This is a genomic window from Corynebacterium sp. H78, from assembly GCF_037572275.1.
Taxonomy (GTDB): domain Bacteria; phylum Actinomycetota; class Actinomycetes; order Mycobacteriales; family Mycobacteriaceae; genus Corynebacterium.
Genome location: NZ_JBBHKX010000005.1, coordinates 57672 through 173014, shown reverse-complemented (window position 1 = coordinate 173014; position 115343 = coordinate 57672). Strand labels below are relative to the sequence as shown.

Annotated in this window: 105 protein-coding genes, 1 tRNA gene, 2 pseudogenes and 1 riboswitch (2 of these 109 cut by a window edge); of the genes and pseudogenes, 40 read left to right on the top strand and 68 right to left on the bottom strand. The window is 56.7% G+C overall.

The window, feature by feature from the left end; genetic code table 11:
* Positions 1–279, top strand: partial view of a trehalose-phosphatase gene (gene otsB / locus WG934_RS09245; RefSeq protein ID WP_339989859.1) — the 3' end only. It extends 519 nt beyond the left edge of the window; 279 of the gene's 798 nt are visible here — the last part of the coding sequence; the start codon falls outside the window, past its left edge; it ends in the stop codon at positions 277–279.
* 41 nt (positions 280–320) lie between these two features.
* On the opposite strand, the gene WG934_RS09240 is transcribed toward otsB, so the two are convergent.
* The 5 genes from WG934_RS09240 to thiO form a co-directional block, all read right to left on the bottom strand.
* Complete coding sequence (locus WG934_RS09240) at positions 321–638, bottom strand: DUF2853 family protein (RefSeq protein WP_339989858.1); 318 nt, start codon at positions 636–638, stop codon at positions 321–323.
* A gap of 124 nt (positions 639–762) precedes the next feature.
* Positions 763–1992, bottom strand: a complete 1230-nt coding sequence (moeB, locus tag WG934_RS09235) for a molybdopterin-synthase adenylyltransferase MoeB (RefSeq protein ID WP_339989857.1) — start codon at positions 1990–1992, stop codon at positions 763–765.
* Positions 1992–2807 (bottom strand): thiazole synthase, encoded by an 816-nt coding sequence (locus WG934_RS09230; protein ID WP_339979971.1) that lies wholly within the window; start codon positions 2805–2807, stop codon positions 1992–1994. The genes moeB and WG934_RS09230 overlap by 1 nt, the downstream gene beginning before the upstream one ends.
* A gap of 28 nt (positions 2808–2835) precedes the next feature.
* Positions 2836–3066, bottom strand: a complete 231-nt coding sequence (gene thiS, locus WG934_RS09225; RefSeq protein ID WP_339989856.1) for a sulfur carrier protein ThiS — start codon at positions 3064–3066, stop codon at positions 2836–2838.
* A gap of 43 nt (positions 3067–3109) precedes the next feature.
* Positions 3110–4288, bottom strand: a complete 1179-nt coding sequence (gene thiO / locus WG934_RS09220; protein WP_339989855.1) for a glycine oxidase ThiO — start codon at positions 4286–4288, stop codon at positions 3110–3112.
* A riboswitch (TPP riboswitch) is annotated at positions 4280–4383 on the bottom strand. (Overlaps the previous gene by 9 nt.)
* Positions 4384–4399: 16 nt before the next feature.
* Here thiO and WG934_RS09215 point away from each other — a divergent pair.
* Entirely contained in the window at positions 4400–5188 is a 789-nt protein-coding gene (locus WG934_RS09215) for a thiamine phosphate synthase (protein ID WP_339989854.1), read from the top strand.
* Positions 5189–5203: 15 nt separating this feature from the next.
* Here the strand turns inward: WG934_RS09215 and WG934_RS09210 are convergent, their stop codons facing one another.
* The 5 genes from WG934_RS09210 to purD form a co-directional block, all read right to left on the bottom strand.
* Complete coding sequence (locus WG934_RS09210) at positions 5204–5863, bottom strand: potassium channel family protein (RefSeq protein ID WP_339979965.1); 660 nt, start codon at positions 5861–5863, stop codon at positions 5204–5206.
* Positions 5864–5922: 59 nt separating this feature from the next.
* Entirely contained in the window at positions 5923–7248 is a 1326-nt protein-coding gene (locus WG934_RS09205; protein ID WP_339989887.1) for a TrkH family potassium uptake protein, read from the bottom strand.
* A gap of 157 nt (positions 7249–7405) precedes the next feature.
* Positions 7406–8026 (bottom strand): hypothetical protein, encoded by a 621-nt coding sequence (locus WG934_RS09200; RefSeq protein WP_339989853.1) that lies wholly within the window; start codon positions 8024–8026, stop codon positions 7406–7408.
* Between the two features lie 147 nt (positions 8027–8173).
* On the bottom strand, positions 8174–9406 hold the full coding sequence (locus WG934_RS09195; RefSeq protein WP_339989852.1) for an aminotransferase class I/II-fold pyridoxal phosphate-dependent enzyme: 1233 nt from the start codon (positions 9404–9406) through the stop codon (positions 8174–8176).
* Positions 9407–9418: 12 nt separating this feature from the next.
* Entirely contained in the window at positions 9419–10699 is a 1281-nt protein-coding gene (purD, locus tag WG934_RS09190) for a phosphoribosylamine--glycine ligase (RefSeq protein ID WP_339989851.1), read from the bottom strand.
* Between the two features lie 89 nt (positions 10700–10788).
* Between purD and WG934_RS09185 the strand changes: the two genes are divergently transcribed.
* Genes WG934_RS09185 through WG934_RS09175 form a run of 3 tightly spaced genes read left to right on the top strand, consistent with a single transcriptional unit; the run spans position 10789 to position 13216 of the window.
* Positions 10789–11199 carry an HIT family protein gene (locus WG934_RS09185; RefSeq protein ID WP_339979952.1) on the top strand — a complete coding sequence of 137 codons (411 nt, stop codon included), beginning with the start codon at positions 10789–10791 and terminating at the stop codon, positions 11197–11199.
* 29 nt (positions 11200–11228) lie between these two features.
* Positions 11229–12362, top strand: a complete 1134-nt coding sequence (locus WG934_RS09180) for an esterase/lipase family protein (protein WP_339989849.1) — start codon at positions 11229–11231, stop codon at positions 12360–12362.
* 2 nt (positions 12363–12364) lie between these two features.
* Positions 12365–13216 carry an alpha/beta fold hydrolase gene (locus tag WG934_RS09175; RefSeq protein ID WP_339989848.1) on the top strand — a complete coding sequence of 284 codons (852 nt, stop codon included), beginning with the start codon at positions 12365–12367 and terminating at the stop codon, positions 13214–13216.
* Between the two features lie 19 nt (positions 13217–13235).
* On the opposite strand, the gene WG934_RS09170 is transcribed toward WG934_RS09175, so the two are convergent.
* From WG934_RS09170 to WG934_RS09155, 4 genes are all read right to left on the bottom strand, one after another.
* Positions 13236–14078: a PaaI family thioesterase gene (locus WG934_RS09170; RefSeq protein ID WP_339989847.1), complete on the bottom strand. Its 843-nt coding sequence runs from the start codon at positions 14076–14078 to the stop codon at positions 13236–13238.
* 96 nt (positions 14079–14174) lie between these two features.
* Positions 14175–14579, bottom strand: coding sequence for an arsenate reductase/protein-tyrosine-phosphatase family protein (locus WG934_RS09165; RefSeq protein WP_339979948.1), 405 nt, complete (start codon positions 14577–14579; stop codon positions 14175–14177).
* A 109-nt stretch (positions 14580–14688) separates the two neighbouring features.
* Entirely contained in the window at positions 14689–15378 is a 690-nt protein-coding gene (locus tag WG934_RS09160; protein WP_339989846.1) for a hypothetical protein, read from the bottom strand.
* 223 nt (positions 15379–15601) lie between these two features.
* Positions 15602–15677: transfer RNA gene (locus WG934_RS09155), tRNA-Thr, on the bottom strand.
* Positions 15678–15954: 277 nt separating this feature from the next.
* Between WG934_RS09155 and thrE the strand changes: the two genes are divergently transcribed.
* From thrE to WG934_RS09140, 3 genes are all read left to right on the top strand, one after another.
* The gene (gene thrE, locus WG934_RS09150; RefSeq protein WP_339979946.1) at positions 15955–17532 is read left to right on the top strand and encodes a threonine/serine exporter ThrE; all 1578 of its coding nucleotides are present in this window, start codon (positions 15955–15957) and stop codon (positions 17530–17532) included.
* 148 nt (positions 17533–17680) lie between these two features.
* Entirely contained in the window at positions 17681–18016 is a 336-nt protein-coding gene (locus WG934_RS09145) for a hypothetical protein (RefSeq protein WP_339979945.1), read from the top strand.
* A 3-nt stretch (positions 18017–18019) separates the two neighbouring features.
* A complete protein-coding gene (locus WG934_RS09140) occupies positions 18020–18493 on the top strand; it encodes a hypothetical protein (RefSeq protein ID WP_339989844.1) in 474 nt (157 codons plus the stop codon).
* A gap of 45 nt (positions 18494–18538) precedes the next feature.
* Here WG934_RS09140 and WG934_RS09135 read toward each other — a convergent pair whose 3' ends face one another.
* Both WG934_RS09135 and WG934_RS09130 read right to left on the bottom strand, forming a co-directional pair.
* Positions 18539–19096 carry a flavin reductase family protein gene (locus WG934_RS09135; RefSeq protein ID WP_339979942.1) on the bottom strand — a complete coding sequence of 186 codons (558 nt, stop codon included), beginning with the start codon at positions 19094–19096 and terminating at the stop codon, positions 18539–18541.
* Between the two features lie 111 nt (positions 19097–19207).
* Positions 19208–20359 carry a LacI family DNA-binding transcriptional regulator gene (locus WG934_RS09130; RefSeq protein ID WP_339989843.1) on the bottom strand — a complete coding sequence of 384 codons (1152 nt, stop codon included), beginning with the start codon at positions 20357–20359 and terminating at the stop codon, positions 19208–19210.
* A 138-nt stretch (positions 20360–20497) separates the two neighbouring features.
* Here WG934_RS09130 and WG934_RS09125 point away from each other — a divergent pair, with 138 nt between their 5' ends.
* The 3 genes from WG934_RS09125 to WG934_RS09115 are packed head-to-tail and all read left to right on the top strand — an operon-like array spanning position 20498 to position 23060.
* Positions 20498–21460: a metal ABC transporter solute-binding protein, Zn/Mn family gene (locus WG934_RS09125; RefSeq protein WP_339989842.1), complete on the top strand. Its 963-nt coding sequence runs from the start codon at positions 20498–20500 to the stop codon at positions 21458–21460.
* A gap of 1 nt (position 21461) precedes the next feature.
* Entirely contained in the window at positions 21462–22160 is a 699-nt protein-coding gene (locus WG934_RS09120) for a metal ABC transporter ATP-binding protein (protein WP_339989841.1), read from the top strand.
* Entirely contained in the window at positions 22161–23060 is a 900-nt protein-coding gene (locus tag WG934_RS09115) for a metal ABC transporter permease (RefSeq protein ID WP_339989840.1), read from the top strand.
* A 74-nt stretch (positions 23061–23134) separates the two neighbouring features.
* On the opposite strand, the gene rlmB is transcribed toward WG934_RS09115, so the two are convergent.
* From rlmB to WG934_RS09100, 3 genes are all read right to left on the bottom strand, one after another.
* Positions 23135–24091 carry a 23S rRNA (guanosine(2251)-2'-O)-methyltransferase RlmB gene (rlmB, locus tag WG934_RS09110; RefSeq protein WP_339989839.1) on the bottom strand — a complete coding sequence of 319 codons (957 nt, stop codon included), beginning with the start codon at positions 24089–24091 and terminating at the stop codon, positions 23135–23137.
* Positions 24092–24177: 86 nt separating this feature from the next.
* Positions 24178–25590: a cysteine--tRNA ligase gene (gene cysS / locus WG934_RS09105; RefSeq protein ID WP_339989838.1), complete on the bottom strand. Its 1413-nt coding sequence runs from the start codon at positions 25588–25590 to the stop codon at positions 24178–24180.
* A 74-nt stretch (positions 25591–25664) separates the two neighbouring features.
* The gene (locus tag WG934_RS09100) at positions 25665–26234 is read right to left on the bottom strand and encodes a CarD family transcriptional regulator (protein ID WP_339989837.1); all 570 of its coding nucleotides are present in this window, start codon (positions 26232–26234) and stop codon (positions 25665–25667) included.
* Between the two features lie 146 nt (positions 26235–26380).
* Between WG934_RS09100 and WG934_RS09095 the strand changes: the two genes are divergently transcribed.
* From WG934_RS09095 to disA, 3 genes are all read left to right on the top strand, one after another.
* Positions 26381–27130, top strand: a complete 750-nt coding sequence (locus WG934_RS09095) for a hypothetical protein (RefSeq protein WP_339979931.1) — start codon at positions 26381–26383, stop codon at positions 27128–27130.
* A 107-nt stretch (positions 27131–27237) separates the two neighbouring features.
* Complete coding sequence (gene radA / locus WG934_RS09090; protein ID WP_339979930.1) at positions 27238–28668, top strand: DNA repair protein RadA; 1431 nt, start codon at positions 27238–27240, stop codon at positions 28666–28668.
* Between the two features lie 64 nt (positions 28669–28732).
* Positions 28733–29788 (top strand): DNA integrity scanning diadenylate cyclase DisA, encoded by a 1056-nt coding sequence (gene disA / locus WG934_RS09085; RefSeq protein ID WP_339979929.1) that lies wholly within the window; start codon positions 28733–28735, stop codon positions 29786–29788.
* A 3-nt stretch (positions 29789–29791) separates the two neighbouring features.
* On the opposite strand, the gene WG934_RS09080 is transcribed toward disA, so the two are convergent.
* Both WG934_RS09080 and WG934_RS09075 read right to left on the bottom strand, forming a co-directional pair.
* Positions 29792–30451: a hypothetical protein gene (locus WG934_RS09080; protein ID WP_339979928.1), complete on the bottom strand. Its 660-nt coding sequence runs from the start codon at positions 30449–30451 to the stop codon at positions 29792–29794.
* 4 nt (positions 30452–30455) lie between these two features.
* Positions 30456–31079, bottom strand: a complete 624-nt coding sequence (locus tag WG934_RS09075; protein ID WP_339979927.1) for a carbonic anhydrase — start codon at positions 31077–31079, stop codon at positions 30456–30458.
* A gap of 77 nt (positions 31080–31156) precedes the next feature.
* Here WG934_RS09075 and WG934_RS09070 point away from each other — a divergent pair, with 77 nt between their 5' ends.
* Both WG934_RS09070 and WG934_RS09065 read left to right on the top strand, forming a co-directional pair.
* Entirely contained in the window at positions 31157–31990 is an 834-nt protein-coding gene (locus tag WG934_RS09070) for an A/G-specific adenine glycosylase (RefSeq protein WP_339989836.1), read from the top strand.
* Positions 31991–32020: 30 nt separating this feature from the next.
* Complete coding sequence (locus WG934_RS09065; protein ID WP_339989835.1) at positions 32021–33253, top strand: lipase family protein; 1233 nt, start codon at positions 32021–32023, stop codon at positions 33251–33253.
* A gap of 7 nt (positions 33254–33260) precedes the next feature.
* Here WG934_RS09065 and WG934_RS09060 read toward each other — a convergent pair whose 3' ends face one another.
* Positions 33261–33434, bottom strand: coding sequence for a hypothetical protein (locus WG934_RS09060; RefSeq protein WP_339979924.1), 174 nt, complete (start codon positions 33432–33434; stop codon positions 33261–33263).
* Between the two features lie 35 nt (positions 33435–33469).
* A complete protein-coding gene (locus WG934_RS09055; protein ID WP_339979923.1) occupies positions 33470–36130 on the bottom strand; it encodes an ATP-dependent Clp protease ATP-binding subunit in 2661 nt (886 codons plus the stop codon).
* A gap of 305 nt (positions 36131–36435) precedes the next feature.
* Here WG934_RS09055 and WG934_RS09050 point away from each other — a divergent pair, with 305 nt between their 5' ends.
* Together WG934_RS09050 and WG934_RS09045 are read left to right on the top strand one after the other, a co-directional pair.
* Positions 36436–37419 carry a hypothetical protein gene (locus WG934_RS09050; RefSeq protein ID WP_339979922.1) on the top strand — a complete coding sequence of 328 codons (984 nt, stop codon included), beginning with the start codon at positions 36436–36438 and terminating at the stop codon, positions 37417–37419.
* 318 nt (positions 37420–37737) lie between these two features.
* Positions 37738–39327 (top strand): AMP-binding protein, encoded by a 1590-nt coding sequence (locus tag WG934_RS09045; protein WP_339980050.1) that lies wholly within the window; start codon positions 37738–37740, stop codon positions 39325–39327.
* Here WG934_RS09045 and WG934_RS09040 read toward each other — a convergent pair.
* The 25 genes and pseudogenes from WG934_RS09040 to dacB all read right to left on the bottom strand — a co-directional run bounded on the left by WG934_RS09040 (position 39324) and on the right by dacB (position 67498).
* The gene (locus WG934_RS09040; RefSeq protein WP_339979921.1) at positions 39324–40781 is read right to left on the bottom strand and encodes a metallophosphoesterase family protein; all 1458 of its coding nucleotides are present in this window, start codon (positions 40779–40781) and stop codon (positions 39324–39326) included. The genes WG934_RS09045 and WG934_RS09040 overlap by 4 nt on opposite strands.
* Before the next feature lie 159 nt (positions 40782–40940).
* Positions 40941–42155: an acyl-CoA dehydrogenase family protein gene (locus WG934_RS09035; RefSeq protein ID WP_339979919.1), complete on the bottom strand. Its 1215-nt coding sequence runs from the start codon at positions 42153–42155 to the stop codon at positions 40941–40943.
* Between the two features lie 37 nt (positions 42156–42192).
* Positions 42193–43653 (bottom strand): acyl-CoA dehydrogenase family protein, encoded by a 1461-nt coding sequence (locus WG934_RS09030; RefSeq protein ID WP_339989834.1) that lies wholly within the window; start codon positions 43651–43653, stop codon positions 42193–42195.
* Between the two features lie 127 nt (positions 43654–43780).
* Positions 43781–45319 carry a metallophosphoesterase family protein gene (locus WG934_RS09025; protein WP_339979917.1) on the bottom strand — a complete coding sequence of 513 codons (1539 nt, stop codon included), beginning with the start codon at positions 45317–45319 and terminating at the stop codon, positions 43781–43783.
* A 90-nt stretch (positions 45320–45409) separates the two neighbouring features.
* On the bottom strand, positions 45410–46951 hold the full coding sequence (gene lysS / locus WG934_RS09020) for a lysine--tRNA ligase (protein ID WP_445228232.1): 1542 nt from the start codon (positions 46949–46951) through the stop codon (positions 45410–45412).
* A 32-nt stretch (positions 46952–46983) separates the two neighbouring features.
* Positions 46984–48549, bottom strand: a complete 1566-nt coding sequence (locus WG934_RS09015; protein ID WP_339989832.1) for a polyamine aminopropyltransferase — start codon at positions 48547–48549, stop codon at positions 46984–46986.
* Positions 48546–48968: a DUF350 domain-containing protein gene (locus WG934_RS09010; RefSeq protein ID WP_339979912.1), complete on the bottom strand. Its 423-nt coding sequence runs from the start codon at positions 48966–48968 to the stop codon at positions 48546–48548. Before WG934_RS09010 ends, WG934_RS09015 begins: the two co-directional genes overlap by 4 nt.
* A 109-nt stretch (positions 48969–49077) precedes the next feature.
* A complete protein-coding gene (locus WG934_RS09005; protein WP_339989831.1) occupies positions 49078–49500 on the bottom strand; it encodes a DUF4247 domain-containing protein in 423 nt (140 codons plus the stop codon).
* Entirely contained in the window at positions 49497–50069 is a 573-nt protein-coding gene (locus WG934_RS09000) for a DUF2617 family protein (RefSeq protein ID WP_339989830.1), read from the bottom strand. Before WG934_RS09000 ends, WG934_RS09005 begins: the two co-directional genes overlap by 4 nt.
* A 4-nt stretch (positions 50070–50073) precedes the next feature.
* Entirely contained in the window at positions 50074–50712 is a 639-nt protein-coding gene (locus WG934_RS08995) for a DUF4178 domain-containing protein (protein WP_339979907.1), read from the bottom strand.
* A gap of 133 nt (positions 50713–50845) precedes the next feature.
* A complete protein-coding gene (locus tag WG934_RS08990) occupies positions 50846–53011 on the bottom strand; it encodes a PhoX family protein (RefSeq protein WP_339989829.1) in 2166 nt (721 codons plus the stop codon).
* Positions 53012–53253: 242 nt separating this feature from the next.
* Positions 53254–53673 (bottom strand): aspartate 1-decarboxylase, encoded by a 420-nt coding sequence (gene panD / locus WG934_RS08985; protein WP_339979905.1) that lies wholly within the window; start codon positions 53671–53673, stop codon positions 53254–53256.
* A gap of 235 nt (positions 53674–53908) precedes the next feature.
* Positions 53909–54793: pseudogene (gene panC, locus WG934_RS08980) on the bottom strand (pantoate--beta-alanine ligase); the annotation flags it as partial.
* Positions 54794–54833: 40 nt separating this feature from the next.
* Positions 54834–55781: a Rossmann-like and DUF2520 domain-containing protein gene (locus tag WG934_RS08975; protein ID WP_339989828.1), complete on the bottom strand. Its 948-nt coding sequence runs from the start codon at positions 55779–55781 to the stop codon at positions 54834–54836.
* A 130-nt stretch (positions 55782–55911) separates the two neighbouring features.
* Positions 55912–57273, bottom strand: a complete 1362-nt coding sequence (locus WG934_RS08970) for a DUF6779 domain-containing protein (protein ID WP_339989827.1) — start codon at positions 57271–57273, stop codon at positions 55912–55914.
* Positions 57270–57779: a DUF3180 domain-containing protein gene (locus WG934_RS08965; protein WP_339979901.1), complete on the bottom strand. Its 510-nt coding sequence runs from the start codon at positions 57777–57779 to the stop codon at positions 57270–57272. The genes WG934_RS08970 and WG934_RS08965 overlap by 4 nt, the downstream gene beginning before the upstream one ends.
* On the bottom strand, positions 57776–58279 hold the full coding sequence (gene folK / locus WG934_RS08960; RefSeq protein ID WP_339980048.1) for a 2-amino-4-hydroxy-6-hydroxymethyldihydropteridine diphosphokinase: 504 nt from the start codon (positions 58277–58279) through the stop codon (positions 57776–57778). The genes WG934_RS08965 and folK overlap by 4 nt, the downstream gene beginning before the upstream one ends.
* Positions 58279–58683 carry a dihydroneopterin aldolase gene (gene folB / locus WG934_RS08955; protein WP_339979899.1) on the bottom strand — a complete coding sequence of 135 codons (405 nt, stop codon included), beginning with the start codon at positions 58681–58683 and terminating at the stop codon, positions 58279–58281. Before folB ends, folK begins: the two co-directional genes overlap by 1 nt.
* Positions 58676–59629 carry a dihydropteroate synthase gene (folP, locus tag WG934_RS08950; RefSeq protein WP_339979898.1) on the bottom strand — a complete coding sequence of 318 codons (954 nt, stop codon included), beginning with the start codon at positions 59627–59629 and terminating at the stop codon, positions 58676–58678. The genes folB and folP overlap by 8 nt, the downstream gene beginning before the upstream one ends.
* A gap of 13 nt (positions 59630–59642) precedes the next feature.
* Entirely contained in the window at positions 59643–60218 is a 576-nt protein-coding gene (gene folE, locus WG934_RS08945; RefSeq protein ID WP_339979896.1) for a GTP cyclohydrolase I FolE, read from the bottom strand.
* Positions 60219–62783, bottom strand: a complete 2565-nt coding sequence (gene ftsH, locus WG934_RS08940; protein ID WP_339989826.1) for an ATP-dependent zinc metalloprotease FtsH — start codon at positions 62781–62783, stop codon at positions 60219–60221. It lies immediately after the preceding gene.
* 40 nt (positions 62784–62823) lie between these two features.
* A complete protein-coding gene (gene hpt / locus WG934_RS08935; protein ID WP_339979894.1) occupies positions 62824–63408 on the bottom strand; it encodes a hypoxanthine phosphoribosyltransferase in 585 nt (194 codons plus the stop codon).
* A gap of 61 nt (positions 63409–63469) precedes the next feature.
* Positions 63470–64621, bottom strand: coding sequence for a tRNA lysidine(34) synthetase TilS (gene tilS, locus WG934_RS08930; RefSeq protein WP_339989825.1), 1152 nt, complete (start codon positions 64619–64621; stop codon positions 63470–63472).
* Positions 64622–64639: 18 nt separating this feature from the next.
* The gene (locus WG934_RS08925; protein WP_339989824.1) at positions 64640–65986 is read right to left on the bottom strand and encodes an amidase; all 1347 of its coding nucleotides are present in this window, start codon (positions 65984–65986) and stop codon (positions 64640–64642) included.
* 63 nt (positions 65987–66049) lie between these two features.
* A complete protein-coding gene (gene dacB / locus WG934_RS08920) occupies positions 66050–67498 on the bottom strand; it encodes a D-alanyl-D-alanine carboxypeptidase/D-alanyl-D-alanine endopeptidase (RefSeq protein WP_339989822.1) in 1449 nt (482 codons plus the stop codon).
* A 154-nt stretch (positions 67499–67652) separates the two neighbouring features.
* On the opposite strand from dacB, the gene WG934_RS08915 reads away from it, so the two are divergent.
* The 4 genes from WG934_RS08915 to WG934_RS08900 all read left to right on the top strand — a co-directional run bounded on the left by WG934_RS08915 (position 67653) and on the right by WG934_RS08900 (position 73350).
* Positions 67653–68129, top strand: a complete 477-nt coding sequence (locus WG934_RS08915; RefSeq protein ID WP_339979890.1) for an inorganic diphosphatase — start codon at positions 67653–67655, stop codon at positions 68127–68129.
* Positions 68130–68154: 25 nt separating this feature from the next.
* Positions 68155–68451, top strand: a complete 297-nt coding sequence (locus WG934_RS08910; RefSeq protein ID WP_339979889.1) for a rhodanese-like domain-containing protein — start codon at positions 68155–68157, stop codon at positions 68449–68451.
* A 229-nt stretch (positions 68452–68680) separates the two neighbouring features.
* The gene (locus WG934_RS08905) at positions 68681–69310 is read left to right on the top strand and encodes a MarR family winged helix-turn-helix transcriptional regulator (RefSeq protein ID WP_339979888.1); all 630 of its coding nucleotides are present in this window, start codon (positions 68681–68683) and stop codon (positions 69308–69310) included.
* Positions 69310–73350, top strand: coding sequence for a Pls/PosA family non-ribosomal peptide synthetase (locus WG934_RS08900; RefSeq protein WP_445228231.1), 4041 nt, complete (start codon positions 69310–69312; stop codon positions 73348–73350). Before WG934_RS08905 ends, WG934_RS08900 begins: the two co-directional genes overlap by 1 nt.
* A gap of 168 nt (positions 73351–73518) precedes the next feature.
* Here the strand turns inward: WG934_RS08900 and WG934_RS08895 are convergent, their stop codons facing one another.
* The 5 genes from WG934_RS08895 to groL form a co-directional block, all read right to left on the bottom strand.
* Positions 73519–74085 (bottom strand): TetR/AcrR family transcriptional regulator, encoded by a 567-nt coding sequence (locus WG934_RS08895; RefSeq protein WP_339979886.1) that lies wholly within the window; start codon positions 74083–74085, stop codon positions 73519–73521.
* Positions 74069–74806, bottom strand: coding sequence for an ABC transporter ATP-binding protein (locus tag WG934_RS08890; protein WP_339979885.1), 738 nt, complete (start codon positions 74804–74806; stop codon positions 74069–74071). The genes WG934_RS08895 and WG934_RS08890 overlap by 17 nt, the downstream gene beginning before the upstream one ends.
* Entirely contained in the window at positions 74803–75957 is a 1155-nt protein-coding gene (locus WG934_RS08885; RefSeq protein ID WP_339989821.1) for an ABC transporter permease, read from the bottom strand. Before WG934_RS08885 ends, WG934_RS08890 begins: the two co-directional genes overlap by 4 nt.
* A 280-nt stretch (positions 75958–76237) precedes the next feature.
* The gene (ppk2, locus tag WG934_RS08880; protein WP_339979883.1) at positions 76238–77137 is read right to left on the bottom strand and encodes a polyphosphate kinase 2; all 900 of its coding nucleotides are present in this window, start codon (positions 77135–77137) and stop codon (positions 76238–76240) included.
* Between the two features lie 259 nt (positions 77138–77396).
* On the bottom strand, positions 77397–79025 hold the full coding sequence (groL, locus tag WG934_RS08875) for a chaperonin GroEL (RefSeq protein WP_339979882.1): 1629 nt from the start codon (positions 79023–79025) through the stop codon (positions 77397–77399).
* Between the two features lie 227 nt (positions 79026–79252).
* Between groL and WG934_RS08870 the strand changes: the two genes are divergently transcribed.
* Complete coding sequence (locus WG934_RS08870; protein ID WP_339979880.1) at positions 79253–80662, top strand: dipeptidase; 1410 nt, start codon at positions 79253–79255, stop codon at positions 80660–80662.
* Positions 80663–80956: 294 nt separating this feature from the next.
* On the top strand, positions 80957–81514 hold the full coding sequence (locus WG934_RS08865) for an acetyl-CoA acetyltransferase (protein ID WP_339979879.1): 558 nt from the start codon (positions 80957–80959) through the stop codon (positions 81512–81514).
* Between the two features lie 24 nt (positions 81515–81538).
* Here WG934_RS08865 and WG934_RS08860 read toward each other — a convergent pair whose 3' ends face one another.
* Positions 81539–82534, bottom strand: a complete 996-nt coding sequence (locus WG934_RS08860; protein WP_339989820.1) for an LCP family protein — start codon at positions 82532–82534, stop codon at positions 81539–81541.
* A gap of 87 nt (positions 82535–82621) precedes the next feature.
* Positions 82622–83926: a hypothetical protein gene (locus tag WG934_RS08855; RefSeq protein ID WP_339979877.1), complete on the bottom strand. Its 1305-nt coding sequence runs from the start codon at positions 83924–83926 to the stop codon at positions 82622–82624.
* 565 nt (positions 83927–84491) lie between these two features.
* Between WG934_RS08855 and WG934_RS08850 the strand changes: the two genes are divergently transcribed.
* Genes WG934_RS08850 through WG934_RS08825 form a run of 6 tightly spaced genes read left to right on the top strand, consistent with a single transcriptional unit; the run spans position 84492 to position 90997 of the window.
* Positions 84492–87524 (top strand): Na+/H+ antiporter subunit A, encoded by a 3033-nt coding sequence (locus tag WG934_RS08850; protein ID WP_339979876.1) that lies wholly within the window; start codon positions 84492–84494, stop codon positions 87522–87524.
* Positions 87521–88018, top strand: coding sequence for a Na(+)/H(+) antiporter subunit C (locus tag WG934_RS08845; RefSeq protein WP_339979875.1), 498 nt, complete (start codon positions 87521–87523; stop codon positions 88016–88018). Before WG934_RS08850 ends, WG934_RS08845 begins: the two co-directional genes overlap by 4 nt.
* Positions 88008–89711 (top strand): Na+/H+ antiporter subunit D, encoded by a 1704-nt coding sequence (locus WG934_RS08840; protein WP_339979874.1) that lies wholly within the window; start codon positions 88008–88010, stop codon positions 89709–89711. The genes WG934_RS08845 and WG934_RS08840 overlap by 11 nt, the downstream gene beginning before the upstream one ends.
* Positions 89659–90336 carry a Na+/H+ antiporter subunit E gene (locus tag WG934_RS08835; protein WP_339989819.1) on the top strand — a complete coding sequence of 226 codons (678 nt, stop codon included), beginning with the start codon at positions 89659–89661 and terminating at the stop codon, positions 90334–90336. Before WG934_RS08840 ends, WG934_RS08835 begins: the two co-directional genes overlap by 53 nt.
* A 5-nt stretch (positions 90337–90341) precedes the next feature.
* Positions 90342–90647: a monovalent cation/H+ antiporter complex subunit F gene (locus WG934_RS08830; protein WP_339989818.1), complete on the top strand. Its 306-nt coding sequence runs from the start codon at positions 90342–90344 to the stop codon at positions 90645–90647.
* The gene (locus WG934_RS08825; RefSeq protein WP_339989817.1) at positions 90644–90997 is read left to right on the top strand and encodes a monovalent cation/H(+) antiporter subunit G; all 354 of its coding nucleotides are present in this window, start codon (positions 90644–90646) and stop codon (positions 90995–90997) included. Before WG934_RS08830 ends, WG934_RS08825 begins: the two co-directional genes overlap by 4 nt.
* A gap of 12 nt (positions 90998–91009) precedes the next feature.
* Here WG934_RS08825 and WG934_RS08820 read toward each other — a convergent pair whose 3' ends face one another.
* The 4 genes from WG934_RS08820 to WG934_RS08805 form a co-directional block, all read right to left on the bottom strand.
* Positions 91010–92206, bottom strand: a complete 1197-nt coding sequence (locus WG934_RS08820) for a glutamate--cysteine ligase (protein ID WP_339989816.1) — start codon at positions 92204–92206, stop codon at positions 91010–91012.
* 75 nt (positions 92207–92281) lie between these two features.
* Complete coding sequence (locus tag WG934_RS08815) at positions 92282–92869, bottom strand: hypothetical protein (RefSeq protein WP_339989815.1); 588 nt, start codon at positions 92867–92869, stop codon at positions 92282–92284.
* 128 nt (positions 92870–92997) lie between these two features.
* The gene (locus WG934_RS08810; protein WP_339989814.1) at positions 92998–93864 is read right to left on the bottom strand and encodes a LytR C-terminal domain-containing protein; all 867 of its coding nucleotides are present in this window, start codon (positions 93862–93864) and stop codon (positions 92998–93000) included.
* 45 nt (positions 93865–93909) lie between these two features.
* Positions 93910–94266, bottom strand: a complete 357-nt coding sequence (locus WG934_RS08805) for a DUF3263 domain-containing protein (RefSeq protein WP_339979863.1) — start codon at positions 94264–94266, stop codon at positions 93910–93912.
* A 45-nt stretch (positions 94267–94311) separates the two neighbouring features.
* Between WG934_RS08805 and WG934_RS08800 the strand changes: the two genes are divergently transcribed.
* Positions 94312–94914, top strand: coding sequence for a peptide deformylase (locus WG934_RS08800; RefSeq protein ID WP_339989812.1), 603 nt, complete (start codon positions 94312–94314; stop codon positions 94912–94914).
* A complete protein-coding gene (locus WG934_RS08795; protein ID WP_339989811.1) occupies positions 94907–95980 on the top strand; it encodes an N-acetylglutamate synthase, CG3035 family in 1074 nt (357 codons plus the stop codon). The genes WG934_RS08800 and WG934_RS08795 overlap by 8 nt, the downstream gene beginning before the upstream one ends.
* A 4-nt stretch (positions 95981–95984) precedes the next feature.
* On the opposite strand, the gene WG934_RS08790 is transcribed toward WG934_RS08795, so the two are convergent.
* Entirely contained in the window at positions 95985–96731 is a 747-nt protein-coding gene (locus tag WG934_RS08790; RefSeq protein WP_339989810.1) for an RDD family protein, read from the bottom strand.
* Between the two features lie 95 nt (positions 96732–96826).
* On the opposite strand from WG934_RS08790, the gene WG934_RS08785 reads away from it, so the two are divergent.
* From WG934_RS08785 to WG934_RS08775, 3 genes are all read left to right on the top strand, one after another.
* Entirely contained in the window at positions 96827–97627 is an 801-nt protein-coding gene (locus WG934_RS08785; protein ID WP_339989808.1) for an exodeoxyribonuclease III, read from the top strand.
* A gap of 117 nt (positions 97628–97744) precedes the next feature.
* Positions 97745–98296: a MarR family winged helix-turn-helix transcriptional regulator gene (locus tag WG934_RS08780; protein ID WP_339989806.1), complete on the top strand. Its 552-nt coding sequence runs from the start codon at positions 97745–97747 to the stop codon at positions 98294–98296.
* Between the two features lie 44 nt (positions 98297–98340).
* A complete protein-coding gene (locus WG934_RS08775; RefSeq protein WP_339979855.1) occupies positions 98341–98658 on the top strand; it encodes a hypothetical protein in 318 nt (105 codons plus the stop codon).
* A 65-nt stretch (positions 98659–98723) separates the two neighbouring features.
* Here the strand turns inward: WG934_RS08775 and WG934_RS08770 are convergent, their stop codons facing one another.
* The gene (locus tag WG934_RS08770; protein WP_339979854.1) at positions 98724–99248 is read right to left on the bottom strand and encodes an NUDIX hydrolase; all 525 of its coding nucleotides are present in this window, start codon (positions 99246–99248) and stop codon (positions 98724–98726) included.
* A gap of 151 nt (positions 99249–99399) precedes the next feature.
* Between WG934_RS08770 and WG934_RS08765 the strand changes: the two genes are divergently transcribed.
* From WG934_RS08765 to WG934_RS08750, 4 genes are all read left to right on the top strand, one after another.
* Entirely contained in the window at positions 99400–100974 is a 1575-nt protein-coding gene (locus tag WG934_RS08765) for a hypothetical protein (protein ID WP_339989804.1), read from the top strand.
* The gene (locus tag WG934_RS08760; protein WP_339989802.1) at positions 100974–102029 is read left to right on the top strand and encodes a glutamate ABC transporter substrate-binding protein; all 1056 of its coding nucleotides are present in this window, start codon (positions 100974–100976) and stop codon (positions 102027–102029) included. Before WG934_RS08765 ends, WG934_RS08760 begins: the two co-directional genes overlap by 1 nt.
* Positions 102030–102034: 5 nt before the next feature.
* Positions 102035–104446: a serine/threonine protein kinase gene (locus WG934_RS08755; protein WP_339989801.1), complete on the top strand. Its 2412-nt coding sequence runs from the start codon at positions 102035–102037 to the stop codon at positions 104444–104446.
* A 93-nt stretch (positions 104447–104539) separates the two neighbouring features.
* Positions 104540–105388: a L,D-transpeptidase gene (locus tag WG934_RS08750; RefSeq protein WP_339979850.1), complete on the top strand. Its 849-nt coding sequence runs from the start codon at positions 104540–104542 to the stop codon at positions 105386–105388.
* Between the two features lie 85 nt (positions 105389–105473).
* Here the strand turns inward: WG934_RS08750 and WG934_RS08745 are convergent, their stop codons facing one another.
* The gene (locus tag WG934_RS08745) at positions 105474–106670 is read right to left on the bottom strand and encodes an acetate kinase (protein ID WP_339989799.1); all 1197 of its coding nucleotides are present in this window, start codon (positions 106668–106670) and stop codon (positions 105474–105476) included.
* Positions 106671–106673: 3 nt separating this feature from the next.
* The gene (gene pta, locus WG934_RS08740; RefSeq protein WP_445228235.1) at positions 106674–108020 is read right to left on the bottom strand and encodes a phosphate acetyltransferase; all 1347 of its coding nucleotides are present in this window, start codon (positions 108018–108020) and stop codon (positions 106674–106676) included.
* Between the two features lie 613 nt (positions 108021–108633).
* Between pta and WG934_RS08735 the strand changes: the two genes are divergently transcribed.
* Complete coding sequence (locus WG934_RS08735) at positions 108634–110019, top strand: FAD-dependent oxidoreductase (RefSeq protein WP_339989797.1); 1386 nt, start codon at positions 108634–108636, stop codon at positions 110017–110019.
* Positions 110020–110414: 395 nt separating this feature from the next.
* On the opposite strand, the pseudogene WG934_RS08730 reads toward WG934_RS08735, so the two are convergent.
* The 5 genes and pseudogenes from WG934_RS08730 to WG934_RS08710 form a co-directional block, all read right to left on the bottom strand.
* Positions 110415–110747 (bottom strand): annotated as a pseudogene (locus WG934_RS08730) (CbiX/SirB N-terminal domain-containing protein); the annotation flags it as partial.
* Positions 110744–112057 (bottom strand): sulfate adenylyltransferase subunit 1, encoded by a 1314-nt coding sequence (locus WG934_RS08725; RefSeq protein ID WP_339989795.1) that lies wholly within the window; start codon positions 112055–112057, stop codon positions 110744–110746. The gene WG934_RS08725 and the pseudogene WG934_RS08730, both read right to left, overlap by 4 nt.
* Positions 112057–112998, bottom strand: a complete 942-nt coding sequence (gene cysD / locus WG934_RS08720) for a sulfate adenylyltransferase subunit CysD (RefSeq protein WP_339989793.1) — start codon at positions 112996–112998, stop codon at positions 112057–112059. The genes WG934_RS08725 and cysD overlap by 1 nt, the downstream gene beginning before the upstream one ends.
* Before the next feature lie 59 nt (positions 112999–113057).
* Complete coding sequence (locus WG934_RS08715) at positions 113058–113771, bottom strand: phosphoadenylyl-sulfate reductase (RefSeq protein WP_339979843.1); 714 nt, start codon at positions 113769–113771, stop codon at positions 113058–113060.
* 226 nt (positions 113772–113997) lie between these two features.
* Positions 113998–115343 carry the 3' portion of a nitrite/sulfite reductase gene (locus tag WG934_RS08710; protein WP_339989792.1) on the bottom strand. The gene runs 358 nt beyond the window's last position, so the window shows 1346 of its 1704 coding nt (coding positions 359–1704); its start codon lies off the right edge, out of view; the stop codon is at positions 113998–114000.

Below are 115343 nucleotides of genomic sequence, written 5' to 3'. Positions count from 1 at the left end.
ATGACAAATGGCAAGGGCATCGTCGAGTTCTCGATCCTGGACATCACAAAGGGAACGTGGATTGAGCGGGCAAAGGCCGACTTCGGGGCTTCCTGCGTCGTATTTCTTGGCGACGACGTCACCGATGAAAACGGATTCCGAGTGCTGGGCGACGGCGACTTCGGCATCAAGGTCGGAGACGGCGAAACCCTCGCACGCCACCGCGTTGCGGATATCGACGCTGTCGCCGACTATCTCACCGCGCTGGCTAATGCGAGGGCTACGTTCTTGTCTGAATGACGTCGTGTCTGCTTGATGTCACATCTGACCGACGCTCGCGACTACTTGAACACGTCCAGCTTGCCGAACTTCTCTGCCAACAGGTAGTACACAGCCAGGCGACCGTTGGAGGTACCGTCCTTCATCTTCTCGCCAACTTCGGCGATAGCGGCATCTAGCGTTGCGTCATCGTCGGTAAGGCCGAGCTTCTTCTTCAAGAAATTCTCACGCACAGTTGCCAGCTCAGCTGGATCGCTAAATGATACAAGCGATGAGTCACGCTTGCTCAGCACCAAACGGTACGTGGTGAGCATCTTCTCCAGCACCGCGTCATCTGCGTCGGGTGCGTACTTCTTGACATCGGCAATCCAGTCGGCCATTGTGTCCTCCTAGGTAGTGCTGGGCAACGCCAACCGACAACCAAACACAACTCTGTCGCTGCGACACCCATGTGGTTTTGAAAGCTATCGAAAAGCTTCATCTACCAGCATAGGTGCATTTGCTTTACGACGCTCCTGGCCCCGTCAACCACGCAAGAATTCCGCCATTGAGATTGTGCAGCCGGATTCCCCGTGGCGTTGTTGGATCCATCATGAAAATGTCAATGGCGTGTTGGGACCGCTGACCGGATCGGCAATTGACGATGACATCGGTGGCAGTAGCTACCGAATCGTCAAGCACAGACCGTGCGACCGCTGCCCATCCCTGCTGGCGAATTCGCCCCAGAGGAATATGAATGGTGCCATCAATTGCAGCTTGAGCCAGTTCTGGCGCTTCGCGTACATCGACAAGAATCGCTTGCACGTCGCTGCTCGACAACATGTCGGCTGCTTCATACGCCGAGATTCCATCCCTGATAGGCGCATCGGCAGTTTGCTGCTGCTCCTTCCGCTCCTGCTCAGATTCCTCTGCCCAGTACGCGGAGTCACCACATACGTCCTCGATATCCGACAAATCTGTGACCGGTTCCCTATCGGGATCGGCCGTGAATTGTAGAGTGCGAACTTCTGGCAGGAGGACGTCGATAAGCAAAAGGCGCCCGATCGCTGGCTCGCCAACACCCGTCAATACTTTGATGGCTTCGATTGCCAACATGGAGCCGATTTGGCCAACCATCGCACCAAGCACCCCACCGGCTGCGCACGAAGGGACGGAGTCGGGGTCGGGAATGTCCGGGTACAAATCGCGGAGCATTGGCCCACGCCCGGGCCAGAACACCGACACTTGCCCTTGGAATTGCGAGATCGTTCCCCATACCAGGGGTGTCTTGGTGATTTCGGCGGCGTCGTTGGATAGGTACCGCGTCGCAAAGTTGTCGGCTCCATCGAGCACAATGTCGTGGTTCTCGAACAGTTCACACGCATTGTCCGGGTCGATCTTGCCGACGATCGCCTCAACCGACATTTCCGAGTCCAGTCGTAACACTGCGTCGCGCGCAGACTCGGCCTTCGGTCGGCCAATATCGCTTTCACGGTGGAGAACCTGCCGTTGCAGGTTGGATTCGTCGACGGTGTCGTCGTCAATGATTGTGAGATGTCCGACCCCAGACGCAGCCAGATACAGCAAAACCGGCGACCCGAGACCGCCTGCACCGATGACAAGTACTCGAGAATTTCGCAGTCGACGCTGCGCGTCTCCGCCGAAGCCCGGCAAGGTCAAGTGTCGCGCGTATCTGCGCAGATCGCGCTCGGACAAACGCGGAAGTGGTACCGCGGTCGCTGGCTGCCTTGCCACTACAACGACTCTTCCTCGCGGGAGGTACCCACGCGTTCGGTGATGATGCCATCGAACGACGAGCTTGCCTGTGCCAAACGCCGTCGTGGGATGCGCCCTGCATTGCGAGCTGTGTAACCTGCCTCGACTCCGAACTTCATGGCGCGCGCCATGGCCACGGGGTCTTGTGCGCGAGTGACAGCAGATGCGAGAAGAACCGCGTCGCAACCAAGCTCCATGGCCAGCGCAGCTTCGGAGGCGGTGCCAATGCCAGCGTCCAAGATGATTGGTACCTGAGAGCGTTCCACGATGAGTTCAATATTGTGTGGGTTCAAAATACCCAGGCCAGTACCGATAGGCGAACCGGCCGGCATCACCGCAGCACAGCCCACATCTTCAAGTCGCTTAGCCAACGCCGGGTCGTCGTTGGTGTACGCAAACACAACGAAATTATCATTGACCAGTTCCTCTGCCGCAGCGACGAGTTCCACTGGATCTGGCAGCAGCGTGTCTTCGTCGGCAATGACTTCGAGCTTCAGCAGATTTGTCTCCAGCGCTTCCCTCGCCAGCTGTGCTGTCAACACTGCATCACGCGCGGTGTAGCAGCCAGCGGTATTTGGCAGCGCGGCAATGTTGTTGCGCTCGAGCATTGCAAAAATTGATTGCTGCGACCCAGCTGCGAAACGACGCATCGCGACCGTCGTCAGCTCCGTGCCCGATTCAATAAGCGCACGTTCCAGCGTATCCATCGACGTCGCGCCACCCGTGCCCATGATGAGGCGCGAATTCAGCCTCAACCCGCCAATGTTCAAGGTGCCTGCAGTGTTGTCAGTCATGATCAGAAGTCTCCTCTAGCTCTCGCTCTTAGCCGCCCTGCACTGCCGTCACAATGTCGATCTGCCCAGCTACCGGGGTCTGTGCCCACTGGGCTCGCCTTACGACGACCCCATCTACAGCAACCGCGATTCCCAAACGTGAACCATCTGCCGGCGTTCCATCGTTAGATAGCTCGCGACCAGAATGAGCAGTGACGAGGTCAAGAATCGTTTCGTTGTCGCGTGGCTCATATGCCTCGCCATTAACAGTGGTGGTCATGGTGGTGGCCTTTCGTGTCACGTCTAAATCGGTGTCGTTGGGGCTAATCACGGAGTTGTACTCTTGGGCGGGCATCGCTAAAGCGCCACGGATCGACTGCAGTAGCAATGTCTTGATCAACGTCGTTGTCACACACAACGTCAGCGCCAATTAGGGAACCGACAGCAGCGAGCAAGATTCCATGTCGAAAGTATCCGGTGGACACCGTCAAGTGTGGGGCAACTCGACCGATCATTGGAACGTCGTCTGGAGAACCCGGGCGAGCGCGCGTCGTCAGTTCAGTAATTTCGCAATCGAGAATGCCCGGTACGAGCCGGTAGGCATCACGAAGAAGTTGGTGGACACCCTCGGCAGAGACTCCCGACATGGAGTCTTCACGGGAGGTCGCGCCCAGAACAATTGAGCCATCTGCTCGAGGCACGATATACACCGGTCGGCCTTGCACAATGCCCCTAATCGTGCGAGTGACCAGTGGCTGCAGCCGTTGTGGCACGTTCATGCGAATCACATCGCCATACACAGGACGAAGTGGTAGCTCCAAGGTGTTTGGCAAACCAGAAATATCGCCAGTATTCAGCCCTGCTGCCAACAGGACTTCATCTGCCAAGTAGTCGTTGCCTTCGGTATCGCGTAGCCCTATGGCGCGATCGCCGTCGTAAAGAACTTCGGACACACGAGCGCGAACGACCTGTTCCCCCAGAATCTTCAGCAGAGCAGCGGTAAACAAGCGGGGATCGATTTGGTGGTCGCCGGGAATTTCGACGGCCCCGACACAACCTGGGCCAAGAGCAGGCTCAGCCCGGCGCGCAGCAGACGCAGTGATCCGACGTACTTCCATACCCATCTGGTGTTGCAACGACATCAGGTCGGTCAGCGTCTGTCGATCAGCTGCGTCACCAGCACACACAAACGTTTCGCTGTCGAGATAGCCGACATTCTCGCCGGATTCTTTGGCCACTGCCTGCGCAAATTCTGCGTACATCTCGCCAGAGGTAATCATCAACGGATACAGCGTCGGCTGATCCCACACCACTTCGCTGACGGGCGCAAGCATGCCCGCTGCGGCATAAGACGCTCCAGAAACCGGTTCGGCATCAAGCACAGTGACCTGCCAGCCACGGCGCACCAACCGCCATGCAGTAGCCAGCCCAATAATGCCTGCACCAGCAACAACAACTGACTTCTGGTCTGACTGTTGCTCAGGCTTTGAGGCAGTGTCCACTGCCTTCCTCCCTCCGGCGGCATGACCCGCATCAGGTGTAGCGGTCGGCATTGCGCCCTCTCAGCCCCTCGGTCGAGGCTCCCGCGGAATTGTTACCCCTATCATAGGCCTATGGCTTCCGAACCTTTGTTACAGCCCATCACCGGCAACAGTGCGGTATCGCCTGCGCGTGAGCGTCGTCAAGCGAAGCTCCGCGAAGCCCGCCTCTACGTCTGCACTGACGCGCGTGCCGATCGCGGTGATCTACGCGAATTCCTGCACGCGGCATACGAAGGTGGCGTCGACATCATTCAGCTGCGGGATAAGAAGATCGATGCGCGCAGCGAAATCGACGCCGTCGAAGTACTTGCCGACGTCGCCTCCAAGCATGATCGCCTCTTTGCAGTCAACGACCGCGCGGATGTAGCGGCCCTCGTCGATGCGGATATTCTCCATGTCGGCCAAGAGGATCTCACTACTGCGCAAGTGCGTCGTTTGCTTGGCGACGACATCCTCGTCGGGCGTTCCAACCGCAATGCGGACATGTTCGCCGAGTCTCTCGCAGACCCTGGTATCGACTACGCAGTGATCGGACCAGTATGGGCTACTCCAACGAAGCCGAATCGTGCAGCAGTTGGCCTCGACACTGTGCGAGCAGCAGCTGCAGCAGTCGCGCAATTACGTGCTGCCAGCTCAGCCGAAGCCGGCCAACGCAGCGTTGCTGACGTCACCGATCCGCGCCGGGCGGTCACTGTCGATCCTGTAAAGCCATGGTGGGCTATCGGTGGCATTGATCAGGAGCGGGTCGGCGAGGTCATTGACGCGGGTGCAGAACGCATCGTTGTGGTTCGTGCGATTACCGATGCTGCCAATCCGGAGGAAGCGGCGCGGATGCTGAAGGAAGCAATCACCCAGCGCTAAATGCCCGCTACTCCCCTAGTCACTAGCGAAGTCCTCCAGCTTTTCGACGGGCCCCGACACAATCAGCAGATCGCCAGCGTTGACGATATCGTCATCAAGTGCTGGCCGAAATCGTTCACACCGTGGACGCAGCGCGAGCACCGTAACGGGCGCAATCGCATTGATCTCGCTCACGTTCTTGCCCTGCACAGCAACGGGTGGCACGATCTTGGCGATTGCGAAATCACGGTCGAACTCCAGATAGTCCTGTACCTTGCCACCGATTAGGTGCGCGACGCGACGTCCGGTGTCTGCCTCCGGGCGAATCACGTGATGGACTCCGATTTGTCCAAGGATCTTCGCATGAGCTTGATTATCGGCCTTTGCCCAAATCAGGGGTACTCCCATATCGACGACCGCGGATGCGGTCAGCAGCGATGCTTCGATGTCGCTGCCGATGGCAATGACAACTCGCTCGGCTTCATGCACACCGAGCTGTCGCAGAACTTCCGGCTGCGTCGTGTCGGCGGTGACAACATGGTCGAAGGTAGCGGACAATTCTTGGACTACACGCTCGCGAAAGTCAACGCAGAGAACTTCGATACCGTTAGCACGAAGCTCTTCGCCAAGGGCCTGGCCGAAGCGGCCCATACCCAGAATGACCACGGGTGAGGTGTCAGCTCGACGTGAAAACATGAGGATCTCTCCTGATTAAAAGTGCGGGTAAGTCGCGGATGGGTAATTGCAGTGACGAGCTAACCGATAAACGGTCGTTCTTCCGGGAATTCGTAAAGCCGATTCTTCGTGCGTGCAGCCAACGCCGTCGCCAGCACGATGGGACCAACGCGACCAGCAAACATGAGCATGATCAACACACCTTGGGCGCCGGCGGGAAGCATTGGGGTGATGCCCGTTGACAAGCCAACGGTTGCAAACGCACTCACCACATCAAACGCAATCTGATCAGTGGTGAACTGAGGTGCCATGAACATGATGGCCACCAAACTGCCGATCGAGAGCACACCACCGAACGCAAAAACCGCCAACGATTGACGAACGATACGAGGGCTAATTTGTCGCTGCTGAATCGACACCGTTTTCTCACCGCGAATTTCCGCGAGCACCGCAGCGACGATGACGGCGACCGTCGTGATCTTCACACCACCCGCAGTACCACCGGAACCGCCGCCGATGAACATCAAAATATCCGTGCCGAGCAGTGTTGACGGATGGAAATCCAAATAATCCAACGCATTAAATCCCGCAGTACGAGGGCTCACGCCTGCGAAAAACGCGTTCAGCACCTTGGCCGGCCCGCTGAGTCCTTTCAACGCGCCGTTCCATTCCGCTGCAGCCACCAACACGAAGCCAGCGAGCACCAACATGGCGGTACCGATCCACGTGAACCGTGCTGTCAGACTCCAACGGTGTGCCGGCTGCCCTTGCGCGGTACGACGGAATCGTCGAAAAGTCTCAAGCAAAACAGGGAAACCGATACCGCCGACCAAGAGTCCGAATGCGAGTGGCAGGATCACCAGAGCATCAGTGTTGAAGCCGATGACATTGTCCGTGTACAGGGCAAAGCCAGCGTTGTTAAATGCGGAGATCGCGTGGAAAATACCTTCCCAGATCGCACGGGGCAGCGGATAGTCGTAGGCGAAGTAGAAGCGGAAAGAGAGGAAGACAGCCAAGAACAGCTCGACAACCGCGGTGAATATGATGGTCGCGCGAACAACCCACGAAACTTCACCTAGATCGACACCACGCCCCTCCACCCGAGCGCCCGCGCGACGGTTGATGCCGAGACGACCGGCAACCATGAGACCGAAGATGGAGGCGATGGTCATGAAGCCGAGGCCACCCAGTTGGATTAGGATGATGATGACAAATTCACCGAATCCAGACCAATGAGTACCCGTATCAACGGTGATGAGACCGGTGAGACACGATGCCGAGGTAGCTGTAAAGAGGGCATCAAGGAAACTGGTTCGATCGCCCACTGTGCCACTACCACTGGTAATGGCATGTTCGGAGGTAGAAATCGGCAACATCAGCAAGGCGGTGCCGATAGCAATAAGCATCGCGTAACAAACAACAACGAGCGTGGTTGGTTTCAACCGTGGTGGGAAGGTAACCGCGCGGAGATCGGAGTTGTCGTTTCGATGCTGACGAAACGTTTTCACGAATGGAGAGAGTAGACCTCTCTAGGGCTGCACACCAGCTTTTGTCGGATATGTCTCAGGTGGTTGCTTCGGGTGAACGCGATGCACTGGTGCCGATCTTCAAATCCTCCACCTGGCCAGCGCATTCATACAGTGCATACAGGCCACCGAATACGCCTGCAAAAAGGTTGATGAGCAGGCCTATCACCATAATTCCGCTTCCCCACGTAGCAATCTCGCCTACCTGAAACGAGCCCACCGGACCCGCCAGCACACCCGCAATGGCGATCACCATGCCCCACGCGGTGATCTGCCAGAGACCGCGAATTCGTTTGTCGGCAGTTGCTAACAGCGCTGGGCACAGTTCGACGCCGTGGCTGGAGGCGATCGTCACAAGCTGCGAAGTGATGCGAAAAGCCGACACTGCAAGGAAGGGCAACACCGCCCAACCCAGCATTGCCATTTCAGCCACATACCGATCCTCACTGAAGCTGAAGACTACCGACGCTGACGCGGCGACCACTAGCAACAGTCCTAGCAAGAAAGAAAGCAATGCGATTCCTTCAGTGCCTGACGACGAAGATTCTGCCTCGGCAGTAAAGGTTCGGTCAGCGAAAAGGGCCGACACAGGTTGCGCTGTAATTGAGGATGTTGGCTTGCTAGTTGGCTTTGGGGAACTGACAATCTCTGCGAGCATGGCGGCTTTCACTCATCCGTTCATCTACGGTTCTTTTCTTTACGTAGATGGGATGCAGCGAACACCCAGCAAAGTTCCCTCATTTTCGAGGATTCCAGGTTTTGGGCAGCTTTGGAACACTATTGTTTCCGCAACCGCGCAGGTCAGCTAGCCGGCATTGTCAGCATTGTAAGACTTGCCGGTGAACTGCCCGATCCGGCGCACAGCTTCACGCATATCGTCCGTGGAACCGGCAAAGCACAACCGCACCCAGTTCTTTCCGCCTACGGTGTCGAAGTCGATGCCCGGCGCGACTGCCACACCTGTCGCATCGAGCAGGTCACGTGCCCAGGTCAGCGAATCTGCGTCAGCGGGATCGTCGTAAAGTTCGGAAGTATCGGTGTAGATATAAAAACCGCCGTCGGGAGGTGCGATGTTGCCAAGGCCAACTTTCGGCAGGCCTTCCAACAGAACTTCGCGGTTTGCTGCGTAACGCTGGACATGCGAATCGAGTTCCGCGATGGACTCCGGCGAGAAGGCCTCAATCGCGGCGACCTGCGACACAGCAGGGGGGCAGACACTGAGGTTTGCGCTCAGTCGATCCAGCGGGGCACGCAACCACTCGGGAATGATGAGCCAGCCGACGCGCCAACCGGTCATCGAGAAGTACTTGGAGACGCTGCCCACGACTACTGCTGACTCGCTGAACTGCCGAGCAGATACACACTCTCGGCCGAAAGAAATGCCGTGGTAAATCTCGTCGCTGATCAACAAACACGCATGATCATCGCACCACTTCGCAATCGCTTCCAGCTCAGCCGCATCGATAATCGTGCCCGTTGGATTGTCCGGGCTAGTCACAATCACAGCCTTTGGCACGCGAGGCAGCGCATCCAGCTTGTCGACGCTCAGCTGAAAGCGAGACTCCGGACCACAGTCAATCTCGACGACATTCGCTCCCAGCGCCTCCAGCGAATTGCGGTACGCAGGATAGCCGGGACGGGCAAGAACGATGTCATCGCCAGCGTCGAGGGCTGCCAGGAACAATGACACGAAACCACCCGAGGATCCGGTGGTGATGATCACATCATTGACAGAAACTGGACGCGCCGAAGCGCCAAGCTGATCAGCTTCCCCATATCGCTGATTCCAGTTGTCGGCAATAGCCTGCTTCAATGCAGGAATGCCGGTGGCCTCGGTGTACCCCAGGATTTCTCGGTCAATGGAATCACGCGCAGCTGCCAACACTGGCTTTGGCGCCGGTGTTGATGGTTGGCCAGCACACAAGTAGACGACATCACCCTTTTCCCTATTGCGTGCATGCGCTGCTGCCAGCACATCCATCACGTAGAAGGGAGCGACTTCAGATCGCTGTGATGCGCGTGAACTACCCGATTCCATGACGAGATTTTCCTATTCCGGAATTGAAATGCGACCCTCAACAGCTGGCAGGGCGATATCGCCACGGAAGTGCGAACCTTCGAGCTCTACTGTCTTCAAAGTTGCATATGCCTGCTCGCGAGCTGCTTCCAAAGTGTCACCGACACCCACGAAGTTCAGCACTCGACCACCAGCAGAGACCACACGGCCGCCGTCGTCAAGAGCGGTACCAGCGTGCAAAATGCCATCGTCTTCGCGACCTGGCTCCGCACCCTCGATCACATCACCGGTGCGAGATGTCACTGGGTATCCTTCGGAGGCCAGCACGACCGTCAGGGCGTAGCCTTCGCGCCACTTCAGCTCCGGGAAGTCTGCAAGAGTACCCGTCGCAGCAGCGTGCAGCGCCTGAGCCAATGGAGATTCCAAAAGTGCCAACACTGCCTGCGTCTCCGGGTCGCCGAAACGGCAGTTGAATTCGACAACAGCAATGCCGTCCTTGCCCCACGCCAGACCTGCGTACAGGAGACCCTGGAATGGGCAACCGCGCTTGACCATTTCCAAAGCGACTGGCTGGCACACTTCGTCCACAATCTTCTGCACGGCGCCTTCTGGCAACCACGGCAGTGGCGCATAAGCACCCATGCCACCAGTGTTTGGACCAGTGTCACCTTCGCCAACCCGCTTGTGGTCCTGCGCCGGAATCAATGGCACCACAGTCTCGCCATCAACCAGGCAGAAAAGCGAGACTTCTGGACCATCCAAAAACGATTCCAGCAGCACCGGGTTACCACCCTCGAGCACGGCCTTGGCATGCTCGATGGCCTCCGTACGCTCTGGCGTGACGACGACGCCCTTACCTGCAGCCAAACCGTCATCCTTGACCACCCACGTTGGTCCGAAACGATCGATAGCAGCTTCGATTTCTTCCGTTGCGGCACCAGGTTGGATAGCTTCTGCGTGTGCGGTCTTCACACCTGCTGCAGCCATCACATCCTTGGCGAATGCCTTGGAGCCTTCGATACGAGCTGCGTCTGCATTTGGCCCGAAGACAGGGAAACCCGCAGCACGCAGCGCGTCGGCTACACCTGCGACGAGAGGAACTTCTGGACCAACGATGACAAGATCCGCCTGGACCTCCTGGGCCAGTGCAGTTGCTGCTGCAGGATCATCGACCTTCAGAGAATGCATCGTTGCAAGCTTGGACATGCCGGCATTACCGGGAGCGACATGCAGCTCGGTGACCTGTGGGTCTTTACTCATTGCGTAGAGGAGGGCGTGCTCGCGAGCACCGTTGCCAATAACCAGGATGCGCATGCAGTCCATCATATCGGCAGAGCTGGATTACCTGACCATTCCCCCATTTCGCACGCCACCGATCCGCAGTTCGGGATACGCTGGGCGACATGAGCACCGTGTTTACAAAGATCATTAATGGAGAACTACCGGGCCGCTTTATCTACCGCGATGAGCAGGTAGTTGCCTTCCTTACCATCGAGCCTATTTCCTCGGGCCACACGTTGATCATTCCAGTCGAAGAAATCGACCGCTGGACTGACATTCCACCAAAGCTGCTAGCTCATATGAACGAGGTTGCACAGATGGTGGGCCGAGCAGTAATCGAAGCATTTGACGCGCCTCGCGCTGGTTACCTCATCGCTGGCTTCGAAGTGCCACACGCGCACATTCATGTTTTCCCGGCGTGGGATATGCATGGGTATAACTTGGAAACGGTCGACCGTAATCCAGATCCAGCTGCTCTGGATGAGGCCGCCAACAAGCTCCGTGAGATTCTGGGTACTCAGGAGCTCGGTTAGCAAGAATCAGCATTCGGGAGCCATCGCGTATGAGCGACGATTCAACGACTGACGCCACTGACACGAATGACCCCACTGAACAGCCAAGCGCGGATGACGCAACGGATAAGTTGACTGCGTCGCATCCTCGCTTAGATTCTGTGCGTGCACAGCTGCACCAGCTTTTGGGCTCGCAAATGCCCACGTTGTTCCCTGAAGGCGCTGCCCGTTATCGTCAGAGCCTTGCAGATTCAGCGGACAGTCTCACTCACGCTGATCTTCCAAAGGCCGGCGTGGAGCCTGCCCCAGAAGAAGGAAGCGCAGACGGTGTGGGAGAGTCGTCGTCGAAAACTCCGTACGCTGCGTTTCGCCCGCTGCGTGGTGTTTTCGAGGATGACTGGCGCGCAAAAGTCACCCCGGACCGCCCGTGGCCGGTCATTCTGATCCACGGTACTGGCAACTCCAAAAGCGTTTGGCAAGATCTCGGTACTGAACTGCGCAGCGACGGTTGGGCAGTCTTCGCTCCAGATTATGGCTTCCGTGCGTCCGGACCACTATCTCAGTCGCTTGACCAGTTGCTGGCTTACATTCACGCTGTCATGCATGCCACCGGCGGTCACAGTGTGATTCTTGTTGGCCATTCGCAAGGTGGTTTGCTGTCAACTCTCCTTTCCTTGCGTATTCCTTCCAAAACCAAGCATGTGGTGTGTTTGGCTGCTCCGAATCACGGGACGTCGTTAGGCGGAGTGGTGTCGGGTCTTATCCGTATCCCGTGGACCCGCAACTTGATGAGCTCATTCGTACAGAACTACTGGGGCATCTCCGGGCTGGAGCAGCTGACAGGATCGAAGATGGTGTTCGATTCGACGATGAGTCGTGATATCACTGCACCCGGCGTGACATACACATGCATTGCGTCCAAAACAGACCAACTGATTTACCCACCAACCTCATGCTTCCTTGATGATGGCGATACCGGTGCCATCGAGAACATCTTCGTGCAAGAACGTTTTCCACAGTCCGTGGTACTCCACGAGCACATGGTGTCTGATGTTCGGGTGCGCTCGCTCGTCCGTGAAGCCCTGTTCAAGCTGGTAAACGTTCCGTTCAGCGCCACCACGTTCATGCTTGACGACGAAGTGCCAGACATCGACACCCTCAATAAGCAGCAGTTTGAGAGCTAGACATGTTGTTTCCCCGTGTTTTTACGTCGGCACTTGCAGCACGCAAGCGGGGTGAACCATTCATCTTGTTGGTTCCTCCCAGAGGCAGTGTCGCTGCCGGCACTATTCTTGACGAGAATTGGCAACCACCAGAGACACAGACTGGTACGTCGGAAGTACCTGTCGTGATGTTGCATGGAACTATCGCCAATGGTGGATGTTGGGAGCATTTGGCAGAGAGACTGATGGCCGAGGGGCGACAAGTAGCTGTGCCAACATTTGGCGCACGAGGCACGAGTGGAATTTCTCAGTCCTACGGTGAAGTGACGGACGTTGTCCATGAGGTATTGCGAAAGACAGGTGCGAAGCGGGTAGACCTCGTCGGGCATTCCCAAGGGGGCATGCTTATCGGATGGATGGTCGCTGCAATGTATGGCAACGGCCCAGATAGCATGGTCGAAGCTTTGCCCCGAGGGTCAATTCGCACAGCCATCGCTATTTCCGGTACTCACCGTGGAGTGCCCCGTCCCCGTAAAGCCTTACGCGGGTTCTTTTCGCAAGCGATTATTGGGGAGTCGCTGGGTGAGATCATGTTGATGGGCGACAACACCATGTGGGATTCACCGGAAACGTGGCAGTACGCAATCGATGTCGATGCCGATTCTTCATTCCCACACTGGTACGACATTGTTTCCTATGAAGACGGCATTGTTCCAGCGACGTCTGCCCTGCGCGCGCACTCTCCGATTGAGATGCCCGGTGCCACCACACTCGTTCTTGAAAAAGAACTCGGTCATGGTGTCAGGCATCCCCTACAGCCGAGCCACCCAGAGATCATTGATCTAGTCGCCCGCATTCTGCATTCGGACGACTAGTGAGCGCGACCGATCGGCGCTAGTACTTATCCAAGGATTCGCGCGCTTCCGCAACCTGCGCGATCAACTGCCGAGCTGCCCGCGATGGAGCCTCGGAGGTCAAAGCTTCCAAAACTACCGGCGGCAATCCAGCTGCCTGATAGTCCTCGAATGTCACGTGCCCTAAAGCCAGCACTCCCTGCAACCACGCGACGGCGCGCGCTTCAGGAGCAATACAGCGACGGGCAACACGTTCGTGTTCGACCAAGCGCTGACGGTGTTCATCGTCACGCATACCAAGACGCGCAAGTGTTCGGGCAGCGGCAATGAGGTTCTCGCCGGACACTTGCTCAAGCTGCGCAGGATTTGCGGGTGGCTTGGTCTTGCTGCGACGACGAACGTACAGATCCTGTTGACCGATCCCAACAACGCCACCGTCTTTGTCACGAACCACCGAGGTGTAATCGATGACGGTGGAATACCCGCCCTCAGTTTCGCGGTGAATACGCTCTACCAACTCATCTGTGATTTCTACTTCCAAATACGCGCCACGAGCGCCAGGGCGAATGTATTCGAAAGAGCCAGTACGCGTCCAGGCTTCCCAATCCCGGAGACCAAGCCTAAACATCACGAGTGCGCCGAAGAGCACATCAGTCATGGCATAGAGTGAGCCACCAAACGCAGCGCCATGAATATTGGCGTTGAGCCTATTAAGGCGCAACTCCAATCGGCCATACGACCAATCGTCTGCCACATCTGTGACCCTAATACCCGATGCAGCGAGAGGTGGCCAAATATTCAAGAACCTCTTGAAGCCCTCGGGAGTTGCAAAAGTATCTTCAAACTTCCGAGTGAGTTGCTTCTTCAGCGATTCTGAATTCATACTTAGCAACTCTAGGCTTTGCGTCACTTTCCGTCGAACGTGCAACACTCCATAGCAGCCATTTTTCCAAAGATTCTCTGTGTCGCCACATAATGCCTAGGACAGCGACTTTTCAAGACGACGGATTTTGCCCAGCAAATCATCACGAAGGATTCGGTAACGCTGGATACCATCGATGCCGTTGTCTTTCGGATCTTCGTACTCCCAGCGGATAACCTCCACCTCAGGCGGCACGAACTCAGAAACATCAATGTCGCCCAGCACTACGACCAAATCGGCCTTGTCCGCAAGTGACGGCGTGAGCTGTGACGGGTCCCCATCGCACCGCGCGCCAACTTCGGAAAGCGCCATACGCGCATCTTCGTCGATGCCACGGTCATCGTCATCCACATCGATACCAGCCGACATGGCGTGAATGTGCGGAGCATTATGACGAACAAGCCCCTCCGCAATGCGTGACAAACCCATGTTGCTTCCGCTGACAAAAAGAACTTCGGTCATGGTCACATGATAGGCGCAATTGACCCACGTGGCAGAGGTTTACACAGTTTCCCTGCCTGGTCAGCCGTGCCTCGTCAGAGTCAGTGCGTAGTTGACGACGAGTTGGCCTCTAGTTAGCACCCTCGTGAGCGACCGACCAGATTGTGACCAGCGGACCTTCTGAGGTCTCGCACCGCAGCGTTGCTTCGCCAGCAGGCTTACACTCGGCTGGGCCGCCAGCATCAAAGCGGTGATCCCGGGCCAAAATTCCCTCATGACCTGGCGCATTATCCATATCGCTAGCCAGCAGAGCGCCCATCACACGGTAGGCAGTCGAGCACAGTTTCGCTGCATCTCGCTGCGTGTCCCCTTCTGGCGCTCCTGGCGATTCAGTCACACCAACGTGACTAATCCCTGCACCATTACCAGTTGCGCAAACGAGAACTCGCTCTCCCGCAACATCAGCAAAATCACCCTGCAAGACTATTGGCGACTGAGGAGAACCGTCGTTAGGTTGCGGCTCAGCAGGAGCTGACGGCGACGGACGTACTGGGACCGGACGGGATGGAGTAGGTGCCTTGATGTCCTTGCTTGCAAAGAAATTCGGGAACAGCGCATGGAAAAGCGCGAAGTTGAAATTCAGGGAATCCAGGGAACCCAACCCGAGCGACGTTGGAGCTGTAGCCGACGACGAAGCAGGCGCATCCGCGGGTGCAGGTTCTGCTACGGCCACACCGGCGGTGGCCCCTGAAAAGGTCAAGCATGCGGTAGCAGCGACGGCTGCGACCACTGGGCGGGAAACCTTGCGAGCGAAAAACACGATACTGCTCCTCTCAATAGCCGTATCAACACCGCCAAATGTACCTAAAAATGGACAGATTGTGAACTACTGTTACGGAAGTTACCAAAGTTACAGATGTTGTCCAGTGGGCCTTAATTCAGCAGTGCGTCTCTCACCAGGGCGAATACCGCCCGCAATGCAAGGCACAGCCTTCCCCACAGAAAAGAAAACCAGGCCGGGAAACTTCCCTGACCTGGTTATATGGAGCCGGAAATGGGACTCGAACCCACAACCTACCGCTTACAAGGCGGTTGCGCTACCAATTGCGCCATTCCGGCATCCAGCGACACAACAGCGCCCTGTACGAGGAGTCAACCGGGTACGAGGGCACGACAAGTTATCGCTAACCGGGGATGATACATAACTGAATCGCAAAGACTAAAATCTGCCGTGCGCTTGACGACGCTCCGTCGTAAAGCCACTTCCCTTGTCCCTCACGTTTACCCATACTGAACAGCACGTATAGAAGATTTGCCACAAAGGTATAGAGTCGCATCAGAGTGTGCACGAATACCGTCGGGAAGTACGGTTGAAAGACCAAGGTGGACGATATTTATGGCAACCATTGAGCCAGGCGCGGAAACATCCGCAAGCACGGATGACGACGGAACCACCCCTTCCTTCGCAGTACGCGTCCGTAGTAGTTGGTCGCAGATGTGGTCAGGCACCCGATCGACCGTTGACCTCGTTCACTCCACCCAAACGCCACTTCCGCTAGCGCCGATCGATTACACCGATCCCGACCAGGTGACGGCTGTATTGGACTTGGCAGCCCGCATCGGTGGCCTCCTCCTCGCGTGTGGCTCCCCGAATAACGACACGGTTCTTCAGATCAAGGCTGTTACTGCTGCATATGGCCTGACCCGAGTGCAGGTCGACATCACGTTGACCTCGGTGACGGTGTACCACCTCATTGGTGCGCGCCGTACCCCGATTACGGCAATGCGGGTGGTTGATACCCCAGTGCCCAATTTCGAGCGACTACGCCAGACTGACCGTCTCATGCGCCAGATCCGCGGCGGTCAGATTTCTCTGGAAGATGCGACGGTTCGTGCCGAAGAAATTGAAGACGCACCCTCGCTCTACCGGCTGCGCATTATTTATCTGGGTTGGGCCCTGCTCGCCGCGTCGGTCTCACTGCTACTTGGAGCATCGTTGGGCGTTGCGACGATCGCCGCTTTCGTCACACTCGCCATTGTCGTTGTCATCGGCGAGCTGAGCGCCCGTGGCCTGCCTATGTTCTTCCAAAATGCGGCGGGCGGTTTCATTGCAACGATCTCCGCGACCTCTCTTTATGCCATCCAGGGAACTCTGGGATTTGAGGTGCAGCCGGGCCGAATTATTGCCTCGGGCATCATTGTGATGCTTGCCGGCCTCACGCTGGTTCAGTCACTCCAGGATGGAATGACGGGGGCTCCAGTCACCGGGTCAGCACGGTTCTTCGACACGATGTTGTTAACCGGCGGCATCATCGCTGGTATTGCGCTGGGATTGGAATTGTCGGCTTATCTCGGCATCTCTCTTCCAGCTTTCCAAGCAGCCCCTGACCCCACGTTCACCGAATCAACGGTCCGTGTCTTCGCCGGCACTGCCGCCAGCCTTGGGTTCGCTGTGGCATCCAATGCGGGACCGAAGGCATTATCCGCCTCCGGCATCACTGCGTTACTTGGCTCGCTGGTCTACTACCTCGTCCTGCTCCCCGCCGGCTTCCATCCTGCTTCCGCCGCTGGCGTAGCAGCAACCCTGGTTGGCCTCGCGGGTGGTTTGCTTGCCCGCCGTTCGTCCATTCCGCCATTGATCACCGCAATCGCAGGCATCACCCCGTTCTTACCTGGCATGTCCATTTACCGTGGTCTACACGCTTTGCTTCACGACGAGCCACTGATGGGTTTTGCCTCCCTAGCCTCCGCACTCGGCATCGCTACGGCACTGGCTGCTGGCGTTGTATTGGGCGAATGGATTGCTCGCCAGCTTCGTCGCCCACGCGCACTGACCCGCGATGGTGAGTTGAAGCGCCCGAAGTGGAATCGAGGTAAAAGGGTCCGAGGTGCCGTCGTAAAGCCAAAGAGGCGCCCACTGCGTAGCGCACCGTTCCGATTCAAGGGCGGAGCGAAGGAAGCGACAGATAGGTAACGGCCTTACACTGGTACACTGAAGTTTCTGCATGGGTACTCGACCACGCCGGCCGGTCGCTTGCCCGCTCCTGCGCGCGACGGAGATTTTGACATTTCGTGGTTATGCGCGCACTTTTCGCCGTTGAGGCCGCCACACAGGAGGATTCGTGCCACCTAAGGTCACTGACACTCGTTCTGCCCAGAATGAAGCCCTACACAAAGTGGAGGAAAAGACTGCAGCGGGGGCTCGACGGATCGTAGCTACGTTCTCGGATGACTTTCACGATTGCGTCACTTTGATGTGCATGCTTGGTGTTGAGCCGGAGGGCCTGAGCTACAAGAAGGTACATGACGAGTACCTGAAGGAAAACGCTCCAAAGACTACGAAGCGCACTCGTAAGTCCACCAAGAAGACGGCCAAGAAGGCCACGAAGAAGACCGCTAAGAAGACAGCGAAAAAGGCCACCAAAAAGGCTGCAAAGAAGACGGCCAAGAAGGCCTAATACATGCGACTGCTGCGCCGTTCCACGAGATTTTCCGTCGCATCAGTGTGTCTCGGTGTCGCGACTATTCTCAGCGTTGCCGGATGTAGCGCGCAGGGCCAGGCACAGTTCGTTGGCCGGGAAATTCAGGTGACGCATGTCTACGATGACCCGGCACTGCCCACCGCTGCGCCGGAAAATGCTATCCCTCCGATGATCACCTTCGGCGGACGCACGTACACGGTCACCAGCCAGTGTGGCACTGCCACTGGTGAGGTGGACTGGCGTGGCGAGGCGGCGGTCGTCGACAAGCCGGAACCGCAGCTGCAGCGTAAGTGTTCTCCTGCGATGCAAACATTCGTAGACCGCTTGTTTGCCCAGCTCGATGGTGAATACACCTTCGATGCGAATGATAATTCTGTGCGCTTCGCCCGCGTGGAAAAGCCGACTGCCGGCGAAGCACCAGCCGGCTGGGCGGGGCTGCTACGCACGGACTAGTACCGGCCGGTTTTAAGTACCACAGCGCACTAGACAGTGATTCAGCTATACAGAAGGACGCTGGCGCCACTTCTGCTCGTTCGGCGCATCCGCACCTGCAGCCACTACCCTCGCGTACGAACCGCGGTGGTAAATGAGTGGCTTCGCAGCGTCACGACGACCAATAGTCTTCAACGCTCCCACCACAATGAAATGGTCACCGGCTTCGTGCACGGTATCGAGCGTGCAATCGAACCACACTGCACAATCATCCAAAACTGGGTTACCCAGATCCGTCATTGCCCAGGTTCCGTGTTCGAACTTATTGGGGCTGCGACGGCCAAACGCTGTCGACAGCCCTTGTTGATCTTCTGTCAATACGCTGACAGAAAAACGCCCCGTCGCTTTGATCCGTGGCCACGACTGCGATGACTTCATCACAGTAAACAGCACCAATGGCGGTTCCAAGCTAAGCGACGAGAACGACTGGCAGGCAAAACCGACAGGCTCGCCATCATGGGTTGCGACAATGGTTACTCCGGTGGCGAACTCGCTTAGTGCCCGGCGAATAGCCAGTTCATCGAAATCAGACGTTGGCTGCAAGGCGCCATCAGAGTTGCTCATATGCGGAACTTTACCTGCCTTCACTTTTGTTCGACCGTCAGAGTGAACCTTCCGGAAGTTTACCTATCGACTTCTCTTCGCGGCTGTCCTACTGAGTCGCTGCCCGTGCCGTTAGCCCTGCAGCTGTCCCATCGTCTCAGTCTCACGGGGCGCGGCCGTCGTCTTGCCAGGAATAAACTCCGTTGGCAAGATCCGTCGAATGGCCGGTGTAGTTCCGTTTCCATCGTCGTCGGAGTTCACCAACATGCGACCAACCTCGCGGCCTTTGTCCTTGTTTGGCTGCGAAACCGTCGTTACACCCAGCACCCGTGCGAGCTGAATACCGTCAAAGCCCGTAACCGAGAGGTCCTCGGGGATCCGAATTCCCTCTTCCCGGCAGTAATTCATCACTCCCAAGGCCTGCGTATCTGTCGTACACACCACTGCGGTGAGATCTGGATGAGCTTCCAACAATTCTCGTGCCGCATCCATGTTGTTTTCGCGATTATTAAGATGGCGCTCGATAATCGGGACTTCTGCAAACTCGATGCCTGCCTCTGCCAGCGCATCCAGAGCACCTTCTACACGGAATTTCTGCACGTGGTGATGCGCATTGTCCAAACGCTCGCGCTCTACCGGACCGTCGTTACGCACCCGGGATAGACGAACCGAAAGAATACCGATCTTCCTATGCCCAAGCTCCAGCAGGTGCCGGACGGCTGGTTTGATTGCCTCGCGATCGTCGATTCCCACAAACGGCAATTCCTCGACGTTCGTCGGCTGATCGCAAATCACCGTGGGCAGCTCGCGTTCCATCACGGACTTCAAGAATGGATCATTCTCAGCCACTGAATACACCACGAACTTATCGACGAGCGCGCGCCGGATCATGTTCAGCGCCCGCACGTCGCCTTCACCGCCGGTAGAGGCTGCGGGGATAACCACCATAGACTCGCCGCGTTCACCGAGCGCTTCGGACAATCCAGCCAAGAAATCAGTCGATGCAGGGTCTTCGAATGCGAAGGACAGCTGCTCTGTGAACAGCACACCCATCGCGCCGACTTTGCGGGTTCGCAGTGACCGCGCCATCGGATCTGGGCCTGGGTAACCGAGCTTGTCCGCAGTAGCCATAATTCGCTCCCGCAGCTCGTCCGACAACTGGTCAGGTCGGTTATAAGCATTAGAGACAGAGGTACGCGAAATACCCAATTCTGCTGCGATCGAGGCCAGGGTGCCCCGGCGTCGCTTCTTCTTGGGAATACCAGCGGAAGCTTCATTACTCACGTGGTTTAACTTACCGTCACTTGTCGAAACCGGCAGTGGATGAAAACCTGTGCTTCACAACGCTCTCCCAGCCGGGGCTGTCCAAGATCACTCACCCACAGATTGAAAATCGTTTTCAAAAGGGTTTAGGATGCTGATATGACAAACGCTTTCTCCTCGCGACTGCGTACCACGTTCTACGCAGTCGCTACCACAACTGGCTTAGTTTTTTCTGCCACCGCATGCTCTTCGGACAATCAGGCGACAGAAAGCGATGACAGTCAGGATTCCATCAAGATTGTCACCTCCACTAACGTGTGGACTGACATTGCTAAAGAGGTCGTCGGCGACGCAAAAGACATCGAGGTCACTCCGATCATCGAATCGAACGATATTGACCCGCATTCTTACCAGCCAACTGCCGCAGATATGGCCACGGTCGAAAAGGCAGACATTCTTGTTGCTGGTGGTGGGCATTACGACGCGTGGCTAACGTCCGCAGCGTCCGATCAGGGTGAGCAAGTCATTATCTCCGCGCTTGCCCCTGTCGCTGAACACGACGCTGATCATGACGCTGAACATGATGTTGATCATGACGCCGAACACAACCACGAAGCAGAAACAGGTCATGAAGGCCATGACCACGAGAACGAAGTCAACGAGCACATTTGGTACTCGACCACCGCTGTGAAAAATGTCGCTGAGCAATTGGCGAAAGAGCTGAACCTATCAGACGATGCCGTCGTCAAGAAGATGGACGACATTGAAAGGCGCCAGGATAAGCTCCCCGCTGCCAAGACTGCTCAAGTTCATCCATTGGCTGATGACATCATCAGCGATACCAAGATCCACGACCTCACCCCGAAGGGCTACCGAGCCTCAACGCTGAACGAGTCCGAGCCGAGTGCAGCCGATGTCAACGAGATGCTTAAACTGATTGAATCTGGCGACTTGGACTTCCTCATCGACGCACCTCAGACTCACGATCAGGTCAGCGAGCGAATTCTGGAGGCAGCAAAAGCAAAGGGAATACGTATTGTGAATGTGTACGAATCCCCAGCGCAGGGCCAGAGCTACTTCGATCTTTACGACGCGACTCTTGACGAATTGGAGCAAAAGTAACTTGCCAGTTCTCTCTTTCACTGGAGCTGCAGTGTCACCACTGTGGTCCAATCTCAACCTCACGGTTGAACCTGGCGAATTTATCGCCGTCCTCGGCCCCAATGGTGTCGGTAAATCCACCCTGTTAAACGTTGCTCTTGGGCAGCGGAAACTCACTGCTGGTTCCGTTTCAGTGCAAGGGAAAATTGGTTATATCCCACAACAGCACATGTTTGACCCGGACTTGCCCATGCGCGTCCGCGACCTCGTCGAGCTTGCCGCGTCCAGGGCATTGGGTCGTCGTAAAGTTTCGGAGGAAGTAGCCGAGGCACTCCGCACGGTTGGAGCGACGGGCATCGCGACGCAGCGGGTAGGCACGTTGTCCGGCGGTCAACAGCAGCTGGTTCGTCAGGCTCAGGCGCTAGTGTCCAATCCCGCGATTTTGCTGTGCGACGAGCCCCTCCTCAGCCTCGACCCCGCCGCGCAGAAATCGGCGGTGCAGCTTCTCGACGATCGACGTCGCCAGCACGACACCGCTGTCGTCTTTGTTACTCACGGGATCAACCCGATTCTGGAGTACTGCGACCGAGTTTTGTACATCACCCCACACGGGCATCGTGTTGGCCCAGTTGCGGACATCATGACATCAGAAACACTGTCTGACCTCTACCGCACGGATATCACCGTTGCGGAACTTAACGGAAAACTGGTGGTGGCATAGATGCTCCCCGATCTCGCAACGTGGTTTACTGACACCCAAGATCTCATCTCTGTCAGCTTTGTTCAGACCGCAATCATCGCAGCAGCACTGCTGGGTTTAGTATCGGGCGTAATTACGCCATTGGTAGTGATGCGCCGGATGAGCTTCACCGTTCACGGCACGAGCGAACTGGCGCTCATGGGTGCGTCAGCAGCTTTGCTGACAGGCTTTTCGGTCGGAGGCGGTGCGGTCGTTGGGTCCGTGCTCGCGGCGGTTGTGCTGGCGATCCTTGGCATGCGTGGCGGACAGGATGCCATTGTTGGTGTCGTGCTGAGTTTCGGCATGGGCCTATCCGTGCTGTTTATCCACCTGTATCCCGGTCGCTCGAACACCGCATTTTCGCTGCTGACCGGCCAGATCGTCGGCATCACCGACAACTCGTTATATCTCCTTGCCGCTATCACGGTGGTTGTCATTGCCGCCGTCGCATTCTTGTGGAAGCCCTTGTTGTACGCCTCTGCCGACCCTGTCATGGCCGCAGCCTCTGGTATCAACATTCGGGCGATGGCGATTCTCTTTGCGGTGCTGACCGGCTTGGTAGCGTCGCAAGGCGTTCAGATCGTGGGCGCTTTGCTGATCATTTCTTTGGTCATCACGCCTGGAGCTGCAGCTGCACACGTCACGGCATCGCCGAGGATGGCAGTTGTGCTGTCGATCATCTTCGCAGAGGTCGCTGCAGTCGGGGGCGTAATTCTGTCCCTGGCACCCGGTCTACCAGTTAGCGTTTTCGTGACGACGCTGTCGTTCATCATCTACCTCGTCTGCCGGGTGATTGGTTGGCAGCGATCCAAGAAGGCATCGAAGGACCTCGTGAATGCCCAGCGTTGGGAAACTACGTGCCCCACCTGTGGCGAGGCATAGACTTTACCTGGAAAATGACAAAATCCGCGATTTCTTTTGGGGATGATCGCGGATTTTCTTGTTCTTACTTCTGCTTACTTCGTGCTAGCTTTCTTTACTCGACGCTGCCGAGCGAATTCATTGAGCGTCACACCTGCAGCCACCGATGCGTTGAGGGATTCAACCCACGAGGCCATCGGAATCGACATGATGGTGTCGCACGTTTCACGGACGAGACGGGACAACCCCTTGCCCTCAGAGCCGACAACGACAACCGTCGGGGTCGTGCCGTCGTAAGTATCCAGCGTATGGTCACCGCCGGCATCTAGACCAACAACTTGGTATCCCGCCTTCTGGAATTGCTTCAGCGCACGCACCATATTTGTTGCCCGAGCAACTGGCAGACGAGCTGCAGTACCTGCCGAGGTACGCCACGCCACACCTGTCACCGCCGCAGAACGACGAGCCGGGATAACCACACCGTGCCCACCGAAAGCCGCAGACGAACGAATCACAGCACCGAGGTTGCGAGGATCAGTGATGTTGTCGAGGCAAACAATCAACCCAGCTTCACCGGTGGCTTTGACCGAATCAATAAGGTCTTCAACTTCCTGGTACTTGTACGGAGGAATCTGCAAACCAATACCCTGATGCAGGGAGTTGCCGGTCATACGGTCGAGCTCATGGCGCGCTACTTCCTGGATAGGAATGCCACGCGAATTGGCGATGCGAACGGCTTCCTGCAAGCGGTCGTCGTTATCCGTGCCCAACGCCACGACCAGCATCGCAGCCGGAACCTTTGCATGCAGGCACTCAACAACTGGATTACGACCTACAACGAGCTCCGTGCCATCAGAATCCTTCTGATGACGCCCCTGAGCGCGTCGACGCTGCTCTTGCGCACGCTTATGAGCTGCGTGATACACACGATCTTCAGCCTTTGGAGTTGGCCCCTTGCCACGCAACCCGCGCTTGTGGCCACCTGTGCCCTTTGATGCAGGCTTCTTCGATGTCTTGCGGACACCACCTTGCCTACGTGAATTACCTGGCATTAGCTCAATTCCTTTGAAGTCGATTCGCTCAACATGGTGTGTTCAGAAAACTCGTGTTTCAGCTCATGTAAAAGACTGTAGAAACACTACTCGGACAACGACCAGGAAGCTCCATCTGAGGTATCCGTGACAGTAACCCCGGCTTCTTTCAGACGATCACGCACGGCATCGGCAACTGCCCAGTTCTTTTCTGCACGTGCATTCTTGCGTTCTTCCAGCTGATGATCAACCAGCACGCCCAAGGCATGCATAGCCTTGTCATCGCTGCTACCAGCGCTTACCCACTTCTCCGAGAGCGGATCGACGCCCAACGCCGAAGTCATGCCCCGAACTGATTCCGCCACAGTGCGCAGTTTTTCAACGTCGCCGTCGGCAAGTGCTTGGTTACCTTCGCGCACAGCATTGTGAATCTCGGCCAACGCTCGAGGTACAGCCAGGTCCTCGTTCATTGCAGCCTCAAATGCCCGAGTCCAAGAACCGATGGCAATGTCACCGTTTGCGGACAGCTTTTCCTGAGTCCGGTGCAAGAAAGACTCGATTCGGCGATAACCTGCTGCGGCCTCCTGCAATGCCTCTTCGGAGTACTCAAGGACAGAACGGTAGTGAGCGCTTCCCAGGTAGTAGCGAAGCTCAACTGGACGTACCAGCGTCAAGATATGTGGCACCGACAGAACATTGCCCAACGACTTCGACATCTTTTCACCAGCCATGGTTACCCAGTGGTTGTGCATCCAGTAGCGAGCGAAACCGTCACCGGCTGCATGTGACTGAGCAATCTCGTTTTCGTGATGCGGGAACTGCAAATCCAGACCACCGCAGTGAATATCGAATTCTGAGCCCAAGTAATACGTCGCCATTGCAGAGCATTCGAGGTGCCAGCCTGGACGGCCATCACCCCACGGGGTAGGCCACGATGGTTCACCTGGCTTCGCAGCCTTCCACAACGCGAAATCATGTGGACCGCGCTTGCCTGGAGAATCCGGCTCGCCTTGCTCCATCTCTTCGATTCGGTTGCCAGACAACGAACCGTAGTCGCTGCCTTCCGCTGCATCCCATGCAGCAACGTCGAAGTACACCGAACCGTCGACGTCGTAAGCAAAACCGTTATCCATCAGCCGCTGCATGTACTGCACCATTTGGGTGACATGACCAGTTGCGCGCGGCTCAACGCTTGGTGGCAATACACCAAGTTGATCGTAAGCCCAGGTGAATTCACGTTCGTAAGTGGAAACCCATTCCCACCAGGGGCGACCGTGTTCCGCAGCTTTAGTCAAGATTTTGTCGTCGATGTCCGTGACATTGCGAACGAACGCCACGTCGAGACCACTGGCGATAAGCCAGCGACGCAAAATATCGAACGCCACACCGGAACGCACGTGGCCGATATGTGGCTGCGCCTGTGGCGTAGCTCCACACAGATAAATCGACGCATGACCTGGTCGAATTGGCACGAAATCGTGCAGTGTGCGGGTGGCGGTATCGAAAATCTTGAAAGTCACGTCTTTGAGTCTAGCTGGAGCAAGACGTGTGTAAGACGTACCCGTAGGTAACGGGCACGCCTTTTAAGAGAGGGCTACTCTTCGTCCAGGTCAACGAGCTCGGGTGCCGCAGGCTTCTTTTCCTCTTCCGTCGACTCATCTGCAACCGACTTGTGTCGCTCAATGGTTGCTTCGATGCGGGAGAAGAGCTCTTCAGTCTTCGCGTCATCCACGCCATCTGCAAGCGCCAGTTCACCGACAAGAACCTGGCGAGCCTTGCTCAACATACGCTTCTCGCCAGCGGAGAGACCGCGATCCTGATCACGACGCCACAAGTCGCGGACTACCTCAGCAACCTTATTAATGTCGCCAGAGCCGAGGCGCTCCTGGTTTGCCTTGTAACGACGCGACCAGTTGCCAGCTTCTTCAACGTCGGTTTCACGCAGGACTGAGAACACCTTCAACAGGCCTTCTTCGCCAACGACATCGCGAACACCAACGAGCTCAGCATTTTTAGCTGGCACCTTAATGTTGAGGTCACTCTGCAGAATCTGAAGATCCAGATACTGAACAACCTCTCCGTTTAGCTCGCGTTCGAAAATTCCCTCAATTTTCGCAGCGCCATGATGTGGGTAAACAACGGTGTCGCCGACCTTGAAATCCATGTAGTGAACACGCCCCTTTCAACGGCCTTCCACCCTATCATGTCCCCCCACACGAATGACGGTAGTATGAGAGCATCCTATGAAGAGGCTAAGCTAGTCCTTCAGCAGCATTCCCCAATCCTCAAGATGATGGAGGAAACGTAGTTATGACCCCCAAGTCGGTTCTTCGCCGCGGTGCCCTGGTAACCGTTGCCACCGCTTCTGCAGTCGCCCTCACAGCTTGTGGCGCGGGCCAGATTTCCCAGACCGCTAACCAGGTTGCAGCAGTCGATGGTGCTCAGAATCCTCAGGAATCCAACCCAGGTGGCGTTGCTATTCGCGATGCTCACATCCTGGTTAATCCTGAAGATGGCAAGGCAGCCCTGAAGTTCTCTGCTATCAACCAGGAGCGCGCAAACGACGCGACCTACACCTTGAAGAAGGTGGAAATTGATGGCATCGGCGAAGCTAACCTGACGAAGGATGGCGAGTCGGAAACGTACAAGAAGCTCGCTAAGGGCGACAAGGAAATCCCACGTAACTGCTCCCTTATTGCAGATTCGCAGGACTCCATCAAGATGATGTCCGAGGGCGTCGAGAAGAACGCTGCTTGTGTCGTCTACATGTCTAACGACCTGGACGCTGAAAAGCTCGTGAACGACACCATGAGCGCTTCGGGCGAGAACCGCAACGTTACCTTCACTTTCGACGGCCCTAAGGGCGAAGAGAAGATTGAGCTGTTCGTTACCGTTTCTGCTGAGATCGCTGAAGCTGGTCAGATGGACCGCAACGACGACGGCATGACTAAGAACGAAAAGAAGGACGCTAAGAAGGACGACAAGGCTGGCGAAGAGAAGGATGCTGCTGCATCCGAGTCTGAGTCTGCCGCTCCTGAAGCAGAGGCAACCCCTCAGTAGTTAAAGGCCCCACGGCCTTATGCAGCTGACTTGATGCAACCAGCAGCAATCGATCGACTGGGAAACAGTTGACCGGTTGCTGCTTCTTCATTTCTTAGGAGTACCTAGTGGCGAAGGACACCGTCTTCCAATGCTCCGCCTGTAGCTGGCAAGTATCGAAATGGGTGGGACAGTGCCCATCGTGCAAAGAATGGGGCACGCTGGAAGAAGTCCCAGTTCTGCCACATATGAAGGCTGCGTCTGCGACGAGTAAGTCTGGGAAACGCAGTACCTCAGCAGTCAGTGTCGCAGGAAATGTACTCAGATCCTCCGCTCAGGGCTTGGTAGCAAGCCACGCAGCCCAACCCATCACGGGCATTAGCGCAACCGCCTCACAGGCGATTCGCACGGGGATCAGCGAGCTTGATCGAGTGCTTGGCACAGGAATAGTGCCTGGATCTGTTGTTCTGCTTGCCGGCGAACCCGGTGTCGGCAAATCCACTCTCCTACTTGAAGTCGCATACCGGTGCGCCACCTCAGATTTGGGCCCGACGCTGTACGTCACTGGCGAAGAATCAGTCGGGCAGGTTCGCCTGCGCGCCGAACGAACGGGTGCGCTCAGCGACAAGCTGCTGCTCGCTGCAGAAACCGATATAGGTGCAATTATCTCGCAAACCTTGACAACCAGACCGGGGCTGCTCGTCGTCGACTCTGTCCAAACTATGCAAGCAGCCGATATCGAGGGCACTCGTGGCGGTGTCGCTCAAGCGCGTGCTGTCACGGCTGCGCTGACCTCGCTGGCAAAAGAGACAGGAACGGCAGTATTCCTCGTTGGCCACGTCACTAAAGACGGCAACGTCGCGGGCCCACGCACGATGGAACACCTCGTCGACGTCGTCTTGAACTTCGAAGGTGACCGTCATTCTGGGCTACGTTTCCTCCGCGGCCTGAAGAATCGCTTCGGTACCACAGACGAAGTGGGCTGTTTTGAGCAAACGTCAGAAGGCATCCGTGAAGTGACCGACCCTTCTGGCTTGTTCCTACACCATCGCACGCCTGCGCCGGGTACCGCCATCACCGTCGCCATGGACGGGCGCCGTCCGCTGCTCGCCGAAGTGCAAGGCCTCGTGGTCGATTCTGAAGCACACAATCCGCGTCGTAATGTATCGGGACTTGATGTGCGTCGCGTACCTATGATCGCAGCAGTGTTGACGGAACACGGGCGTTTGAAGTCACTGCCAAAGAAGGAGCTGTACGTCAGTACCGTCGGTGGCATGTCTCTGCAGGAGCCTTCGGCAGACTTGGCGGTGGCGCTGGCGGTGGCGTCGTCGACAAGCAAGAGGACTGTGCGCGACAAAATGGTGGTGCTGGGCGAGCTCGGCCTGGCCGGCGAACTGCGACGCGTCCCCGATATGGAGCGCCGATTGCGCGAGGCTCAGCGCATGGGCTTCCGCAGCGCATTGGTGCCGAAAGGCTCGACGGGCCCGGCCGGTATGAAGTTGTTGGAGGCGAGGCACATCGGTGAAGCGCTGCAACTGGGGTTGACAATGGACGACTAAACGGACGACATCGACCATTCTTTACGACGCCTTACGACGCTTTACGACGAACCCAGGAATCACCATGACTTCGATTAACCAAGATCTACTGAAAGAGCTCGCCCCGGGCACCCCGATTCGCGATGGCCTGGAACGCATCAAACGTGGCCGGACGGGCGCTCTTATTGTGCTGGGTTTCGACGACACTGTGGCGCGACTTTGCGACGGTGGCTTCGAGTTGGATGTCGCGTTCTCACCCACTCGGTTGCGCGAGCTGTGCAAAATGGACGGTGCCGTCGTGCTGTCGTGTGGCCCCACTGGGCCACGGATTAAGCGCGCGAATGTGCAGCTGGTTCCCGATCCATCACTTCCGACGGATGAGTCTGGAACGCGACATCGGTCCGCCGAGCGCACGTCCTTGCAGACGGGGCTGCCTGTGATCGCAGTGTCTCAGTCAATGAACATGATTACGGTCTACGCCGATGGTGACCGCCACATGCTGAAGGACTCCTCTGAGATTCTGGCTCGCGCGAACCAGGGACTCGCGGTGTTGGAACGGTATAGTGCACGCCTCGATTTCGAGGAGGAAAGTCTCTATCAAGCGGAGGTGGCCGGCTTCGCGACGGCAGCTGAAGTCATCGAGGTCATTCGCCTCACTGAGCTTTTACGACGATCCTCCGCGGCAATTCACCGTGATGTCGTGGCACTGGGCTCCGACGGCCATCAGCTCGATGTTCAGCTCCGTGAGCTCATGGCAGACAGCAAGGTTCAGGAATTGCTGCTCGATGATTACCTCGTGTGCGAATCCGGTATCCCCAACCAGGTGGATATTGACACAGCCCAGCAAAACCTAGCAGCTCTCCCCCAGACAGATTTGGCCACTATTGCCCGTGTCGCGCACATTTTGGGTTTCCCTGCTGATCAGGATTCACTCGCCGAACGGGTTGCGCCACGCGGGTACCGTGCCTTGTCCCGTATCCCCCGGATGCAGCGTGCGTTGATGACCAAGATCGTCGAAAAGTACGTGACGCTACCTGCGCTGTTGGACGCGACAGTTGATGATATTGCGGCCATTCAAGGAGTAGGCCCCCTCTGGGCACGTCACGTGCGGAGGGGGCTGGACCGAAATAACGTTGGCTAATTGCTAACCGAGGTTGAAAGTGTACGGATCGGAGTTTCGGTCCCCGAGGAGTCCGTACACAATGTAGTTTCCTGCACCGACTTGCTGGCGATCGGCTTCCGAGCACTTGCCTGGAGCTGAGGAAAGTCGCGACCACTTCACGTTAAACGTGGCCTTTTCACCGGCCTTGATGGTCTCTTCCCCTGCGCCTTCAGAGTCGTGGCAATCCAGATCCGACCAGACGCGCTTGTAGTCAGCCAGGTCAAAGACTTCAAAGCGCAACGTGGACTCGTCCAGGTTGACCTTGCAGTCCGCCTTCGTTGGGTTTTCCAACGTCAGCGAGAACTCGGGCTTGTCTTCCGCACCGTAATTTGGGCTGTCGCCCTTCACAGTCAGAACGAGATCCGCAGCTTCACAGGAGTCTTTCGCTTCCGGCTCTTTGCTAGTCGACGGATACGGCTCCGAAGGCTTCTCTTCCTCTGGCTTGGAGGTTACTTCCGAGCCGTCTTCCCGGGAGACTGTGACCTTTTCGCTGGCAGCGACGTTTTCCGGCTTCTCTTCAGCACCAGATCCACCTGTTATGGCTTTCACTACCCACGCGATGAGCAGCAAGAGGACAACGAGGATTACTACCGCAGCGACTCGGCGACGCCGGTAGATTTCTGGAGGCAACGGAGCAGTCATGCTCTTAGGTTAGCGGGTCAGCAGAGACACCCTTGGTCACGACAGTCTCGGCGCGTCCATCCGACAAACGGTAACGCATTCCGACGACACCGACGCGGCCATCTTCGAGGCGTGCCTGGATTTCCGGCGAACGATCGACAATATGCTCGACGATCTCAGCGACGTGCTGGCGTTCGTAGTCCTCAGGGGACTCGAAGCCACTCTTGCGAGCGCACAGCAACGAAGGCGTGACCTTTTCAATCAGCACTCGCTGGAAACCGCTTGGCATATCCCCACCATTGAGTGCGCTGGTTGCAGCCTTAACTGCACCACACGATTCATGGCCGAGGACACACACCAATGAAACGCCCAAACCATCGACGGCAAACTCCAGCGAAGCCAGCACTGATAGGTCGGTGATCTGACCAGCAGTGCGGATAACAAAAACGTCGCCAAGTCCCTGGTCAAAGATAATCTCAACCGGAACGCGCGAATCCGAGCACGCCAACACGACGATCGCTGGATTCTGTCCCTGGGTCAGCTTTTCGCGATGGGCAACGTCTTGATTAGGGTGTGCAGAGTTACCTTCCATGAAACGGCGATTGCCTTCAAGGAACTGCTTCCAAACATTTTCAGGAGTACGTGGCATGTGTTCTATTGTGCTCCCTTACCCCCATAGAGAGGAAACCCGTGCTACCCCATCTGTGCCACTGGTATCGGCAAAACATGCGCGAGTTGCCGTGGCGGACACCGGAAACAACACCGTGGGGAGTACTCGTCAGTGAGGTGATGAGCCAACAAACGCCCGTCTCTCGCGTCGCCCCATCATGGGTTGCATGGATGGAAAAATGGCCAACACCCGCAGATTTGGCAGCTGCTACTAAAGGCGAGGTGCTCCGCATGTGGAGCAAGCTTGGTTACCCACGCCGTGCACTTCGGCTCCATGAATGCGCCACCACCATAGTCGAGCGTCATAACGGACAGGTTCCGCGAAATATTGATGATTTGCTCGCACTTCCGGGGGTAGGTGACTACACGGCTCGGGCAGTCGCTGCATTCGCGTTCGGAATGCGCACCCCGGTGGTCGATATCAACGTCCGTCGGGTGCTCCGTCGATACGTTCAGGGCACCTTTTTGCCCGGAACTCACAAGCGCGCCGATCTCGATGCCGTAGAGAAATTGCTTGACGACGACCCCGCCTCCGCAGCAGAGACATCTGTGGCATTGATGGAGTTAGGAGCGCTCGTCTGCAAGACGACACCGCTGTGCGAGCAGTGCCCATTGGTTGCCAACTGCGCATGGGTTCTAGCCGGAAAGCCCGAACCGGCCGCACATGAGATCGCCGCAGCCAAGCGTCGAGTGCAGAAATTTGAAGGGACGGACCGCCAAGTACGTGGAAAACTGCTGGATGTCCTGCGCGCTGCCGAATCACCAGTAGAACAATCCATACTCGACGCTGTATGGCCCGATGCTGCGCAGCGTTCACGCGCCCTGTTTTCACTGCTTGACGACGGTCTCGCCGAGCAAAACGATCAAGGACTCTTTCAACTCCCCACATAGGAATAGCAACTGCCCGCATACACTGGGCTTATGGACCCTTTCGGCACTTCATCGTCCCCCCGAGGACTACTCAGATCCTCAGTGGCTGGTGTGTGCATCGCTGTTCTCACAGCGACCGGATTGACGTCCTGCACTGACAATTCCGATCCGACTGGGGCGTCTGCACCATCCGTACCCAGCGTTGATGCCACTCCCGGCCACATCATTACCAACACGACCTTCGACGCTGTGGCACCTGCGGAGGCACGCCGAGTGGTATTCCGCTCCACTTCAGCTACTGGTGGTCCGGCGACGGTGTCAGGGACTTTGTTGTCGACGGACACCCAATGGGCGGGGCCAGGTCCGAGACCTTTGGCCGTCGTCACGCCCGGCACTTTAGGAATGGCAGATCGTTGCGCAAGCTCGATTGCGCTGCGTTTCAAGGCCATGCCCACCCCTCCGTCGCAGGAGTTACTGCAGTTGGGGTGGGATGTCATGATCGTCGATTACGAAGGCTTGGGCACTCCCGGTACGCATCCGTATATGAACCGGCTATCCGCAGGGCATTCAACGCTGGATGCAGCTCGCGCTGCGCTGACGCTGCGTGACGGCAAGGACGTCCGGGACGACGAAGAGCCTGATGCCAAGGTTCCCATGGCTATCCTTGGCTATTCTCAGGGCGGAGGGGCAGCTGCCGCTGCTGCAGAATTAGCTGCCACGTATGCGCCTGAATTAGACATCAAGGCTGTCTACGCAGGTGCCGTACCAGCGGATCTGGCCGCCACAGCACAGCACATCCCGTCATCGACGTTGGCAGGAGCGGTCGGGTACTCCATTGCGGGACTCGAAGCGACCTATCCCGAGTTGAGTCCCGCTTTTGACCGCATTTTGTCTGCGGAGGGACGTGCCTTTGTGGACTCGTCGACAAGCGATTGTGTGTCTGAGACGGTCAACAAATGGGCGAATGATGACACGCGATCGTTCACCCGTGACGGCAGGCCACTGGGGATGCATTTGGCTGACTCCACCATTGCGGATCGGGTCAGGCAACAACAGCTCGGTGGAGTGGCACCTACAATGCCGGTTTTTGTTACTCACAATGAGCATGACGACATCGTGCCTGTCCAGCCTGCTCGAGACATGGTGCAACGCTGGACGGACGCCGGCGCTGATGTGACCTACTCCGAAATCAGTGAAGACTTCGGAGAGGGATCCCACGGCCTGGCGTTCGTCAAAACAAGAGACGAAGCTTTCGCGTGGTTGCTACAGAAAATGGATTACTAGCAGGCTTTTACTTCTTCCAACGACCGCGGAAGGTCAAACCCTTACCTAGTCGAACGGTGTAGCCACCACGGGAATTAAGGGTCACTGGCCCAATCCGCTTCGAACCCGAGACACCCGAACCCGAGTAGTTCAACCAGGTGTCCTTATCGATGTTCTGCTTCTTGCGGAAGATAATTCCCATGGCGAGCTCCGTCTGCTTTCTCGACTAATTACCGACTAGTTGTCGGTTGATTCATCCGAAGATTCAGCGGCCTTGGTCGTCGCATCTTCAGCTGCACTCACGATATCAGCTGCATCTGCGCTGATGGTGCCGTCAGCAGAACCAAGTCCGCTCAGCTCGTCTACTTCTTCAGCGACTGCGCCATCAGCTGGCGTGGTCTTGAACACGAACGTTGCCTTATCGATGTCCTTCGACTCACCATCCCAGCCGTCAACATCGATGGAGACAGTCTCACCCAGTCCGACCTCGCCGTAAAGAATCTTCTCCGACAACTGGTCTTCGATCTCGCGCTGAATGGTACGACGCAATGGGCGGGCACCCAGCACTGGATCGAAGCCACGCTTCGCGAGCAAATTCTTTGCCTTCTCCGTGACATTCATGGTGATGCGCTTTTCCTTGAGCTGCTCAGAAACGCGAGCCAGCATCAGGTCAACCATCTGAACAATCTCATCCTGGGTCAGCTGCTTAAACACGACGATTTCGTCGATACGGTTCAAGAACTCTGGTCGGAAGTGCTTCTTCAGCTCGTCATTGACCTTGTCCTTCATGCGGTTGTACTGGCCCTCTTCGTCGGTCTCGCCGACGCCACTGAAGCCCATACCAACGGCCTTGGAAATATCTTGCGTTCCCAAGTTAGAAGTGAAGATCAGGACAGTGTTCTTGAAGTCCACAACACGTCCCTGGGAGTCGGTCAAACGACCATCCTCCAGAACCTGGAGCAAGGTGTTGTAAATCTCCTTGTGTGCCTTCTCGATCTCGTCGAAAAGAACCACAGAGAAAGGCTTACGACGAACCTTCTCGGTCAGCTGGCCGCCTTCTTCGTAGCCGACGTATCCCGGAGGTGCACCGAAGAGACGCGATGCTGTGAATCGGTCGTGGAATTCACCCATGTCAATCTGGATGAGTGCGTCTTCCTCACCGAAGAGGAACTCCGCAAGAGCCTTCGACAGCTCGGTCTTACCGACACCAGAAGGACCAGCGAAGATGAACGAACCGGATGGACGCTTTGGATCCTTCAGACCCGCACGCGTACGGCGGATAGCACGAGACACTGCCTCGACAGCTTCGTTCTGGCCGATGATGCGCTTGTGTAGGTTTTCCTCCATGCGCAGCAGGCGGTCGGACTCTTCCTCGGTCAGCTTGAATACTGGAATGCCGGTCCAGTTAGCCAGCACCTCTGCGATCTGCTCTTCGCCAACTTCAGCGATGGAGTCAGATTCGCCGGCACGCCACTTCTTCTCACGCTCACGGCGCTCTTCGCCCAGCTTGCGCTCGGTGTCACGCAGGCCCGCAGCCTTTTCGAAGTCCTGCGCATCGATTGCGGCTTCCTTCTCGCGACGCACGTCAGCGATCTTGCCGTCAATTTCCTGCAGCTCTGGCGGCGCAGTCATGCGCTTGATGCGCATGCGGGCACCGGCTTCGTCGATAAGGTCTACAGCCTTATCTGGCAAGAAGCGGTCGTTGATGTAGCGATCTGACAGCGTCGCTGCCGCAACAAGCGCCTGGTCAGTAATAGAAATGCGGTGATGCTGCTCGTACTTGTCGCGCAGGCCACGAAGAATCTCGACAGTCAGGTCGACGGATGGCTCTGGCACATTGACTGGCTGGAAACGACGCTCCAGGGCAGCGTCCTTCTCGATGTGCTTGCGGTACTCGTCAAGAGTGGTCGCACCGATGGTCTGAAGCTCTCCACGAGCCAGCTTTGGCTTGAGGATAGATGCTGCGTCGATTGCGCCTTCTGCCGCGCCTGCGCCTACGAGCGTGTGAATCTCATCGATGAACAAAATGATGTCACCGCGCTGGTTAATTTCCTTGAGGACCTTCTTCAGGCGCTCTTCGAAGTCACCACGGTAACGAGAACCTGCGACCAATGAGCCGAGGTCCAAGGAGTAAAGCTGCTTATCCTTCAGGATCTCTGGCACACGGTTATTAACAATGTCGAGGGCAAGACCCTCTACGACTGCGGTCTTACCGACACCAGGCTCACCAATAAGGACTGGGTTGTTCTTCGTGCGACGGGAGAGCACCTGCATGATGCGCTCGATTTCCTTCTCACGACCAACAACCGGGTCAAGCTTGCCCTCACGGGCAGCGACAGTCAGGTTACGACCGAACTGGTCCAACACCAACGAACCGGACTGGTGATTGCCGTCCTGAACGCGAGCACCAGACGTCGCACCAACCGGACGCTGCTCTGCCGACGAATCGGACTCATCGCCCTGGAAACCACTAAGAAGCTGAATAACTTGCTGACGAACTCGCGGCAAATCAGCACCAAGCTTCACCAGTACCTGAGCTGCGACACCCTCGCCCTCACGAATAAGACCCAGCAAGATGTGCTCGGTACCGATGTACTTGTGGCCCAGCTGCAATGCTTCACGCAGCGAGTATTCAAGAACCTTCTTGGCACGGGGAGTAAAAGGAATATGGCCACTTGGTGGCTGCGCGCCACGGCCAATAATGTCAACGACTTCGCTACGAACAGCCTCAAGCGAAATGCCCATTGACTCGAGCGCCTTCGCTGCGACACCGTCGCCCTCGCTAATCAGGCCGAGCAGAATGTGCTCCGTACCGATGTAGTTGTGGTTAAGTTCGCGTGCCTCGTCCTGCGCCAGGACGACGACGCGACGCGCACGGTCGGTAAACCTCTCGAACATTTTTCTCCTCGTACTTACGTGTCGTGCTTAATTGCCGTCTAATTATCGATATTCCGATGCTTCCATTCAGCTTAACGACGACACGTCAATCTGTAGTCCTCAATACCGTACGCCAGTAGCGAACAGCCCGGCCTGTCATACGAAAAGGCCTGTTGGAAGGGAAGCACCCCAATTGTTGGGCCACAGTCTTACACATCGCAGGCTTTAGGTAATAATAATGCTGAGATTGAGCAGTTTCCTGCCTCTTCATCACATTTTCGACGCACCTACTAGGTAAGCGCACCACCTCGAAAGCGAGTCGCTTAATGTCTAACAACGGCAATCCGTCTACCAATCCTTGGGAAGACCCGGGCTTCGTAGGCAACGACTCGGCAGCTAGCAACCAAGCGTGGGGAAATGTACCCAATGCGGATTCACCAGGCTACCAATCTCCAGTCAACAATGGAGCAAATTCCCGCTGGGGCACCTCTGGCAGCACTCAAGCACAGAATGCTGTTCCGCCACAGCATTCTGCAGCAGGCATCACCTTTGGCGATCCAACGGCACCTGCTTCTCCGACAGTATCTGACTCCCCTACTTCTCCTTCAACCTCCGCGAATGCGCAGTACCCACCGAATAACTACGGTGCTCCGATGCCACCTTCCGAAGAGCCGGAGAAGAAGGGCAACGGTCTGACATACGCACTTGTCGGTTCGTCGGTGCTGCTGCTCGGCGCAATCGGCGCTGTTGGTTACCTACTAATCGGCGGAAATGACCAGCCGGATAGCGCTTCGGGCATGCCCGATCCAGTCATCGCTGCACATAACACGACGAGCGCTGCACCATCTCCTCATGCGGGGGAGGCAGAGTCGTCGACAAGTGCGGAAACCGAGGCTTCAGCACAGACGAAGACTGTCACCACCACGGCGACGACCGATGCTGATGATGTTCGTTATGCAGATCTTCCATCCGGCGCCGATAACCAGGGCTGGGTTGGCACGTATGCACGCTGTGAGGCAGAGGAAAAGCTAGTCACACTTGTTGGCACAAAGGACGGTGTTTCCGCAGTGTGTGAGACCTCAGATGGCGGCTACTACTACGTCAGCGACTACAACCTTGGGGCTGATGTCTACGAGGTCGCGAGCTACAACCGAAACATGATCGACGTGCAGAATTTCGGTGAAGACGTTGGAGACGGTGACGGAATCGTGCACGAGTGGCATTACTATTTGTCGCCATCTTCACTTCGTATCACCAAGGATGGTGCCCACTTCCACTCATTCGCAGTGACGAAGTGGTGGCAGTACTAATCCGCCCATTAGGCGAGATCAACGGGATAATTGCGCCGAAAAGCCAACTCATAACCCTGGCATTCCACATTAAATAAACCTTTTTTACCAGAACTAAACACACGTGACCCAGATCACAGATATGGTGTCCGTTAAAGCGATCCCGTTCGACCGAGGACTGACACCGTGACCGATTCAACGCCACACAGCCCACAGCCATCGACTAGCTCTGGGAAACTCTTGCCACGTTTCCTTCACCGCACTCGCACGACATCGCGAGCCACGACAGATCTCATCCGTGGCCTCGCTCCAGTAACGCAAGCTGGAGTGCTAGGCAGCATGAGCCCGGCAGCAGCAGGCAAGGCCGCGCAGTCGATCTTCAAATGGGACTTCTTGCCCGCAGGACTGCTCGGCATCGCAGCCAGCCGCGACCCACACCACACTGCGATCATCGACGATGGCGGCTCCGTAACCTACGAAGACCTACACAACAATTCCACCGCACTTGCCCGCGCACTTCGTCACGGCGATATCAAGCAGCGCGACCGAATCGGCGTACTGTCACGCAATCACCGTGGATTCATCATGGCGCTATGTGCACACGGTCGTCTTGGTACTGACCTCGTCCTGTTGAACACCGGCGCATCGGCACAGCAGACGCTTGCAGTCATTCGGGAGCAGAAAATCGACTTCCTCTTCATCGACGAAGAGTTCACGCATATGCTCCCCGACGACTTCGACGACTGCCCCGTCGCCGTCAGCTGGCTGGAAGACTACGAAGATACCTCCTGTGTTCGCGAGGGGTGGACCTCGATGCGCGAAATGCTGCGCACTGCTCCGCCTGAAAACTGGCCGGGCGCGGACCTCCCGCAACGACCACGACGTGGCCGAGTCATCATTTTGACTTCGGGCACAACGGGCACACCGAAGGGAGCGAAACGTCCCGAACCACGTTCCTGGATGCCGGCTTCGTCAATCATGAGTCGCATTCCGCTGCGCCAACGTCGCCCCGCGTACCTGGCAGCACCTTTGTTCCATACCTGGGGTTTCGCAACTGCTCAGCTGTGCTTGGCGCTTCGTTCCACGATGATTATGCGGCGCCACTTCGACCCCGTCGATAGCCTCCGCATTATTGATGCACACAATCCGCACACGATCTTCCTCGTACCAACGATGCTGCAGCGGATGCTCGAAGTCATGCCGGACTCTTACGACAACACCACCTCATCACTGCAGGTCCTCGCTTCATGCGGATCAGCCATTCCTGAGGCCGTCGTAAAGAAGTCCCTCGATCGCTTCGGTCCCGTCCTCTACAACCAGTACGGTTCCACCGAGGTCAGTTGGGCGACCATCGCAACTCCCGATGAGCTCCACGACAACCCAACCACCGCAGGTCGCGCACCACTTGGCACCCGGGTCAAGATCTTTGACGACGACGGCAACGAATTGCCAGACGGCGAAACGGGGCGCATTTTCGTCGGTAACAACATGTTGTACGAGGGATACACCCGCCCCGGTGCAGACCGCGAGATTATTGACGGCATGGTCTGTACAGGAGACTTGGGCCATCTGGACGACGGCCTGTTGTACATCTCCGGACGCGAAGACGACATGATCGTCTCTGGTGGAGAGAATGTCTTCCCTCGAGAGACCGAAGATGCACTGTCCAGTCTCGAAGGCATCCGGGAATGCACAGTCGCAGGTGTCCCTGACGAGAAGTTCGGTCAGGCTCTGGTGGCGTGGGTCGTCAGGGAAGACTCGCCAGAAGGTGCAGCGCTAACGCATGAGACCCTGCGCAACCACGTCAAGTCGCAGCTCACGCGCTTCGCGGTACCACGCGAAACCATCTTTATTGATGAGCTTCCGCGCAACGCTGTAGGAAAGGTAGTCCCACGACTTCTTCCGAAGCCGTGGGAGAAGGACAACTAACGTAGGCCGCTGAGATCCGACTGAACGATGTAGTTTCGGTCGGACGCACGGCCCAACATCAGCTCAGGTTCAAAGCCCAACATTGACCAGCGAGTACGAGTAGACCAGGTCAGGGACTGCTCAGTACGAGTGCGGTGGTAGGTGACCTGATACCCATCGGTGTGCACACGAACCTGCGTGTAACCGCCCGGGTAACCAAGCGCCGCGCCACGTTCGCAGTAGTCAACCGTGCCGACATCAGCCTTACCACGACGACTGCGGTGCGTGTGACCAGCAAACATTGCCTTCACGCCCGATGCCTTCGACAGCGTCGCCTGCAGCTGCTGAGACTGTGCGCGAGGCAACATAAATGCTTCGCCACCCAAGTGCGAACGCATCGCGTCATAGGTCACCGGATGGTGACCGAAAAGCAGAGTTGGCCGATCAGGATCGTCGAAAAGTTCCGTACGAACAGCATCCATCTGATCCGGCGAAATATAACCGCCACCAATGCCGAAGGTTGCAGTGTCCAAGCCCATCAGTCGGAGTTCACCGATCTGCGTGGACCAATGCTGCTGAGTAGGCGTGAAATGCTCGCTGAAGTAGTCCGGCACCTCAACCTTGCCGCTGCGAATGGCACGACCAATGCTGCCGTTTGTATGCGGGGTGCCTGGCAAGTGGTTGTCATGGTTGCCGCGCGTGACAAACCAATTCTTGTCCTGCTCGCCGAACGTGTTCATGATTCGCTTGAACTCGTCGTACTCTTCGGGCTCATTGTGATCCGTGCAGTCGCCATTGACGACGACCGTGTCAATGCCGTCCGCCTTCACAGTGCGGAGCAGACCTTCCAGCTGCATGGCAGCGAATGGATCCTCGTCTGGTCCGGAGGTTAGCCCGACACCTTCAATACGAATGCCATCGTGATACGGCTTGCCGATGTGCGTGTCATTAGTGACCGCAATGGTGCCGACATACGCGCCTTCAAGAGCTGGCAGCGTAGTAAACGTGCCCGTCATTTCGGGTGCGGTCCGAGTCTTGGTCACAGCAAGCGACGGCACTGCACGCACCCCATCCGACCAGCATTCAAACCGGTAGGTACGTCCTGGTTCTAGCCCATTAATGGTGACGTGGTGGTAACCGGAATCCGACACCCTGTCATGCATGACATGCATTTCATAGCTATCGACGGGGCCAATCTTGACCAGCTCGCCAGCTGGAACCGTTGGCTTTGCGAAGCCATACGGAGTGGACACACCAGGTGCGTAGGTTGCCCAAGTAAAAGTCACCGAGGTTGAGGTAATCGTTGCCACTTCAAGGTCAGTGGCTCGAACAACCATGCCTTCAACATCGCTTGGGGTAAGCCCAAATGATGACGTAAACCGGACAATTCCGTTCGCACCTGTTGTCTTTGCCAAGTTAATAGAACCGGCAGCCAGCGTTGCAACAGAGAGGTAGGCGCGACGGGAAATGCTCATGGACTGGGAGAGTAATCGCTACACATGGCCAATGGCTGAAAAAATCCTTAACGATTTGGCAACGACATCAAAATATCCTGCTAATTCCCGTCGCTTATCTCTCTGACCTTGGGTTTCGCAGTGAAGTGTCTATTCACACACAGTTAACCCCCAAGTAGGCTACTTGAGTTCCTTAGAGCTCAGGCCGAGGGTACGGCGCGCAACCACGAGCTGCTGGATCTGCTGCGTTCCCTCGAAAATGTCGAGGATCTTTGAGTCACGAGCCCACTTTTCGATCAGGTTTCGCTCGGAGTAACCGTAAGTACCGGCAAGCTCTACAGCCCGAAGAGTGACTTCAGTACCCATTCGACCTGCCTTTGCCTTAGCAGCAGATGCTTCCAAGGTGTTCGGCTGCTTGTTGTCAGCCATCCAGGCTGCACGAAGTGCAAGCAAATACGCGGCCTCCCAATCAGATTCCAGCTTGATGTACTCGGCTGCGGCTGCTGACTGTGACATGGCAGGGCGGTCGTAATCGATGTCAACGCCGGCTTCTTCAAGAATGCGGCGGAGTTCTTCGAGAGCAGCACGAGCACAACCAATTGCCATTCCGGCGACCAATGGACGGGTGTTGTCAAAGGTTGCCATCGCGCCTGCGAAGGACTTCTTCACGTCAATTTCTGGCGAGCCCAGAAGATTTTCCTTAGGCACTCGGACATTGTCCAACCGCAGCACTGCGGTATCGGATGAACGAATACCAAGCTTCTCTTCCAGTCGTTCAACAGTAAAGCCAGGGGTTCCCTTCTTAACCAGGAACGACTTAATTGCCGCGCGCCCCTTACTCTTGTCCAGCGTTGCCCAGACCACCACGGAGTCCGCGCGCTCGCCCGAAGTAACGAAGATCTTTTCGCCATTGATGACGTACTCGTCACCATCCAGCTTCGCCGTTGTTGATACAGCCGAGGAATCTGAACCAAACGACGGCTCGGTAATGGCCATCGCAGCCCACGTTTTACCGAAAGCCTCCAACTGTTCGTCAGTTGCAACGGCAGCAAGAGCGGAGTTTCCAAGTCCCTGGAACGGCAGTGACAACGTCAAGCCGACATCGCCCCAGCAGATCTCGATGACGTTTAGCAACGAGGCCATGTTGCCACCGTTCTTCACGCCTTCGCTCTTTTTCTTCTTTTTGTCATCTCCACGGCCACCGGATGCGCCCGAGAACGAACGCCCACCGTCAGCCATGCCATCCATCATGGACACCAACGTGTCGAGTTCGCGTGGGTACTCATGCTCCGCAAGGTCGTACTTACGGGAGATTGGTCGGAAAATTTCTCGGGCCGCCTGATGCGATTGATTCGCGCCCGCCTTCAGAAACTTCGGCAATTCGAGGTTAATCATTGTTCATGCTCTTCTCGTTGTAGAAGCGTGTTGCGGTTTACAGGACGACGACGCCCTCAGCGACGCCAATTGCCCGGAGATCTCGGTACCAACGCTCGACAGGGTGCTCCTTCACGAAGCCATGTCCGCCCAGCAGCTGCACTCCATCAGAGCCGATCTTCATGCCCTTTTCGGCTGCGTAGTTCTTTGCCAGGCCAGCTTCGCGAGCGAAGTTGTGTCCCTGGTCTGCACGGGACACACCACGAAGCAGAATCATGCGCAGACCATCGAGTTCAATCTTGATGTCGGCGACCATGAATGCCACTGCCTGACGGTGCGAAATTGGTTCACCGAATGCTTCTCGTTCATTCACGTAAGGAACGACGTAGTCAAGCACTGCCTGAGCGGTACCGGCGGCAAGAGCTGCCCACCCCAGCCGGGATCGACGGACGACATCGCAGTACTCAAGTTCAAGCTGGTGAGTCGCCATATTTGGACCGCCGACGATGTTGTCTACTGGAACGCGGACATCCTTCAAGATGATGCGCCCCATAGCTGCGCCACGAAGACCCATGGACGGGTCGGCTTCGATGTGCAAGCCTTCAGTGTCAGACTCCACGATGACCAAAGCTGGCTTGCCATCAAGCGCTACGCCAATGATGAATAGCTCGGCAGCACCTGCATTCGGCACCAATGACTTCACACCGTTCAGAACTAGCTCATCGCCATCGCGACGTGCGTTTGTCTCTGGCTTGAGCGCGTCAAACAGTGGTCGTGGCTCCGCAATACATACGGCAGCAGCTGGAACGTCCTCACCGGCAAAGGCCGGTAGGTACGTTTCCTGCTGCGCGGCAGAACCATGCGCAGTCAGAGTCGCTGCAACACCAGCAGGTGCAAGCGCTGCGACTGCCAGCCCCATGTCACCGTATGCCAATGCCTCTGCGACCAACGCGTTCGTCGTCGTGTCCTCGCCGGTGGCAATACCTTCAAATGCTTCGGGCACATTGATCATAGTGACGCCCAGCTGCGAGGCTTCGTCGACAAGCCCTTCCGGAGGAAGCGCATCTTTGTCTGCTTGAGCAGCGGCGGCACGAAGGCGCGACTCCGCGAACTCCTTGACCGTCTCGACGATCATTTGCTGATCATCAGTCGGAGTGAGATCGAAAAGCTTCTTTGGCTTAGTCGACGCCGAGTCCTTTTCTGTGGCGCTGTCGGCGACCTGATCGTCAGCAGCTGCAGCAGCTTGGGCATCCTTTGCTGGACGCTGTGGTGCACCAGCTCCGGTCGCCTTCTTGAACTGACGATTCGCAGCGCCGAGCGTCTTAAACCCAGACTTTGTGGACTGGTAGACAACCCGATCAATTTTCGGCTGCAGGTCATACTTCTGTGCAAATTGAGAGCCGGTAATGGAGGTAATAAACCTCATCGCAGCACCAACGGCATCACGGCTCGGACGGTTACGTCCTACGGTCGAATCCTCACGATTCGAGGGGTCACGGCGATTCTTCTTCTCGCTCATGCGACACGGCCTTTCGAGTCGAAACTGTTACACGGATAACAATATATCAATCGAGTGATTGTCATCACTAGTTTTGCGAAAAGCGTTTAATGTTCTTGTGTCGAGCCGGCTGTGTCGTTTCCTCGGCCTAAGAAATGCGTCGCTGAACTGAGAAGTTCCTATCTTGTACCGTCCCCAACAATGGCTCCGGTTCAAGGCCCCATACTGCCCATCTCGCCCTGGATGCCCATTCCAATGCTTGCTCATTCATGATTCGGTGGAAATTCACCTGGTATCCACCGCTATACACGTGAACCAATGTGTATCCACCTGGATAAGCCTTGGCTGCGGGCGTTTCCACGAAGGTGACATCTGACGCCACCCGCCCGGAAGTTCTTTTCGCACGGTGTGTATGCCCAGCTGCTACCAGAAATACGCCAGGTGCTTGCGCAATAGCACGCTGAAGACGAGCGGAATCGTGCAAGTTCAGAGTGAATGACGGACCCGCAACATTACTAAATGCAGCTTCTTCCGAAACTGGATGATGAGCCATGATGAAGGTTGGGCGAAGCGGATCTGCCATTAGCTCAGCTTCAACTGCATCCAACTGCTCTGCACTGATTTCACCGCCTGATTCGTCCAGTTTCGTGGAATCAATGCCGATAACACGAATCTCTCCTACCTGAGTTACCCAATGTTCCTGCCGCTTCACAAGAAGACTGCCAAAAGGATCCCTGTGGTTTTCTGTTCCCTCCAGCACTGGGAATTCCTCATACCCAGCCTGTGGATCAGCTTCAGGAGTATGCGGCCTGTCATGGTTACCACGAGTGACAAACCAGTCGTGCCCCCACTCTCCCACCGAGTTCATAATTTCGATGAACTTCCGAACTTCGTGAGGTCGAGCTTCAGACGTCGCATCTCCGTTGACGAACACAGGCCCTAATCCCCGTGACTTAATCTCTTGAAGAGCACTGGCCAGCATCAACTCGGGATACGGCGCTCGACCAGCTTCTTGCTCAATGGGCGGGGGGAAATTGTTCACAATGATGCCGTGTCGGCCTTCGCCGATGTGCGTGTCATTCAACAGAACAACTGTGCCCAAATGCTGCCCTACTGGAGCTGGCAGAGTCGTTACCGTTCCAGTCTGTTCGGGCGATTGTGGCGCATTCGTAGTTATTAAACCTGGTCGAGCGACCACACCACCCGAACGGCATTCGAACCGATATGTCGTCTCTGGCTCCAGGCCGTCAACTGTGACGATGTGGAAATTCCGTGGCTCGTTATCCTTATGCACCACTGGCAAATCAGAGGCGGGAAGTCCCACGGGACCAAAAGCCACTTCGGTATCCGCAGGTGCGAGCGGAGCTACTGTGCCCCACGCTGGATGCGGCCCATCGTAGGTAGCCCAGCACAAAACGACGGACGTTGCAGTCACCGTCACCACTTCGAGGTCAGTAACCACAAGACCATGCTTCAAGCCAGTAAAAGGAAAAGGGACTTGCTGGCCAACCGACGGGTCAGAGGGAATGCTCGACGGCGCTGCATGAGCCCTCATCGACGACATCCCACCAAGCCCCACATAGCCTAGGAGCCCCAGCCCGCCAAGGAGTGCCGTTCGGCGTCCTACCCGTCGCTGACCGAAAACTTGTAGTTGGTTCTGGTGAGAAGTGTCATCTGTTGCCGTCATAAGCACTCAGGGTAGGACCCTCACCAGCACGAAGTGTTAACTCTATTCAGACAACTGATGAACCGAGGGCTAACCCTCGACGACCTGGAATTAGGCCTCTGGTTTCACGATTGGGAACAGCACGGTTTCTCGGATACCGAGACCTGTCAATGCCATCAATAGACGGTCAATGCCCATGCCGACACCAGTCGTTGGTGGCATACCCTGCTCCATTGCGCGCAAGAAGTCCTCGTCCAAAACCATGGCCTCGTCATCGCCACCAGCTGCCAGGCGAGCCTGGTCAACGAAACGCTCACGCTGAATGACAGGGTCAACCAGCTCGGAGTAGCCGGTAGCCAGCTCGAAGCCACGCACGTAGAGGTCCCACTTCTCGGTGACACCTGGCTTGGAGCGATGCTGACGGGTTAGTGGCGAGGTTTCGACTGGGAAGTCACGCACGAAGATTGGGCCATCTAGCTGGTCCTCGCACAGAACTTCCCAGATCTCCTCAACCAGCTTACCGTGGCCCCAGCCACCCTTTGCTGGCACATCCAGACCAATAACATCGGCAAGAGCCTTCAGCTCGTCCACCGTGGAATCGATTGTGACCTCAGGCTGACCGGGGAACTTACGCTGCAGAGCTTCGTTCAGAGACGGGTACATCTCGATCTGCTTCCACTCACCGCCGAAGTCGTACTCCGACCCGTCGGCAAGTGTGATCTTTGTGTCGCCGAATACAGCAACACAGATCTCCTGGATGACCTCGCGAACCGTACGCGCGGAGTCATCGTAGGTGCCATATGCCTGGTAGTACTCGAGCATGGCGAATTCTGGGCTATGCGACGAGTCGATGCCCTCGTTACGGAAGTTGCGGTTAATTTCGAAGACTCGCTCCATGCCACCGACAACGCAACGCTTCAGGTAGAGCTCAGGCGCGATACGCAGGTACAAATCCAAGTCGAGCGCGTTCGAATGCGTCACGAATGGGCGGGCTGCGGCACCACCATGAAGCGTCTGCAGCATTGGGGTCTCGACCTCAAGGAAGCCACGACGTTCGAGTGCATGGCGCAGCTCGCGAATCACCTTGATGCGGGTGACAGCATTGTTACGAGCTTCTTCGCGAAGAATCAGATCGGTGTAGCGGTGACGAACACGCATATCTTCGCTGAGATCAGCGAATGCAACCGGCAATGGGCGCAGTGCCTTGGCTGCCATAGTCCACTCGGTAGCCATGACCGACAGCTCACCTCGGCGGGAGCAAATGACGCGACCAGTGATGATGACAAAGTCGCCCAAGTCCACGTCGGACTTCCATGCAGCCAGGCGCTCTTCGCCGACCTCAGCCAGCGACAACATAGCCTGCAGCTGCGTGCCGTCACCTTCCTGCAGAGCAGCGAAGCACAGCTTGCCGGTGTTACGAACAAACATGACGCGGCCAACAATTGTGACGACATCCTGGGTTTCCTCGCCAGCTTCGAGGTGACCCCACTCTTCACGAACATCCTTCAAAGAATGCGTGCGAGGGACCTCTACTGGGTACGCCTGCGTACCTTCCGCCAACAGGCGCTCGCGCTTCTCTCGGCGGATGCGCAGCTGCTCTGGCAAGTCATCGGAATTCGAGTTCGTTGGATTCTTCGCGTCAGTCACGCACATTAGGTTAGCCGATAGCGCGGACTTGTCCTGAACTACTCTCCCGCTTGCCGCCACCCTCGCCGAATATCGTCCACGATTACGGGATGTTCCAGCGTCGATGGCTCCATTTCTCGGCGCGCAACATCACCACCAAACGCAGTCGCAGCCTCCGCTGTTTCAGCGTTGAAATACTTCAATTCCGGTGCGCCCTCAAATAGCTCCACCGTCGGTTGCTTTTCGACGGCTCCCACCCCAAAGCCCCAGTCCCCGAACGTGGGCACATGGACGTGATAAGGCGTTGTCTGCCATCCCGCTGATTCCATGGTGTTGATGGTCCGCCAATATGCATCTGGCGTGGAAAACGGCGATCCCGACTGCACCACGAGTCGCGCTTCTGGCGCTGCCACCCGACGAATCAGCCCGTAGAATTCCTCCGAATATAAACGTCCCAGAACTGCAGTATCTGGGTCTGGAAGATCCGCATAAATGGCATCGAACCCACCCTGCGGAATATCTGCGTCCGTGGCATCACGCAACCAGGCGAAAGCATCTGTCGTGATCACATCGACGCGGGGGTTATCCAAACTGCCGGCGTTGTCGTCGTGAAGTGCGGTTCGAGCAAGTTCAATGACGACGGGATCGAGTTCGATTTGCACGATCTTTTCAATATTCGGCATCCGCAACAGCTCACGCGCGGCCAGCCCATCACCGCCGCCCAGGATCAGTGCGGTACGAGTGTGTTCGGTGACCGCGGGATAGACGAGCGACTCGGTGTAGCGATATTCGTCGCGCGTGGAATACTGCAGGCCACCATCGAGGAAGAGGCGGCGATCTTTGCCAAGCTGCGTGACGACGATGTCCTGATACTCAGAATGCTCTGCATGGATAATGGGATGTGCATACAACGCTTGTCGGGCTGTGGTTTCGATTCCTCGTGCACCGATGAGAAGCGCGATCAGTGCGAGAGCAGAGGCCACAAGTCCGGTCAGAGCGATGATGAGCGCACGCTTGCTCAGTAACGTGCGCAACACTAGAAGTGCAATGATCGTCGCCGCTGTGATGTTGATGAGCCCCGCGGCTGCCGTTGCCTTCAGCATGCCGAAGTTGGGCAGCAGAATGAACGGCCATGCTAATCCGCCAACGAGTGCGCCCAGGTAGTCAGCGGCATTCAGGTTAGCGATGACTTTGCCTGAGTCCTCCGCCGTGGCTCTTTTGCCGTGTTGCAACAAGGTCAGCAACAAGGGCACTTCGGCACCGACGAGACCGCCAATCAACAAGGTTGCGACGACGAGCGCAGCCAACGAGTCTCCAGTGACAGCGAAAGCCAAGTACAAAGCTGTCGCGGAGAAACCACCAATGAGGCCGAGAGCAGTTTCGATTCCGAGAAACGACGTGGCAGCGCGGGCAACCAGTGGCTTTGCAGCAATAGCGCCAAGGCCGAGAGCTGCCACGTAACCGGCGACGATCAGCGAAGTTGCGACGACGTCGCCACGCCCAAGAGAAGCAGACAGCGCCAGAAGTGCCAGTTCATACACCAAACCGCAGGCTGCACACGCAGCAACTGAGGCCAGCAGAAGTGCTCGCCACCAGGTGCTATTGACGGTAAAGCGTGCGATCACGACAGTGCGACGGCGTTAATCAGACCAATAACCACAAACGTGACACCAGCGAGTACTGCGCGAGGCTTCACCTTGGCGTCCATGACCACGTCACGGAACCGTCCAGGAATGGACACCTCTAAACCGACCAGAGCGAGCGCCTGGAATACGACGCCGAGGAGGCCATACAACAGCGTCTCGACGATACCGAGACGTAGATTATCGTCCGAGGAAAGAATCACTGACACGATAATCGCGGCCAAAGCAATCTGTTGGGCAGCAGCAAGAATGGCTGCACCACCACGGTTCTCAATAAACACGAGGTCGCGTAGTTTGCCCGGAGTCAGAAGATCTAACACAACAAAGCCGATGAAAAGCACGACAACGCCAGCGACGAAATAGGCGATTGACGAGATAATTCCGTTGTAAATTACGTCCATTACGCTTAGCTCCAAAGTGTCTGTTCGTTGTTGGCTGACTGAGAATCTAGAGAATGAATCGTCTGCACGGTGCGTACACAGCACATTTCGGTCGGGCATCGGTGCGCGGTCACTTTGTACCTCCCGACGACCCTGCGCTGCCGCCTGAGCCACCCGATGGTGACGACGGCGAGAAGCCCGGTCCGAGATAAACGAAGCCACCGCTGGAGTAGCGACCGGATTTCTTCTCCAATTCAATTCGACATGGCGGACTTGTCACGACGTACATCGAGTCGCCCTTACGCAAGTACGCATTACCGCTGTCCTCCGCATAGGCATTCGGGTTCAGCTGATCCCGCAGCTTGCGACCAACTTCAATTGGATCTTGGTCACCGCATGTCCAGGTACGCTCTGCATACGTCGAGCTCGACGATGTCTGTTGGTACTGCTTATCAATCTGGTCCACCGACGACGTCCTGCCCAAAAATCCCACGATGATAATCAGAACGCCCACGAACATCAGGCCGAAGCCCCATCTATCACTGTTTCTCATCGCTTTTCCTCATCGCGGTCATGGTTCTGCACACAATTGCGCTGCCGGACGGGTGCAATCCACTCGGTTTCAGTCTCCACTACTTCCCCACCACCTGAACCATCCGGGTACAAGTGCCAGGTTCGCCAGCAGAATCCACTCTCCTCGGTCCAGCCGTGCACCGCTGTCAGCGCGTCAGCAGCACCCGGAAACTCAGCGATCAAACTTCCGTTGCTGCCCTCAAGTTCGCGCACCTGCTTTACGACGGCACCAAACCCATCGGAGCTTAACTGTCGCACCGAAATGTTGTTTCCAGGAACGCGTGCCTCGGCCAGGGGGACTCCATCGACGGCAGTGCACGATAGCTCTTCGACAAATTCCGGGCGGTCTCGTTCGCCGATGAAGGCGACGTGTGACGATCCCAAAATGCCCAAGGTCAAAGCCTGGCCAGCGCCCGTGGACGCTGATTCCACTGTTATCGATTCCAGCATTTCTGGCACCTCGCCATTCATGGCGAGGCTTAGCTGAGCAGCTGATACGTCGGCAAATGCGACGTCGAGAAGCACCGTTGCCTCTTTACGTTCAGACATCGACTTACTGCGGACCACCGGCAGGAGGGGTGCCGTTGTTCTTAGGTGCAGGGAAGATATTCAACTCACCCGGAAGGACGCGTTCACCGAGTGAAGCCTCCCACTGTCCGGAGCCGTTAGTCCACCGCTCCAAACCGAGTAGGCGACCATCGCGAGATTCGTAGTCGATGTACTCCATCGTTCCCTCGGGAGGCAGGCCAGTTGTTCCCGTAGCGGTGTACTTCGCACGACCACGATCGTCCTCGTAGTACTCCACGCCATCAATAACGATCGGATTCACTGGATCAAATGCACCTGGCAGTCGACACCACCACGTCAATTCCACCGCACCTTCATCCTCTTCAACTCCGAACCAGGCGCCGTCACGGCCACCGTCGAGAAGGTGCTCCCACCAACGGAAAGGGCCTTCGGTGTAAGCAAGCGTGCCGCGAACCACGTGATCGGTACCCGCGCGACCAATAATTGCACCTGCACCTAGCGACGTAGGACCGTAGATGCGGTACTCATCTGTCATCAGTGGATCAACGAAATGATGCGCGTTACCTGCAGCGTCACGCTCCTTCTTCTCCTGCAACCGCGGAAGAACGACAAGCATAATGCCGGCGATAACGACCAAGACACCAATTACGACAACGAAAGCCATACGGAAAACTCTTCCATGAAAAATGAAAATTAACTAGTTGAAAAAGAAAACTCGTTGGCCACCTTTTGCAGGGGCCAACGAGTTCACATCACGTGCGTGACACTATGTGCCAGCGTGTCGTATCAGGAGTGAGCTAAACGCCGATCTTCTCGCCACCGCTGCGGACAACCTGCACCACAGATGGGCGAGGCTGAGCGTCGCCGCCATCTGGCCAGTTCGAGGAAGGATCCTTCGTGGTCGCTTCGTCCGACTCACCTGGGTGCTGGACATTGACCATCACGCGCTTGCCTTCGACGATTGGACCACAGGTTTCAGCGCCAGCTGGAACGGTGAGGAAGCACTTCACTTCACCGCGACGCTCGCCCTCAACAGCAACTGCGTACAGGCCGTCATTGGAATCCAGCGCATTGCCGTCCGTGGAGATCCACAGGTTGCCGTACTCGTCGAACGCCAGGTTGTCTGGGCACGAGATTGGCGAGACGCTCTCCTTGTCGAAGCCGCCAAAGTAGGAGTACGCCTCCTTCGGATCGCCACACACGAGCAGCAGGTTCCACTTGCCCTTGGTACCAGCGTGGTCGTCTTCCATTTCCAGAACAAGACCGTTCTTGTTCTCGGTCACTGGCGCAACCTCGGTTGGGCCCTCGTATGGGCGACCTGCTCCGTCAGTTTCCTTGTCAACCTTGTTGTCCTGGACCTTGCCGTCGCCGGCGCCAGCCTTGCCACGGTACTTGTTGTTGGTCAGCGCAGCGTAGACCTTGCCGGTCTTTGGCGATGCCTCGACATCCTCTGGGCGGTCCATGCGGGTTGCTTCGACCTTGTCCGCTGCCAGGCGGGTGTAGACACACACCTCAGCTGCGTCCATGCCGTCCACGTGCGACTCATGCTTACCGTCAGCCTTTGCGGTCATCAGAGGAATCCACTCGATGGTGCCGTCGAATGCACCGTCTTCTGGCAGTTCACCGGAACCGTCGATCTTGTCCTTCGGGGAGTTACCCTCGAACTTCGCGACGTACAGGGTGCCCTCAGAGAGAATGCCCATGTTGTGCTTCTTGTCGCCCTCCTTCATCTTGCGGGAGGAGACGAACTTGTAGATGTACTCGAAGCGCTCGTCATCGCCGGAGTAGCACACGACCGTGCCATCGTCGGTGATGTAGATCTGGCCCGCTTCGTGCTTGTAGCGACCAACTGCGGAGTGCTTCACAGGAACAGATGCTGGATCATCTGGGTCGATCTCGACGAGCCAGTAGAAGCGGTTTGGCTCGTTGACTTCCTTCGATACGTCGAAACGATCGTGGAACTTCTCCCAGCCACGGTCCGAGGTTTCATTCTTCAGCGAGTAGCGAGCAAGCTTCTTCTTCGCTTCCTCGTCCTTGAGCTTGTCGACGCCGCCGAAGTACTGGTCAACGTTTTCTTCACCGGACAAGAACGTGCCCCATGGGGTGACGCCACCGGAGCAGTTGTTGAAGGTGCCCTCGATCTTGGTGCCTTCTGGGTCAGCCGTGGTCTTCAGCAGGTCGTGGCCAGCAGCCGGGCCGTCGATGGTGAACTCGGTGAAACCGGTGATGCGACGGTTGTGCTTGTCCGACAGGATTGGCTTCAGGAAGCCCTTGTCGTCTTCCTCAACAGCTAGCACCGTGTGGCCGTGAGCAGCGATACCAATGTTGACCTGCTCTTCGGTGGTCTTTTCGACGTCCCAGTCGTGGAACATCATTGGCTCGGTGGTGTACTCATGCGAGCAGCCGTACAGGAGCGTGCCGTCCTCGCCTTCCATGACACCAGCGAAGTCGTTGTTGAAACCGAACTGGACCTTCTGGTCCTCTGCGGTCTGCTTGTCGAAGTTGAACTCCGGGCCACCCTCGTGGATTGGGTCGCCCCAACGGATCATGATGTTCTGCTCGTAGCCATCTGGAATGACCACTGCATCATCGGTGTTTGGCTCGACCGGGGTGAAACGCATGCCCTCCAGTGCCTCACCCTCGACCTTCTTCGCCTCGGTCTCGCCACCTGCAGCCTTCGTGGAAGATTCAGTTGCACCCGCGGTGTCGTCCTTCGAGCAAGCAGCCAGAAGCGAAGCGCCACCGAAAGCAACGGTTGCAGCACCAGTTACCTTCAGTGCAGAACGACGGCTGAATGTGCGGTTGTCCAGCGCCTGCTTGGCAACGTCGCCAAAGTAGGCGTGGTTCGAATGCTCATTCGGAGCATCGTCATTACATGCGTTACCGCATTTGTAGGTACAGGTCAGGGAGCTACGGGACGTTGCAAAAGGGTTCTTCAGCAAATTCTTGCCGTTAAGTGCCACGGGGTCACCTCTATGAGAGTAAGGATGTACCCGCGTTACTCATCAAAAGTCAGGAGAGCGCGGGCACGGGGGCTGTTTTATTCCTTAAAAACTTTAAAGAACATAAGTAACCCCGACCTTGCGGTCTCATGGCCGATGAGTGACCCCTGACTGATGACTCAGTAACCCCTCACTTAACAGCAGGTTAATATCGCTGAGTTGATGCGCTATTTCCGCCAATTAGCTTAACGACGAACTCGTCGTTAAGCGTTGTCTGTGGTGCGCGGATCCCACAGCCCGGAGCCTTCAGGAACCTCGGCTGGGTCTTCGCCTTCTTCAAGAATCTTGTTGTTCTCGTCGACGAAGATCACGTGTGGCTTGCGGGTACGAGCCTCTTCCTCATCCATCATGCCGTAGCCAATGATGATGACCAGGTCACCTGGGGAAATCAACCGTGCTGCAGCACCGTTGATAGAAATAATTCCGGAGCCACGCTCCCCTGTGATGCAGTAAGTGGTGAGGCGATTGCCGTTGTTGATATCGACGATATCGACGGCTTCGCCCTCCAACAGATCTGCAGCTTCCATCAAATCTGCATCAATGGTGCAGGAACCGACATAGTGCAGGTCAGCCTGCGTCACCGTTGCCCGGTGGATCTTGGACTTCAACATAGTGCGAAACACTGGCGAACCTCCCTGGTTAGTCGTTGTTGGTGGTGCCGAAGCCGGCATCACCGAGTTGTGTACGTGCAGCTTCATCAGCTTCACGCTTCGCGCGGACTTCGCGAACACGTTCTTGCAGAGCACGTAGCTCAGCCATTTCAGCGTCCGTCAGTGGCGCATCGTTCACGCCTGCTGCATGCAGTGCAGCTTGAGCAATTTCACGTTCTTCACGATCGCGCATGGATTCTTCATCGTCAATGCCGAGGATCACACCGACGTTGTCAATCAAGCGAGTAGTGCCCACACGAGCTGCCACCAGCAGACGAGCCTCCATTGGCTCATCCTTGCCTGCAGTGTCCATGTTGAGCTTGCCGAGAGAGCCGTCGCGAAGTTCCAGGTAGTCGACATCAACTTCTGGACGTTCCGCCAACACCAGCTTCGCCGTCTCAAGTACAGCGCGTGGGCCACGTGAGCCCATATGTGCGCCGGCGATGAGCGCAGCGGACAACGTCACTGCCAATTCGCGTTCATCGTTGCTGAGGTAGCGATTACGAGAGCTCATTGCCAGACCGTCCGCTTCACGAATAACCGGTACACCATGCAGCTGCACCGGCATGTTCAAGTCCGTGACCATCTGCTGCATGAGCGCGAGCTGCTGGTAATCCTTTTCGCCGAACACAGCATCCGTGCAATTGGTGATGTTGAACAGCTTGTTCACCACGGTCAGCGCACCTGCGAAATGACCTGGGCGAGTCGCACCTTCCAGCTCGTTGGCAAGTGGTCCCGGAACAACCGTGGTGCGGAAACCATTCGGGTACATTTCCGATGCGTTCGGAGCAAAAACAAGCTCAGCTCCGACGGTCTTCAGCTTCTCGACGTCCGCGTCAAGGGTACGAGGGTACGCATCGAAATCTTCGCCCTCGCCAAACTGCAGCGGGTTGACGAAGATCGACACGACTACCACTGCACGTGGCAGCGACTTGGCGGCACGCACCAATTCCAGGTGCCCTTCATGCAATGCACCCATGGTTGGGACAAGCACAACCGGGCGCCCAGTCTTACGCAGCGCACGGGTTACCTGCGCAATGTCTGAAATCTTAGTGTGGACAGTCGTTTCGCCGGCAGTGTAACCGCTCACGATTCCTCCGAGAGGTTTTCCAAAAGAATGGGTCACATAGACCCTAGTCGGACAGGCGTTTCAGAACCTCAGTCGCCCCACGCAACTCGGCAATCCTACGAGCCATCGTGCGATACGGCGCAACTGCCCCAGGCAGTTCGGCACTGATTACTCCCAGATGCTTATCGACGGTCCCTACGTCGTCACGCACCACCGGACCCGTTAGGCCTCGAGATCCCCAGCGGAGCGTGTTCTGCAAGGATGCATTCAGCAAAGTCTCTAGCAAAGCTGCGGCTTGTTGTCTGTGAGTGTCGCTAGTGTAGTCGCCAGCACCGCCAGTCTCCAAAGCGGTCGCCAGGAGCTCTACCGCATCAGTCACAATTGCGCCCAGGTGATTCGACCCGTGCGCCATGGCTGCGTGATACAACGTCCGGTTCTTTTCCGGCACGACGACGACCCGGCCATGGATTTCCCCGATAAGAAGCTCAGCAACAGTCTTCGACAGCTCGTCGCCGACGGTCACTCCCCATGGGCAACCATTCAGGCGGTGGGCGTCGTCGGAAAGCCCCGCAAATGTCATTGCCGGATGAGCCGCAATGGTGAGTGCTCCTGTCAGCGCGATGGGATCCAGGACTGCCCTACCCAACGAACCCGCCGTGTGCAGAACGATTCGACCGGGTCCAACAACTGGTGCGATGTCAGCAACCACCTCAGGGATCGCAGGATCTGGTACCGCGATAATGATGAGTTCAGATGCTCTCGCGACTTCACGGGCTGACATTGCCCGAGCATTCGGTAGTCGAGCTGCGAGGCGTGCCTGCGAACCAGCCGATCGGGCAACAGCCGCCACCACGGTATGGCCAGCAAGTTCAAATGCCTCACCGAGAGCAGTACCAACGGCACCCGCAGAGATAACTCCGACGGTCAAACGCGGGGAACGCTGGGTAGCGGTGGGGGCTGGCGCGGACTCCGCAGGCGTGGACGGAGTTGATTCTTGTGGAGACGTGGTCACAATGTTTCATCTTCATGGAAGAGTCGCGCTCGGACAAGTAGCTATCTACAGACATGAAGAAAGTCCCCGGCACGTTACCGGGGACTTCATCAACGCATTCGCTTAGCGAAAGTAGGTAGTTTTAGCTGCTCTACTTTTCGTTTCCTTCACGCATTTGGGCGAGCAACTCTGCAACAGTCAGGCCACCCTGACGGTCTTCCGCACGACGACGGCCGTGACGCGAACGGGAAGCAACCTCCGGCGCGTCCTCATCGGTGGTGTCTGCATCGGCTGCGTCCGATGCATCGTCAGCGACGTCAGCACCTGCAGCATCTTCCGAGGTTGCATCGTCTTCTGCGATGTCGTCGGTTTCATCTGCAGCGGCCTCGGTGCTGTCTGCCTCTGACTTCTCTGCCTCGGAGCTATCAAAAGCATCGTCGCTCATGGAAGCCTCGTCTGCAGCAGCATCATCCGCTGGCTTTGCCCAGTGCGAGTGCACATTCTGAGCAGGAACAGCCTCGTCTGGAACAACACCAAGGACCCGAGTTGCATCCTCTGCGTCACCAGCAGCACCGTTATCAACAACAGGTACCTCAACTGGCTCCTGTGCGGGCTCATCATCGTAGCCAGCGTCAATACCTGTATCGACAGCCTCAGCATCGTAATCGGTGTCGTCGGCACCATCGATACCATCGGCCGACAGCGGACCACCATGGTTGGTGTGCGTGCCCACAACGCCGCTTGCCGTCATCTCAGCACGATGAGTCAATGCGCGTGGTGCTGGGCGATCGTGCGCCAACGGATCCTTGAGCGGCGATGCCGACTGCGGACCATCCAACTCGCGGAGTCGCTCCGCGCGGGCACGGAGGGCCACTCGTTCGTCGTCAAAGCCGTCGCCCAAAAGCTCAGACAGCTGCTCGCGCAGTGCCACAATCTCGGCGCGCAGCTCCGAAATGGTGTTGTCGTTCTGAGTCTCCAGCGAATCGAGGTAATTCTGCTCCAGGATCAGTTCCTGCTCGCGGTGGGTAGCCAGTTCACGGTCGAGCTCCAGCTGGTGACGCTCTTCGATGTCCTTCATACGGGTGCGCTGTTCCTGCACCTGACGACGGTAACGAGTAACCAACACTGCGCCAATGACTGCAGCCCAGAGCGCTGCCAAGACGCCAATTTTCATCCACGCCGTCGAGGATGAGAACAACATAATCACGCTTGCCAGTACTGCGAGACCGATAAACACCAGCATCAAGATCATGGCGATCTTGTCTGGGGTGTCTTCGTCGTTGTCAGCAGAAGAAGTGTCACCGTTGGTGCCTTCGCCCACGGCGACCTCGCCTGCTGATGCGTGGTCTGGCATTGCGCCATTAGCTGCGTCAGCCTGTGCACCTGGCATATCTGCAGAGCCTGGCTGGCTCGTTATGCCGAGATCTTCTGGCTGCGCCGCCCATTCGTCGCGCGCAGGAGTATCGCCCGTCGGCGCTCCATACGCGTTCTGATTCTCATCCGGATGCGTCATGTCCCCCACCCTACCGATGGTGGCAGTGTTTCCCCTCCTGGCGGGGCGGTGTTTTCGTCATCTGGTGGAAGTTGACACTCCTTTTCCAACCAAATACCCGCGGCAGCAAGCAAAATCCCCGAAATTGCGCCCACCACGCACACAGGTGCGTCCTCAGATGCTGCTACGAGTTCACCCATTCGTGGCAGCGCCCACAGAGCAGCCCCCGCATACAATCCGGTCAAGACTGCACCAAGCCATGCCGATGCTGTGCCTACCACAAGCCAGCGAGCCAACACGATCGGTTGGACTTGGCTTCGGTCTTGTCCCACTTTGGACTCGTCCTTCAAAACGCCACGCACCCAGATCGCGGCGCTGGCGCACACGCCCGTGAGCAACCATGGGAACAACAGATCCCACCACGATCGCGGGCCAAGAGAGCCGAAGAATCTGTACATCACGAGGTACGCAGCCACCACGCATACCGCCGCGACTACACCTAGTGAAGTCAGCGATGTTGGTTTCATTGTTCATCACCGCCCGCATTTAACTTTCGCACCGCAGCAACCTCAGCTGGGTCTAGCTTTGCGACGAGATCCCGGACCGCAACACCGCGCAAAGTTGCCTTTTCGTCAGCGTCCAACCACGGCACGAGCACAAATGCGCGTTCATGGGCCCACGGGTGTGGGAGGGTCAGCGTCGGATCGTCGGAAAGTAATTCTTCACCGGAATCATCGACTACTTGGACGATGTCTACATCAAGAGTGCGTGGTCCCCAGCGCACCTCACGCACTCGACCAGCTTCATTTTCGAGAGCTTGACCGGCGCGGAGAAGCTCCATTGGGCTGCGATCAGTGCGAAGGATGATGGCGGCATTGAGGAAGTCACCTTGTTCAACGCCACCCCACGGTGGTGTGGCATAGACAGCCGAGGTGGCGACGATGTCATCCGAGAATGCGTCGACTACTGAGGCGAGCGCGGCTTGCGCATCGCCGAGGTTCGCTCCAATGGATAAAACAGCGCGAATCATGCGCGCCCCCGTCGTGATCGTCGAGCTGTTACGGCAGCGTCTGAGAAGGTCAACGGGATCGGTGCGTTTGGCTTATGAATGGTCACTTCAACCGCATGAATCAGCGGCGTTCGCTTCTGCTCCGATGCAGCGGCATCATCAGCAGCAAGCAAGGCTTCAGCGATCTCGGATGCCACGGTCTCGATTAGATCGCGTGGCTCACCAGTAATGATATCGTGCGCTGTCTGCGCTACAGCTCCGTAGTCGACGGTATGCGCGAGATCATCGGTTTCGGCAGCGAGTGTGAAGTCAGTCCAGATGGTGACATCGCAGATGAATTGCTGGCCGTCGCGCTTCTCATGGTCGAAAACGCCGTGGTAGCCAGTAGCTGCCAAGCCTTCCAATCGAATCCGATCAGCCATGCGTTGGCTCCTCGCCATCCGGTGCTGCTTGGTTGCCATCTTCCGGCTGTGCCTGCTGCATCGCTTGGTTGCCGCCACCTGTTGGATAATCGCCGTCGGCGGTAGCGCCTGACAACGCACGACCAGCGGTCCACGCTGCTGCCACATCGACCGCTGCCCGGCTCGGCGCTACATCGTGCACACGTACCGCCCACGCCCCCGCTGCTGCTGACAGTGCGGAAATGGCCGCCGTCGCATTGTCTGCCTCCTGTGGGGCAACTGCCTCCCCACCTCTGACCGTTGCCACAAAACGCTTCCGACTCGCCCCAACCAAAACTGGATACCCCAGTTCCACGAACTCAGGCAAGGCTTTTAACAATGCCCAATTGTCATCTGCATTCTTGGCGAAACCCAAACCCACATCGAGGATGATGTTTCGTTCGTCGATACCTGCGTCAACTGCGTCGTCGACAAGCGAGAGCAAGTGGTCGCGGACATCCACGACGATATCGTCGCTGACTTCAGCTCGACCTGATGCAGAACCAAAGCGGTCAGTCTTCCAATGCATGAGCGAAACAGGGATATCACCGGCTGCACACACTCGAAGCATGTCTGGGTCAGCTAGCCCACCCGAAACATCATTGATAAGCGCTGCACCCGCCTCAATCGATGCCTCTGCCACTGACGCGCGCATGGTGTCGACGCTGACGAGAATTCCAGCTGCCGCCAATTCCTTGACGACGGGCACCACCCGAGCAAGCTCCTGCTCCGCAGGTACGCGGATTGCTCCCGGGCGGGTGGATTCGCCACCGATATCGATAATGTCGGCGCCAGCAGCAATGAGATCGTGAGCATGCGCCACCGCGGCATCAGGGTTAACCCAACGACCACCGTCGGAGAAACTATCTTCGGTGACGTTGACGATGCCCATGACTTTGCATCGATGATTGCTCGCTGGCTCAGCCATACTCTCGACCTGTCTACTTTCCGGTAATTAGTGACATTGCTTCAGCGCGGGATCGCGCGTCGCTCTTGAAGCCACCGCGCACAGCCGAGGTGACGGTCGTGGCACCTGGTTTACGGATTCCGCGCATCGCCATGCACAGGTGCTCACATTCGATCACCACAATCGCGGACTGTGGTTGTAGCTTATCGACGAGCGCATCAGCCACCTGCGACGTCAAACGCTCCTGTACCTGTGGACGCTTCGCATACAGGTCAACTAGGCGTGCCAACTTGGAGAGTCCAGTGACTCGCCCTTCATCGCCGGGAATGTACCCGATATGTGCCTTGCCGAAGAACGGCACGAGGTGATGCTCGCAGGTCGAGTAGATCGGAATGTCCTTGACCAGAACTAGTTCCTGGTGATCTTCAGCGAACGTCTTCGCGAGCACGTCTGTGGGATCAGTAAACAGGCCCGCGAAGATCTCTTGGTAAGCGCGGGCAACTCGAGCTGGAGTTTCAACCAAGCCTTCGCGGTCTGGGTCTTCACCGACAGCAATGAGCAACTCGCGCACTGCGGCTTCAGCGCGAGCTTGATCAAAATTGCTGTCCATTTAGTTCTCCTGCTCAGGATTTTCAGTTGGATTAGCCGATGGCTTCTCCGCTTGCTTGTTCTCAGGCTGTTCGTGATCTGGCAAACGGAAGCCTCGAGGCTGGAATGTCGTTGGCTGCTCGTCGTGAGACTGCCCACGTTGAGGAGCCTGTTGCGCAGGCGGGGTACCCCACGACTGTGCCGGGTAGTTTGCAGTACCTGGATGGCTAGAACCTTCTGGACGAGCGTGACGTCCACGGAAGCGTCGCTTTGGCGTTTCCTTCGGTTCTGGCTGACTGGTGTCGCCTGGCTGCGGCGCATAAGGGTGTTGCTGCTGAGGCTGCGGTTGTGGATCCCGCTGAGGCAGTGGAGCCCCTTGTGGCTGTGGCTGCTTCTGTCCACCTTGCGCTGGTGGCCAACCTGGAACAGTCCAACCCTGAGGGGGTGGAGTTCCACCGTAGACAGGCCCCTGACTGGTCTGTGACCCGCCAATTACGTTCTGCCCTGCTGAGTTACCTACAGGAACTGCATTGCCTGGTGTTTGCGTGCCTTCACCATTGGAATTGCAATTACTCGCGTCGCCGTTGTCTGCGCCTTCCTCCTGCTTTGGACGAACTGGCGCGAAAATGTTGACACGCCGCGGTGGCTCTTCGCCACGCTCGATAGCAAGCTCCACCGGAGTCTTCACAGGCTCGCGACCATCAGCAGGATGCGCTGGATCCTGGTCAAAGAAATTCAGGCGCGGACGAGTCTGCACATCAGTGAAAAGTGCCTCCAAGTCTGGGCGACGGAGAGTTTCCTTTTCCAGCAGTTTCTCAGCCAGCTTGTCTAAGACATCACGATTCTCGCGCAGAATTTCGTACGCCTCGTCGTGAGCCTTGCTAATCAAGCTACGAACCTGCTCATCGATAATCGACGCGACCTTCGGTGAGTAGTCGAGCATTCCCCCAGTGCTGCCACGTCCGGCAAAAGGATCGCCTTGCTCTTCGCCGTACTTCACTGGCCCCAGCTCTGGAGACATGCCGTACTCGGTCACCATTGCACGGGCGATCTTTGTTGCTTGTTCGATGTCGGCCGAAGCGCCGGTCGTCGGCAAGCCGAAAACCAATTCTTCAGCAGCACGGCCGCCCATAGCGAAGACCAAGCGAGCGAATAGCTCTGGCAAGTTGTACATGCCCTTGTCGTCTTCTGGGACAGTCATTGCGTGACCACCGGTGCGACCACGCGCCAAGATGGTGACCTTGTACACGCGCTCGATATCCTTCAATGCCCACGCCGCGAGTGTGTGTCCACCCTCGTGGTAGGCAGTGACCTTCTTCTCCTGTTCAGAGATGACCTTGGAGGTACGACGAGGACCGCCGATTACGCGGTCAACGGCTTCTTCAAGTGCGTCCGCGGTGATGATGTCGCCATTCACGCGGGCAGTCAGCAGCGCAGCTTCGTTCAAGACGTTTGCCAAATCAGCGCCGGACATACCTGCCGTGCGCTTCGCCAGCGACGACAAGTCAGCGTCTGGACCAAGTGGCTTATTTTTCGCGTGCACCTTCAAGATGGCCTCGCGACCCTTCATATCTGGTGCGCCTACTGGAATCTGGCGGTCAAAACGACCTGGACGCAACAGCGCCGGATCCAGAATGTCGGGACGGTTTGTCGCGGCCATGATGATGACGCCCTGTCGATCACCGAAGCCATCCATCTCGACGAGCAGCTGATTCAGCGTCTGTTCACGTTCATCATGACCGCCGCCCATGCCGGCACCACGCTGGCGACCAACCGCATCGATTTCATCAATAAAGATGATGCAGGGGCTGTTTTCCTTAGCCTGATTGAACAGGTCACGAACACGCGACGCACCAACACCAACAAACATTTCGACGAAGTCCGAGCCGGAAATGGTGTAGAACGGCACGCCTGCCTCACCCGCGACAGCACGCGCAAGAAGCGTCTTACCGGTACCAGGAGGGCCGTACAAAAGTACGCCACGCGGAATCTTCGCGCCCAACTGTTCATAGCGGGCTGGGTGCTGCAGGAAATCACGAATCTCGTCGAGCTCCTGAACAGCTTCATCTGCACCCGCGACATCGTCGAAAGTGTTCGTCGGAGCTTCCTTGTTCAGCAGCTTCGCCTTGGAACCACCAAAGCCGAACATGCCACCCTTGCCACCTTGCATGCGGCTAAACAGCCACATGATGAGGAAGAAGAAAATGACCATCGGTAACAAGAACCCAAGAGTCGACATCAGGAAAGATTCCTGCGTGACCTTCGTGGTGTACTTGTCCACACCCTTCGCAGCAGTGACTTGGTCAAAAACTTGATCAGCTGCACGAGCCGGGTACTGGGCCATCACCTTGGTGACGTCCTTCTTCCCCTCGTACTCAATGCCCTTCTTCAGTTCGAGACGCAGGCGCTGTTCACGGTCATCGATCTGCGCTTCCTTGACGTTTTCCTTGTCAAGCTGCGTCAGAGCTACCGATGTTTCGACTTCGCGGTACGTCCGCGAGTCGTCGGTAAGCGTGGTTACCGCGAAGAGAATGAGAAGGATGACACCGGTAATACCGGCGATCCGGAACACCTTATTCTTGTCCATTGGTGGGTTAATCGCTGTCGCTTTCTAGGGGGTGTGAACGCTACTTCTGGTACACGCGAGGATGCAGGGTGCCAACGTATGGCAAGTCGCGGTAGCGCTCGGCGTAGTCGAGCCCGTAACCAATCACGAACTCGTTTGGAATATCGAAACCGATATCTGCAATATCAATCTTCGCCCGCAGTGCATCTGGCTTACGCAGCAACGTCACAACTTCGAGGGTGCGTGGGTTGCGGTTACGCAGGTTCTTCAACAGCCACGATAGGGTCAGACCGGAGTCAATGATGTCTTCGAGAATGACAACGTCCCGACCTTCAATGTCACGGTCGAGGTCCTTCAAAATACGAACGACACCGGACGACGACGTCGAATTGCCGTAGCTGGACACCGCCATGAACTCCATCTGCGTTGGCAGCTTCAGCTCACGTGCGAAGTCCGTCATGAAAAAGACGGCACCTTTCAGCACACCAATAAGGATCAGATCCTGGTCGATGTCCTTGTACTGTTCGTTGACGCGAGCAGCCATTTCCGCGATACGCGAATGAAGCTCGTCCTCACCAATGAGGATGGCTTCTACATCGTCCCCATATGGGTTATCGGGAACGTTGAAGTCCTTTACGTCATGCATAGGGTTGTCCTTTCCGACGGAGCAGTCGGTCGAAGCATAGCTAGAGCAACGGATTATCCAGTTAAATCCACAACACTGCCAGGGTGCCACCTTTTCTCGCCACGACCAACCTGGGGTTTTTCCGGTGCTGAAGCTCCGTTGCCGAAGTCCCCACCGAAACCGCATCAGAAGAAGACGAAAAATGTGACCGCTGAGGCACTGCCACTGGTCCCTGCCCATGATAATTGGTTGCCATCGCATCGATGTCACAAAGCTGCGACTGACCCAACTCTCCTACGTCAGGATGCTCGCGTATCCACTGCTGATACATCCGCAATCGCACCGCTCGTGGCTGCTTTACGACGGCGCCCACCACCAACTCACTTCCCTGTCCCTCAGAATCCGTGGCAGGGGTGGTTGCATCGGGCAGAGCCCGGCGCGCAAAGTCGTCAAGAGCAGCATTGTCGTCACGAACTGTGTCCGCTGTATGCGCGAGATTTTCTGCTACTCCCGGCCCCAAGAGCTCTTCGTACACAGGCAATAGTGAGTGCCGGACTCGTACTCGAGCGTAGGAATCATCGTGATTGTGCGGGTCGTGCCACGGCACCACCCCTAGTTCCGCACAGGTGGCCAGAGTCTGGGTACGTCGTAAAGCAAGCAGGGGACGGTGGACGGTGACTCCGTTTTCCCACCTCATGATGGGCCGGATGCCGCTGAGAGCTGCAGGACCCCCGCCTCGTGCAAGGCGCAGCAACATGGTCTCGGCCTGGTCGTCGAGAGTATGCGCCAACAGAAGTGGCCGGCGGAGGTTGGTGGCCACTGCGTGCAACGCTTCGTGGCGGGCAATGCGTGCGGCAGCCTCAGGCCCCGCTCCATCCTCGGCAACAGCGACTCGGACAATGCGCGTCGACGCACCCCACAATTGGGCTTGCTCAGCGGCAGTGTGGGCAACACCAGCTGAACCGGACTGCAGCCCGTGATCGATGATGACGGCGTGCACAGGGGCGTACTGGGAAGTATCTGTATCGTCAGCGCTCCACAACTCAGCACAACAGGCAGCCACTAGGGCTAACGAATCAGCTCCACCGGACAGACCAACGACGATGCCCCCATGCTCCGTGTACGCCTGCTGCACGGTAGACGCCACAGCATGACGCACCTGTGTAAAAGCCGGCGAACGACGAGGCCAAAACGGCTTCGACCGCTCCCACCCAGCCCGAGGATCAGTACTCACACTGTTAGAGATTACTGATCACGGAAGCTGGCGAGGAATGGTGCTGCCCTGAGCAATCTGCTTCATCGCGGCCAGCACCACATGTTCCTGGTTCTGACGGCCAATCACCTGAACAGGCAAACCTGTTATCGGCTCGACGACGATACCTGCAGGCATCTCCAGGTAATTCCACGTCGAAACAAACGGGCTAAAACGCATGTTAGATGCCATGTTCGCAAGCCACGGACGCTTGTGCCACGAACCAGCCTTGGGTGGTTCAGCAGCAAACGCTGGAGTGATAATGACGCCGTCGGCCGGCAAAAATTCTTCAACTTTGGCTCGCGCCCGAGCGACCTGCTTTTCTGAAATCGACCGGCGCAGCACATTGCCGAGGCCTGCATGAACTCGGTTACGCCACTCCACCTTTTCCTTTGGCATTCCCTGCTTCAGTTCTTCTTCCAACGAATCAGCAACGCCTGCGGTCCACCGGGCCAACATCGGCACTGGATTCAATGGATACGGAACCTTTGCATCCTTACCGGAATGGACGGTCACGCCCGCATCGGCAAATATCTTCGCAGCTGTTTCTGCTGCATATTTCCAGCGCTTGTCTACCGGAATCCCAGTCACTGGTGACGCCGTGTCGACGAACACTTCACGTGTCGCTGGCGCATCGTGGCCGACGGCGTCGATCTTGTCATCCGTCAATGTCTTCGTGATGAGAATGAGGTCATCGACATCCAGCGTCAGCACACCTTGAACTGCCATGCCGAACCAGTTATTCCCACCAATGTTGCCCGCAATAACTCCTGGAGTGGTCTTGAGAGTGGACAAATTACACGCAGCCGCCGGGATGCGAAGCGAACCCATACCATCATTTCCCTGCGCAAACGGCACCATACCGGCAGCTACGGCAGCCGAGGAACCACCCGACGAGCCTCCTGGAGTGCGTCCTGGACGAACAGGATTCCGCACAATATGTCCTGGTTCGTCTGTCACTCCCCACGTGCAGAACTGCGGGTTGATCGTCGACCCCACAGCGATAGCCCCCGCAGCTTCCAATTTCTGCACGATCGAATTCGACCGCGGGGTGTTTTCCTTCACCGCGAACGGCACACCAGCAAGAGGCAACTCAGACAAATTGTCGCGGTTAGCTAAAGCCTCTGCGGTAGCGAGCGCATCGTCTGCCCACACTTCTCGGAACGCGCCAATCTCACCGTCTTTATCAGCAATCGCGGCCAGCGATTCCTGCACAGTATCAACCGGAGATTTTTCTCCTGCGTGCACTGAAGCAGCAATGGCACGTACGGTCGGATACTTTTTCAATTCGTCTGCAGTAAAGACTGTCTGGGACAATTCAGTAGAAACTTCGCGGTTGCCGGTCATATCTAAACCATGACACGATCCGCCCCTATTCATGGGCGATTTCCGAAAGTGATATGTGAAGCACTACTTGATCTGCTTGAGCTTGCCGACGATCTCGTCTGCAGCAGCTCGCGCCTCCAGTAGCTGTGCTTCATTCGAAAGCATGACGAAGGTCAGCACTTCCCCACCATCGGTGACGACATATCCCGCCAGTGCAGAGACTCCGTCGAGAGTGCCCGTCTTTGCACGAGCGAAACCAGCGCCTGGGTTGCCATTGCCGTAGCGGTCTTCCAGCGTTCCAGACACCGCAGCTACCGGAAGGGAATCGAGCAGTGGCCGCAGTTTCACTGTGTCCAGCCCGCCTGGTAACTGCGAGAGATCGATTGCTTCGCCATCTTCATTCGTTGGCAATGGCCGTGCAGCAGCATTCAACACGGCCACCAGCTGACGAGGAGTGAGCTGGTTATCCGTGCTCAAACCACTGGAATCGCTAATGACGGCAGCACCTGGACCGGCAGGCTGATCAGCCTTCGTTCCGCCGTCGCTGTTTTCGACACCGAGGTTATGCTCTGCAAGGGTGTCTCGCACTGCCTTCGCACCGCCAGCAAATGTTGGTGGCAAACCACGTGCGATAGCCAGCTCTCGCGCCAGCGACTCTGCCAACACATTGTCGGAGTGCACCATCATTTGTCGCACTCGCGTTTCAAGCGGTGCCGACGTCACTTCGGCAACCACTGTCGGCTCGCCTGCAGGCTTGTCCTTCATAACCTCCGCAGTCGACGCACCAATCAGCTTGGCCAATGTCTGGCCTGCAACTTCGGCAGGCTTATCCGTCCTCTGCGAATTATTGTCCGTCGGATCTTTCCGACCTGCATCGACCTGAATCGACTCGATTGGCGACACATAACCGTCGCTAAGCCCGGCTTTATCCCACTTCTCATGGAAGGTTTCTCCGAACAAGGACGTATCGACGATCACCTTTGCTGGGGTACTTCCCTGTGCCTTCTTAACTTTCTCTGCAAGATCTGTGAGTGATGCGGCATCGTCATAGAAACCAGCACCCGACTCGCTCAAAGTGGGGTCGCCGGCACCTACCAAATACAAGTCTGCGGAGTCGCCGTAGCGAACGACTTTGGTGGTCAGCTTTTTGTTGTGGTCAAGGTGCAACAATACTGCGGCTGCCGTCAGAATCTTCATCGAGGAGGCCGGGGTCGCAAGCTCTCGCGACTTCGACTCCCACAGCTCGCCACCGGTAGCACCATTAAAAACGGCAGCATGCAATGTGCCTAGCGCCTTATTCTTCCCAGCTTCATCCATGATGGGGGCGACGAGCGGCCGCAAAGCGTCGTCACGAAGCATAGGCTCCTCCCCCGGAGTGCCAACTGGAGCGAGCGGAGCAGCCGCAGGAGCGACCACAGGAGCTGGCTCTACAGTCAACGTGCGCGAGTTGTACACGAAGGCAAAAGCAATGACCACACCAACAACTACGCAAAACGCAATTGCTGAAGCAATCCAAGCAGCAGTACGACTCACAGGGGAATCCCTTTCCAAAAAGAACGCGCCATCCACGATTAAGATTAAGTCAGTCTACGATGGGCTACATGTCGTTGGGGCTACTGTAGAGCGGTTTGCCCAACCCCTTCGCACTACTGACAGTTTGATACGAACTATTTAAGGAGCCACAGCCGTGAGCATTGAGGTCACCATTGAGATTCCAAAGGGACAGCGCAACAAGTACGAAGTAGACCACGAAACTGGCAAGGTCTACCTCGACCGCTACCTCTTTACCCCGATGGCATACCCAGCAGACTATGGCTTCATCGATGAAACTCTGGGCGAAGATGGCGACCCATTGGATGCTCTCGTAGTTCTGCCAGAGCCAGTGTTCCCAGGTGTCATCGTCAAGGCTCGCCCAGTTGGCGTATTCAAGATGACTGACGAGGCTGGTGGCGACGACAAGTTGCTGTGCGTACTCGATGATGTTCGCTTTGACCAGTACCAGGACATCGAGGACATTTCTCAGTTCACGCGCGACGAGATCGAGCACTTCTTCGTTCATTACAAGGATCTGGAGCCAGGCAAGGAAGTTTCCGGCTCGGGCTGGGGCAACAAGGCTGAGGCAGAAAAGATTCTGGCTGAGGCTATCGAACGCCACAAGAACTAAGTAAACGGAAGTACAATCTTCGCTCATGGAATACGTGAATCCAAAGGACGTCCCTGAAGACGCACAGCTGATCGACCTTCGATCCCAGATGGAGTGGGATGACGGTCATGCAACCATTGCCACACACATGCCAATGGAAGAGATTCCGTCCCGGTACGTCGAACTTGATTTGGATCAGGATATTTATCTGATCTGCCGTTCGGCCGGACGCTCTGTTCAGGTTGCCAGCTGGCTGGAACGCAATGGCATTGATTCCATTGTTGTTCGTGGCGGAATGATTGACTGGGAGTTCGATGCTCTTCCAATGACCAAGGGCGAATAGCTTTTCTTCCACAGTGTGGCTCTGTTCTTGACCTACTAACGGGGAAGAGCACTGCATGGCCGGGGTGTATACCCCGGCTTTTGTCGTATCTGCCTCTCCGATTCCCCTCCGATGCGCTCCACCCAACCCTCATTGTGACCAATATTTCTTGCAGAATTCCTGGAAACAACGATGAATAGTTGGGCGTTTCCAATTATCCTATTGCAGGTTTGTTAGCTACGATGGGGGCATGCCAACAAATAACGCTGTCCGCATGCCTCGCGTGGTCCAACGCTCCGCATCGTGGGCACTGACCCAGTTAGAAACTGCTGTTCGCCAGCAAGTGGATGCTGCACTCGCTCGCACGACTGATTCCTTCGGTGGACTGTCGCTTCGCGGATATTGGCTGCTCGAAGCAATTTCCGGTAACTCGTTCTCGCAACGAGAGTTGTGTGACCTTCTGGGAATCGACCGCTCTGACATGGTGCGTTTGATCGACACCCTGGAGGAAGCAAACCTGGTCGAGCGCACTCGCGACATGAAGGACCGTCGCCGTCAGTTGATCATGATCACGGAGACGGGTAATTCGCTGCGTCAAAACCTGCGTCGCAATATCCGTCGTGCAGAAGGAAATGCTGTCGCCGCAATGGACGACGCCGTACTCGAAGCTGTTGCCGATCTCTTAGAGGAACAGGTCGACGACGAACCAGAGGACGCACCAGAAACTGCAGCTGAAAAAGACGATGCGCCTGCGGAAAATGCCGAGGTGCAGCCTGCAAGCCAGGCCGACTCCGAGCAAGACGAAAAGCAGGACGAAAAGCAGGACGATAAGAAGTCCAAAAAGAAGAAAAAGAAGAAGAAAAAGAAGGGTGGCAAATAGTGGCGAAGGACTCGTCCGTGCCATTACATGGCGCGATTCCCACTCAGTACTTGCGCGCCGATCAGCGCCCGCCGTTGCGCACTCTGATTGATGTTCTTCGTCGCACTGCGGAGGAACATCCGCATGCGGAAGCTATCGACGATGGCGAGGCTGTCGTCACCTATGCAGACTTACTGCAGGAAATCGACGAAACGGCTGTATGGCTGGCGTCGCAAGGCATTGGCCGTGGCGATCGTGTTGGCGTTCGCATGCCGTCGGGCAACCGCGAACTGTACATTGCAATTTTGGCTATTCTCGCTGCTGGCGCTGCATATGTTCCGGTCGATGCCGACGATCCTGATGAGCGCGCCGAAATGGTATTCGGCGAGGCTGACATTGCAGGCTGGTTCGATGCGCAGGGTCTGCATCTCACCGCCGGCGGTAAAGCAGCTGCAGAATCTAAGACTGCAGACGAGAAAACACACGTCGCTACCCCGACACCTGACGACGACGCCTGGATCATTTTCACCTCTGGTTCCACAGGCAAGCCGAAGGGCGTTGCGGTCACGCACGGTTCGGCAGCAGCATTCGTTGATGCTGAGGCGCGACTCTTCTGCGCCAACCACCCTGAAGGCCCCCTCGGACCTGAGGACCGTGTCCTTGCAGGTCTATCCGTTGCCTTCGATGCGTCGTGCGAAGAAATGTGGCTAGCCTGGCGCAACGGTGCGTGTCTGGTTCCTGCGCCTCGTTCTCTGGTGCGTTCCGGTGTGGACCTCGGCCCATGGCTGATTTCCCGTGGCATTACGGTTGTCTCGACTGTGCCAACACTTGCAGGCTTGTGGCCTGCGGAAGCACTCGACAGCGTTCGCTTGCTCATCGTGGGTGGCGAAGCCTGCCCGCAGGAGCTCGTCGATAGGCTCTCTACCGATGACCGAGAGATGTGGAACACCTACGGCCCCACCGAGGCGACAGTAGTTGCATCGGCAACACAGCTGTTCCCAGGCAAGCCTGTCAGTATCGGCTTGCCTCTCGACGGTTGGGATCTCACCGTCATCGACGAATCGGGCAATCCCGTCGAATACGGCCAGCAAGGTGAGCTGGTCATTGGTGGCGTTGGTCTGGCCCGATACTTGGACCCTGCCAAGGATGCGGAGAAGTATGCACCTCTCGACTCTGTCGGCTGGGAGCGCGCCTACCGCACCGGCGACCACGTGGTCTTGGAACCCGAAGGTCTGATGTTCACCGGTCGTGTTGACGATCAGGTGAAAATCGGGGGCCGTCGTATCGAGCTTGGCGAAGTCGAGGCTCACCTTGCCGCGCTTCCCGGAGCAACCCAAGCCACAGTCGTTGTGCAAAAGACCGGCGGTGGCGACTCCGTTTTGGTTGGTTACGTCGGCGCTGGTGGCGATGCCTCTGCCATGGATCATGCCGACTGCATGACCCAGCTTCGCGAGGCCATGCCAGCTGCGATGGTTCCTCGTTTGCACATCATGGATGAGCTGCCAGTTCGTACCTCCGGCAAGGTCGACAAGGCGGCCCTCCCATGGCCGCTTCCTGCCGATCCTTCCTCCCCGTCTGACGAAGACCTCACTCCCGCCGAAGCATGGCTCTCGGAGATTTGGTCCGACGTGTTGTCAGTCGCCTCCCCTGGTGCAAGTGCTGACTTCTTCGCCCTCGGCGGTACGTCCTTGGCCGCTGCGACGGTCGTCGCAAAGATCCGTGAAGTTGCACCACAGGTTGCAGTGAAGGATCTCTACGATCACCCACGCCTCGGTCGGCTTGCGGAGGAGCTTGTCACCCGCGGGCTTGTCGACGAAGCCACCCTTGCAGGTGGTGAAGTCAAGGAAAGCGATAACGCCCCGACACCACGGCCCGTAGCGCGCAGCACCCGGTTTAAACAGGTAGCCATGATGGTCCCACTTCAGTGGGCGCGTGGCGCGCGGTGGGTTGCGTGGTTGGCGATCGTCAACGCCGTGTTGTCTGCTGCCGGCTGGGAAGCAGCACTACAGATTCCATTGTGGTTCGTAGTTCTGCTGGCCGTGTTGTTCTTGACTCCTCTTGGAGTCATGCCGGTCAACGCGCTGACAACCCGCGTGCTAACCCGCAAGATCGAGCCCGGCGACTATCCTCGCGGTGGCTCCGTCCATCTACGCCTATGGGCAGCCGAACGGCTGGCCGAAAGCTCTGGAGTTCGCTCGGTTTCCGGCGCACCTTTCGTGCTGTGGTACGCCCGCATGCTAGGCGCGAAGATTGGCAAGGGTGTGAATCTGCATTCGTTGCCACCGGTCACGGGGCTCGTCCAATTGGATGACTACTGTTCCGTCGAACCAGAAGTCGATCTGTCCGGTTACTGGGTAGATGGCGAAACTGTCCACGTCGGTCGCATCCATGTAGGCGAAGAAGCCCGCATTGGTGCCCGCTCCACGTTGATGCCCGGTACCCGCGTGGGCAAGCTTGCTCACGTCGAAGCGGGATCGACCGTCACCGGAGACAAGAAGGTCAAGAACGGTGCACGCTGGTCAGGTTCACCTGCCAAGAAGGTAGGCCGACCAAAGCGCCGCTTCCCTGAGCAGGTTCCGCCACGTCGCACGGGCTGGGTATTCGTCTACGCACTGACTGCGTTGATTTTGGCGCTGGTGCCTATGGCATCGCTTGCCGTTGCGGCGACAGTCATTGGCTTTGGCACGTTTGCAATGACGGAGACGTCGTCAAGCAATGCGCTGGGGCTGCTCGGTTGGGCACTCGCGTGGACTCCGCTGGCAGCACTGGCGGCATTTGCAACGTACGCGCTGCTGACGCTGCTGTTTGTGCGATTGTTCTCGATCGGATTGAAGCCAGGTGTTCATGCTGTACGTTCACGTATTGGCTGGCAGGCATGGGCAACGATCCGACTCATGGATGCTGCACGCGTCGATCTGTTCCCGCTCTACGCATCAATGTTGACCCCAGCTTGGCTTCGTCTGCTCGGCGCGAAAATCGGTCATGATGCCGAAATTTCCACGGCGATTGCCATTCCATCACTCATGGATGTTCGCGAGGAGAGCTTCCTTGCCGACGACACGATGGTCGCCAACTACGAACTGGGTAGTGGTTGGATGCTGCTTGGCGAATCGCGCATCGGCAAGCGCGCATTCCTGGGCAACTCTGGAATTACCGCACCTGGCCGCAAGCTGGCGAAGAACTCTCTGGTGGCAGTTCTGTCTTCGACTCCTAAGAAAACCAAGAATGGTTCTAACTGGTGGGGTTCCCCGCCAGAGCGGTTGCGCCGAGTCACCGACGTCGATACCGATACCTCAGCGAAGACGTACCGCCCAACTTTCGGGCTGAAGTTTATGCGCGGAGTCGTCGAGACGCTTCGATTGCTTGCACCGATGGTCTCGCTGGCGCTGGCGGTGTTGACGCTGGCGGGATTGCAAGTAATTGCTTCCTTCATTGCAGTCGAATTTGGCCGTATCCCAGAGGGTGGCAACGGGCTGATGCCGGATGGATTCTCCAGCATTTTGGGACTCATCGTGGCGCTGGTGTTGTCGCCACTGGTGCTGCTGATCGCAGGGTTTGTTGGTCTGATCATCACAGTGGTGATGAAGTGGCTGTGCGTCGGCAAGCACCGCAAGGGCGATCATCCACTGTGGAGCAAGTTCGTATGGCTCAACGAACTACAAGATGCGTTCGTCGAATCCGTTGCTGCTCCGTGGTACCTGAACCCTGCCATGGCGACGGGCGGAATCAACCGCGCCATGCGTTGGTTGGGCGCAAAGATTGGCCGTGGCGTATGGCTAGAGTCCTACTGGCTGCCGGAAACTGATCTTGTTCAGATCGGTGAAGGTGCGACTGTGGGTCGTGGTTGTGTGGTTCAGACTCACTTGTTCCAAGACCGTGTGATGACCCTGGATACCGTCGTGCTCGAACGTGGCGCGGTCCTTGGACCACATTCGGTGGTGTTGCCAGCAGCGAAGTTGGGCGTTGGCACCCGCGTTGCGCCTGGTTCATTAGTTATGCGAGGCGATCACGTGCCACGTCGCACTACGTGGCGAGGCAATCCGATTGAGCCGGTTATGTAATGGTGACCGCACCGTAGCCGCTGACCAGTGTTGACAAGATGCAAGCAGGCCCCGACCTTACGGTCGGGGCCTGCTTTCGGTGATAGAGCCTCCGCTGTTGATTGAGCCTGCTCTAACCTGCCCGTGTTTGGCCTCTTGTGGCTACGTATGCGACGAACGCGCACGCACTTACAGAGCGAAAACACCCTTAGCCATAGCGTGCAGATTGTCCACGACTTCGTCCTTGCTTTCCGGCGACTGGCCGATAAGCTCGCTGCCGCGCGCGATGGCGGCGTCGATAAGCGAAAACGCAATGGCCGAACCACCGATCAGACGCTGGCGCGCTGGTTCAATTGCGTCGTGTGCTTCTTGCACCCGCGGATCCGCGAACGCCTGCGGGAAGTTCCCAGCGGCGATCATCAGCGGGCCGTGCGAACCGTGGAGGAATAGATCCAGTGTCACATCAACGTAGGTGATCACCGACGGCCGCGTGGGGGCGGAGTTTTTCGCTAACGCGTCTTCCAACTCTTCCAACCACTGCGGAATGACCTTGAGCAGCAGCTGAATAAGAAGATCCTCTTTCGAGGTGATGTAGGCATAGACGCTGGGGCGAGCCAGCCCCACCTCCGCGGCAACCTCGGATACCGATGGCACCGTTCCACCAGAAGCAACTATCAAACGTTCTGCTGCATCGAGCACAGCTTTATGCTGCACAGCTCGATGCTGCGAAACAGTCGGCTCAGTGATCTTCGGCATGTTCCGAGAGCCTACCATCCGTCATTTCATAGACGCGGTCACAGTGCTCCAGCACCTCAACATCGTGTGTGACCATAACTCCGGCCACACCCAATTCGTGGCATTCCTGTGCCAGGAGTTTCACGATTTCATGCGAACGATTGCGGTCCAACGCTGCCGTTGGTTCGTCGACCAGCAGCAAATCTGGGCCTGACGCCAGAGCGCGAGCAATGCCCACACGCTGACGCTCGCCACCCGAGAGCTGTCCCGGACGGTAGCTGGCGCGGTGGGCCATGCCGACGGCCTCGAGCAGTTCTTCATTACTGCGACGGCCACGCTTGCCCTGAATCCGGGCTGCTAGTTCGAGCTGCTCGATAGTCTTTAGCGACGAAGGAAGATTGCTGGTGGACTGGAACACGAAGCCGATGTGATTGCGGCGAATTTTGGCCAAGCTGGCATCGTCCAAGTTCGTAATATCCTGGCCAGCTACTTCCACCACGCCACTATCCGGGCTGGTCAACGCACCAGCCACAGCTAGCAACGTAGACTTTCCGGAGCCTGATGGTCCAACGACGGCCACGAACTCGCCTGCATTGACAGTCAGGCTCACGCCATCAAGCGCGTGCACGACGCTGTCGCCATCGCCATACGAAATGCTGACATCACGCAGATTCAGCGCTGGAGTGCTGGTTGCGGTGGTGTTGGAGCCGGCAGCAGCGGCATTGTTATCGATAGTGCTCATCGGTTCTCTCCCAGCGCGTTGAGCGGATCAGTTCTGGTGACGCGGAAGACGGCAACTAGTGCACCAATCAAACCGGCGATGAATAGTGTGATGGCGCCGGTGACCACTGGCCATAGTTCCATCAGATACGGCATCGGGGACTGTTCGAGGCCGAAGCCCAGTGCGGTTGCGACTGCAACTCCGAGGAAGATGGACACAACCAGGATGACAATGGCTTGCCCCAGCGAGTCCTTCATCAAGAATCCACGAGTCGCACCCATCGCGCGCATCACCGCAATATCACCGGCTCGCTGAATGGTCCACACTAGGAAGAAAGCACCCGTGACCAGGGCAGCAATAATGTATAGGAACCACTGGATCATCGTCAGCGTCAGCGTTTCCGCCGAGTAACCTGGAGAAGAATTGAACGACTCCTTCAGCGTCCGCACATCCAAACCGGAGTTCTCAGACAGAGCTTCCACTTCTGGCTTATCGACGGTCCTCGCCACCACAACCGAAGCCACATCATAGGCCTCTGGTCGTGCGGCTTCACCGTTGCGCGCACCAGCGTGAACTTCCTGCCATACGTCCATTGGGGTGTAGGCCAAGCCGACGTGACCGAAAGTGCGCTGTTCATCAGTGAAACCGGTGACCGTGAACTCGGTGTTCAAGCGCTCTAGCGTGATGGTGTCGCCGACCTTCATGCCGTCATCTTCAAAGCTGTTGGAGAGGATGACTTCATGCGGAGTCGAGGTTGCTTCGTCAGCTTTTCGGCTTTCCGGTGCCGCCATCTCGGGCAGACCCTCGGGTGCCAAGAATGAATCTGGCAGCACACCGATCAGAGTGAGGTCAACGGGGACACCATCCTGGTTTTTGGCATTTGCAATGGTCAGACCAAGTGGCGCTGCTTCAGAAACTGCACCATCAGCAGCGAGAGCATCCGCGTCAGCCAGGTTGATCTGGGACCTGGTGAACGCCGAATCGGTCTGGATTCCTTCTTCAAAGGCGACCACGTCGGCATCAAAGGCCTTCAGACCAGAGACACCATCATTGACCAAACCCGAGGTCAGGCCAGAAATAATAACAATCAGAATCGACATCAGTCCGAGCACGAGGCCCATGAGCAGAAATCGACTACGCGCGAAGAGCATTTCGCGCCACGCTAAATACATGATTTTCCTTCGGTTTAGCGAGAGTTAACAACAGTACGTCGTTATCTTAACAACGCTATGTTGATAACATGTAATCTCGCTTCGACCAGGAAAACGGGTAGTTTCTGCCAGGGGTTGCACCTAATGGGACGTGCCAGCCGGAGTTGCACTTGCCGTGCACGACAAACACCAGCAGCCCCAAAAACAGAAGAAAACCCGAGCCCCACCTGGGGTTCGGGTTCATTTCTGCACGAGACACTAGCGACACGTTTGCAGCTAGCCACACGTAGCCAGCAAAAGCCTAGTCACCAATCTGGTCGCGGCCACGCTTCACAATCAATGGGTCAGGCTCGCCCACAACTTCGTGATCCTTCTCCGTGTATTCGAACTTCGACAGAACGTAACGCATCGCGTTCAGACGCGCACGCTTCTTGTCGTTCGACTTAATGGTGATCCACGGAGATTCGTCCGTATCGGTGTAACGGAACTGCTCTTCCTTAGCGCGGGTGTAGTCGTCCCAACGATCCAGGGAGGCAAGGTCCATTGGCGACAACTTCCACTGGCGAACTGGGTCAACCTGGCGGATTGCGAAGCGGGTGCGCTGTTCCTTCTGGGTAACAGAGAACCACAGCTTGGTCAGAGAGATACCGGAGCCAAGCAGCATGTTCTCCAGCATTGGCACCTCACGCAAGAACTCCGCGTGCTGAGATTCAGTACAGAAACCCATGACGCGCTCTACACCCGAGCGGTTGTACCAAGAACGGTCGAAGAAGACGATTTCGCCACCGCATGGGAAGTGCTCAATGTATCGCTGGAAGTACCACGACTTCGACTCACGTGGAGATGGCTTCTCCAACGCAACGACACGGGCACCACGAGGATTGAGGTGTTCGTTGAAGCGCTTGATCGTGCCGCCCTTACCAGCAGCATCACGGCCTTCGAAAATAATGATGTGCTTCTGACCTGTTTCCTTGGTCCAGTTCTGCCATTTCAGAAGCTCGATCTGCAGCTTACGCTTGGTCTTTTCGTATTCCTTGCGCGTCATGCGCTCTTCATACGGGTAGTCTTCGCGCCACGTGGTTACTGGTTGCCCATCTGGAGTGACCAGCACTGGATCATCATCGTCAGAGTCATCGACGACGTAACCTTCGGTCTTCGCCAAATCGACGATGTGGAAGTCCTCTTCATTCTTGTCAGCCATACCACTATCGTACCCGGATTCTTCCCCGCGATTGACCCCAGAACTGAGGAACTCCACTTTCGATACATGTCACATTTTTGGTTGGGGTGCCCTTAGCCTATCCACTTGACGACGATCCCCTCCCCACATCACTGCTACCCGATGTGACAATGGGCAGACAATGCAAGAAGCGTCATGTTCCGAAGAACACGACGCTTCTCAATCACGCTTCTGACGTGGTGAAACTATTCTGGTTTCACCTAGTCAGCAGGGTCGGTGGTTAGAAACCGCCCATGCCGCCCATGTCATCTGCACCTGGCATTGCTGGTGCTGCAGGTTCTGGCTTGTCTGCAACAACTGCCTCGGTGGTGAGGAACAGTGCAGCGATGGACGCTGCGTTCTGCAGTGCAGAGCGGGTGACCTTCACTGGGTCGTTGATTCCTGCAGCCATCAGGTCAACGTACTCACCGGTAGCAGCGTTGAGGCCCTCGCCCAGCGGCAAGCCTGCAACCTTTTCTGCGACAACGCCGGCTTCGAGGCCAGCATTCAGAGCGATCTGCTTCAGTGGCGCACCAAGTGCGGTACGGACGATACGGACACCGGTGGCTTCGTCGCCTTCCAGGCCGAGTTCGTCGTCAAGTACGTGTGCAACCTGGAGCAGTGCGGAACCACCACCTGCAACGATGCCCTCTTCAACAGCGGCCTTTGCGTTGCGGACAGCGTCCTCAATGCGGTGCTTACGCTCCTTCAGCTCAACCTCGGTAGCAGCGCCGGACTTGATAACTGCAACGCCGCCAGCCAGCTTAGCCAGGCGCTCCTGCAGCTTCTCCTTGTCGTAGTCAGAGTCGGAGTTCTCGATCTCTGCACGGATCTGGTTGACGCGGCCTTCGATAGCAGCCTGGTCGCCAGCACCCTCAACGATGGTGGTCTCGTCCTTGGTCACAACAACCTTGCGAGCGCGACCGAGCAGTGGCAGGTCTGCGGTTTCGAGGGACAGGCCAACTTCCTCGGAAATGACCTGGCCATCGGTCAGGATAGCCATGTCCTGCAGCATTGCCTTGCGGCGGTCACCGAAGCCTGGAGCCTTCACAGCAACAGACTTGAAGGTGCCACGGATCTTGTTGACGACCAGGGTCGACAGAGCCTCGCCCTCAACGTCTTCAGCGATGATGAGCAGTGGCTTGCCGGACTGCATGACCTTCTCCAGCAGTGGGAGCAGATCCTTGATGTTGGAGATCTTTGCGGAAACCAGGAGGATGTATGGGTCCTCCAGGACAGCTTCCTGGCGCTCCATGTCGGTTGCGAAGTAACCGGAGATGTAGCCCTTGTCGAAGCGCATACCCTCGGTCAGCTCCAGGTCGAGGCCGAAGGTGTTGGCCTCTTCAACGGTGATGACGCCTTCCTTGCCAACCTTGTCCATAGCGGTTGCAATCAGCTCACCAATTTCTGGATCGCCAGCGGAGATACCAGCGGTAGCAGCGATCTGCTCCTTGGTCTCAACATCCTTAGCGGATTCCAGCAGCTTGTCAGTAACAGCAGTAACTGCCTTTTCGATGCCACGCTTGATACCCATTGGGTTCGAGCCAGCAGCAACGTTACGCAGACCCTCGGAAACGAGTGCCTGTGCCAGGACGGTAGCGGTGGTGGTGCCGTCACCAGCGACGTCGTCAGTCTTCTTAGCGACTTCCTTGACCAGCTCTGCGCCGATCTTTTCGTAAGGGTCTTCCAGCTCAATCTCACGAGCGATGGAAACACCGTCATTAGTAATAAGCGGTGCGCCCCACTTACGCTCGAGGACAACATTGCGACCCTTTGGTCCCAGCGTTACCTTAACGGCATCGGCCAGGGTGTTCAGACCCTTTTCGAGACCGCGACGGGCCTCCTCGTCGAAAGCAATGATCTTTGCCATGAGGCTTACGATCCTCCGTAAAGTTGACGACACTTACATGGAGTCAGTCAGGCGCCCGCGACGGCATCGATACGAGGAAGTGTCACCCCGCATCTCACCCAACTAACCGTGTTCAGTTCGTTTATTTTTAGCACTCAGATAACCGAAGTGCTAAGTCATGTTTTTAGCACTCGACCGCTATGAGTGCAAGCTTTCCGCCAATCCGAGGCTCCGTTTACACTGGCTGCATGAGCGACACTATTAATAATGAATTGACCACGCGCCTTCGCAACCACATCACTGCGCAGCGTGACACCATTAAGCAGCAGCTCACCGAGCTGGTCGCATTTCCTTCCGTACATGGGACCGAGGAAACAGCCCAGGCATGCCGTGACGCTGCGACTGCGACCGTCGCAATGTTTGCGGATGCCGGTGTTGAGCTCACACAGCACAACACCATCGACGGTTCGATCGCGCTATCTGGGACTCTGCCTGGTTCGTTGCCTGAGTCTGACCCGAATGCGAAGACTGTCCTTCTCTATTCGCATTACGACGTTCAGCCGGCCGGCGACATCGCCGCATGGACCGACGACCCATGGACTCTCACTGAGCGCGATGGACGCTGGTATGGCCGTGGCACGGCCGACTGCAAGGGCAATGTCGTAATGCACTTGGCCGCGTTGCGCGCGCTGCGGGAAGTCAATGCAAACCAGCCGATGCCAACCATCAAAATCATCGTCGAAGGGTCCGAGGAACGCGGTTCTGCAGGCCTGAACAACTTGATCGCTACCCAGCCGGACCTTTTCCAGGCAGACGTCATTCTTATTGCAGATGTCGGCAATGCCGAAGTTGGCCAGCCAACCCTGGTCACAACACTCCGCGGCACCGCAGATATCGATGTCCGCGTGGATGCCCTGAAACAGCCTGTCCACTCCGGCATGTTCGGCGGCGCAGCTCCTGATGCCCTGGCTGCACTCATCCGCGTTCTCGATAGCCTTCGTGACGAGACCGGCGCCACCAGCATCGACGGCCTCGACTGCGCTCAGAAATGGGACGGCCTCGAGTACGATGCCGACACGTTCCGTTCCGACGCAGGAGTCCTTGATGGCGTCAGCTTGACGACGGACGGAACAAGCAACACCGTCTCCGATCTCACGTGGGCCCGCCCTGCTGTGATCGTCACTGGTATCGACTGCCCACCGGCCACCAACGCAGTCAACGCGATTCCAGCGAGTGCTACGGCACATATCAATTTCCGCATCCCCTCCGGCGTTGACCCACAGCAAGCACAAGATGCCCTGGTAGCGCACATCGAGGCGCATGCGCCGTGGAACGTCAAGCTCACGATCACTCGCGACGAGCTTGCGTACCCGTTCGGTACAGACACTGACGGCGACGTCGTAAAGCAAGTATCAGCAGCACTGGAAGCGGCGTACGGGAAGCCGACCGCCAATATGGGTGAGGGTGCGTCGATTCCGCTGTGTGCAACGCTGCTGGAAGCAGTGCCGAATGCAGACATCGCGCTGTTTGGCGTTGAGGAGCCACAATGTGCAATTCATTCGGCTGACGAGTCGGTTGATCCACACGAAATTCGGGATATCGCGATTGCGGAGGCAATCTTTCTTGGGAATTTTGTGAAAACTGTGACCCCCGCATAACTGCACGATAAACAGCTATTTCTTCATTACTGATGGCACTACATAATTCTCCGACATGCACCAATCGTGGGAGAATGAGTTGCGTCACAGCTTTAAGATGCACTATTCTCGCCTGCATGCAGAAGAACATTCTTTCCCGAGTAGCCACGGCTATTCGAGTAGCCAAGGCTACGAACCCCGGTGGAGGCCACGACTAACCCCTCCGCACGGGGTCTCTGGCCGCACCTGAAGCCAAAACCGGTTGGTCCACTCACATCTTGAAACTCTTCTTATTCAATGAAGGACCGAAACAGAATGTTCTCCACCACTATGCGCACTCCTAAGAACACGTCCACTTCTATGATGTTCACCGAGCCTCAGGTTCCTGAAGGCAAGGAGTCCAGCACCAGCCGCACGTTCGCTGAAGATCCATTCCGCGCTCGATTTGGACACCGCCTGCCACGTGGACTTCGCCAGGAAGCACGCGGTATGGATTGGCGCACGTTCATGAACACGTACTCCCCAAGCCATGGCCAGCTAGGGATCCAGTCATTCGACGTGGAGAAGGGTCGCGCTGGTCGCTCGACGTACTTCGCAGAACTCATCACCGGTCGTGGCACCGACTCTGAGCGTGTTCAGTCGATGGAACTCGAAGCAATGGGACCTGTCTCCGCTACCACCAACATGCTGGCAGACGCTGGCTACCGGGTCGAGATCGTTGAGTTCCACCAGTTCGAGATCTTCGAAGCAACCGCAACCTTTATCTACGCTGCTTTCAACAACCACAGTGTGTGGACGATGGGCTTCGGTCAGACTCCGGAAGATTCCATCATGACCGCTATGGTCTGCGCAGCTAACCGCCTGCACAGCTAAGGCCTGGGGCGACGTTACTCCGGCCTAGTCCATCGGGACGGGCTGGTCTTCTTTCATCGCTTTCCACCAGGTCTTCGCTTCTGGTGCAACGACAAGGTTGACACCATCTGGTGCCCACACTGTCGGTGTTGTGGCCATATTTAGTTTGCCGGTTCGAATCGTGGCCAAAACCTGCGCTGCGTTACCCATCGACCGCATTCCAGAATCCACAGTTAAATGCTGACCCAGCTTCCGCGATAGCAGAAGTAGGTTGGCAGACTGGCGCGGGTCATTGTTTTCCGACAGCTTCGTCGACACTGCCTTAAGTAGTTTGTGCTGGCGTTCAATTCGCGACAGATCCGATCCATCATCAACGCCTTTTCTCGCGCGGGAATACTCTAACGCCGCGTCCCCATCAACCACGTGACACCCAGCCTCAACTTGTTCGAGCTCAGCAGCCTGGTCGGTTGAAACGCACAGCTCAACCCCGCCGATCCCATCCACGATTTCCTTTACCGCAAATGCATCCATGACTGCGGAACCATCGACATCAATGCCAGTGAGCTTTGCGACGGTCTTCTCCGCGCACTCAATTCCGTAAGGTGATGCAACATCCGCATCGTCGCCTCGTGAACCAAATGCGTAGGCCGCATTGATCTTCGCTTTCGAAGGCTTCGTGGTTGTCCCATCTGCGGTTTCACAGGCCGGGATGCTTACCATCAAGTCACGTGGTAGCGACACCATATCGATTGCCTGCCCCGCTCGGATGTTGACGAGGATCATGGAGTCTGTGCGTCCGCCGTCTGCTGTGTCACTTTCTGCTGCCGATTCCATAACATCAGCGTTTTCCCCTGCCCTGGTATCGCGAACCATGAGGAGGAAAGTGTTGTCACCGTCTTCGATGCTGGATTTTCCACCTTCCGACGACCCGTATGTCTGCACACCGTTGTACAGCCACAGCAAGAATCCGCCTGCCACTAGTGCAAACACGACGAGGACGATGACAAACGCAAGAATTGTGCGTTTGAGGACTCTAGACATGAGGTGGCAGCTTTCGGTCATTAAGAGAAGAACGGCAAGCGATTAGTTTAATCGCTTGCCGTTCTTTTCGTCGGTTACATTATTCGATTACGGTTGTGGCTCCACCGCACTTGGCATTTCCGTTTCGCGGAGCTTTGCCTTTTCCTCTTCGCGCTTCTTCAAGCACTCTTCCTTGGCTTCGCCCTCCAATGGCTTCCCATCTTCGTCGAGCTCACACTTCTCTTGTGGAGTTTCGGTCTCTTCAGGAGCCGTGGTTTCAGAAGGTTCACTTGGTGCTGGCGTCGTTGTTGACTCGCCCGGGTCGAGGATCGGGCGATCAGCGACAGGTGGCGAGCTAGGCGCTGGCTCCGCTGTGGATGGCGGAGGAGGTGGCACGTCGGCTGGGGCAGGCGCAGGAGCCGGCGGAGGAACTTCACCCGGCGCAGGAGCTGGAGCGGGTGCAGGTTCGCCACCAGGTGCTGGTGGTGGCACTTCACCTGAAGCTGGCGCATGTGGTGGCACAGCACCTGGGATAGCTGACTCCGGGCGTGGTGCCACTGCTGATTGACCTGGCGCTGGAGTGTTCACTGGCAGGGTTCGAGTAACACCAGCACTATTCATTGTTGCCTGAGCAGACAGATTGCGAAGCTTCGCTAGCAGCCCTTCTGCTCGATTTGGGACACCTGCTGGCTGAGCTGGCAGACCAGATGCTGCAACCGGAACCGCAGTATGTGGATTACCGTCAAGCCCAGCAGCGATGAAAGTGTCGCGCGACTTCTCGCTCCCGTTCTGCGCAACCGCCTCTTCTTCACCAGTGACAGCGGCCAAAGAAATTGGGGAATTATCGATTCCCGTCAGCGAAAACATACCCAGTACTGCAAAAATTGCAGTAACCGGCGCGACCATCATCCACTGGCGCATATTGTGATCTTCAAATGCGGAAACCTTAGGGCTGGCGCCGCTATTCGCACGTGTCCACATAGCGGAGTACTCCGAGCGCTGCTCATCAGTCCAGAAAACCTCGACCTGATTGCGCTGCTTCTCGTCGCTGTCCCACTCGTTGAGAGCCTTGAAGAACTCATCTTCGTCGAACGACACCACGTCATCGTCACATTCGTCCGCACTCACGAGAGCAACCGAATCACTCTCCGGTGTGCGCAAAGCCTGAATCTGCTGCCAGAACCACAGTCCCGTTGGGATCGCCAAAGCAGTGCCCAACAATGCAGCAGGAAGCCAGATATCGCTACCATAATTGAGCAGCATCCAAATCAGGGCTACATAACTGGCGATCATCACCACTGCAACGAGTCCAGTAATAACAACCTTTCGTGAAAGCTTCACACCTCCACGATTTTGTACAGATTCCTGCACGTTTGCCAGCACGCCTAACGTGCGACCTTTCAGATCTGCCACGGCAGCTCCTTTGTAAGAAAACCCGAGCCGTTAAACCGAAATATGCCGAGCGAATTGTGGTGATTTTCGCTGTTAGCAGTCTTTCGTTTTACACCTTGGTGGCTTCCTTACACTTTCCCTCACACATTCTCCGCGGGATTTTGCGCAATTGACCACCAATTATCTAGTACATCGTGTTCAAGCCTATCTTCGTTACATCGTGACTTCTAGGCAACGCAGCGTATCTCCCATAGTGGCCAGCCCCCTACAGGGGGTCATACGGTACACCTCTCGTCTGTGCCTCCGTTTCAGAGCATTTTCGTCACTTTTTCTCTTTATTCATTTTCCTAAAGCTCCGATTCTTCAGACCAAAACGTCCCTGCTAGTTCACAAAATATTCACCTACTATCGGCGAGACCGAACGAATTCCTGGCTCACCTTCACGAATGGTCGGAAGAAAATCACCTGAAAGATAGTGGTCATGACCACAACTCGGCATTACGGACATGTCTCCACATTTGTCTGCGCCTGTAGATAACCCCAGATTGGGTTGCGCCGAGTAGTTCACCTTATTCATTATGGAGTTGTGACTTTCATCCTTTGCATCCTTTCCGCTACCGCGATGGTTGCACCATGGATAATTCGTCGATTTGGTACACGTGGCTTCCACGTACTCGCTCTTCCTCTTGCTGGCGGTGCTGTGTGGACCGGAACTCAACTTGCGACGCACGTCTCGCATTCCAACGCTTCTCCACGAGTTGAACATTTCGAGTGGATCCCCGCGATCCACCTCAATGCAACGTTGAGACTGGGGTCTTTGGAATCGCTGTTCGGAACGCTTGTCCTCACAATTGGCGTCCTTGTTCTGGTGTACTGCGCCGGCTATTTCCCCAATCCTCCCTACGGTAAACGCCGTCGCGTAAGCACTTTCGCCGCCCAAATGGTTGCATTTGCCGCGGCCATGTATGGCCTTGTTGTCAGCGACAACATGTTGCTCATGTACATCTTCTGGGAGATCACCTCGGTACTGTCGTTCCTTTTGGTTGGGTACTACGCAGAACGTGCTTCGTCGCGACGAGCAGCTGGACAAGCTCTCCTGGTAACGACGCTGGGGGGCCTGGTAATGCTCGTTGGCATCGTCTTGATGGGCATTACGACTGGATTCTGGACGTTTTCCGAGCTCACGGCCATGGGCGCACTGAAGATGAGCCAACTGGGCACTCCAGCGATTTCTGTAGCAGTTGTACTTCTGATCCTGGGCGCACTGACGAAATCGGCAATCGCGCCATTCCACTTCTGGCTGCCTGGCGCGATGGCAGCGCCGACCCCGGTATCAGCGTTCTTGCATTCCGCTGCAATGGTGAAGGCGGGCATCTTCCTTATCGCACGGTTGTCCCCAACCTTCAGCCCCACCCCGACCTGGCATTTCGCGATTATCCCGCTTGGTCTGGTCACGATGGTGATGGCTGGCTGGATGGCGCTGCGTCAGAAAGACCTCAAGCTCATCTTGGCCTACGGCACGGTGTCGCAGTTGGGCTTCATTATGACGATCACATCGATCGGCACCCGCGCAGCCATTCTCGCGGCTCTGGCCCTGACGCTTGGTCATGCCATGTTCAAAGCAACCCTGTTCATGGTTGTCGGCGCGATCGACCACACGACGGGCACCCGTGATGTCCGCAAGCTGTCGGGCCTTGGCCGTGCTCAACCACAGCTGATTATTATCGCTGGTCTGGCTGTTTGCTCGATGGCTGGAGTGCCGCCTTTCTTTGGATTCGTCGCAAAGGAAGCCGCGCTCGATGCAGCTTTATCTGCCGAAGTGCTAACGGGTATGCCCAGCGTTTTCACTACCGCTGGTGTGGTGATCGGGTCGATCCTCACGGTGGCGTACTCGCTGTACTTCATGAACGGTGCATTTAGTACTAAGCCATCGACACACCCGACGGGCGGTGGCCGTTCAGAGGCTGTTCAGAAAATGTCGGCGCCGGGTGGCGAAATGCTTGGACCTGCTTGGCTGCTGGCCATCGCTGGTTTGGGTACAGGCCTTGCTCCACAGCTTTACGACGCCGTCATCAGCCCATATCTGCACGAATCATTCATTGAATCCGAACATGCCACACACCTTGCCTTGTGGCATGGCATCACGATGCCGTTGGTGCTGACCGTGGCAATTCTTAGTCTCGGTGGCATCATGCACTGGCAACGCAAGCTCGTGCGTCAACTCAACTTTGAGCAGCCCGCTTTGGGCGATGCGGACTCTGCATATGATGCGATTCTGGATGGCGCTCGAAAGCTGTCGTTGCGCGTTACCGCTGCCACCCAGCGTGGTTCTCTGCCGTTTACCGAAGCCACCATTTTGACGGTGCTCATTTTCGTGCCAATTTCCGCGCTACTGCTGGGTGAACGCAACAATCTAGAGATGGTGCTGTGGGACTCTGCGCCTCAGGGCGCTGCGGCCTTCATCATCGTGATTGCTGCGTTGGCTACAACGCGGATGAGGAATAGGTTGTCGGGCGTTATCATGGTCGGTGTCACCGGCTACGGTTTGGCGCTTCTCTTCGGACTGTATGGTGCCCCGGACTTGGCTTTGACGCAGCTACTCATCGAAACCATTGTCATGGTGGTCTTTGTCCTCGTTTTGCGCACCCTGCCCACGAAGACGTCGGACCAGCCAACCGGCTTGGAACGCCATCGAGCATGGTTGGCGATTGCCGTGGGCTTGGCCGTCGCAACGCTGGGGGCATTTGCCATGGCAGCGCGTAGTAGCGCCCCTATCTCGGAGCGTATTCCGGAGCTCGCATTAGACATTGGCCACGGCGCGAATGCAGTGAATGTGTTGCTCGTGGACATTCGTGCGTGGGATACCTTCGGCGAAATTTCAGTACTGGTGATTGTGGCGGTGGGTATTGCGTCGCTGGTGTTCCGTACGCATACGGTTCATAATCCGTCTCGCGCTGCGACGCAGAAAGCTCGTCGTGCACGCAGTCCTCGGTGGCTGACCACATCAGATACTGCGATGGGTAAGCACGGGCGCCCGATGATGGTGGTTGTTATTACGCGACTGCTGTTCCCATCCATGCTGGTGCTTGCCGCATATCTATTCTTTGCTGGTCATAACGCCCCTGGCGGTGGCTTTGCCGGCGGTTTGGTAGCAGGCCTGGCGATTACCTTGAGATACCTCGCTGGCGGACGTTTCGAGCTCCTGGAAACCGTACCAATCAGCACCGATAAGATCCTTGGATCTGGCCTGATCCTTGCTGCACTATCCGCGCTGTGGCCAATGGCTTTCCAACGGCCACCATTATCCAGTGAGTATGCCTCGCTTCAAGTACCGCTTCTCGGGAAGATAAACCTGGTGTCACCGCTTCTATTCGACCTCGGTGTTTTCCTCGTGGTCATTGGCACCGTGACCTACATCTTGCGCAGTTTGGGCGGGCGAATCGACGTCGAAACTGAGCAGCGTGCCGAGCGTGCTCGTTCCCGTCGTGTCACATTGACAAAGCTGGGCCGCACCCGACCTATTCGTTCCAAGGCTGGACGTGTGGCCATGCCAAAGCTCGAACCAACCTCGGACAATAGGCCAACAGCAGACGATAAGAAGGAGGCGACGAAGCAGTGATCATCAACTTCGTTCTACTGGCGACTGTCGCCATCCTGGTAGCAACTGGTGTGTACCTGTTCCTCGATCGTGCGCTCACCAAAATGCTGATGGGACTGTTGCTCATGGGCAATGGCATCAACCTGTTGATTCTCATTGGCGGTGGCGCACCTGGTGCTCCTCCTATTTGGGGCCGAGGTTCTACACAGGCCGAAACGACAGCAGATCCGCTACCTCAGGCGTTCATTTTGACAGCCATCGTGATCATGATGGGTATGACTGCGTTCCTGCTGGCTCTTGCGTATCGCCAGCATCGTTACCGCATCAGCGATAACGTCCAGGATGACTTTGAGGATCAGTCCGTGGCACGTCGCAGTCTCGACGATCCATCAGCTGCGCCGGATCACGATCGTTCCGACGACCCAATGACCGGACGCCACACTGAAGCGGGCGACCAGTTCGGCCCCATGAGCTTCGAGAAGCCTGTGGAGGAAGGTGAGAGTCATGACGACTGAGCAGCTCATCCTCCTTCTCATCCCACTGCCTATCATCATTCCGGCAGCGACCGCTGCGATTGCCCTGTTGTTGTCCAGGCATCCACGTATGCAACAGCTGCTCAGCCTGGCGGCGTTGCTAGTGCTCGTCGTACTGTCATTGCTGCTGGTCTACTTGATTCACGACAACGGTATTCATACGTTGCAAACTGGAGGCTGGGACGCGCCGATTGGCATCACTCTGGTCGCTGATGGTCTGTCGACAGTGATGGTGGCCGTTTCACAACTTGTGCTCTTCGCGGTCCACTGGTTCGGCATCGGGCAGGGTATTCGCGACGGTGATGACGACGACCCGATTTCCGTGTTCATCCCCTCCTACATGTTGTTGAACATGGGCGTTTCCATGGCGTTCCTCGCTGGAGACTTGTTCAACATGTACGTCGGCTTTGAGGTGCTGCTCGTCGCGTCGTACGTGCTGCTCACACTCGGCGCCTCTGCAGCGCGAATCCGTGCCGGAGTGTCGTATGTGATGGTAAATATGCTGTCATCAATGGTGTTCCTGCTCGCCATTGGCTTGGTGTACGCGGCAGTTGGCACAGTGAACTTTGCGCATATTTCACTGCGTATGGAAGAGATTCCATCCGGCACCCGCACCGCAATCTTTGCAACGCTTCTCGTCGCTTTCGCAGTGAAAGCCGCAGTGTTCCCGATGTATTCGTGGCTACCGGACTCCTACCCCACTGCGCCATCCATGGTCACCGCAGTGTTCGCAGGTTTGCTCACCAAAGTTGGTGTGTACGCCATTATCCGTGCCCGTTCCATTATGTTCCCAGACGGCCGTTTAGACAGCGTGCTGATGTGGGCGGGCCTTGCGACGATGCTGCTGGGCATCCTCGGTGCCATGGCTCAGAACGACATCAAACGATTGTTGTCATTCACCCTCGTGTCGCACATTGGCTACATGATTTTCGGCATTGCGCTGGGCAACGAGCTGGGCCTTACTGGTGCTATCTTCTACATCGTTCACCACATTTTGGTGCAAACGGCATTGTTCCTTGTGGTGGGACTCATTGAACGACAGGCGGGGTCGTCGTCGCTACGCAGGCTCGGTGGGCTGGCAAAAGCATCGCCTTTGCTTGCGCTGTTGTACCTGGTTCCAGCTCTCAATCTGGGTGGCATCCCGCCGTTTTCGGGCTTCATCGGCAAGGTCATGCTAATCCAAGCTGGTGCGCAAGTAGGCAGCACAACCGCATGGATTGTGGTGGCTGGCGCAATCGTGACCTCGCTTTTGACGCTGTACACGATGGTGATCGTCTGGTCGAAGGCGTTCTGGCGCGACCGGTCGGATGCTCCAGACGGCGACACTGTATTGGCGCGCCCAGCGACCCTGCGCGAGCGCACCGAAACGGTATCGCTGGAAGAACGTGAAGATGTTGGCCGGATGCCAATCGGCATGGTGGCTCCCACCATGTTCTTGGTTGTCGCTTCGGTTGCGGTGTCGGTCGTTGCTGGCCCACTGTCGGGGATCGCGGAGCGAGCTGCAGCAAACGTGTCGGATGTGCAGCACTACCGTGAAGCAGTTCTCGGCGTAGAAGGCGCTGCTGCTCCGGACAGCACCTTAGAAGACGCTGGCCGTGATCTGCAACCGTGGTCCGATTCTCATGAGAATGTTCGTGACACCGCTGTTTCGGAAGGGGGCTCCAATGGCCGATAGTCCTCACTCTTCTTCGCAGAAACCAACCATGCAGTCGGCAGATGTGACGGCACCACCTAGCCGAAGACATCCCAATCACCGCTTGGGATCACTCTTGAGGCCTCGGCGTAGAGCTGCACGTCCCTCGTTGGTGATGTTCACGTGGGTCATCATCATGTGGATTCTGCTGTGGGGCGAATGGTCGTGGGGCAACATCGCTGGTGGTATCGCTGTTGCACTGCTGATCTCGATTCTGATGCCAATGCCACGTGTTCCAGTCAGCAATATCAGGTTGAACTGGCCGGCCATGATCCGCTTGTTTGCATCGTGGTTCATTGATTTCATCAAAGCCTCGTTTGCGGTGGCATGGATTGCATTGCGCCGTTCCGACCCGCCACCGGGCGCGATCATCATCGTCCCAATGCGTACCCGGGATGACCTGACACTGGCTTCTGCGATCGCTTTAATCAATTTGCAGCCTGGTGGCCTGGTCATTGATAAGAGTCGCGCTCATCGCACAGTGACGATGCACATCCTGGATGGCTCGTCGACGGCGAAGATCGATGACACCATTGCACAGTTGATTCGTATGGAACGTCGCGTCATCCGTGCCTTTGAAAACCGAGACGTTGAGGATGAGGAGTAGGACCTATGAACCCCGAGGTTTTTCATTTGCTGCTCGCGGTCGCTGCGGTCATCTATTTCATCGCAGCCATGGTCGCCCTCGGACGATTGTTGGCCGGGCCTAACTCGCTTGACCGACTCGTTAGTCTCGAGTCCATGATCAACATGATGCAGGGCATGCTGTGCGCCTACATCGTGTGGACCTTTGACACCACTGTCGTTTATGCGATGCTGGTCATCGCATTATTGGGCTTCATTTCGTCGCTGTCGGTGGCAAGCTTTCGGCTTCCCGACGACAAGAAGTCCGCAAAGAAGGAAGTAAGCCAGCAATGATCCTCGCCCTCGATATTGTGGCCATTACGCTCATCCTCGTTGGTGCGTTGTTCTGTCTCGCTGCGGCATTGGGTCTAGCGCGGTTCCGCGATACGGTCAGCCGAATGCACGCGTCGTCGAAGCCTCAAACACTGGGGCTGTTGCTGGCGATGCTCGGCACATTTCTACACGTCGTTGTCCATAGTGAAGGTGGCGCAACGGTGTACGGCGACCTCGGTCTGCTGCTTCTTATCGCAGCGTTTGCGGTCGTGACGTCACCAGTGATCGGTAATCGCCTCAGCCATGTGTCTCTACAGGAAGGGCTCATCGACCGCGAGCACCTCTCACGTGACGATCTCGCTGATAAGTAAAACTAGAAACCACTACTCGGCGAGCGGGCGACCAGCCTTCATTTCCCGAACAGATAGATCCACAGCTGCTGTCCACGGGGAATGCCCCAACTTCTCCTCATGGACACGCACCTCATCTTCGGTCACCAGCGACGGTAGCGCCCCTGCAGCCTGAGCAGCGCGACGCTGACGCTCATACCCAGCGCCTTCAGAAATGATGTCGTTCACACGCATCAGCTCAACAGTGCATCCAAGCTTTTCTGCAGTGGGCTCCAGTACTGTGAGCCAATCTGCGAGATCTTCTTTCACCCATCTCTCATCAGTGTCACGATTAACAATGATCAGCGCATCCATGCCGTATCGCGCCGCACGCCACTTGTTCTCTTCGGTGTGCCACGGCTGGATCGTCGGCAAGCTCTCCCCCGCATCAAGCAGTGCATCGTAGTGCACGACCAACGAATGAATAAGTGCTGCGATGGCGGACAACTCATGCGTATTCGACGCTGCGTCGGCGATACGGATCTCGATGGTCCCGTACTTTGCGACGGGTCGAATATCGATGTGCATCGACTTCGTGTGGTTAATCACGCCGGAAAGGGTCTGGTCGTGCATGTACGAAGTCCATTCATCCCACGAATGCACGTCCGGTGGTAGCCCCGCCGTTGGCAACTGTTGGTACAGCAACGAGCGATTTGAGGCATACCCCATGTCCTCGCCATTCCATGCTGGCGAGGAGCTGGAGATAGCGAGAATGTGTGGCAGGTTGGTCAACAATGCCTGGATGATTGGCCACACACGATCTGCGCTGCGGACCCCTACGTGAACGTGAATGCCCCAAATGAGCATTTGACGCCCCCACCACTGGGTGCGATTGATGATTTCACCGTACGCAGACTTCGTACTCACGGTCTGAGCAGTGCCACGCGCGAAAGGGTGCGAGCCAGACGACCAGACATCAACACCGAGTTCGTCGGCTGCCTCCATCACAAGCTCAAGCTGGCCGGACAAATCTGCCACGGCGGAAGGCACAGTGTGGTGGATTCCGGTTACCAGCTCCACCGTATTGGCGAGAAACTCTCGTTGGATGGTGTGCCCAGGCTTTGCAGCATCGATGATTTCGAGTGCATCGGATGCACGCGCGGTGGTATCGCGGGTATCGCGATCTACGAACGCAATCTCCCATTCGATACCTAGCGTGTGTTCGGGCGAACCTACGAAATCCTCGACCATGTCTTTATTTTCCCACACTAAATAGCGCTTCCGATAACCTTTCGCGCGCTAGTGTTTCAGCTGTGGGCACGTGGCCTAGTTAGAGCTGGTAGACGTGCTGGTGGTTGCGCTTGTCGACGGAGCGGTCCACGACACAGCCTTCGCACAGGCAACAATCTTGTCTTCTTCGTCAATGAGGGTAACCGTGGTGAAAGAATCCGCGTCGATCTTTGCTGGAGTGCTCCACACATCTGCAGAGCCCTTGTCCTTCACGTGGATCTCACCAATGACGCCGAGACCTTCATCGCTCTTGGTTCCTGCGCCACCACAACCGGACGCACCGCGTGCTACGACCTTGTACGTGCCTTTGGCGAGCTCGGTGTACTGACCCTGCTCTTCCGCGATGCCGTACCAGTTGTCGTCGCTCAACACGACGACGTGGCTGAGCACTGTCGTTGATCCGTCATCCTCAGTGCGGATGAAGTTGTAGCCACCTTCCCGCTCTGACTCTTCTTTCGACATTTCCGGAGCATCTGGATTCGTGCTGACAGCTGCAGACTCGCTCGTCGCAACCGGAGCTTCTTTCGACTCCGCAGGATCCTGTGCCCCGCACGCTGCGAGTGTCAACGACGCGAAGATAAGGGCAGTCAGTGCCGAAGCCGACTGGGTCGAGCGACGCTTCATGGGGTGCAGTTCCTCCTGGCTACAGCAGCTATTACTCAAAACTCTGCACGGAAAAGTGCAGAAAAAGGGCCTAGCTCACAGGACGGAATCCCACAAGCTAAGCCTCACATCGAGATCCGGACGTAACTTTACAACGCATCTTCAGTTACCACGACCAGTACCCCGCCCGGAGTACCGTCGAGGCCTGCGCCGCGCTCTGCAACTTCCCAACCGTTTTCTTCAGCAATGGTCTCAGCGACCCGCTTCTCGACGTCGTTGCCCGCCGTGTAGTGCACCGTGGTCTTCTCCCAAATGCCGTTGGCTTCTGGGAGATTGCCGGACTCGACACGCTTCCAACCGCCGTCGCTAAGCTTCTCTGCCTGCTCTTCAGCGAGGCCAATTCGCATCGAGTTGTTCAGGACCGTGACAGGCACGTTTCGGTCAACTGCGCCTTCCTCAGCCGTTCCGTTAGCTTCACCGTTGCTACCTTCGCTACCTGGCGTGGCGTCATTACCGGGGTTCGCTGCATCCTTGGTGGCTGCAGCCGGATTACCCGGCTGGCCGGCAGGGTTCTGTGCAGCACCATTGTTCGGCGCTCCGGCATTGTCCGCACCTACAGCTGGTGCCTGGCCACTGTCACCAGGTGCGTTCTGCACATCGTTGGCAGCGGCAGCATCCGAGTTAACATTCGTGGTGCCGTCGTTAGAGTCGTTGGTGGCGAATGCATAGATGCCATAACCGACTAGGCACACGCCAATGAAGATGAGCACCAATGCGAGGTTTCGCAGTGGCAGACCTGCCCCCGTCGACGAAGGGGTGGCCGCTCCAGCACCGGCAGCAGTCGCACCCGTGGCGCTCGCACCTGCTGGGGCTGCGGTCGAGGCACCCGATGGTGCAGCTGCTGCAGCTTGCGACGGGGCTGGTTCTTCGACGAAATCATCGTCGTAAGCCTCGTTCGGTTCCATGCGGTGACGACCAGGTCGAGGATGGCGTGGTGGGAAGTTTTGCTCAGACACGCTCCACATCCTACTCAGCCCATAGCCTAACTGTGAAGTAAAGGTTTAGATATCGTCTGACGTACTGGATGTCATATCGTCTGGGTCGCCATCCCGTAGTCGCCGCAAGTGATGTACGACGACTGGATTCTCAGCCGCTGCGCGTGGTGAATCAAGCAAATAGTTGAGTCGCTGATGGTAGCGAACCGGATCCATCTCGAACTCGCGCCGGATTGCCTCCTCACGGAGACCCGCAACCCGCGCACCACGGCGAACCGACTGCGACCAGCGCTTCTCGAAAATCAACATTCTGCGGCCAAGCTCCGCATCAATGCCATGGCCGAAACCCACATCAGCTTCAGGTGTCACTTCCTGAGCTTTCTCCTGTGCGGTCTCGTCAGCCGACGGTTCGCTATCTGCCATGCTCCACACTGTAATAGGCACCAAGGCGAGCAGTACGATGTGTCTATGACCATCATGCCAATCGTCGTTTGTGGCGATCCCGTCCTGCATAACCCAACCGAACCTGTCACCGAGCCAGTGTCCGAGTTGGCAACTTTGATTGCAGACATGTTCGAAACGATGGAGGTTGCCAACGGCGTCGGGTTGGCCGCCAATCAGGTCGGCGTCAACAAGCGACTGTTCGTCTACAACTGCCCTGATGACGACGGGGTATGGCACAAAGGCTGCGTCATCAATCCGGTTCTCGAAACGACCGAGATCCCGAAGACCATGCCCCATGACGATGGCTCCGACGAAGAGGGCTGCCTGTCAGTTCCAGGCCTCAGCTTTCCGACGAACCGCGCCGACTGGGCAGCAGTCACCGGACTCGATGAAAACGGCAACGACATTCGCGTCGAAGGCACCGGCTTCTTTGCCCGCTGCTTGCAGCACGAGGTAGGACACCTCGATGGCTTCCTCTACACCGACGTTCTCACTGGTCGGTGGAAGCGCATGGCGAAGAAGGAAATCCGCCGTGCAGGCTGGACTGAGCCTGGGATTACTTGGCTACCTGGCGAAGACGAAGACCCATTCGGCCACGAATCTATCGACGCGGACGCTAATGAATGACCGCTCTCCAGCGCACAACGCTGACCCTTTAGCTCATCTCCCCATTAATCGCTGGGGTGTGGGAACGGTAGCCGTCGGCAAGCGTGTCATCGTGCGGCGCGAGCTCACTGCAGAAGAAGCGGCACAGTCGGGCAAAAAGGTCACGGATGTGATCGGCTACGTCGTGAGTTTGGATCCGTTTGTCGTGCGTCCACAGCAGGCGCCGGGCAAACGCGCACCCGAAGATGCGCCCGCGATCGACTTTTCTCCGTATTCGCTGGTGACGGTGAAGGCGTTGCCAGAACGAACGGTTCGCAATGCAGATATTCGTGCTGTTGAGCTTGCTACGGCAAAGGCATTCCCCGGTACCGAGCACAAGTGGGTTGGCGACTGGCTGTTGCGTGCCGGCGATGGCATCACCGAGCGATCCAATTCGGCGTTGCCCGTTGGGCCCGGCGCGGGCACACAACCAGTACCTCTGCAGGACATTCGAGACTTCTATGCACGTCACCAGTTGCCGGTGCGTATCGCCGTGCCCGATCGGATCTGTAGACCCGCGCAAGCCCTGGTGCAATCGCCCGGCTGGTCGTTGGGGCCCGAAATTATCGTGATGACAAGGGAGCTAGGCAACCTCCCCGCCATCCAAACCGTCGACGGTATCACCGCTGAAGTACTGTCGCAGCCCGATGCCGAGTGGCTAAATTTGTATCACTTCCGAGGTAAGCAATTGCCCCACGGCGCGTTGGAACTCCTGCGCAAAGAAATCGATGGACGCATGTGCTTCGGCCAGCTCGTCCTCACTACTGACGGCGAGCGACGCACTGTCGCTATTACTCGCGGTACCTTGACCGAATCTGACGACGGTCGCACGTGGCTGGGTTTCTCCGCAGTAGAGGTAGCGCCAGATCTGCGCCGTCGTGGTTTAGGGACGTTGCTTGGCTTACATATGATGCAGTGGGGTGCAGAGTCAGGAGCGGATAGCGCGTACTTGCAGGTAGTAGACGGTAACGATGCTGGAGTTGCGCTGTATCGCAGTTTGGGGTTCGCCGAGCATCACCGTCACCGCTATGCGCTGTGGGAAGGCTAATCGCTCACCTTCGGTCCTTCTTGTCCTTCTTTTCCGTTACTCGAGTACCAATGGCCCGTTCGTGTCCACCTTGCCCCAGCGGATCTGCACCCGCGGAAAACGCCATCCACACCAGCATGCCGAAGCTAACTAACCAACCCACAAACGGAATCATCGACGGCAAGATCCACACATTGCGCTTCAGCCCATCGCTGCCTGACACAGGAATGTAGTTCCGACCTGTCATGGACAGACCGAGCATGTGCTTGCCGGGCGAGCCTTCAAAAATTGCATCGCCAGCAGCGCGGTAACCATAGAACCCGAGTGGACCTGCCAAGAGCATGGTCAGCATTGCGGTATCAAACGCTTGATAGCCACCGAAAATATTGACACCCATGAGAACTAGCGCCATGAGAATGCAGTACACAACCGAGTCCGCAAACAAGGCAGCCGCACGTTTCGGCAACGGAGCATTCACCGCTTCGGGGTCATAGCCCTGAGCTTGCGCAGCCGCGATAGTCGTTGGGGTAATGCGGGGATTCGCTGGCACTGTTGGGTAGCCAACGTAGGTTGCAGGTGGTTGCATGGCGGGATTCATTGCTGGTGTTATGCCTGGCGCCATCTCGGGAGTCAACCCTGGATGCACAACTGGAGCCATGCCGGGCTGCACGGGCATTCCCGGCACCTGGGGTTGCTGCACCCCAAAAGGGTTTACCGCGTACGGGTCAGCTGCAAACGGATCCCGATCCCGCTGATATTGTCCCTTATCCACTGCCATGACTCCTTATAAATTCCCTTCTTCCCCACTTGCTCTGTAAATAGAACGTGCCACCCCTCAACTTTGTTCCAGTAGGTACCGTGGAGAGCATGCGAATCTGTGTGTGGAACGTTAATTCAGCTCGAACGCGGGTGACTCGAATGGCCGAGGTCCTGCAGCGCCACGAGATTGACGTGATGGCTGTTCAGGAAACGAAGTGTAAGGACAACCAGTTCCCAACAGAGGTTTTCACTGACTTGGGTTACGAAGTCGCTCACCACGGACTGAACCAATGGAACGGCGTCGCCATCCTTTCCCGCGTGGGCATCGACGATGTCACAGTCGGCTTCCCCGATCAGCCTGGCTTCCATAAAGACCCTGCAGAAGAGCAGGCTCTCGAAGCCCGCCATATCGCTGCTACCTGTGGTGGAGTTCGTGTGCACAGTGTTTACGTGCCCAATGGTCGAGAGATCGATGATCCACATTTCACCTACAAGCTTGACTTCTTGGCGCGTCTCCGCGCTGCGTGTATCGCTTCGCTTGACGACGACCCGTCACTAAAGGCGATGGTCGGAGGCGATTTTAATATCGCTCCGTTGGACGAAGATGTCTGGGACATGGCTGCGTTTGAGGGGAAAACCCATGTCACCCCAGCTGAGCGAGCTGCATTCCAGTCCTTGCAAGATACCGGTTTCAAAGATGTGACTCGCCAGTTCACCGAAGGCGAATGGACGTACTGGGACTATCAAAAGCTTCGATTCCAGAAACGCCAGGGCATGCGTATCGATTTCCAGCTTGCTTCCCCTGCCCTCGCGGAAACTGCAACAGGTGCTTTCATTGACCGAGAAGAGCGCAAAGGTAAGGGTGCCTCGGATCATGCGCCCGTCATCGTGGACTACTCATTAAATTAGAAAGCATTTCTAATACAAGATTTTTTGAAATTATCCTCACTTTCCTACTTTTGTAGCGCTTCCGGAATATATGGTTAGAAACACAGTTAGCGACATAATTAATGGGGAAGGTTCACCATGACTTCGATTCATGAAGACAGCTTTGCTGCCTCGGAACCGGGCTTCATGCCTTCACACGACTCTGAGATCGATCCGAATATGCGCCTGGATATTCAAAAGATCGCAATCGGTCTGTATGACTTTCTGGCGTCTACTCGTCGTCTAGGCGAGCGCCCGAACCAGGTCATGGATATTTCCCAGTCTGAGATGGAAGTTTTGCACTTCATTGCGACGCACCCTGGGTGTGGCGTGTCCGATATTGCTCGACTTCGCTTCTTGCGTCCGTCGAACGTCTCGGCGACCGTACGACGGCTACTGGACAATAGCCTGATCAAGCGGGAAAACAATCCACGGGACCGCCGAGCCCAGGATCTATTTGTATCCAAGGAAGGTGCTCAACTGCTGAGCCAGTTGACTGACCATTGGGGTGACATCGTTGGGCGCATTATTCGCACCATGGAGCCACAAGATGTCAAGGCGCTCATTAAAGCAATGCCAGCCATGCTGAAGCTCGCAGAACACTCCGAATCGTTTGTCGAGGAACATCAGCGTCGACAGGATCCGTTCTAACCGGATCTGTCTCCCTTTGCGTTAAGTCATCTACGCTGGCGGACATGGATATGAATCTCAAGAAGGCAGAAGACGTACAGACTGCGCCACTCGTGGCAGTCGGGTTGATTGGTGGCTGGTTGACGGCTCGCGAAACGGGCATCCGCCCACTTGGCGGAGTCATTCTCGGCGCAGCAGGCGCCTATGCTGCACGAACTTGGGCAGCGAAGACCGGTGCAGCTGGCGCAACCGCTCTCACCGCCGCCTACCTCGGCGCATTTGGCCTTTCTCACCCACTCGCGAAGAAGATCGGCGCATGGCCTGCGGTACTCGCAGTCACTGCGGCATCTGCTGGCGCGGCGGCCATCGCGGACGCGAAGTAGTCTCCTGACACACGACTGGCAGTAAGAGACTGACGGCAAAAGTCGTCGCGTATACCCAGAGAAATTCAGTTAAGCCTTGCAGCAAGCAGCTGCAGGGCTATTTCTTTTACTCGTGGCCAGCTATCAGCAAAAGCAGGGAGAAGGTTTAGCGACGCCACGTCGTCAAGCGGAACCCACCGAAGCTCTAGTGATTCTGCATTCGCGGTGGTTTCCAACTCGTGATCAGCAACAGCGAAAACCGTGTGGTAGCACCAATCCCCCGCGAGCTCGGGACGCTCAGGGTCGGCGGGGTATGGCCCGGCGGTGACGTGAGATTCGAGGATGGTCACCTGGTGTGGCTGGATCCCCGTTTCTTCTTCGGATTCACGCAAAGCAGCAATCGCAGGAGTCTCATGCGAATCACGAGCACCACCAGGCACACCCCAAGTGAGGGGGCATGAAGTCCATTCGGCACGGTATTGCATGAGCACTTTTATATCGGCTGGGGAGTCCGATTCAGCCACCAAGAGCAGTAATCCTGCAGCGCCAAAACGCCCCCAACAGCGCGTACCGTTGGGGCCAGCGGACCAACCATTGCCATCATGAAGCATGTCCCTAGAGTACGTGAGACGAGGAATTCATCTCAGTTGTGTTTTCCCTCACAGGTAAACACGGCTAGTATTTGCGCTAGGCAACGTACACTTCTGCGTCATCAGAAAAACACTGTTTATCCGCCGATATTCGTCCCAGGAGGCGAGATGCATGGCTGAGTCTGCACCAGCAGCTGAGGCTAAGCGCCCACGCCGTCCTCGGCGGACGCGGTTCGGTAGTCGACGAGCACAAGGCGGCATTTCACTTGCCGAACTGGGAGACAAAAACGGCAAGGCGGACAAAGAGAATGTCCGTGGCACAGAATCCGGTGTAACTGGCTCTACTCCCGGGAATCTCGCACTGGAATCCGTAGATTCTGAACAACGAGTCGATGATCTTGAGCTGACGGAATCGTCGACAGGTATTTCGAAGCTGTTTGGAGAAAAGCTCACCCCGTCGGTGGAGTATTTGCAGCGGACTGGCTCATTCATTCTGACGTCCCCGGGACGGCTGACTTTCACTGCAGTGTTTCTCATCGTCGCGATCCTGGCGGCTGGTTTGTCCATGTCGGCAACGACAGACACCCGTCAGCAGCAGCTCGCCAATATGTCACAAGCTTCCGAACCGATGGCGCATGCGTCGCAGAACCTATACGCAGCTCTGACCATTGCAGATGCTTCGGCAAATACCGCCTTTTCGCGTGGCAATTTAGATGAAGGCAGTGATTTGCGCACTCGGTATGACAACGCGATCGCGCAAGCATCCCTTGCTGCTACCCGTGCTGCCGCAGGTGTCGACAACGTACAAAGCTCAGAGATGAAGCACATTGTCGAGGTGCAACGTTTGCTGCCTGTGTATGTGGGATTGGTGGAATCGGCGCGCGCGAATGCTCGCCAGACGCACCCAGTGGGCGTTTCCTACCTTGCTTCCGCTTCTGGACTCATGACCTCCCAGATCTTGCCCGCGGCATCGAAACTGTATGAAGAAACCAGTCGATCAACGAACCATGATCGTGAAGTTCTCACCGCGCCTCCACTGGTTCCGTTGTCTGGCATTTTGGCTGCCATCGTGTTCTTGCTGCTTGTGCAGTGGAACCTCACTCGTCGCACTGGCCGGCTGATCAACGCTGGCTTGCTGGCCGCCACCACGCTGATGGTTATCGCCTTCGTCGCAGTGTCGGTGTCTACGGTGACGACCTGGCAAAACGAACGCCTCTACGGCAATAAGACATCACCAGTTCAGCCATTGGTCGAAGCCCGAATCATGTCTCAGAAGATTCGCGCCTCGGAGACACTGGATTTGGTTCGTCGCCAGCCCACTGACCAGAAGCAATTCACCAAGGATACGGACGAGGTCGAACGTCTTCTCAACTCCGCTAACGACGGCGTTAATGATGCCAACATCGAATTGGCGCTGCGATCCTTGAATGGCTGGGAAAAGAGCCACACCAAGATGATCGCTCTTCTCGACGAAGGTGACTACGCCGGAGCTGTCCGCATTGCCACCGACCACGATGCCGATGACACTCGGGAATCTTTCGCTGAACCCTCGTCTGGCCAGGAGTTCATGCGCCTCGACCGAGCCCTTCAAGCGGCAATTTCTGATGCCCGCACCGAACTTCGCAACGACATCGAAGAAGCCCGCGTCGTCTCTGCCGCTCTGTCGGGCTTGACTGTGGCCTTGACTGTGCTTGCCTCCATTTGCGTAATTGTGGGCTTCCGCAACCGACTGTTGGAGTACCTGTGATGCGCACCAAAGGGAACTTTCGAGCTCGCTTAACGACGGTCGTCGCAACGCTTTCTGCCGCAAGTCTGGCACTGGTGTCGTGTGCGGAAACGGTGCCACTAGCTGCAGATCCATTCTCCGATTCCATTGAGCATGCGACAGGGTCCGCGCCACTTCCGCCTGGTGCGTATTACACAAGTGCGGGCGGGCGTGAACCAAGGCCACGCGAGACGGCCACGGCCTACGAGACGCTGGCACCGGACGATCAACTGCCGAAGGAGCGGATTCCGGAGATCTACAAGCGTGGCCGCATCATCGTGGGCGTTGACCAGGCGTTGAACTTGTTGGGATTCCGTAATGCCAGCACCGGCGAGCTCTCAGGCTTCGAAGTGGCGCTCGCGCAAGAATTGGCTCGGGACATTTTTGGCGATCCGAACGCCGTTGAATTCCGATATGTTCGCGCAACCGAACGAGTGTCGATGCTGCGCAGCGGCCAGGTCGATGTTGTCCTACGCACCATGACAGTCACGGAGAGTCGCCTCGAAGCAGTCAATTTCTCGGCACCATATTTGACTGCACGCGCTGGCATTCTGGTTGGCCCTAATTCTCGCATCGAAAGCGAAGCTGACCTGAACGGCGCGAAGGTGTGCGTTGCTGCGGACTCTACCCCGGAGGAAATTGTTCGCTACACGGCACCTGATGCCACGCTGCTGCTGGTGGGCAACTGGTCGGACTGTCTCGTTGCACTGCAGCAAAGCCAGGCCGACGTAATTGTTGCAGACGACACCATTCTTGCTGGCATCAACGAACAGGATCCCACCACCGCTATTGTTCGTCGCGGGCTCAGCGTGGAGCAATACGCCGCCGGCATTGCGAAAGACAACGACGGACTCGTGCGACAAGTCAACGAAACGATGGAACGCATTCGTTCGGATGGCACGTGGCAGGAGCTTTACGACGTCTGGTTCGGGCCATTCCTACCGCAGGGAGCCCAACCACAGCCAACGTATGCTCCTGTTCCAGTCGACGAAGACGACCCAACCATTGACACCGATTCAGCAGAGGGAGGCGAATAGTAACCATGAATGACGACGAGATGGAGCCAACACAGGCGACTGAAGCTGTTGCGTTCAATCCTTTCGCTGACGATGACGAATCGGAAAACGTAGCGGTTGCTGACGAGGTCACCGATCCGGCCGAGGAGCCCGGTACCGAAGCCGTCGCGTTTGATCCTTTCGCGGATGACGATGATTACGACTTCACCCAGGACCTCACTCCGCCCGATAAATCCTCGACGGGGAGAAAGGCCAGCACGTATGACCCATCCGCGGAGTCGCATCGTCGGGCGTTGTCGACTTTCCGTGAACGTCGTCATCAGGCTCGTCAGGGACGCACCGTCGCCGACGGCATGGTGCAATTGCCTTTCATTCCACCTACCGATCCACAGTCGGCGGTGATGAGCGATGAGAAGCTCGCGGCATCCAACAAACCTGCTCCGGCTCTGAAAGCCGGCGATATAGTTGCCGAGCAGTACGAAATCGTCGGTCCTATCGCTCATGGCGGTTTGGGCTGGATCTACCTGGCCATCGACCACAATGTGTCCGACCGCTGGGTCGTGCTGAAGGGCATGATCTCGGCGGAGAATGAACACAATTTGGCTGTGGTCCAAGCAGAACGTGAGTTCCTGGCGGAGATTACCCATCCGGGAATCGTCAAGATCATTAACTTCATTGACTCGACCGATACAGGTACTGGCTCTGGCTTCATTGTGATGGAGTACGTCGGTGGACCGTCGCTACGCCAACAGAAACGTTTCTATGACGGCAGCGTCATGCCCGTCGATATTGCCATCGGATACATTCTGGAAGTCCTGCCAGCGCTGGATTATCTGCATACCCGAGGCGTGGTGTACAACGATCTGAAGCCCGACAATGTGCTGTTGACAGAAGACCAGGTCAAACTCATTGACGTTGGTGCCGTGACTGGTATCGGTGCCTATGGTCACATCTACGGCACGCCTGGTTTCCAGGCCCCTGAGATTGCGTCAACAGGACCTACGGTTGCGTCTGACATTTATACGGTCGGTCGTACCTTGGCATCGCTGATCGTCGATATGCCGATGACCAACGGCGTTTATGATCCTGGTTTGCCAACGCCCGCTGAATCACCGTTGTTCCGACGCTATTTGTCGCTGTATAGGTTGCTTCGTCGCGCTTGCCATGACGACCCGGAATCGCGGTTCCATTCTGCCGATGAAATGGCTGGTCAGCTGACTGGTGTGTTGCGCGAGATTCTGGCAGTACGCGATGGTGTGCAGCATCCGCATATCGGCACATTGTTTTCACCACAACGTTCGACCTATGGCACGAAGCACCGGGTGTTCCGTACTGACCAGCTAGTCGATGGCATCAAGCGCGATGTCATCATCACGCCGCCAGAGATCATGGCTGCGCTGCCTGTACCTCTGGTTAATCCGCAGGATCCCGGCGCTCAGTTGCTGGGCGCATCGTCATTTACCGAACCCGGCGAGCTCATCGACACTCTGACTTCCGCTCTCGATGAATCGAAGTACGGTGCCTCTGTCGAAATCCCGCTGGCAATTGTCCGTGCGCAGCTCGACCTCGGCCTCACCGAGAAAGCACTCAACGGGCTCCGGAATGCTCCTGAACGCCTCCGTAGAGACTGGCGTTGGAAGTGGTACGCCGGCATTACGGAACTGCTTCTCGACGACTACACCAGCGCACTACGCTCCTTTAACCTGGTGCTTGCCATGCTGCCGGGTGAGCCTGCACCAAAGTTGGCTCTGGCGGCAACGCTAGAGTTGATTCAGCAGCAGGTTGGTAACACCAATGCCCAGTTGCTGGATGCGATGACGGCTCGCTCAACGGCGACATTGGAACAACCGTTGCATCAGATTCCAGATGAAATTCGAGAGAGCCTCACCGATACGTGGGCCACACAGGACATGTCGCCGGTCACTATCCGGTTTAACTCGATGCGTCTGTATGCACTCGTCTGGGCGACGAATCCGACAACGGTGTCCTCGGCGTTTGGTTTGTCACGTCAGTTGTCAGCCGAAGGTCAAAATGAGCTCGCAATTGCGGTGCTTGATAGGGTTCCTGCCGCGTCACGTCATCATCGTTTGGCGAAGTTGACCACCATTTTGCTGCTGACGTCCGGCGATCCCACAATGCTGACGGAATCACGCATCCGGCGCGCTGCAAGGCGGCTCCTCGAACTGCCTACAAATGAACCTCGCTTGCCACAGCTCCGAATCGCTGTGATGGTGGCTGCGCTGAACTGGTTGCGCGCTTCCGGTCTGGATCAAGCTGCCAGCCCCAACGAACTTTTCGACGTCCCCTTCACCATCAAGGGACTCCGCGAAGGCTTGGAAGAAAACGTGCGCATGCTGGCTCGTTCTTCACCTTTCCCTCGTCACCGATACCGACTGGTTGATACCGCCAACCTCATTCGACCTCGAACTTGGCGGTAGTCCCGTGGAGGTAGAGGCGAAACGGGCGACCGCACTTAGATAACACGCGTAACAAATGCCCATTGTTTCGTGAGCTTTACATACTCTGGAAATATGACTTCCTTCGATCGTCGCCAGAACCGCCAACATCGTCGTCGCAGCACCGCGTCATTCCGACGAATCGCACTGGGTGCAATCACCGCAACAACTGCACTTAGCTTCGGTATCGGATCGGCACAGGCACTTCCTACGCTTCCGACCCTGCCGGGCTCGCCTGCTTTGCCTCAGATGCCAGCGTCCCCTGCTCTGCCACAGCTACCTCAGCTGCCTGCGCAGCCAGTATCGCCAGATGCCAAGAGCATCATTGATAGCGCATACTCCCATGCTCAGGGCACCACGGCACCGACGATCGCGCTGATTCGCCAGGGCGCCACAGGCGCAATCAATGCGCTTCCGCTGTCCGCCGAGCAGAAAGCGTCCGCAATCGAGTTACTGACGCAGACTCTCGATACCATCGAACCTGCACCAAGCACTCCTCCACAGCAGCCAGCGCCTGAGCCAGTAACCGAACCAGTGACTGAGCCACAGCCTGAGGCACAGCCACGCCCAGAGCCAAGCAATCCTTGCCCAGCAACGGCTACTGCTTGCGTGGACCTGGCAAACCAGCAGACGTGGCTCCAGGAAAACGGTGAAATCACCTACGGTCCTGTCCCGATCACGTCTGGCATGCCTGGTTACGAGACCACCACTGGCAACCTCACCGTTCTCCGTAAAGTCAAGGATGAATGGTCCCAGCCTTACAATGGCCCAATGCCATACGCGGTCTACTTCACCAACGACGGCGAAGCTTTCCACGAAGGCTCCCTCAACGAGGCATCCCACGGCTGCATCCACTTGTCCCACGATGCCGCTGTCATGTACTTCGACACGCTCGACATTGGCGATGGTGTCTACATCTGGTAGTTACGCTTGACGACGGTCGTCGTAACGCAAAAACGCCCACCATCCTGGCACATTGCCGGGGACGGTGGGCGCTTGTCGTGGTGGGCTACTTAGCCCACTTCATCGCATAGCGTGCGATAGCCAGCTCTTCGTTCGTTGGTACGACGAAGACCTTGACTGCGGAATCGTCGGTGGAGATTTCGCGTGGGCCATCGTTTGGCAGCTCATTGCGTTCCGGATCAATCTTGATACCGAAGTTCTCCAGCTCAGCCATGGAATCGCGTCGGATACCGACATGGTTTTCGCCTACGCCAGCAGTGAAGGTAATTGCGTCGAGGCGACCGAGAATGAGCATGTAGGAGCCGATGTAACGTCGCAGCTGGTGGACGTACATCTGGTACGCAGCCCATGCGTCCGGATCATTGTTGTCCATACGCTCCTGCAGGATTCGGAAGTCATTGACTCCAGATACTCCCTTCAGACCGGACTCACGGTTGCACAGGTTGTCAATCTCGTCGATGGACAGGCCATTGCGGTACAGATGGAAAATGATGCCGGGGTCGATGTCGCCGGTACGAGTACCCATCATCAAACCTGCGAGTGGAGTGAGGCCCATCGAGGTGTCTACTGCCTGGCCGCCACGAATCGCCGCACATGAAGCACCATTGCCGAGGTGCAGGGTGATCTGATTTACCTCAGCTGCCTCCTTGCCCAGCAGTGCTGGGACCTGGGAAGACACAAACTCGTGTGAGGTTCCGTGGAAACCGTAGCGGCGAATGTCGTACTGTGCTGCAACTTCAGCATTCAGCGGATACAGAGCAGCTGCTGGTGGCATCGTGTGGAAGAAGCCAGTGTCGAACACTGCAACGTGTGGCACGTCTGGCAGCAACTTACGTGCCTCTTCAATACCAACGATGTTTGCTGGGTTGTGCAGTGGCGCGAGAGGGATGAGGTCACGCATCATCGTCACGATTTCATCGGTGATGAGTTCTGGACCCGAAAACAGGCGACCGCCATGAACAGTGCGATGGCCAACCGCAATGATCTCTGTAGAGCTTGGGCCACAACCGTGCGTGTCCATCAGCGCGAAAGCCTTGTCCAGGCCGTCGGCGTGATCCTTGATCGGCTCGGTGACTTCGTGCTTCTCGCCCTCGAACTTGAGGTTGATTATGCCGTCTTCTTCACCGATACGCTCGACCAGGCCGGAAACGTAAGGTGGCTCCGACGTACCCTTTTCCGGGTCAACGAGCTGGAACTTAATGGACGACGAACCCGAGTTCAGAACTAGTACGTGACGCGACATGTGTTAGTTTCCTCCTGCCTGGATAGCGGTAATTGCGACGGTGTTGACGATGTCAGCGACCGACGCACCACGCGACAGGTCATTGACCGGCTTGTTCAAGCCCTGCAGAATTGGGCCGATTGCCAACGCTCCACCGCAGCGCTGGGCAATCTTGTAGCCAATGTTGCCCGCATCCAGATCCGGGAATACGAACACAGTTGCCTGACCAGCAACCTTGGAATCAGGCATTTTCTTTGCAGCAGTTGCCGGTGAAATAGCAGCATCGAACTGCAGTGGACCATCAACGGCCAACTCTGGGTCGAGTTCGCGAGCCTTCTGCAGACCAGCGAGAACACGGTCAACGTCCTCACCGGTACCGGACGTGCCGGTGGAGTAGCTCATCATGGCGACCTTTGGATCAATGCCAAAAGCGGCCGCGGTCTCTGCGGAGACCACTGCGATTTCGCCCAACTGATCTGGACTTGGCTTTGGCAGCACAGCACAGTCAGCGAAGCCCCAAAGACGATCATCCATGACCATGAGGAACAGTGACGATACAGTCGAAGCACCTGGCTTGGTCTTGATGATCTGGAACGATGGTTTAATCGTGTGTGCGGTAGTGTTCGCAGCACCCGATACCATGCCGTCAGCCAGTCCCTTGTGAATCATCATCGTGGCGAAGTACGAGATGTCATGCATAGTTTCGCGAGCCTCAGCCAAGGTGACCCCCTTGGCTTTACGCAGCTCTGCGAACTCTTCCGCGAAGGAGTCAAGGTACTCGGACTTTTCTGGATCCCACAAAGAAGCCTTCGAAATATCAAGGCCAAGCTCAGCGGCTCGAGACTTCATGGACTCTGGATCACCGAGAATCGTCAACTCACAGATGTTCTGCTTCAGCAGCTCATCGGCAGCAATCAGAATGCGATCATCGCCACCTTCTGGGAGCACGATGTGACGCTTATCCGCCTTCGCCCGCTCCAGCAGCCACCACTGGAAACGCTGTGGCGTCATGATCGTTGGAGTCTCGACATCGACAGCGCTCTTCAGACCCGCTTCGTCGTCAAGCGTGACCACAGGGATATCTAGAGCCGGCAACTCCTCAACGGTGCCGGTCAGCAGAACAGCAAGCGGAGTGGCATACCGTTCACGCGCGGATGCGACGGCCAGACGAATGCGAGTCTGAGCAGCCATGGATGAGCAACCTTCACCCTCGGCGACCAATACAACGCCTGCGCCCGTGACGGCTGCGATACGCAGATCGAAATCAAGGTTTCCGGAGCCAGTGAGAATCACTGCGCCATCGTGCGCTGCGCGGTTAGCTTCCACAGCGGTGACGATTTGGCTCAGCGCATGATCTGGGTTGTCCACCACAGAGTCAACTGAAGCTGAAGTTGGGTCACCAACTGCGTGGAAGAGACGGGCGCCACCTAAGGCAGCGGACAGAGCTGCAATTTCGTCGCGATGCTCCCCCGACTGATCGATTGCGGCAATAATGACCGCTGGCGCACGATGTGCCTGATCGCTCACGGGCTTTCCTTTCCGGCGCGGACGTTCTCACGCCACGCGCGTGTTTGAAGTTGCTCGTAGATGGCGCTCTTCACATAGCAATGTCGACGGTATCCACGACAAATGTGCTTAGTCATATAAGTATGAGCGCTACTTCATTCTTAGTGCATTTTGTGAGTCACCTTACAGTGATAGCCGTAATTGTTGAGGTAGGGGGTAATTCCCACCACATGGATACGTGAAGTAACCCCATGTCAGCAGGTATTTTTATCACATCCTGGACGACCATTGTGGGCAACATCACATTCACTAAAATTAGTTGTTAGGCTTACCTTTGCTATACCAATCGTCCGATTACGGCCTTCCCACCTAGCCTCGCTAACATGGGCACCAGTTGCCCGCGGGTGCGTCATACCCCACGTGCGCGTTACTAAAAATGCTCTCGTTAGAAACTGTAGAAAGCAGGTCATCGCTTACGATGTCTCGTCCACTTCGCGTCGCTGTTATTGGTTCTGGCCCTGCAGGGGTTTACGCATCCGACGCGCTGATGAAGTCCGGCCGCGATGTCCGCGTCGATCTCTTCGAGAAGATGCCCGCCCCATTTGGCCTTATTCGTTATGGCGTCGCGCCGGATCACCCTCGTATCAAGGGCATCATTAAGTCACTCCACCGCGTCATGGATAAGGAACAACTCCGCCTGTTCTCTAACGTGGAGTTCGGCAAGGATCTGTCCATCGAGGAACTCAAAGAGCTTTACGACGGTGTCATTTTCGCAACCGGCGCTGTAGGTGATCGTGAGCTGCCTATTCCTGGCGCTGATTTGCCTCAGCATTGGGGTGCTGGCGAGTTTGTTGGTTTCTATGACGGTAACCCGTTGTTCCCTCGTGACTGGGACCTATCGGCAGAGTCTGTCGCTGTAGTTGGTGTCGGTAACGTCGGCTTGGATGTCGCTCGAATTCTGGCTAAGACCGCAGATGAATTGCATGTTACTGAGATTCCAGACAATGTCTACGAGACACTGAAGACGAACCAGGCGAAGGAAGTCCACATCTTTGGCCGCCGTGGCCCAGCCCAGGCGAAGTTCACGCCATTGGAGCTGAAGGAACTGGATCTTTCCCCAACTATTCAGGTCGTCGTCAACGGTGAAGATATCGATTACGACGAAGTTTCTGCTCAGCACCGCCGTCATTCCAAGATCACCGACCAGGTCTGCCAAATCCTGGAAATGTACGCGATGCGCGACCTACAGGACACGCCACACAAGATCTACATTCACTTCTTCGAATCTCCAGTCGAGATCCTCGGTGAAGAAGATGCAGACGGTAACCGCAAGGTCGTTGGTTTCCGCACTGAACGGACTGAGCTCGACGGCAAGGGTGGCGTCCGAGGCACCGGAAGGTTCACCGATTGGCCTGTGCAGGCTGTGTACTCGGCTGTTGGTTACCGCTCGGATGCGCTGCCAGGTGTCCCGTTTGACACCAAGAAGCACGTCATTCCAAATATCGCTGGGCGTGTCATCTTGTCTGATGCCACCGGCGACGAATCTGCACCGCACATCACCGGCCTCTACACCACTGGTTGGGTCAAGCGCGGTCCTGTTGGCTTGATTGGTAACACCAAGGGCGATGCCAACGAAACCGTCGCCTGCCTCCTCGAAGACTTTGATGCTGAGCGCACCTTCACTCCTACCAAGCTTGACGACGATGCCATTACGGCGTTGCTCAACAGTAAGGGCGTTGATTACCTGACGTGGGATAACTGGCACGCGCTTGATGCCTTTGAATTGGCTTCCGGCGAAGCTGAGGGTCGCGAGCGCAAAAAGGTCGTCGAATGGGACGACATGGTTGAGGCTTCCAAGAAGTAGTTGCGGGCGCAATCCCACCTCGAAACGATGGTGGGCAACAGCAAGTCTGCTAGCGGCTCGGCGTAATAGACGCCGGGTCGCCGTATTTTTGCGCGATCCCACAGTACGCCGGGAGCTGTAAAGAGCGGCACGACTATGAGAGCGCGACCTCGGCGTGCAGCAGCATCAGCACATTCGTTGACACGTTCGGATCCTGTCACTGCAGCAGATCCCACCGTAAACCCTGCACTCACCCGCCCTGGCACGTCATTGTTCAACTGTTCCGCACGCTTTTCGACTGCTTCATTAGCTTTGTCGTCGGACGAACCAACCGCCATGAGCAGAATATCGCTACCCACGGACGGGACGATGTCCTGTTGTGTTTCAACGATCCGGCGCAGAATGGCACGTTTTGTTGTGGGTCCAAGCCCTAATCCATCGGTTACCTGTACCGATACCCCATGCCGAGAGGTATCAGCGACCTGCTGCGGAACGTCCACTCGTTGATGAAAAGCATCAGTGAACAACAGCGGAACTGCGATAGCTGATACTTCCCCAGCTTGAGCAAGATCGGCGCACGCTTGATCCAACGTCGGCTCTGCGAGATCGAGCCACGCGAGCTGAACTCGAGATGGTGTGCTGCATCGGTGCACTGGTAGGGCAGCTCGCACTCGATCGGTGAGATTGTTTAGAACTCGCGCCGCGTCAGGATGGCGCGACCCATGAGCAAGCAAGATCAGTGCTGTCATGAGTAGTTCTGGTCAGTTCCAGTAACGAGGCCAGCAGTAAGCGTGTCCCCAGTTCCTGGCTGAATGAGCAGAAACGCTCCTACTCTGCCACCAACACGGTAATCTTCGACGGGAAGTGCACTTGCTAGTTCAATGGTTACTTCGGCTACATCATTAGCATGAAGTGCATCACTCGGCACAGTTGGCTCGCCTGTTTCGATATCGATGATGGCGTCCACAGAAGTGATGCGTCCCCGCACCAACGCAGCCCCATAGCGAAGCTCCACGACTCGCCCAACGGCGAGCGACGCGTCTGATAAGTGGACAGCAACGGCCGAAAAACGTCGCGAGTCCTGCGGACGGTTTCCCTTTGACAAAAGGTCTCCACGTGCGAGGTCGAATTCGTCGGCAAGGCTCACTGCAACAGACTGCCCAGCGACCGCCAAATCAACTCTCTCGCCAGCAATAGTCAATTGAGTCACGGTAGAGCTGCGACCATTTCCCAGCTCAACTGTGTCACCCACCGCTACTGTTCCAGTAGCGATTCGACCTGCATAGCCCCGATATTCAGTGTCATGATCCCGAATGACGTAATCAATGGGAAGGCGCAGCGGATAAGAAGCATCATGGTTTGTGTCTGTGGCGACGTCGAGTTCTTCAAGAAGTTGCAGAACCGTAGGACCGCCGTACCACGGAGTATTGGCCGATGCCTCGACAATGTTGTCGCCTACTAGTGCTGACACCGGAACGACATAGGTGTCTTGCAAACCGAGTCGGGATGCCAGCTCACGAATATCCGCTTCGATATTCCGAAACGCTGCTTCACTGTAGCCGAGAAGGTCGATCTTGTTGACCGCAAACACAACGTGGCGCACACCTAGCAACGCCGCCACAGTGGCGTGTCGTTTGGTCTGCGTGACGACACCGTTACGTGCATCAACCAGCACCACCACAGCTTCCGCCGTGGACATTCCTGTCACTGTATTGCGGGTGTATTGCTCGTGTCCTGGGCAATCGGCGAGGATGAAGCTCCGCGCACCAGTAGCAAAGTACCGGTACGCAACATCGATGGTGATGCCCTGTTCCCGCTCCGCGCGGAGGCCATCGACAAGGAGTGACAGATCAGGATTTTCCTGCCCACGAGCAGTCGAGGTGGCCACAACCGCATCATATTGATCCGCGAGAATGTTCTTCGTGTCGTGGAGAAGTCGCCCGACAAAAGTTGATTTCCCATCATCGACGGAACCAGCGGTGCACAATCGCAGCGTGGTTTTACGATTAACCGGGGCGTGATCGTAGCTCGTCTTAACAGTGGTCAAAGCCGTGGTCATTAGAAATAGCCTTCCTTCTTGCGATCCTCCATCGAAGACTCGGACAGTTTGTCGTCTGCGCGTGTTGCTCCGCGCTCGGTGAGCTGAGAAGTACGCAGCTCTTCCATCACTTCAGGAATGGTTCGGGCAGTTGATTCGACTGCGCCAGTGCAGCTCATGTCACCGACAGTGCGGTATCGAACGGTTCGCTTTTCGACGATTTCGTCGTCACGCGGACCTCCCCATTCGCCGGGCGTGAGCCACATGTTGTTTCGCTGGAAGACCTCCCGCTCGTGCGCGTAGTAGATGGGAGGCAGTTCTATATTGCGGGCGTGGATATATGCCCATACGTCTGCTTCGGTCCAGTTAGAGATAGGAAAGACTCGAATATTCTCACCGGCAGCGTGGCGGCCGTTGTAGAGGCCCCACAATTCTGGGCGTTGGCGTCGGGGATCCCAGCCACCGAAGGTGTCTCGTACTGAGAAGACGCGTTCTTTAGCGCGGGCCTTCTCTTCGTCACGACGAGCTCCGCCCAATACTGCGTCGTAGCCGCGCTCGGCAATTGTGTCGACAAGGGGCATGGTCTGCAGCGGATTGCGGGTACCATCAGCACGCTCGGTGAGTAGACCTCGATCAATCCAATCCTGCACGTGGGCAACATGCAGGTTAATGCCTGGCTGAGCTGCGATCTTGTCGCGGAACTCGATGACCTCCGGGAAGTTGTGGCCGGTATCGACGTGGAGCAGTTCCAGCGGCACTGGTGCGGGGGCAAATGCTCGTTTGGATAATTCCAGGACGAGCACGGAATCTTTGCCCCCAGAGAACAGTAATGCGGGTCGATCAAATTGCCCGGCGGTCTGACGAATAATGTCAATTGACTCAGCTTCTAGTTCTGCGAGCCGAGGATCCAAAGCTGCCTGTGTTTGGCCGGTTGTGGGTTCTTCAGTAAGTGGTTGTGTCATTTTCTAGGGTTATTTTCGCTAGTTGTCGTGCCTTTTGATCTATGTGGCGGTTGTCGTACCTAAAGGTGCAGGCCACATTCTGTCTTTTCTTGACCGCTCCACCGCCCTGAGCGAGGATCTGCGCCTGGAGCGACCCGAGCCGTGCACGTTGCGCAACCAATGGATGGGAATCCTTGCCTCGTCAGCGGATGCACGATGAGATCGTTGTCTGTGACAAACCGTTCAACATCCTCGTCGGTCCACGTCGCTAGCGGATTCAACTTGATACGTCCTGTGCGATCCAATTCCAGGACCGGAGTGTGCGCTCGCGTGGGAGCGTCGCAACGCTTAAGTCCAGTCACCCACCCTTCGTACGGCTTCTTCATCTCCGCGAGAGGGCGCACTTTTCGCAGTTCACAGCACCTCGTGGGGTTCGTTCTGTAAAGGTCTTGACCCTCGACTGCGGCTTGCTGTGCGACGCTATGCTCCGGCGTAATCCGCAAAAGTCTGTTGGGATAGCGTCGGTCGACTTGCTGCGCGACATCGAGAGTTTCTGGAAAGTGATAGCCAGTATCGAGGAAGATGAGATCTGCTGATGGCGCGTGGCGGGCTGCGAGTTCTGCAAGAACCGTGTCTTGCATGGATAGGGTCACTGCGAGCGGAGTGTCTAGGTGCTCTGCTCCCCATTTCAGGATGTCGCCTGCGGAGTAGTTTTCTAATGTTGCTGCCCAGTCGAGTGCGAGGCCGGCGAGCCGACGCGCAGTCTCCGTGGTGAGAACGTCGGTTGTTGTCATGAGTGTGGTCCTTGCGTGTGTTGTTGTAATTCGCGCGGTATTTGTCCGTGGAGTTTCACTGTGAAAACTCGGCAGCATTCGCGGCATTGCCAGGCGTAGTCGGTCTCTGCATCTGGCCAGAGGTTGTCGCCACCGCAATATGGGCAATGCATGATGGCTCCCCGATTGGGATTCGGATGTGCACTTCGCCCGGTAATGCCCAAATGTGTTTGCTCTGGTTTCTTGGTCATTGCAATTCGCTATCGTCTGCGCGAACCACCCAATGCCGGAACTGTTCTCCCGCATGACGCTGGTTCTTGTAATTCTTTACGACGCGTTCGATGTAGTCGCCTAGTTCTGCCGAGGTCACCTTGTGTCCACGCAGCTTCCGCCCGAAGTTCGCATCGAGTCCAAGTGCGCCGCCAAGGTGAACTTGAAAGCCTTCCACCCGGTTGCCAGCCTCGTCGGTGACAATTTGGCCTTTCAAACCAATATCGGCAATCTGTGTCCGAGCACATGCGTTCGGGCAGCCGTTGAGAGCAATGGTGATGGGAACATCAAGATCATCAAGTCGCTGTTCTAGTTCGTCGACAAGTGTGATCGCACGCTGGCGGGTGGTGACCAGTGCAAGCTTGCAAAACTCCAAGCCGGTGCACGAAATGATGCCACGCCGGAACGCGGATGGGTTGGCGGATAGTCCGAGGTCGTCAAGTTCGGCGATGAGGCTGTCGACCTGAGCATCGGCGACGTCGAGAAGAATCAGTTCCTTCATGACTGTCGTGCGAATCCGAGTAACACCATGACGTTCGGCGATGTCAGCAAGTTTCACCAGATCAGTGCCCGGCACTCGGCCGACGGCTGGCTTGACACCCACATAGTTCAGGCCATCGGATTGCTTGTGCACACCAATGTGATCGCGTTCCTTTTCATACGGCTTCGGCGCTGGCCCATCGAGCAACGTGCGCCCCAGATAGTCATCCTCCAACACCTGCCGGAATTTCTCGACGCCCCATGCAGCAACTAGGAACTTCAAGCGAGCTCGGTTACGGAGTCGTCGATAACCGTAGTCGCGGAAAATGCGGCACACACCAGCCCACACTTCTGGAACCTCGTCGAGTGGGACCCACGCTCCAAGACGCTGACCCAGCATTGGATTAGTAGACAATCCACCGCCTACCCATACATCGAAGCCAGGGCCATGCTCAGGGTGATTTACACCAACGAATGCAACGTCCTGAACCTCATGTGTGACATCTAGACGAGGGCTTCCCGACACTGCTGACTTGAACTTGCGAGGTAGATTGTTAAATTCGTCCGTCGATAAGTACTCATCTTTGATACGTCGGATAGCTGGGGTTCCATCGATGATTTCATCTGCAGCAACTCCCGCTACTGGGCTGCCAAGAATGACTCGGGGCACGTCTCCGCAACCGAAGTGGGTATCAAGGCCTACGTCTTCTAGCCGATGCCAAATTTCTGGCATGTCCTCAATACGGATCCAGTGCAGCTGCACGTTCTGTCGATCCGAAAAATCGGCAGTATCACGCGCAAAGTCGCGACTAATCTCACCGATCGCGCGAATTCCAGCAGTCG

Bases quoted from the DNA above. Each gene is read 5' to 3' on its own strand.
- WG934_RS09240 (WP_339989858.1), bottom strand. From the start codon at position 638: ATGGCCGACTGGATTGCCGATGTCAAGAAGTACGCACCCGACGCAGAT.
- WG934_RS09230 (WP_339979971.1), bottom strand. From the start codon at position 2,807: ATGACTGACAACACTGCAGGCACCTTGAACATTGGCGGGTTGAGGCTG.
- thiS (WP_339989856.1), bottom strand. From the start codon at position 3,066: ATGACCACCACTGTTAATGGCGAGGCATATGAGCCACGCGACAACGAA.
- WG934_RS09215 (WP_339989854.1), top strand. From the start codon at position 4,400: ATGGCTTCCGAACCTTTGTTACAGCCCATCACCGGCAACAGTGCGGTA.
- WG934_RS09210 (WP_339979965.1), bottom strand. From the start codon at position 5,863: ATGTTTTCACGTCGAGCTGACACCTCACCCGTGGTCATTCTGGGTATG.
- WG934_RS09205 (WP_339989887.1), bottom strand. From the start codon at position 7,248: ATGCTTATTGCTATCGGCACCGCCTTGCTGATGTTGCCGATTTCTACC.
- WG934_RS09200 (WP_339989853.1), bottom strand. From the start codon at position 8,026: ATGCTCGCAGAGATTGTCAGTTCCCCAAAGCCAACTAGCAAGCCAACA.
- WG934_RS09195 (WP_339989852.1), bottom strand. From the start codon at position 9,406: ATGGAATCGGGTAGTTCACGCGCATCACAGCGATCTGAAGTCGCTCCC.
- purD (WP_339989851.1), bottom strand. From the start codon at position 10,699: ATGCGCATCCTGGTTATTGGCAACGGTGCTCGCGAGCACGCCCTCCTC.
- WG934_RS09185 (WP_339979952.1), top strand. From the start codon at position 10,789: ATGAGCACCGTGTTTACAAAGATCATTAATGGAGAACTACCGGGCCGC.
- WG934_RS09180 (WP_339989849.1), top strand. From the start codon at position 11,229: ATGAGCGACGATTCAACGACTGACGCCACTGACACGAATGACCCCACT.
- WG934_RS09175 (WP_339989848.1), top strand. From the start codon at position 12,365: ATGTTGTTTCCCCGTGTTTTTACGTCGGCACTTGCAGCACGCAAGCGG.
- WG934_RS09170 (WP_339989847.1), bottom strand. From the start codon at position 14,078: ATGAATTCAGAATCGCTGAAGAAGCAACTCACTCGGAAGTTTGAAGAT.
- WG934_RS09165 (WP_339979948.1), bottom strand. From the start codon at position 14,579: ATGACCGAAGTTCTTTTTGTCAGCGGAAGCAACATGGGTTTGTCACGC.
- thrE (WP_339979946.1), top strand. From the start codon at position 15,955: ATGGCAACCATTGAGCCAGGCGCGGAAACATCCGCAAGCACGGATGAC.
- WG934_RS09140 (WP_339989844.1), top strand. From the start codon at position 18,020: ATGCGACTGCTGCGCCGTTCCACGAGATTTTCCGTCGCATCAGTGTGT.
- WG934_RS09135 (WP_339979942.1), bottom strand. From the start codon at position 19,096: ATGAGCAACTCTGATGGCGCCTTGCAGCCAACGTCTGATTTCGATGAA.
- WG934_RS09125 (WP_339989842.1), top strand. From the start codon at position 20,498: ATGACAAACGCTTTCTCCTCGCGACTGCGTACCACGTTCTACGCAGTC.
- WG934_RS09115 (WP_339989840.1), top strand. From the start codon at position 22,161: ATGCTCCCCGATCTCGCAACGTGGTTTACTGACACCCAAGATCTCATC.
- rlmB (WP_339989839.1), bottom strand. From the start codon at position 24,091: ATGCCAGGTAATTCACGTAGGCAAGGTGGTGTCCGCAAGACATCGAAG.
- WG934_RS09100 (WP_339989837.1), bottom strand. From the start codon at position 26,234: ATGGATTTCAAGGTCGGCGACACCGTTGTTTACCCACATCATGGCGCT.
- WG934_RS09095 (WP_339979931.1), top strand. From the start codon at position 26,381: ATGACCCCCAAGTCGGTTCTTCGCCGCGGTGCCCTGGTAACCGTTGCC.
- disA (WP_339979929.1), top strand. From the start codon at position 28,733: ATGACTTCGATTAACCAAGATCTACTGAAAGAGCTCGCCCCGGGCACC.
- WG934_RS09080 (WP_339979928.1), bottom strand. From the start codon at position 30,451: ATGACTGCTCCGTTGCCTCCAGAAATCTACCGGCGTCGCCGAGTCGCT.
- WG934_RS09075 (WP_339979927.1), bottom strand. From the start codon at position 31,079: ATGCCACGTACTCCTGAAAATGTTTGGAAGCAGTTCCTTGAAGGCAAT.
- WG934_RS09070 (WP_339989836.1), top strand. From the start codon at position 31,157: ATGCGCGAGTTGCCGTGGCGGACACCGGAAACAACACCGTGGGGAGTA.
- WG934_RS09065 (WP_339989835.1), top strand. From the start codon at position 32,021: ATGGACCCTTTCGGCACTTCATCGTCCCCCCGAGGACTACTCAGATCC.
- WG934_RS09060 (WP_339979924.1), bottom strand. From the start codon at position 33,434: ATGGGAATTATCTTCCGCAAGAAGCAGAACATCGATAAGGACACCTGG.
- WG934_RS09055 (WP_339979923.1), bottom strand. From the start codon at position 36,130: ATGTTCGAGAGGTTTACCGACCGTGCGCGTCGCGTCGTCGTCCTGGCG.
- WG934_RS09050 (WP_339979922.1), top strand. From the start codon at position 36,436: ATGTCTAACAACGGCAATCCGTCTACCAATCCTTGGGAAGACCCGGGC.
- WG934_RS09045 (WP_339980050.1), top strand. From the start codon at position 37,738: ATGAGCCCGGCAGCAGCAGGCAAGGCCGCGCAGTCGATCTTCAAATGG.
- WG934_RS09040 (WP_339979921.1), bottom strand. From the start codon at position 40,781: ATGAGCATTTCCCGTCGCGCCTACCTCTCTGTTGCAACGCTGGCTGCC.
- WG934_RS09035 (WP_339979919.1), bottom strand. From the start codon at position 42,155: ATGATTAACCTCGAATTGCCGAAGTTTCTGAAGGCGGGCGCGAATCAA.
- WG934_RS09030 (WP_339989834.1), bottom strand. From the start codon at position 43,653: ATGAGCGAGAAGAAGAATCGCCGTGACCCCTCGAATCGTGAGGATTCG.
- WG934_RS09025 (WP_339979917.1), bottom strand. From the start codon at position 45,319: ATGACGGCAACAGATGACACTTCTCACCAGAACCAACTACAAGTTTTC.
- lysS (WP_445228232.1), bottom strand. From the start codon at position 46,951: ATGTGCGTGACTGACGCGAAGAATCCAACGAACTCGAATTCCGATGAC.
- WG934_RS09010 (WP_339979912.1), bottom strand. From the start codon at position 48,968: ATGGACGTAATTTACAACGGAATTATCTCGTCAATCGCCTATTTCGTC.
- WG934_RS09005 (WP_339989831.1), bottom strand. From the start codon at position 49,500: ATGAGAAACAGTGATAGATGGGGCTTCGGCCTGATGTTCGTGGGCGTT.
- WG934_RS09000 (WP_339989830.1), bottom strand. From the start codon at position 50,069: ATGTCTGAACGTAAAGAGGCAACGGTGCTTCTCGACGTCGCATTTGCC.
- WG934_RS08995 (WP_339979907.1), bottom strand. From the start codon at position 50,712: ATGGCTTTCGTTGTCGTAATTGGTGTCTTGGTCGTTATCGCCGGCATT.
- WG934_RS08970 (WP_339989827.1), bottom strand. From the start codon at position 57,273: ATGACGCATCCGGATGAGAATCAGAACGCGTATGGAGCGCCGACGGGC.
- WG934_RS08965 (WP_339979901.1), bottom strand. From the start codon at position 57,779: ATGAAACCAACATCGCTGACTTCACTAGGTGTAGTCGCGGCGGTATGC.
- folB (WP_339979899.1), bottom strand. From the start codon at position 58,683: ATGGCTGATCGGATTCGATTGGAAGGCTTGGCAGCTACTGGCTACCAC.
- folP (WP_339979898.1), bottom strand. From the start codon at position 59,629: ATGGCTGAGCCAGCGAGCAATCATCGATGCAAAGTCATGGGCATCGTC.
- folE (WP_339979896.1), bottom strand. From the start codon at position 60,218: ATGGACAGCAATTTTGATCAAGCTCGCGCTGAAGCCGCAGTGCGCGAG.
- ftsH (WP_339989826.1), bottom strand. From the start codon at position 62,783: ATGGACAAGAATAAGGTGTTCCGGATCGCCGGTATTACCGGTGTCATC.
- hpt (WP_339979894.1), bottom strand. From the start codon at position 63,408: ATGCATGACGTAAAGGACTTCAACGTTCCCGATAACCCATATGGGGAC.
- WG934_RS08925 (WP_339989824.1), bottom strand. From the start codon at position 65,986: ATGACCGGCAACCGCGAAGTTTCTACTGAATTGTCCCAGACAGTCTTT.
- WG934_RS08910 (WP_339979889.1), top strand. From the start codon at position 68,155: ATGGAATACGTGAATCCAAAGGACGTCCCTGAAGACGCACAGCTGATC.
- WG934_RS08905 (WP_339979888.1), top strand. From the start codon at position 68,681: ATGCCAACAAATAACGCTGTCCGCATGCCTCGCGTGGTCCAACGCTCC.
- WG934_RS08895 (WP_339979886.1), bottom strand. From the start codon at position 74,085: ATGCCGAAGATCACTGAGCCGACTGTTTCGCAGCATCGAGCTGTGCAG.
- WG934_RS08890 (WP_339979885.1), bottom strand. From the start codon at position 74,806: ATGAGCACTATCGATAACAATGCCGCTGCTGCCGGCTCCAACACCACC.
- WG934_RS08885 (WP_339989821.1), bottom strand. From the start codon at position 75,957: ATGTATTTAGCGTGGCGCGAAATGCTCTTCGCGCGTAGTCGATTTCTG.
- ppk2 (WP_339979883.1), bottom strand. From the start codon at position 77,137: ATGGCTGACAAGAATGAAGAGGACTTCCACATCGTCGATTTGGCGAAG.
- groL (WP_339979882.1), bottom strand. From the start codon at position 79,025: ATGGCAAAGATCATTGCTTTCGACGAGGAGGCCCGTCGCGGTCTCGAA.
- WG934_RS08870 (WP_339979880.1), top strand. From the start codon at position 79,253: ATGAGCGACACTATTAATAATGAATTGACCACGCGCCTTCGCAACCAC.
- WG934_RS08865 (WP_339979879.1), top strand. From the start codon at position 80,957: ATGTTCTCCACCACTATGCGCACTCCTAAGAACACGTCCACTTCTATG.
- WG934_RS08860 (WP_339989820.1), bottom strand. From the start codon at position 82,534: ATGTCTAGAGTCCTCAAACGCACAATTCTTGCGTTTGTCATCGTCCTC.
- WG934_RS08840 (WP_339979874.1), top strand. From the start codon at position 88,008: ATGACGACTGAGCAGCTCATCCTCCTTCTCATCCCACTGCCTATCATC.
- WG934_RS08835 (WP_339989819.1), top strand. From the start codon at position 89,659: ATGAGAATGTTCGTGACACCGCTGTTTCGGAAGGGGGCTCCAATGGCC.
- WG934_RS08830 (WP_339989818.1), top strand. From the start codon at position 90,342: ATGAACCCCGAGGTTTTTCATTTGCTGCTCGCGGTCGCTGCGGTCATC.
- WG934_RS08825 (WP_339989817.1), top strand. From the start codon at position 90,644: ATGATCCTCGCCCTCGATATTGTGGCCATTACGCTCATCCTCGTTGGT.
- WG934_RS08820 (WP_339989816.1), bottom strand. From the start codon at position 92,206: ATGGTCGAGGATTTCGTAGGTTCGCCCGAACACACGCTAGGTATCGAA.
- WG934_RS08815 (WP_339989815.1), bottom strand. From the start codon at position 92,869: ATGAAGCGTCGCTCGACCCAGTCGGCTTCGGCACTGACTGCCCTTATC.
- WG934_RS08805 (WP_339979863.1), bottom strand. From the start codon at position 94,266: ATGGCAGATAGCGAACCGTCGGCTGACGAGACCGCACAGGAGAAAGCT.
- WG934_RS08800 (WP_339989812.1), top strand. From the start codon at position 94,312: ATGACCATCATGCCAATCGTCGTTTGTGGCGATCCCGTCCTGCATAAC.
- WG934_RS08795 (WP_339989811.1), top strand. From the start codon at position 94,907: ATGAATGACCGCTCTCCAGCGCACAACGCTGACCCTTTAGCTCATCTC.
- WG934_RS08785 (WP_339989808.1), top strand. From the start codon at position 96,827: ATGCGAATCTGTGTGTGGAACGTTAATTCAGCTCGAACGCGGGTGACT.
- WG934_RS08780 (WP_339989806.1), top strand. From the start codon at position 97,745: ATGACTTCGATTCATGAAGACAGCTTTGCTGCCTCGGAACCGGGCTTC.
- WG934_RS08775 (WP_339979855.1), top strand. From the start codon at position 98,341: ATGGATATGAATCTCAAGAAGGCAGAAGACGTACAGACTGCGCCACTC.
- WG934_RS08770 (WP_339979854.1), bottom strand. From the start codon at position 99,248: ATGCTTCATGATGGCAATGGTTGGTCCGCTGGCCCCAACGGTACGCGC.
- WG934_RS08765 (WP_339989804.1), top strand. From the start codon at position 99,400: ATGGCTGAGTCTGCACCAGCAGCTGAGGCTAAGCGCCCACGCCGTCCT.
- WG934_RS08760 (WP_339989802.1), top strand. From the start codon at position 100,974: ATGCGCACCAAAGGGAACTTTCGAGCTCGCTTAACGACGGTCGTCGCA.
- WG934_RS08755 (WP_339989801.1), top strand. From the start codon at position 102,035: ATGAATGACGACGAGATGGAGCCAACACAGGCGACTGAAGCTGTTGCG.
- WG934_RS08750 (WP_339979850.1), top strand. From the start codon at position 104,540: ATGACTTCCTTCGATCGTCGCCAGAACCGCCAACATCGTCGTCGCAGC.
- WG934_RS08745 (WP_339989799.1), bottom strand. From the start codon at position 106,670: ATGTCGCGTCACGTACTAGTTCTGAACTCGGGTTCGTCGTCCATTAAG.
- WG934_RS08735 (WP_339989797.1), top strand. From the start codon at position 108,634: ATGTCTCGTCCACTTCGCGTCGCTGTTATTGGTTCTGGCCCTGCAGGG.
- WG934_RS08725 (WP_339989795.1), bottom strand. From the start codon at position 112,057: ATGACCACGGCTTTGACCACTGTTAAGACGAGCTACGATCACGCCCCG.
- cysD (WP_339989793.1), bottom strand. From the start codon at position 112,998: ATGACACAACCACTTACTGAAGAACCCACAACCGGCCAAACACAGGCA.
- WG934_RS08715 (WP_339979843.1), bottom strand. From the start codon at position 113,771: ATGACAACAACCGACGTTCTCACCACGGAGACTGCGCGTCGGCTCGCC.